Source organism: Streptomyces sp. NPDC002773, from assembly GCF_040295605.1.
In the GTDB taxonomy this organism is placed as follows: domain Bacteria; phylum Actinomycetota; class Actinomycetes; order Streptomycetales; family Streptomycetaceae; genus Streptomyces.
On sequence record NZ_JBEOVO010000009.1, the window covers coordinates 56,235 to 169,429 of the forward strand.

Here is a 113,195-nt window from a genome sequence, read left to right on the forward strand (position 1 = left end):
TCCAGCCCGAACGGCCCAGTGCGACGGCCCCCGGACACCCTTCGAACAGGTGTTGAACGGGTGTTGACGAGGTGTGGACCGGAGTAGCATCCGCGCATCGGTCGACGACGACCCACCCGCCTTCCCAGCCGGAGGAACGATGCAGTCGAGTGCCACGGTCCTGGTCTACAGCGACGACGCGAACACCCGCGAGCAGGTACGGCTGGCGGCCGGGCGCAGGCCCGCGTCCGACGTCCCCCCGGTCGAGTTCGTGGAGTGCGCGACGCTGCCGGCGGTGCTGAAGCGCCTGGACGAGGGCGGCATCGACGTGTGCGTGCTGGACGGCGAGGCGGTGCCCGCGGGCGGCATGGGCGTCTGCCGGCAGCTCAAGGACGAGGTCTTCCACTGCCCTCCGGTCCTGCTCCTGATCGGGCGCCCGCAGGACGCCTGGCTGGCCACCTGGAGCCGCGCGGACGCCGCGGTCACCCTCCCGGTGGAACCGGTCGACTTCGCGGCGTCCCTGGCGGCCCTGCTGCGCTCGCGCCTCTCGATCGCCTCGTAGGCCGGTCAGATCGACGGCCTCAGGCGGGCCTTCTCGGTGGGGGCCACGGGGTTTCCTGTGGCCTCCACCAGGGCGCTGCCCTGGCGCCACTTGTCCCAGGACAGGTTCCAGTCGCCGAAGCCGTTGCCGAAGGTGTCCATCGTGTCGCCGTAGCTGTTGATCGTCCTGACGATGTCGCCGGGGCGGACGGTCTCGTAGAACCAGGCCGCGTTCCCCGTCGACATGCCGACACAGCCGTGGCTGACGTTCGCCACGCCCTGCGAGCCGACGGACCAGGGCGCGGCGTGGACGTACTCGCCGCTCCACGTCACCCGGGTGGCGTAGTAGACGGGCAGGTCGTAGGACTCGGAGCTGCCCTCGGCGATGCCGACGCTGGTGCCCCGCATCCGGACGTAGTACTCCTTGCCGAGCACCACCTTGATGCCGTTGCGGGTGGAGAAGCCGGGTTTGCCGGTGGTCACCGGAATGGTGTTGATCACTTCTCCGTTGCGCTTGACGGTCATGTAGTGCGACCCGGCGTCCGCGATCGCCTCGATCCGGTCGCCGATGGTGAGCTTCAGCGGCTTGGACGCGCCGCCGTAGAGCTTGTCGCCGACCTTGAGGCCGTCCAGGTTGCCGGTGACCGTGACGCGCGTGCCCGAGGGCCAGTACTCCTTCGGGCGGAAGTGCAGCTTCTTGTCGTCCACCCAGTACCAGGCGCCCTCGACGGAGGGGGTGGAGCGGACCTTGAGGGCCCGTTCGACGATGCCGCGCGCCTTGCGGTCCTTGACGGGGAGGCTGAGGTCGGCCGTGACGGGCTGTCCGACGCCGTACGTGCCCGCCTCCGGCCCGAAGGTCACGGTGAGGGCCCGTTTGGCCGGGGCCGTCTCGAAAGTGAACGTACGGGCGCCTGGAGCGCCGTCCCCGTCCTCGGTGGAGACGCGGACGGTGTAGCGGGCGCCGGCCGCCAGGGCGGCCGTGGAGCGCCAGCGCTGCCCGTCGGCGGTGAGTTCGCCGGCCAGGTGGTGTCCTGAGGCATCGGTGGCGGATACGTCGGTGATCCGGCCGCCCTCGCCCTTGGCGGTGATCTCCAGGGGCTTCTCGGGGTCCGCCTTGGCGCCGTCGGCGGGGGCGCTGACCGCGAGCTGGCCCGCCGCGTCGTAGGCCCTCGCGGACAGCGGATGGCCGTCGGCGCCAGTGCAGGCGGTGGCGCCCGCGGTGACGGTGACAGCCAGAAAGGTGCAGCTCAGAACAGTCCGAATGCGCGGCGTGTCGTTCATGGACTCACCGTAAGAACAATCCTTCGCGGCAGCGCGCCGAGTGCTGCAAAAGAGGGGCCCGGACGCTTCGGTGACGAAGTGTCCGGGCCCCTCGGTGTGCTCCGGTGCGGAGCGGGGTACCGCTACTGGTTCTGGTTCTCGCCGCGGTAGAACTCGAAGACCCAGCCGAAGAGGCCGACCAGGATCAGCGGGAACGAGAAGTACAGCAGCCACCAGCCCATGGCGATGGCGAGGAAGGCGATCGCGCCGCCGATGGCGAGCGAGAGCGGCTGCCAGCTGTGCGGGGCGAAGAAGCCGACCTCACCGGCCTCGTCCGCGACGTCGGCCTCCTTGTCGTCCTGCGCCATCGCGTCGACACGCTTGGCCGTGAAGGCCAGGTAGTAGCCGATCATGATGGACAGGCCGAACGCGAGGAACAGCGCCGTGGTGCCGACCGGCTCCTTCGACCAGACGCCGTACAGGACGGCCATGGCAAGGATGAAGACGCTCAGCCAGATGAACATCTTGCCCTGGATCTTCACTTGCCGGCCTCCTTGCTGCCCACGAGGGCCTCGGCGGCGTGCCCCTTGTTCTCGAGCTGGTCGAGAGCGGCGATCTCGGGGTGGTGCAGGTCGAACGCCGGGGATTCGGAACGGATCCGCGGCAGGGTGAGGAAGTTGTGCCGCGGCGGCGGGCAGGACGTCGCCCACTCGAGCGAGCGGCCGTAGCCCCACGGGTCGTCGACCTCGATCTTCTTGCCGTACTTGGCGGTCTTCCAGACGTTGTAGAGGAACGGCAGGATCGACAGACCGAGCAGGAAGGAGGAGATCGTCGAGATCGTGTTCAGCGCGGTGAAGCCGTCGGCGTCGAGGTAGTCCGCGTAACGACGCGGCATGCCCTCGGCACCGAGCCAGTGCTGCACCAGGAACGTGCCGTGGAAGCCGATGAACAGCGTCCAGAACGTCATCTTGCCCAGGCGCTCGTCCAGCATCTTGCCCGTGAACTTCGGCCACCAGAAGTGGAAGCCGGCGAACATCGCGAAGACCACGGTGCCGAAGACGACGTAGTGGAAGTGCGCGACGACGAAGTACGAGTCGGAGACGTGGAAGTCCATCGGCGGCGAGGCCAGGATGACACCGGTCAGACCACCGAAGGTGAAGGTGACCAGGAAGCCGATCGTCCAGAGCATCGGTGTCTCGAAGGACAGCGAGCCCTTCCACATCGTTCCGATCCAGTTGAAGAACTTCACGCCTGTCGGTACGGCGATGAGGAACGTCATGAAGGAGAAGAACGGTAGGAGGACGCCACCGGTGACGTACATGTGGTGGGCCCACACGGTCACGGAGAGACCGGCGATCGCGATGGTCGCGGCCACCAGACCGATGTAGCCGAACATCGGCTTGCGGCTGAAGACCGGGATGACCTCGGAGACGATGCCGAAGAACGGCAGCGCGATGATGTACACCTCCGGATGGCCGAAGAACCAGAAGAGGTGCTGCCAGAGCAGCGCTCCACCGTTGGCCGCGTCGAAGATGTGCGCACCGAACTTGCGGTCCGCCTCGAGGGCGAACAGCGCGGCCGCCAGGACCGGGAAGGCGAGCAGGACCAGGACACCGGTCAGCAGCACGTTCCAGGTGAAGATCGGCATCCGGAACATCGTCATGCCGGGGGCGCGCATGCAGATGATCGTGGTGATGAAGTTGACCGAACCGAGGATCGTGCCGAAGCCGGAGAAGGCCAGACCCATGATCCACATGTCGGCGCCGACACCCGGCGAGCGGACGGCGTCCGACAGCGGGGAGTAGGCGAACCAGCCGAAGTCGGCCGCACCCTGCGGGGTGAGGAAGCCGGCCACCGCGATGATCGAGCCGAAGAGGTACAGCCAGTACGCGAACATGTTCAGCCGCGGGAACGCCACGTCGGGCGCGCCGATCTGCAGCGGCATGATCCAGTTCGCGAATCCGGCGAACAGCGGCGTCGCGAACATCAGCAGCATGATCGTGCCGTGCATCGTGAACGCCTGGTTGAACTGCTCGTTCGACATGATCTGCGTACCCGGACGGGCCAGCTCGGCGCGCATGAAGAGCGCCATGAGTCCGCCGATGCAGAAGAAGACGAACGACGTGACCAGGTAGAGCGTGCCGATCGTCTTGTGGTCGGTGGTGGTCAGCCACTTGATCACGACGTTGCCGGGCTGCTTGCGCCGTACGGGCAGCTCGTTCTCGTACGAGTCCTCAGCTGCGGCGGCACCCTGGGTTTCGTTGTGGATGCTCACAGTTGGTTCTTCTCCGCATTCCTGGCCGGGTCCGTCTGCTCGATGCCAGACGGGATGTAGCCGGTCTGCCCCTTCTCGGCCAGCTCCTTCAGGTGCTGCTGGTAGCGCTCCGGGGAGACCACCTTGACGTTGAAGAGCATCCGGGAGTGGTCGACACCGCACAGCTCGGCGCACTTGCCCATGAAGGTGCCCTCACGGGTGGGAGTCACCTCGAAGGAGTTGGTGTGTCCCGGGATGACGTCCTGCTTCATCAGGAAGGGGACCACCCAGAAGGAGTGGATGACGTCACGGGAGGTCAGGACGAACCGGACCTTCTCGCCCTTCGGCAGCCACAGGGTCGGGCCCGGGTTGCCGTTCTGCGGGTTCCGGTCGCCGGGGATACCGGCGTCGTAGACTCCGCCGGCGTTCTCCGGGAAGTCCGCGAGGAACTTGTCCGGGATCGAGGCGAGGTTCTTGTCCGTCTTGGCGTCACCCGTCACACCGGGCACGTTCTCGACGTAGTTGAAGCCCCAGCTCCACTGGTAGCCGACCACGTTGACCGTGTGGGTCGGCTTCGGGGTGAGCTCGAGGAGCTTCGACTCGTCGCGTGCGGTGAAGTAGAAGAGCACCGAGACGATGATGAGGGGGGTGACCGTGTACAGCGCCTCGATGGGCATGTTGTAACGGGTCTGCGGAGGTACCTCGACCTTGGTCCTGCTCCGCCGGTGGAAGATGACGGACCAGATGATCAGGCCCCACACCAGGATTCCGGTAATGAGCGCGGCCGCCCACGATCCCTGCCAGAGGGAGAGGATCCGAGGCGCCTCTTCCGTGACGGGGGTGGGCATGCCAAGGCGGGGGAAGTCTTCCCAGTTGTACGAGCAGCCCGTGGCTGTCGCCAGGATCAGGCCCGCAGTCAGCACCTGCGGCAGCTTCCGCCGCATCGGGCGCCGCGACGAGCGGTCGGAGCCGTTGGGACTCACGTAGCGCCTTCCCGAGAGTCTCGGCCCGCGTTGGTCGGCCACGGCCGTCCGTCTCGCTGGTCGGTCGCCGCCCCGTGCCGCGGGCAGGGGTTTGGATGTTTATGCGGACCAAACCCTACTGGACGCTATTTGGGGTCGCGCGGGGAGGGTGCCCAACGCGCCGTCCGAGTCCCCGAAGGGGTGGACTCCGGGGTTCCGGAGGGGGGTCGGACGCGTCCGTTCGGGCGTCCGCCGGTGCGGCGGGTGCCGTTCTGACGGGGGCTCACGGGGGTCGGCGCGGGGACGCGCCACGGATGGACGAGGAGCACCGGCTCGCCCTCGGCCACGGGTGGACGAGGAGCACCGGCCGCCAGCCTCTACCGTGGGCGGATGCCGTACTTCGACGCCGCGTCCGCCGCCCCGCTGCACCCCGTCGCCCGTCAGGCGCTGCTCGCCTCCCTGGACGAGGGCTGGGCCGACCCGGCCCGGCTGTACCGGGAGGGCAGGCGGGCCCGGCTGCTCCTCGACACGGCGCGGGAGGCGACGGCGGAGGCCGTGGGCTGCCGTCCGGACGAGCTGGTGTTCACCCCTTCGGGGACGCGCGCGGTTCACGCGGGAATCTCCGGATCCCTCGCGGGGCGTCGGCGTGTCGGGAACCGGCTCGTGGTCTCCGCGGTCGAGCACTCCTCCGTCCTGCACGCGGCCGAGACGCACACGGCGGCCGGCGGCGTCGTGGCCGAGGTGCCGGTGGACCGGTCCGGGGCGGTCGACGCGGACGTCTTCGCGGCGGCCCTCGACTCCGGGACGGCCCTGGCGTGTCTCCAGTCGGCCAACCACGAGGTGGGGACCGCGCAGCCGGTGGCCGAGGTGGCCGAGGCCTGCCGGGCGGCGGGCGTGCCGCTGCTCGTGGACGCGGCCCAGTCGCTGGGCTGGGGGCCGGTGGAGGGTGCCTGGTCGCTCCTCGCCGCGAGCGCGCACAAGTGGGGCGGGCCGGCGGGGGTGGGGCTGCTCGCCGTACGGAAGGGGGTCCGGTTCGCGCCGCAAGGCCCCTCGGACGAGCGGGAGTCGGGCCGGGCGCCCGGCTTCGAGAACCTGCCGGCGATCGTGGCGGCGGCGGCCTCGCTGCGGGCGGTCCGGGCGGAGGCGGAGGCCGAGGGGGCGCGGCTGCGGGGGCTCGTGGACCGGATCAGGGCGCGGGTGCCGGAGCTGGTGCCGGATGTGGAGGTGGTGGGTGATCCGGTGCGGCGGCTCCCCCATCTGGTCACCTTCTCCTGCCTGTACGTCGACGGGGAGACGCTTCTGCACGAGCTGGACCGGGAGGGTTTCTCCGTTTCGTCCGGTTCGTCGTGTACGAGTTCGACGCTGACGCCCAGCCATGTGCTGCGCGCGATGGGGGTACTGAGCGAGGGGAACGTCCGGGTGTCCCTGCCGGGCGGCGCCGCGGAGGACGACGTGGACCGCTTCCTCGACGTGCTGCCGGGTCTGGTCGCGGGGGTACGGGAACGGCTCGGCGCCCCGGCGGCGTCCCCGGCCCCCGCGTCGGCCGCGGGCCCGCTCGTCGTGGACGCCCTGGGCAAGCGGTGCCCGATCCCGGTGATCGAACTGGCGAAGGTGTTCGGGGAGGTACCGGTGGGGGGGACGGTGACGGTGCTGTCGGACGACGAGGCGGCGCGGTTGGACATTCCGGCGTGGTGCGAGATGCGGGGCCAGGAGTACGTGGGCGAGGAGGCTTCGCCTGGGGGGGGCCGGGCGTATGTGGTGCGGCGGGTGACGTGACGTTCGGGGCCGTTGCGGGCTGATCCCGCGACGCGCGTGTCGAGCCCCGCGCCGTTCGGCCGAGCCTTTGCCTCGTGCGGGCCGTGCCGCCCACTCCCGTGCGGGCAGTCGCCCACGCCGTTCGCCCACCCGGCGCGGGCCGACGCCCGCCCCCGCGCGGGCCGACGCCGCAACCCCGCCGCGTGTGGGCCGGCGCCGCAACCCCGCCGCGTGCGGGCCAGCGCCGCAACCCCACCGCGTGCGGGCCAGCGCCGCAACCCCACCGCGTGCGGGCCAGCGCCGCAACCCCGCCGCGTGTGGGCCGACGCCGCAACCCCGCCCACCCGCCCACCGCCGTGTGGGCAATCGTCCCGCAGGGCGGGACGGGTGGGCACACGGGACGGCGCCCTCGGCGGCGCCTCCGCCCCTTGTGCCCGGACCCGCACGCCCAGCGCGGCGCACACCGGGTGCGGGTACAGGCGCGGAAGCCTAGGCCCGGCAAGGGGCGCCGTTCCGTTGTGCCCACCCGTTCCGCCCCAGCGGAACAGTTGCCCACAACGAGGGACGGATGCCCGCAACGCGGGTGGCGGGGGCACCGCCCCAGCGGGACGGATGCCCGCCACGGGGGCCGGGGTGCTGGCGCGGTGAGGTGGGCGCGGCGCCAGCCGGGGGTCAGTGGATTTTTCGGTGGACGTTCTGTTGGGTCGAGGGGCCCGGGGTTGCGTCGGCGATCCAGGGGCCCTCGCCGCTCGGGTCGACGATCCCCGCCTCCAGCCACGTGTAGCGCCCGGCCAGGACCCCGTCGACCACCCGCCGGTCGAGGTCGTCCGTGTTGGACCAGAGCCGCCCGAACAGCTCCTCGACCCGCAGCCTCGCCTGGTGGCAGAACGCGTCCGCGAGCTGGTACGCCTCGCGCCCGTGGTCGCCGGTGGTGCGGAGCAACTCGGCCCGTACACACGCCGCGCTCATCGCGAAGAGCTCCGCGCCGATGTCGACGATCCGACCGAGGAAGGCCTGCTTGAGCTCCATCCGGCCCTGCCAGCGGGACATCGCGTAGAACGTGGAGCGCGCGAGCTTGCGGGAGGTCCGCTCCACGTACCGGAGGTGGACCGCGAGCTCGCCGAACTCCCCGTACGCCCCCGGCCGCTGTCCCGGTCCTGTGACGAGACCGGGCAGCCAGCGGGCGTAGAAGCCGCCTGCCTTGGCCCCGGCCTTCGCCTTGTCGGCGAGCGACTTCCCCGGGTCGATGAGGTCCCCGGCGACGGAGAGATGCGCGTCGACGGCCTCGCGCGCGATCAGCAGGTGCATGATCTCGGTCGAGCCCTCGAAGATCCGGTTGATCCGCAGGTCGCGCAGGAGCTGCTCGGCGGGGACCGCGCGTTCACCCCGGGCGGCGAGCGAGTCGGCGGTCTCGTAGCCGCGGCCGCCGCGGATCTGGACGAGTTCGTCGGCGATGAGCCAGGCCATCTCGGAGCCGTACAGCTTGGCGAGGGCGGCCTCGATGCGGATGTCGTTGCGGTCCTCGTCGGCCATCTGCGAGGCGAGGTCGACGACGGCCTCCAGGGCGAAGGTGGTGGCCGCGATGAAGGAGATCTTGGTGCCGACGGCCTCGTGCCGGGCGACGGGACCGCCCCACTGCTCGCGGACGCCCGCCCATTCACGGGCGATCTTCAGGCACCACTTCCCGGCGCCCGCGCAGGCCGCGGGCAGCGAGAGGCGGCCGGTGTTGAGGGTGGTGAGGGCGATCTTGAGGCCGGCGCCCTCGGGCCCGATGCGGTTCTCGGCGGGCACGCGCACGCGATGGAAGCGGGTGACGCCGTTCTCCAGGCCGCGCAGGCCCATGAAGGCGTTGCGGTGCTCGACGGAGATGCCGGGTGAGTCGGCCTCGACGACGAACGCGGTGATGCCGCCGGACCGGCCCTCGGACGCCGGCACACGGGCCATCACGACGAGCAGGTCGGCGACGACCCCGTTGGTGGTCCACAGCTTCACGCCGTCGAGCACGTAGTCGTCGCCGTCCCGTACGGCGGTGGTGGCGAGCCGCGCCGGGTCGGAGCCGACGTCGGGCTCGGTGAGCAGGAAGGCGGAGAGGTCGGTACGGGCAAGACGGGGCAGGAAGGCGTCCTTCTGCTCCTGGGTCCCGAAAAGCTTCAGCGGCTGCGGTACGCCGATCGACTGATGCGCGGAGAGCAGCGCGCCGACGGCGGGGCTTGCGGAGCCGACGAGGGCGAGGGCGCGGTTGTAGTACAGCTGGGTGAGGCCGAGACCGCCGTACTTCCGGTCGATCTTCATCCCAAGCGCCCCGAGCTCCTTGAGCCCGGTGATCGTCTCGTCGGGGATGCGGGCCTCGCGTTCGATGCGGGCGCCGTCGATCCGGGTCTCGCAGAACGTGCGGAGGTTGGCGAGGAAGGCCTCGCCGCGCCGGGCGTCCTCCTCGGCGGGGAGCGGATGCGGATGGACGAGGTCCAGGCGGAACCTGCCGAGGAAGAGCTCCTTGGCGAAGCTCGGCTTGTGCCAGTCCCGCTCACGTGCGGCCTCGGCGGTCTGCCGGGCTTCGTGTGCGGTGACCTTGGGCCGCTGGGTGGGCGCGGACATGGACACCTCCTGGGGTCTTTGTCCGTCGTACCCGATTTTCGGCGGTCCGGAAAGACGAGAAGACGGCCTGAGCCCCCGCACAGTGGGCTCAGGCCGCCTGGTCTCGTGGACCCGTGGGCGTACGGGGTGCGAGTGCACCCGGCAGGCGTACGGGTTACAGGGCGAGGCCCGTCAGGACGAGGACGCGCTCGTAGGTGTAGTCGTCCATCGCGAACTTGACGCCCTCGCGGCCGACGCCGGAGCGCTTGGCGCCGCCGTACGGCATCTGGTCGGCGCGGTACGAGGGGACGTCGCCGACGATCACGCCGCCGACCTCCAGGGCGCGGTGGGCGCGGAAGGCGGTCTGCAGGTCGTGCGTGAAGACGCCCGCCTGGAGGCCGAAGTCGGAGTCGTTGACCGCGGCGAAGGCCTCGGCCTCTCCGTCGACCTTGGTGATCGTCAGGACCGGGCCGAAGACCTCGGCGCGGGCCAGGGTGACGTCGGCCGGGAGGTCGGTGAGGACGGTCGGGGCGTAGGTGGCGCCCTCGCGCTTGCCGCCGGCGAGGAGCTTGGCGCCGGCCGCGACGGCCTCGTCGACCCAGGCCTCGACGCGCTGGGCGGCGGCCTCGTCGACGAGCGGGCCGACGTCGGTGGCGGCGTCGGACGGGTCACCGGTGACCTGGGCCTCGACGGCGGCGACGATCTTCGGCACCAGGCGGTCGTAGACCGAGGCGTCGGCGATCACGCGCTGCACGGAGATGCAGGACTGGCCGCCCTGGTAGTTGGAGAAGGTGGCGATACGGGTCGCCGCCCAGTCCAGGTCGGCCTCGGAGGACCAGTCGGGCAGGACGACGGCCGCGGCGTTGCCGCCGAGCTCCAGGGTGCAGTGCTTGTGCGGCACCGACTCCTGGATGGCGTAACCGACCTTGTCCGAGCCGGTGAAGGAGATGACCGGGAGGCGCTCGTCCTTGACCAGGGCGGGCATGCGGTCGTTCGGCACGGTGAGGATCGACCAGGAGCCGGCCGGCAGGTCGGTCTCGGCCAGGATCTCGCCCAGGATGAGGGAGGAGATCGGGGTCGACGGGGCCGGCTTGAGGATGATCGGGGCGCCGACGGCGATGGCCGGGGCGACCTTGTGGGCGCTGAGGTTCAGCGGGAAGTTGAACGGCGCGATGCCGAGGACGACGCCCGTGGGGATACGGCGGGTCAGGGCGAGGCGGCCCGCACCGCCGGCCTCGGTGTCCAGGCGCTGGGCCTCGCCGGCGTTCCAGCGGCGGGCCTCTTCGGCGGCGAAACGGAAGACGGAGACGGCACGGCCGACCTCGCCGCGGGCCCACTTGATGGGCTTGCCGTTCTCGGCGGAGATCAGGAGGGCGATCTCCTCGGTGCGCTCGGCGAGCCGCTTCGACACGTGGTCGAGCGCGGCGGCGCGGACGTGCGCCGGGGTCGCGGCGAACTCGTCGACGACGGCGTGCGCGGCGGCGACGGCCTCCTCGACCTGGGCCTCGGTGGGCACGCTGACCTTGCCGACCAGACGTCCGTCGTACGAGTTCGTGACGTCGAAGGTGGCGTCGCCGGTGGCCTCGCGGCCGGCGAGCCAGAAGGCGTGGGTGGTCGTCATTGCGTACCGGCCCTTTCCGTTTCGGGGGTGGTGCGAGGGGGTGTGCTCGCGCTCTCGTGCCACGTTAGGGCGAAGCGGGCGGACGGGCGCTTATCCGGTGTGGAGTGGTGGGCGGGGGCTCCTGTCCGCTTTGGCCGAAGCGGACACACAGGCCTGCGCGCGGCCGGGCGGGGGCACGCGTGCGCGTGCCGGCCGGGCGGGGGCACGCGTGCGCGTGCTCAGCCGCGCCGCTCGGTCGACACGATCAGCCAGACACCCCCGACGACGATCGCGCCGCCGAGGAGAATGGGCCACGACAGGGCCTCGTTCAGGATCAGGGCGCCGAGGGCGACGGCGACGACGGGGTTGACGTACGCGTAGGTGGCGACGAGCGAGAGCGGCGCCGCCTGGAGGAGCCACGCGTACGCGGTGAAGGCGATCAGGGAGCCGAAGACGATCAGGTACGCGAGGGCGACCCAGGAGCGGGTGGAGATGTCCCCGAGGTCGAGGCCGTGCTGCTCGCCCCGGGCCATGCCGACGGCGAGGCCGCCGAGACCGCCCGCGATCATCTCGTACGCGCTGGCCGTGAAGGGATTGGCGGGCAGCGGGAGGCGGGCGGAGGAGAACGAGCCGAGGGACCAGAGGAAGGTGGCCACGACGACGAGGAACACTCCGCCGACCTTCACGTCACCGCTGAGGCCCGGCAGGGTGAGCACCGCGAGCCCCGCGAGCCCCAGGAGCACCCCGGCGAGCCCGCCCGCGCTCGGCCGTTGACCCGCGGTCGCCTTGAGGATCACGACCCAGGCCGGGACGACGGAGATGAGCAGCGCGGCCAGACCGGACGGGATGGAGGTCTCGGCGAGGACGACGAGGCCGTTGCCGCCGAGGATCAGGAGCAGGCCGACGAGCACCGCGGAGCCGAGCTGCCGGCGGGTGACCTTGAGGGCGGCGGGGCCCTGTCGCCAGGCGATGATCCCGGCGAGGAGCAGGCCGGCGGTGACGAAGCGGGTGCCGGCGGAGAGGAAGGGCGGCATCGTCTCGACGGCGATCCGGATGCCGAGGTAGGTGGAGCCCCACACGACGTACACGATGCCGAGCGCGGCCCATACGGCGCCGGTGATCCGGCGGGCGGGAGCAGCGGGGGCGGCGGCGGTACGGGACGCGGACGCGGCCTGTCGCGCTTCGGGGGCCGGATCGGCGGCGGGGCTTGTCATGAGCAGGAGCGTAAGGAGTGTCGGCCTCGATGACCAAGAGAATTGCCCGTATTCGGGCAGACGGAGGCGGGTACGCGGGGGCGAGGAGGCCGCTCCCGGGGAATGACACGATGGGCCGAGCACCCGTACAAGAAGACCTCAGGTCTGCACCACTAGGGGGAAACACATGGTCCTGCTCGCCTTGATCGGCGTCCTGGTACTCGTCGCCGGGGGGTGTGTCTGCGTGGTGTGGGCCGCGCGGGGCGGCCCCCGTTGGGTCCGTGGCGTGGCAGCCGTGACCCTGGCGGCCGGCCAGGTCGTCCGGAGCAGCCGACGGCGGGGCGTGGGGTCCGGGAACGGGAACGGGAACGACGGGGCGATGGACGGCTGACGTCGGGCGCCCCCCAGCGCCGCACTCCGGCCCCTTACGTCACACCCTGCCCCACCCTTCTTACTCCACGCCCTCCCCCGTCGCCTTCAGGGCCAGCCACAGCTCCATCCGTACGTCCGGGTCGTCCAGGGAGCGGCCGAGGATCTCCTCCACGCGCCGCATCCGGTAGCGCAGGGTGTGGCGGTGGACGCCCAGGTCCGCCGCCGCCGCGTCCCACTGGCCGTGGCGGGAGAGCCAGGCCCGCAGGGAGGCGACCAGGTCGCCGCGGCCCTTCGCGTCGTGGTCCCGGAGCGCCCGGAGCATCCCGTCGGCGAAGGCGCGGACGGCGTCGTCGGCGAGGAGCGGCAGGACCGAGCCGGCCGCGAGGTCCTCGTGCTCGACGAGCGCCTTCCCCCGGCGTCGGGCCACCGAGAGCGCCTGCTCCGCCTGCTTGTACGCGGCCGCGGCCACGATCGGGCCCGCGGGGGCCGAGAGCCCGATGGCCACACCGGCCTCGTCGGCGTCCCGCTCCGCGTACGTCTCGCAGGCGGCGACGACCGCGCCCCCGTCCGCGGCGAGGACGACGAGCCGCTGTTCGCTCTCGGGGACGGCGAGCACGGCCTCACCGGCGCGGGCCGCGGCGGCCTCCAGGGACTCGGCGAGTACCGGCAGCGGCGGTTCGCCGGCCGCGTCGCCGCCGGCGGGTTCGGCGACGACGATCCGGAAGGGGGCGTCGAGCAGTCCGCCGTAGACGTCGCCGGCCACCGCGCGCGCGTGGTCCGGCTGGCCGGCGAGCATCATGCGCAGGACCGCGGCGCCGAGCCGCTGTTCGGCGGCCTGGAGCGAGCGGGAACGTTCCGTCGTGAGGGTGAGCAGGGCGATCGCGGAGTGCACCGCGTACCGCTCGGCCGTCCCGAGGGGCGCGCCCGTGCCGACCGCGAGGGCGCCCCGCACCCGGCGCCCGGTGCCGAGGGACTGGAGCTCGACGCGGTCGTCCGTACCGCCGACGACGGCGCTGGCGGGGGCCGGGCGGTCGCGCAGCCGTTCCACGTCGGAGGTGAGCCGGGCGGCCCGGCGGGCGGCCCAGTCGGGCGAGACGGCGACGACCGTGCCGGAGGTGTCGTAGAGCGCGGCCCAGCCGTCGACGTGTGCGGCGAGCCGGGCGACGACGGCCTCGGGGCCCTCGGCGAGCGCGGCCCTGGTCAGCTCGCGCTGGGCCTCGAAACCGGCCGTGACGGCCCGGTACTGATCGGCGGAGATGGCCGCCGACACCGCCTTGCTGATGGCGAGGAAGGGTGTGCGGCGCGGCACTTCCAGGAGCGGCAGGTGTTCCTCGCGGGCCGCGTCGAGCAGGGCCGACGGGATCGCCTCGTAGTTGACGCCGATGGCGAAGCCGAGCCCGACGACCCCCGCGCCGAGCAGCCGCCGGACGTAGCGGCGCATGGCCTCCAGGTCCTCCGCGTCGAGCGTGAGCGCGGTGGTGAGGAGGAGCTCGCCGCCCTCCATGTACGGCACGGGGTCGGCGAGCTCGCTGACGTGCGCCCAGCGGACGGGGGTGTCGAGGCGGTCCTCACCCGCGCGCACGACGAGCTTCAGGGAGGAGTGCTGGACGAGCGAGGCGAGGGTGGGCGGCATTGGGGACCGTCGGACCTTTGAGCGAGGGGGCGCCGCTCAGCCGAGCGGCGCCCCCGATTGTGCCAGGGCCCGGAGGCGACCGCTCCGCGGCGCGGGAGCGGTGCCGGGGGGTACCGCTCCGCAGCAGGGGCCGGAGACCCTGGGGGTGCCGCTCAGTCCCGTAGGTCGACGAGCAGCGGCGGCATGTGCTCGCCCCGTACGTGCGTGAGGGAGAGGACGGCATGCCCCGGTGGCACGGCGTGCGCGAGGTCGGATGCCGACCAGCGCTGCCGCTCCACCTCTCGTACGGTGACGGCCTCGGTGGTCACGGCCTTGCCCGTCACCAGTTTGCGCAGGGCGTGGAACGCCCGGGTCATCGGCTGATCGGCGAACACGGTGTGATGGGCGACCTCCGTTGTCTCCACCCGTTCGGTGCCCCACGCCTCGGCGAAGGCCTTGCCGTCCCAGGTGGAAAGGCCGGCGAAGGCCGACCGGCAGCCGACCGACGCGAGCAGCGGCCCGTGCAGGGCCTCGGACACCTCCGCGAGGGTGCGGAGGGCGAGCACGACGGCCGCGTTCTGCGGGCGCAGCCGTTGGAGGGCCCGTACGGTCCCGGGAGTGAGCGCGCTCGCCGCGTCGTCGAGCACCAGGAAGGCGAGGTGTCCGCGCCCGGCACGGTTCCGGGTGACGGACTGGAACTGTGCGAGGAGCAGGCGGTTCAGGAGCCGCGCGGCCTCTTCGTGGCCGCTCTCGGGCAGGCTGATCCGCACGCGCATCGGATGCTGGGCGACGGCCGCGAGGGAGAAGGGCCGCACCTCGCGGCCGCCGCCGAAGAACTCGGCGAAGAGGGGCCGGTCGAGGGCGGCGAGCCGGTCGGCGAGCACGGGGCCCACGTCGCTCGCGGTGCCGACCTGGCGGATCCGGGATTGCAGTTCGCGGCGCATGGCCTGCGCGCTGTCGGCCGGCAGCAGGTCGAGCAGGGCCCGGAGGTTCTCGGCGCGGGCTTCGAGCAGTTCGCGCAGGACCGGGACGGTCGGGAAGCGTCCGTACGCGGTCCGGTACGGGCCGATGAGCTGTGCGAGGGCGGTCGCGGCCCGCCGGGTCTCCACGCCCTCCAGGTCGCCGACGAGCCCCTCGGCGAGGAAGGCGGCGGCCTCGTCCGCGTCGGTGGCCCCGGCGTACAGGTCCAGGTCGTAGCGGGAGGCGGGGTCGCCGAGCCTGACGACGACGTCGTACGCCTCGTCGGCACCGAGCGGGGCCGATGCCGCGCCGACGGCAACGACGGCGCAGGCTCCGGTGAGCGCCTGGAGGGTGAGCGCCTCGACGACGGGCGCGACCAGGGTGCGGGTCTTGCCCGCGCCGGAGGGGCCGACCGCGAGGAGGGAGGTGCCGAGGAGATCGGGGTCGAGCGCGAGACCGGCACCGTGGTAGGCCTGCGGGGTGCGCTCCGCGGGCACGCAGCGGCCGATCCGGACCTGGCCCAGGAGCAGGTCGTGAGTGGCCGATCGGCGGGGCAGGTCCCGGGCGCCGGACGGGTGGGCGCCGGTCGCGGCGCCCTGCTCGGTCAGCGCCTCGGCGAGGGCGGCGCGGCGCACGGTGTCGCGTTCGGTGTCCTGCCAGGCGCGGCGGACGCGGGCGCAGTCGACGTCGTTCATCCGCCCGGCGGCCAGCTCGCCGACCAGCCGCTCGGCGGCGCGGTGCCCGCCCGCCTCCCGCAGCTCCGGCCACTGGGAGCGCGGCACGCCCGGGGCGGCGGCCGGGGCCGGGGTGGCGGCGGAGCGGTCGCGCCACGCCCGGAAGAGGCTCGCCCACGCGCCGACGCGGGCGAAGGGCCACACCACGGCCGCGGTGATGGCCGCGTACAGCGGATAGACGAGCAGGGGGGCTTCGAGGACGTCGTATCCCCCGCCGAGGAGGGACACGAGGGAGAACACGGGCAGGGCGACGGGCAGCGGGTCCCAGCCGACACCGAAGGCTTCCGGCCACACGAACGCCAGGGCGATCAGGGCTCCGGCACCGGCGAGCGCGGCCCGGACGGCCGGGCGGAACCGGTCGAGGTAGTGGCGGACGATCTTGCCCCAGGAGCCGAGGGCGGCGACCGCGCAGACGAGCCCGACGAAGACGACGCCGCCGAAGACTTCACGCGCCGCTTCCCCGTGCCAGTCCCGTGCCGAGGTGGTGCCGTGGTACCACCAGTCGCCGGGGGTGAGGGTCTGGAGCACCACGTACATGTACGGGAGGGTCCCGCGCCGGTAGGCCGACCAGATGAGCAGGCCGATGGCCACCGGGATCAGCATCCCGGCGATGGTGGCGGGCGCCAGGCGGGCGGGCGCACCGGGCGGCGGCGGGGTGTGCCGGAACCGCCAGATCCCGAGACCGGCGTCGGGACGTGGGGCGTCCAGCCATTCGGCGACGGGGTGGCGTCCCGCGGGTGCGTCGCCCGGCCGTGGCGGGGCGGCCTGGGCCGGGGTGTGCCCCGGGAGTGGCGGTACGGGCGGGAGACCGATCGGAGGGGAACCCTCGGGCGGGAGACCGATCGGAGGGGAACCCTCTGGCGGGAGACCGGCCGGAGAGCCCTCGGGCGGGAGACCGCCCCGGAGGTGGCCCCCTAGCGGCGGAGTGGCCGAAGAGCGACCCTCGGACGGCGGACCGGCCGTCGGCGGGCTCGCGGGCGGTGGGACCACCGGCCGTGGCGCAGGCGGGCGCGGCGGGAACCCCGCCGCGGGAGGTGGTGCCGCACCGCCGAACGGGTCGCGTGACTCGTACGTGCCGTCGGTCTCCATGAACCCCTGCCCCCTGACCAGCCGGGTCGCCGTCTCTGTGCCACCGTCAATCTAGTGGCCCGCGGACGCCCCGGAGGGGTTTCGACCACCCGTGTGGCCGGGCAACCCCGGGAAGCGGAAGCGGCGCCGCCCTGTCCATCACGGACAACGACACGCCCTCATCACTCCCGATCGGCGCATGCCTCCGCCACTCCCTCGCGCCTAGCCTGCGGAGGAAACCCGCAAGTGCGTCCAGAACACCCCCAGGAGCCCCGCATGAACGCTGTCCCGCAGGAGCGGCGCGTCGTCACCGCCATCCCCGGTCCGAAGTCGCAGGAGCTTCAGGCCCGTCGGCTCGACACGGTCGCCGGTGGCGTCGGTTCCACGCTGCCCGTCTTCACCAAGCGGGCCGGTGGCGGCATCATCGAGGACGTCGACGGCAACCGTCTGATCGACTTCGGCTCCGGCATCGCCGTGACCTCGGTCGGCGCCTCCGCCGAGGCCGTCGTGCGCCGCGCCTCCGCGCAGCTCCAGGACTTCACCCACACCTGTTTCATGGTGACGCCGTACGAGGGGTACGTGGAGGTCTGCGAGGCGCTCGCCGAGCTGACGCCGGGCGACCACGCCAAGAAGTCCGCGCTGTTCAACTCGGGCGCCGAGGCCGTCGAGAACGCGGTCAAGATCGCCCGTTCGTACACCAAGCGCCAGGCCGTCGTCGTCTTCGACCACGGCTACCACGGCCGTACGAACCTCACGATGGCGCTGACCTCGAAGAACATGCCGTACAAGCAGGGCTTCGGGCCGTTCGCGCCCGAGGTCTACCGCGTGCCGGTCGCCTACGGTTACCGCTGGCCCACCGGTCCGGAGAACTGCGGCCCCGAGGCCGCCGCCCAGGCGATCGACAACATCACGAAGCAGATCGGCGCCGAGAACGTCGCCGCGATCATCATCGAGCCGGTCCTCGGCGAGGGCGGCTTCATCGAGCCGGCCAAGGGCTTCCTGCCGGCGATCGTGAAGTTCGCCAACGACAACGGCATCGTCTTCGTCGCCGACGAGATCCAGTCCGGCTTCTGCCGTACCGGCCAGTGGTTCGCGTGCGAGGACGAGGGCATCGTCCCGGACCTCATCACCACCGCCAAGGGCATCGCGGGCGGCCTGCCGCTCGCCGCCGTCACCGGCCGCGCCGAGATCATGGACTCCGTCCACGGCGGCGGCCTCGGCGGCACCTACGGCGGCAACCCGGTGGCCTGCGCCGGTGCGCTCGGCTCCATCGAGACGATGAAGGAGCTCGACCTCAACGGCAAGGCGCGCCGCATCGAGGAGCTCATGAAGGCCCGCCTTTCGGCGATGGCCGAGAAGTTCGACGCCATCGGCGACATCCGCGGCCGCGGCGCCATGATCGCCATCGAGCTCGTCAAGGACCGCGCGACCAAGGAGCCGAACCCGGAGGCCGCGGGCGCGCTCGCGAAGGCCTGCCACGCCGAGGGCGTGCTGGTCCTGACCTGTGGCACCTACGGCAACGTGCTGCGTTTCCTGCCGCCGCTGGTCATCGGCGAGGACCTGCTGAACGAGGGCCTCGACGTCATCGAGAGCGCGTTCGCGCAGATCTGACGCCCCGTGAGGGTCGCGGTGTGAAGACTCTGTGGGGGGCCGATGGCGGGATGCGTTTCCCGCTGTCGGTCCCCCCTTCTCTGACGTACGGTTTCTGCAGATGAGAGAAACACCCCGGGCGGAGCATCCCCAGCCCCGCCCACACCGTGCCGTCGCGCACACCCCTGGAGCCTCGCGCTCCGGAACTCCTCACCGATCGGATGGCCGCCCGCCCCACACCCCCCGGGGCGTGCGGCAGCCCGATCCACTCGGCCGCCCTGGAACCACCCCCCCTGTTCCAGGGCGGCCGGCTCTCTTCTCGGCGCTCGTCGCCCTCGCCGTCGTGACCTGGCAGGTGCTCGTCCACGGCCCCTTGGCCAGGCTCGACGAGCGGGTGTCCCGGGCCCTGGTGGACACGGTCCCCCGGCCCCTCTCCGAACTCGGCGCCGACCTCGGCAACCTGACGGTGGCTCTTCCCGTCCTCGCCTGCGCGATGGCGTACGCCCTGTGGCGCGGCCGCCGCGCCGCCGCCCTGTACGCGGGCCTCGCGATGGCCGCCGTACCCCTGCTCGTGATTCCCCTCAAGGAGTGGACGGCCCGCCCCGGCCCGCTGGAGCCCTGGGCCCACGGGTACTACCCCTCGGGGCACACGGCCACGGCGATGGTCGCCTACTTCGGCGCGGCCTTCCTCGTCTCGAACCGCCTGATCCCCGTCGCCGCCGTACTGACGGCGGTGACGGGGACCGGCCTCGTCCTGCGGGGCTACCACTGGCCGTTGGACGTGCTGGCCTCGCTCGCCCTGTGCCTTCCGCTGCTGCGCTGGCCCGTCCTCGCGACGCGGTACGGTCGTCGGGACCGCGCGGGGGGCGCGCGGGGGTGAGACTCCCAGGGGGACACGGATGGCGGACCACGGCACACGTTTCTCGGTCACGTTCGACGGGCGTGCGCACGAGCTGAACCCCTCGGGCGGGCAGATCGTCCTCCCGACCCACGGTGCCAAGATCCACCACGATCCCGGCTGCGGCCATCTCACCGACGCGCACCAGCTCGAACGGCATCCCGACAAGGACGGCCTGACCTGGCGCCGGCTGCTCGACGCCGAGGACCCGGCCTCCTGGTCGGCGTCCGCCGGCCTGCTGAACGGCCGCGGCAAGCCCCTGACGGGCGTCTGTTCCTGCGCTCTGCGGCCCGTCACGGCGGACCACGCCGACGGTCTGCCGTACTGGCCCCTCGACGAGGCCCTCGACGCGTTCGACGTCGAACGGCACCGGGCGGCCCTCGAAGCGGCGGACCGCCGGGCCGAGGAGATCCGCCGGGACTTCCCCCTGGAGGCGTGGCCGGAACTCCCGCTGGAGCGCTACGCCCTCGGCGTCCACAAGAACCGCCCGGACCTCCCCCCGCCGTACTGCCACGCACTCGAGTACGGCAGCGGCGAGCTGGGCAGCATCACCGGCGGCTCGGCCAAGAAGCACCTCATCTACTGCCGGGACGGCGGCCGCTGGTGGCACGACTCGGGCTATCCCGACGCCGCCACGGCCTGGAGCGCGGTGCGCCGGGGCATCGTCGAGGCGGTGACGGCGGCCCGCGAGGGCAGGGTCGGGGACATCGACGACATCGCCGCCGTCCGGGCGGCGAACACACTGATCGCCAAGACCCTGCGGATCTACGCCCCGGACTCGATCGTCCCGGTGTACGCGGACAGCTACACCCGGCACTACACGGCCCTGCTCTCGAACGACGTGCCGGCGCGGATGCGCCCCTTCGCCCGGAAGGAGTACCTGCGCCGGCTGGTCGGGCAGCACCCCCGGCTCAAGGACTGGCCGCCCCACCTCGTCTACCGCTTCCTGGCCTGGTGGGCTCCGCCACGGGTGGCGCCGCGGGTGTTCGCCGTGGGCATCCACCCCGGTGGCGAGCTGGACCTGGATTGCCTCATGGAGGGCTACGCGGCCGTCGGCTTCGACGAACTCGGCGATCTGCACGACTTCGCCGACAAGGAGGAGTTCAGCAGGGCCGTACAAGGCCGGTTCCCGGTGCGGGACGCGCGGAACGCGGCCGACGTCTGGCGGCTCCTGGAGATGCGGCCGGGCGACCGGGTCGTGGCGCACGAGGCCGCCGACCGCATCTTCGCGGTCGGCCGCGTCACCGGGGACGGCTACTCCTGGCGTCCCTCCCGGCCGGACCGTCGGCACACCGTCGCGGTGGAGTGGGATTCCTCCTTCCACCTGGATCTCGACCGTCCGGTCCCGGGGTGGGGGCCGGACCGGATCGCCGAGGTCAAGCCCGCGTTCTGGACGAAGCTCAAGCAGCTGCGCGCCGACCGGCTGAAGACGCGGGCATCGGAGGAACCGGACGCCGAAGTCGCCGAGGACGCCGCGGACGTCGAGGACGTCCCCGTCCTCCACCCGCTCGACCCCGAACTCCAGCGCCTCGACGACGCGCTGACCCGCCGCGGCCAGGCGATCCTCTACGGCCCGCCGGGCACCGGGAAGACGTACCAGGCCCTGCGTTACGCCGTGCAGCGGCTCGGCGCCCTCTCCGACGACCTCCCGGGCGTCGCCCCGTGGGCCGAGCCGGAGAGCGCCGAGTACCGCGCGACCCTGAAGGCGCTCCAGGACGCCGGCCGGCTCACCCTCGTCACCTTCCACCCGAGTTACGGGTACGAGGACTTCGTCGAGGGACTGCGGCCGGTGAAGGGGCAGGCGGGGCTGGCCCTGGAGCCTCGCCCTGGTGTCTTCAAACGGGTCTGCGAGCAGGCGGCGGAGGACCCCGACCACACCTACCTCGTGGTCGTCGACGAGTTCAACCGCGGCAACGTGCCGAAGGTCCTCGGTGAACTGATCACCGTCCTGGAGAAGGACAAGCGCGGGCTGTCCGTCACGCTCCCGCTGAGCGAGCGGCCGTTCGCCGTGCCGCGGAACGTGCTGCTGCTCGGCACCATGAACACCGCCGACCGGTCCATCCGGATGCTCGACTCCGCGATACGCCGCCGCTTCGCCTTCGTGGAGCTGCTTCCGGACCCGAAGCCGCTGCGCGGGTTCAACGTCGACCTGCTCGACCTCGGTGTGTTCCTGGAGGCGCTCAACGCCCGTGTCCGGCGGCTGCTCGACCGGGAGAAGCAGATCGGCCACGCCTTCCTGATGCCCGGCGGCGAACCGGTGGCGACGGCGGCGGAGCTGGCCGCGATCGTCCGGGACGAGATCATGCCGCTGCTGCAGGAGTACGCGTACGACGACTACGGGCTGCTGGCCTCGTTCCTCGGCGAGGCGGTCGTCGACCCGGTCGACCACTGCCTGCGCGATCTCGACGACGAGTCGCTCGTGTACGCGCTGCACTCCGAGCTCAGGGCCGGCGCCGATGCCGAACCCGCCTGAGCACGCGCCGTACGTCCTGAGCGAGTACGGGCAGCTGGTCGTCCCCGGTGTCCGCCTGACGGACGCCGACCGGCGGCTCGTCGAGGGCGGGGCGCTCGACGGGCGGCTGCGGGTACGGGAGCTGCGGGGCGACCGGCTTGAGGTGACCGCGGGGTCGTACGTCGGAGTCGTCCGGCTCGACGCCTGCGAGCTGCGCGTCCTGCCGAAGTACCTGGGCGGGGACCTCGACGTGCTGCGGATGCTCGACTACGCCTGGGGCGGGCCCGGCGCCGCCCTTCCCCTCGGGCAGGACTTCAGCGGCGGCCCGCCCCATCTGCGGGACCTGGTCGCCCTCATGGTGACCGAGCACGCCGAGCGTCTGCTGCGCCACGGGGTCCGGAGCGACTACCTCACGCGGGAGGACGACCTGCCCGTCGTACGCGGCCGTCTGCTGCCGGACCGTCAGCTCGTCCGCCACCACGGCCGACTGGACCGGCTGGCCTGCCGGTTCGACGAACACGACGCCGACATCCTCGACAACCGGATCTGCGCCCACGCCGTGGAGCGGGCGGCCCGCACGGCGCGCTCCTCCGAGGTACGGAGCCGGGCCAGGCGCGCGGCGGCGCGCTTCGCGGCCTACGCCCCGGGTCCGCTGGGGGATCTCCGCACCGCGGTGTCGCAGCCGGCCTACCACCGGCACAACGAGCACTACCGGCCCGCTCACCTCTGGTCGCGGCTGCTGCTCTCGGGCGGCGGGATCGAGGACCTGTTCACCGCCGGTCCGCTGACCTCCCGGGCCTTCCTCCTCGACATGAACCAGCTGTTCGAAGCGTTCGTGACGCGTCTGCTGCGGGAGGGTTCCGCTGCCGCCGGGATGCTCGCCGAGGCGCAGTCGCGGCAGCGGCGGGTGCTGTTCGACGAGGCCACGGGTGCGCCGTACTCCGAGGTGCGACCGGACCTGCTGGTCTCCGGCGCCCGGGACGGTGTGCCCTTCCGGCTGCCCGTGGACGTGAAGTACAAGCTCTACGACCAGCGGAAGCTGTCCACGCAGGATCTGTACCAGGCGTTCCTGTACGCCCACGCGCTGTCCGGCGGCGGTCCCGGGCGCTGTTCCCTGGTCCACCCGGGGGGTGCCGGTTCCGCCGGGGCGACGGTGTCCGTCCGGGGTGCGGACGGGGCGGTGTCCGCGGTCGTCCGGGCCGTGCCGTTGGATCTGCGGGCGGTCCTCGACGGGCTGGCCGGGCCGGAGCCCGCGACGGCTCCGGCCCGGGTGTTCCGTGAGGTGGTGGCGGGCTGACCGGGCCGCGGTCAGCTCCAGTTGTAGGCGTCGAAGTTCCGCGAGAACTCCCACTGGTTGTACCGGTCCCAGTTGATCGACCAGGTCATCAGGCCGCGCAGGGCGGGCCAGGTGCCGTGGGTCTGGTAGGTGCCACAGGACGAGCCCGCCTTCTTCGTCAGGCAGTCCAGGGCCTTGTTGACCTCGGTCGGGGTCGTGTGGCCGTTGCCCGCCTGGGTGGAGGCGGGGAGGCCGATGGCGACCTGGTCGGCGCGGAGGGCCGGGAAGAAGCGGTCCGTGTTGCCGGCGACGGGGAAGCCGGTGAGGAGCATGTCGGTCATGGCGATGTGGAAGTCGGCGCCGCCCATCGAGTGGTACTGGTTGTCCAGGCCCATGATGGAGCCCGAGTTGTAGTCCTGGACGTGGAGCAGGGTCAGGTCGTCGCGCAGGGCGTGGATGACCGGCAGGTAGGCGCCGGCGCGGGGGTCCTGGCCGCCCCAGGGGCCGGAGCCGTAGTACTGGTAGCCGAGCTGGACGAAGAAGGTCTCCGGGGCCATGGTCAGGACGAAGTTCTGCCCGTACTTGGCCTTGAGGGTCTTGAGGGCCTGGATCAGGTGGACGATGACGGGGCTCGTCGGGTTCCGGAAGTCGGTGTCGCCGGTCTGGAGCGACAGGGAGTGGCCCTCGAAGTCGATGTCGAGGCCGTCGAGTCCGTACTCGTCGATGATCTTCGAGACGGAGGAGACGAAGGTGTCGCGGGCGGCGGTGGTGGAGAGCTGGACCTGGCCGTTCTGGCCGCCGATGGAGATGAGGACCTTCTTGCCCGCCGCCTGCTTGGCCTTGATCGCGGCCTTGAAGTCGGCCGCGGACTCGACGTTCGGGCATTCCGTGGCCGGGCAGAGGCTGAAGCGGATGTCGCCTGAGGTCACCGAGGTCGGTTCGCCGAAGGCGAGGTTGATGACGTCCCAGGAGGCGGGGACGTCGGCCATCCGGGTGTAGCCGGAGCCGTTGGCGAAGCTGGAGTGGAGGTAGCCGACGAGGGCGTGGGCGGGGAGGCCGGGGTTGCCGCCCCCGCCGCCGCTGGTCGTCGTCGCGGTCACCGGGGCCGACTCCGGGGACTCGCCGGCGCTGTTCACGGCGCTGACCTGGAAGGTGTACGCGGTCGAGGCCGTGAGGCCGGTCGCGGTGGCCGAGGTGCCGCTGACCGTCTGTACGCGCGTGGTACCGCGGTAGACGTGGTACGAGGCGGCGCCCGGGACCGGGCTCCACGTCAGCGGCACGGTGCTGGACGTCGGGGAGCCCGCCGCGAGGCCGGTGGGTGCGGCCGGGAGCTGCACGGGGGCGCCGCCGGGGCCGTACAGGGAGAGGTCGTCGGCCTGGTAGGCGGGGGTGCCGTACCAGCCGTGGGTGTAGATCGTGACCGAGGTGGTCGAGGCGCCCGTGGTGAAGGTGGTCGCGAGCCGCTGCCAGTCGGGGGCGGAGCCCGTCCAGGTGGAGACGTCGGTGGTGCCGGTGCCGGAGGCGCCGAGGTAGACGTAGCTGCCGCGCACCCAGCCGCTGAGCGTGTAGGTGGAGCCGGGTTTCACGGTGACGGTCTGGGAGCACTTGGCGTTGTCGCTGCCGGCCGGGGTGGCCTGGAGCGCCTTCGTACCGCTGCGGACGGGCGAGGAGACGGCGGCGCCGCTGCCCGCCGTGCAGGTCCAGCCGTCGAGGCCGGCCTCGAAGCCGCCGTTGCGGGCGAGTTCGGCGTCGGCGGCCTGGGCCGCGGGGGTGAGCGCGGCGAGTCCGCTGGCGGCGAGGACCCCCGCGAGCAGCAGGGTGAGAGGTCTGGCGCGGTCCACAACTGCCTCCGGGAATGGGGGAATCGAGGTGCGAGCGCGCCACAGCATGGTCCAGACCAATCGAGTGGTCAAGACCTCTGTACGGACGTCACCTCTCCTCACCCCCCGTCGGGACCCCTTTCACCCCTGGCCAGTTGCCCCGCCGCCTCGTGCATCGCCAGTTCGAGGAGGGCGGCGTCGGTGAGGGTGCCCGCGCCGTCCGGCGTCACCAGCCAGCGGACCGCACCCGTCGCCCGCCCCGGGTAGGGGACCACGATCCAGGTCCCGGCACCCGCGCCGCGCACGCCCGTACCGAGCCAGCGGGCGGCGGTGCCCGGCGGGACGAAGAAGCCCATCCGGGCGTCGCCGAAGTCGGCGAGGACCGGGCCCGGCCGGTCCACCAGGCGGGTCAGCACGTCGAGCGTGGGGTAGCCGAGCTCCGCCGGCAGGATCAGGACGTCCCAACGCCTGCCGGCGGGCAGCAGCGCGACCCCGTGCGGGTTGCGCTCCCACTCCCACCGGCAGGCGTCGGGATCAGGTGCGACCGAGACCAGCCACTCCACCGCGCTCTTGGCGCCCGAGGCCCCCGTACCAGTCATCGCGACGATCTCCTTCCGTCCGGACACGGTGTCCGTGAGGAGAGAGCTCTTCGGAGGGTTTCTCTTACGCGGTTTCAGCTACTCATCGTTTGTGACGTGCATCACAGAGAATGGGTCAGCTGTCGAAGCCGAGGCCCATCCGGTCCAAGGCCTTCAGCCACAGGTTGCGCCGCCCGCCGCGCTCGTCGGCCCGCGCCATCGACCACTTGGTGATGCCGATGCCGGCCCAGGCGATCGGCTCCGGCGGGAACGGCAGCGGCTTGGAGCGGACCATCTCCAGGTCCGTGCGCTCGGTGCGCTCCCCCGCGAGCAGGTCGAGCATCACGTCCCCGCCGAAGCGGGTGGCGCCGACGCCAAGGCCGGTGAACCCGGCCGCGTACGCCACCTTGCCCTGGTACGCCGTACCGAAGAAGGCCGAGAAGCGGGAGCAGGTGTCGATCGCGCCGCCCCAGGCGTGGCTGAAGCGGAGCCCCTCCAGCTGCGGGAAGCAGCGGAAGAAGTGCTCGGCCAGCTTGAGGTACGTCTCCGGGCGGTGGTCCATCTCGGCGCTGATCTTCCCGCCGAAGGGGTAGATCGCGTCGTAGCCGCCCCAGAGGATGCGGTTGTCGGCGGTGATCCGGAAGTAGTGGAACTGGTTCGCCGAGTCGCCCAGTCCCTGCCGGTTCTTCCAGCCGACGGAGGCGAGCTGCTCGGGGCTGAGCGGCTCGGTCATCAAGGCGTAGTCGTAGACCGGGACGGTGTACGGGCGGACGCGCTTGACCAGCGAAGGGAAGACGTTGGTGCCGAGCGCGACCCGGCGGGCGACGACCCGGCCGTACGGGGTGCGCACGCCCATGCCGGCGCCGACGGAGACCAGCTCCAGGCCGGGGGTGTTCTCGAAGATCCGTACGCCCAGGTCGAGACAGGCGCGCTTGAGGCCCCAGGCCAGCTTGGCCGGGTTCAGCATGGCGACACCGCGGCGGTCCCAGAGGCCGCCGAGGAAGGTCGGCGAGTCGACCTCGGCGCGGACGGCGTCCCGGTCGAGGAGTTCGAGGCCGTCCGCGAGACCGAGCCGGTCGATCTCCGCGTACACCTCGGCCAGTTCCTCGACCTGGTGCGGCTCGGTGGCGACGTCCAGCTCGCCGGTGCGCTCGAAGTCGCAGTCCAGGGAGTAGCGGGCGACCGCCTCCTCGATGCCGTCGAGGTTGCGCTCGCCGAGCTCCTCCAGCTTCGGCAGCTCGCCCGGCCAGCGGGCGAGCCCGTTGCCGAAGCCGTGGGTGAGGGAGGCGGCGCAGAAGCCTCCGTTGCGGCCCGAGGCGGCCCAGCCCACCTCGCGGCCTTCGATCAGTACGACATCCCGGCCGGGGTCGCGCTCCTTGGCGAGGAGCGCGGTCCACAGTCCGCTGTAGCCGCCGCCGACGACGAGGAGATCGCACTTCTCGGTGCCGGTGAGGGCGGGCAGGGCGCCGGGCTTGCCGGGGTCTTCCAGCCAGAAGGGGACGGGCTGGGCGTCGGAGAGAGATTGTGCAGCGAGACGCATGGCGACTGGGGCCATGGTTTCCAACTCCTTCGGTGCCTGAGCTGCCTATTGCTCAGGCTGTTGCTGTTTTCTTGCGCCGGTTCGTAATGATCTGCCCGGCCATGACCACCAGTACCGCGAGGACGAACATCGCGGTGCCGATGACGTTGATCTGCACGGGGGTGCCACGCTGCGCCGAGCCCCAGACGAACATGGGGAAGGTGACGGTGGAGCCCGCGTTGAAGTTGGTGATGATGAAGTCGTCGAACGAGAGCGCGAAGGCCAGCAGGGCGCCGGCGGCGATGCCCGGCGCGGCGATCGGCAGGGTGACGCGCAGGAAGGTCTGCACGGGTCCCGCGTAGAGGTCGCGCGCGGCTTCCTCAAGGCGCGGGTCCATGGACATGACCCGGGCCTTGACCGCCGTCACGACGAACGACAGGCAGAACATGATGTGGGCGATGAGGACCGTCCAGAAGCCCAGCTCGATCCCCATGTTGAGGAAGAGCGTGAGCAGCGAAGCGGCCATGACGACCTCGGGCATCGCCATCGGCAGGAAGATCAGCGAGTTGATCGCGCCGCGCGCCCGGAAGCGGTAGCGGACCAGCGCGAAGGCGATCATCGCGCCGAGGACGACGGCGCCGACGGTGGCCCAGGCGGCCAGCTGGAGCGAGAGCGAGAGCGACTCGCACAGGTCGGCGACGCCGCAGGGGTCCTTCCAGGCGTCGAGGGAGAACTCCTGCCAGGAGTAGTTGAAGCGCCCCTTCGGCCTGTTGAAGGAGAACGCCATCACGACGAGGTTCGGCAGGATCATGTACGCGAGCGTCAGCAGGCCCGCGATGACGACGAGGTTGCGTCGTATCCAGCGCATCAGACCAGATCCTCCGTTCCGGCTCGGCGGATGTAGACGGTGACCATGACAAGCACGATCGCCATGAGGATGAAGGAGAGCGCCGCCGCCGTCGGGTAGTCGAGGACGCGGAGGAACTGCGACTGGATGACGTTGCCGACCATCTTGGTGTCGGTGGAGCCGAGCAGTTCGGCGTTGACGTAGTCGCCGCTCGCCGGGATGAAGGTGAGCAGGGTGCCGGAGACGACGCCGGGCATCGACAGCGGGAGGGTCACCTTGCGGAAGGTGGTCGCCGGGGAGGCGTACAGGTCCTGCGCGGCCTCGTGCAGCCGGCCGTCGATCCGCTCCAGGGAGGTGTAGAGGGGCAGGATCATGAAGGGCAGGAAGTTGTACGTGAGACCGCAGACGACCGCCATCGGGGTGGCGAGCACGCGGTCGCCCTCGGTCCAGCCGATCCAGCTGGTCACGTCCAGGACGTGCAGGGTGTTCAGCACGTCCACGACGACGCTGTCGTCCGCGAGGATCGTCTTCCAGGCCAGCGTGCGGATCAGGAAGCTGGTGAAGAAGGGCGCGATGACGAGGACGAGCAGCAGGTTGCGCCAGCGGCCGGCCTTGAAGGCGATCAGATACGCCAGCGGGTAGCCGAGCAGCAGGCAGAGCAGGGTCGCGGTCCCGGCGTACAGCAGGGAGCGGACGAACTGCGGCCAGTACTCCTTGAAGGCGTCCCAGTAGGTCTGGAAGTGCCAGGTGACCTCGAAGCCCTTCTCCAGGGAGCCGGTCTGCACCGAGGTGGAGGCCTGGTAGATCATCGGCAGCGCGAAGAAGACGAGCAGCCAGATGATGCCGGGGAGCAGCAGCCAGTAGGGGACGAGCCGCTTGCGGGTGGGAGGCTTGCGCAGAACCGGTTCTTCGACCGGCTGCGGCGCCTCCTTCGTCAGGGTGGAGGTACTCATCCGGCGTCCTCCACCGTCTCCACGCCCGCGTCGATGTCTTGCGCCGCATCGAGCCCGAACGTGTGCGCCGGGTTCCAGTGCAGGACGACCTGGGCGCCGGGGACGAGACGCGCGTCCCGCTCGATGTTCTGCTCGTACACCTGGAGCTCCGCGCCCGCCGGGCTGTTCACCACGTACTGGGTGGAGACGCCGATGAAGGAGGAGTCGACGATCCGGCCGGTGACCCGGTTGCGGCCGTCGGCTATCGAGCCCGCGTCGTCGGCGTGCGCGAGCGAGATCTTCTCCGGGCGGACGCCCACGAGCACCTTGCCGCCCTGGCGGACGGCGGAGGTACAGCGGTCGCCGGGCACGCGGAGCTTGCCGCCGCCCGCCGTGACCACCACGTCGGCGCCGGTCTCCACGACCTCGGCCTCGATGAGGTTGGAGGTGCCGAGGAAGTTGGCGACGAAGGTGGTCTTCGGGTTCTCGTAGAGGTCGGCGGGGTGGCCGAGCTGTTCGACCCGGCCGCCGTTCATCACCGCGACCTGGTCGGCCATCGTCATGGCCTCTTCCTGGTCGTGGGTGACGTGCACGAAGGTGATGCCGACCTCGGTCTGGATCCGCTTGAGCTCCAGCTGCATCTGGCGGCGCAGCTTGAGGTCGAGGGCGCCGAGCGGCTCGTCGAGGAGCAGCACCTGCGGGTGGTTGATGAGCGCGCGGGCCACGGCGACGCGCTGCTGCTGGCCGCCGGAGAGCTGGTGCGGCTTGTGGCGGGCCTTGTCGCCGAGCTGGACGAGTTCCAGCATGTCGTCGACCTGCTTCTTCACCGACTTGATGCCGCGGCGACGGAGACCGAAGGCGATGTTCTCGGTGATGTCCATGTGCGGGAAGAGCGCGTAGGACTGGAAGACGGTGTTGACCGGCCGCTTGTACGGCGGGAGGTCGGTGACGTCCTTGTCGCCGAGGAAGACGGTGCCGGTGCTGGGGTCCTCCAGGCCGGCGATCATGCGGAGCGTGGTGGTCTTGCCGCAGCCGGAGGCGCCGAGGAGGGCGAAGAAGGAGCCCTGCGGGACGGTCAGGTCGAGCGGCTGGACGGCGGTGAAGGAGCCGTACGTCTTGCTGATCCCGGTGAGACGGACGTCGCCGCCGCCCGTGTTCTTTCCAGTGTGAGCAGTGTTGTCAGTCATGGGTTGTGGTCCCAGGGGAGTGAGAGAGGTGGACGACGTGGGCCTCAGGCGCCGATCAGCTTGGCGAACTTCTCCTCGTACGCCGTCTCCTCCGCGCTGGTGAGCGAGCGGAAGGCGCGCGACTTCTTGGCCATGGCCTTGTCCGGGAGGATCAGCGTGTTGTTCGCGAGCTCGGGGTCGATCTTGGCGAGCTCGTCCTTCACCCCGTCGACGGGGCAGACGTAGTTGATGTACGCGGCGAGCTGGGCGGCGACGGGAAGCTCGTAGTAGTAGTCGATGAGCTTCTCGGCGTTCGTCTTGTGCCGGGCCTGCGTGGGGACGAGCAGGTTGTCGCTGGACGTGATGTAGCCGGCGGACGGGATGGCGAACTTGATGTCCGGGTTGTCCGCCTGGAGCTGGATGACGTCACCGGCCCAGGCGAGGCAGGCCGCCAGGTCGCCCTTGTCGAGGTCCGACGTGTAGTCGTTGCCGGTGAAGCGGCGGATCTGCTTCTTGTCGACGCCCTTCTGGAGCCGCCCGATCGCCGCGTCGTAGTCGGCGTCGGTGAAGTTCCCCGGGTCCTTGCCCATGTCGAGCAGGGTCATGCCGACCGAGTCGCGCATCTCGGTGAGGAAGCCGACCCGGCCCTTCAGGGAGGGGTCGTCCAGGAGCTGGGTGACCGAGTCGACCTTCTTGCCGCCGGTCGCCTTCGCGTTGTACGCGATGACCGTGGAGATACCGGTCCACGGGTACGAGTAGGACCGGCCCGGGTCCCAGTCGGGGCTGCGGAACTGGGCGGAGAGGTTCGCGTACGCGTGGGGCAGGTTCGACGGGTCGAGCTTCTGCGCCCAGCCGAGCCGGATCATCCGGGCGGCGAGCCAGTCGGTGACGCAGATCAGGTCGCGGCCGGTGTCCTGGCCGGCCGCGAGCTGCGGCTTGATCTTGCCGAAGAACTCGACGTTGTCGTTGATGTCCTCGGTGTACTTGACCTTGATCCCGGTGCGTTTCGTGAACGCCTCCAGGGTGGGGCGGCCCTTCTCGTCCTCACTGACGTCCATGTACTCGGTCCAGTTGGAGAAGGCGAGGCTCTTCTCCTTGGCCGAGACGTCGATGGACTCGGGGCCCTGGCCCTCCCGCTTGGCCGGCGGGATGCCACAGGCGCTCAGGGACGCGAGGCCGCCGATCGTGAGGGCGCCGACACCGCCCGCGCGCAGCATCGAACGGCGGCTGAGTGCTCCCCGGCCACTGGTCAGGCTGCGTCGTATCGCCGCCGTCTGCGCGGCGGACAGGCTGTCGGGCTCGTACTGCTCCATGCGCTGTGCCCTTTCGGGATGGTGTGAGCCGCTGGTCCGGCGGCGAGGTGCTATCGGTCCCCGAAGATCGTGCGGTGCCAGTCCTTCGCGGCGACCGCGGTGTTGTCGAACATCACGTGCTTGACCTGCGTGTACTCCTCGAAGGAGTACGCCGACATGTCCTTTCCGTAGCCCGAGGCCTTGGTGCCGCCGTGGGGCATCTCGCTGATGATGGGGATGTGGTCGTTGACCCAGACGCAGCCCGCCTTGATCTCGCGGGTGGCGCGGCCCGCCCGGTAGACGTCCCGGCTCCAGGCGGAGGCGGCCAGCCCGTACGGGGTGTCGTTGGCGAGCCGGATGCCCTCGTCGTCGCTGTCGAAGGGCAGTGCCACCAGGACCGGGCCGAAGATCTCCGACTGCACGACCTCGCTGTCCTGCGCGGCGCCGGTGATCAGGGTCGGACGATAGTACGCACCGTCCTTGAGGTCGCCCCCCGGGGCTTCGCCGCCGGTGACGACGGTGGCGTAGCCGCGGGCGCGCTCGACGAAGCCGGCGACGCTGTCGCGCTGGGCGTGGCTGATCAGCGGGCCGAGGTCGGTGGTCGGCGCGAAGGGGTCGCCGAGGCGCACGCTCTCCATCAGCTCGGCCACGCGCGCGACGAAGGCGTCGAAGAGCGGGCGCTGGACGTACGCGCGCGTGGCGGCGGTGCAGTCCTGGCCGCTGTTGATGAGGGAGGCGGCGACGGCGCCGTGGGCGGCGGCCTCCAGGTCGGCGTCGTCGAAGACGACGAACGGGGCCTTGCCGCCGAGTTCGAGGTGGAGGCGCTTCACGGTGGCGGTGGCGATCTCCGCGACCCGCTTGCCGACGGGGGTGGAGCCGGTGAAGGAGGTCATGACGACGTCGGGGTGGCCGACGAGGTGCTCGCCGACGGTCCGGCCCGCGCCGTTGACGATGTTGATGACGCCGTCGGGGATCCCGGCCTCCGTCGCGGCCTGCGCGAACATGAGCGAGGTCAGCGGGGTGAGCTCGGCGGGCTTCAGGACGATCGTGTTGCCGGCGGCGATCGCCGGGAGGATCTTCCAGGCGGCCATCTGGAGCGGGTAGTTCCAGGGGGCGATGGAGCCGACGACGCCGATCGGTTCGCGCCGGATGTACGAGGTGTGGTCGCCGCTGTACTCGCCGGCCGACTGGCCCTGGAGGTGGCGTGCGGCCCCCGCGAAGAAGGCGGTGTTGTCGATGGTGCCGGGGACGTCGAACTCGGTGGTGAGCTTGAGGGGCTTGCCGCACTGGAGGGACTCCACGCGGGCGATGTCCTCGGCCCACTCGGCGAGGACGCCGGCGAAGCGGTGCAGCGCGTCGGAGCGCTCGCCGGGGGTGGCGCCGGCCCAGCCGGGGAACGCGGCCTTGGCGGCGGCGACGGCCTCGTCGACGTCGGCGGTGGAGGCGAGCGTGTACGTGTAGACGCTCTCCCCGGTCGCGGGGTCGATGACGTGGTGTTCCTGATCTGACGTTCCGGCGCGGAGCCGACCGCCGATGTACTGTGCGCCGTCCGCGAAGCGGTCCGTCACCTGGAAGCGGTTGCCCATGACGCTCTCCGTTGTCCCAGCCTGAATTGAGTGCCGATCCTGACAGAGGGACGGCACACCAACAAGTGATTCCGTTGTTGCCTTTTGGTTACGCGACGGAATCGGTCGACCATGTGTCGAGGCGCCCCGAAAATCTCCGTACGGAGTGTCCGTGGCGGCTGTCAGACTCGCATGCATGAGCAAGATCGAGGAGCTGACACAGCAGGTCAACAGGGGTGAGAAGGTGAAGTGGCTGCACTTCTGGGGCCACCGCCCGCACCCCGACGGGCGCCTCTCGGCGAGCTGTCTGAGCCAGTGGTGGCCCGCACGCTTCGTGGTCGGCGGCGTCCCCTACGCGACGGCCGAGCACTGGATGATGGCGGCCAAGGCCCGCCTCTTCGAGGACGCGGACGCCGAACGGGCCGCGCTGACCGCCCGTACCCCCGCCGAGGCGAAGAAGGCGGGGCGCCTCGTGCGGGGCTTCGACGAGGCGGTGTGGGAGCGGGAGCGCTTCGGGATCGTGGTGGAGGGCAGTGTCCACAAGTTCTCCTCGGACGAGGCCCTGCGCGCGTACCTCCTGGGCACGGGCACCCGTGTCCTGGTGGAGGCCAGCCCCGTGGACCGGGTCTGGGGCATCGGTCTCGCGGCCGACGACCCGGGCGCCCACGATCCCGCCCGGTGGCGCGGCCCGAATCTCCTGGGCTTCGCCCTGATGGAGGCGCGGGAGCGATTGCGGAGCGGGGGAGACGCGTCGGGCCCCGCACCTCGGTGAGGTGCGGGGCCCGGTGCGGCATCGGAAGACTCAGCGCGGGGCGCTGAGGGAGGTCCCGGTCGACGACCAGGGATCCTCACTGGTGTTGTCCCACTCGTCCGCCTTCGTGGCGAGGAAGATGATGAGACCGATGCCCGCGAGTCCGAGGGCGATGCCGATGGAGCCGAGCACGATGCCGGCGACGGCCTGCCCCTTGTTGTTCGCCTCGCCCCGCAGGTGCCGCTTGCGGCCCACGATCCCGAGGGGCAGCGCGATCCCGCCCAGGACCAGGCCGAGGATGCCGTAGGAGCAGAAGGACAGCACGACGGCGCAGATGCCCAGCACCATCGAGGCGATGCCCAACCCGTTGGTCGGCTGCTGCCAGCCGGTTTGGGCGTATCCCGGGTAGCCGTACCCGGAGGCCGCCGGCGGGGTCGGGGCGGCCGGATAGCCGTACGCGCCGGGGGCGCCGGCCGCCGGGTAGCCGTACCCGCCGGAGGTGTTCGCCGCCGGGTAGCCGTACGCACCGGGCGCGGCCGACGGGCCGCCCGGGGCCACCGGCGGCGGTGGCACGTCGCCGCCGGGGCCGCTGGCGGCCGGCATCGACGTGACGGTCATCTGGTCGTGCACGGGTGGCGGCGTCGGCGTCGCCGGCTTGCTCAGCTCCACCCCGTCCCGGTTCGGCGGAGCCCACGGGTCCGCCGGGTCGTACCCGTCCCGCGACTGGTCTCGGTTTTCAGACATGGGCCTCCCCCATCATGGTCCCGTCATGCTACGACCTCACCCCGTGGAGTGAACCGCCCGGCCTACGATGACCTGATGACCGACCTCCATCCCTTCATCGCGGGCCTGCCCAAGGCCGAGCTGCACGTCCACCACGTGGGCTCCGCCTCGCCCCGCATCGTCGCCGAGCTGGCGGCGCGTCACCCCGACTCCAAGGTGCCCACGGACCCGGAGGCGCTGGCCGACTACTTCACGTTCACCGACTTCGCGCACTTCATCGACGTCTACCTGTCGGTCGTCGACCTGGTCCGCACCCCGGAGGACGTCCGGCTGCTCACCTTCGAGATCGCCCGTGACATGGCCCGGCAGAACATCCGGTACGCCGAGCTGACCATCACCCCCTACTCCTCCACCCGCCGGGGCATCGACGAGCGGGCCTTCATGGCGGCGATCGAGGACGCCCGCAAGTCCGCGGAGGCCGAGTTCGGCACCGTCCTGCGCTGGTGCTTCGACATCCCGGGCGAGGCCGGCCTGGTCTCCGCCGAGGAGACCACCCGCCTCGCCACGACCGACGGTCTCCGCCCCGAGGGCCTGGTCTCCTTCGGTCTCGGCGGCCCGGAGATCGGGGTGCCGCGCCCGCAGTTCAAGCCGTACTTCGACCAGGCGCGGGCGGCCGGTCTGCACTCCGTCCCGCACGCGGGCGAGACGACGGGTCCGCAGACGGTCTGGGACGCGATCCACGACCTGGGCGCCGAGCGCATCGGCCACGGCACCAGCTCGGTCCAGGACCCGGCGCTCCTGGCGTACCTGGCGGAGCACCGCATCGCCCTGGAGGTCTGCCCGACCTCGAACATCGCCACGCGGGCCGTCGCCACCCTGGACGAGCACCCGATCCGGCAGATGGTGGACGCCGGGGTGCTCGTCACGGTCAACAGCGACGACCCGCCGATGTTCGGCACCGACCTCAACAGCGAGTACGTGGTCGCCGCCCGTCTCCTCGGTCTCGACGAGCGCGGTGTCGCCGCCCTCGCGAAGAACGCGGTGGAGGCCTCGTTCCTCGACGCGGCCGGCAAGGCCCGGATCGCCGCCGAGATCGACACGTACACGGAGGGCTGGCTCGCGCGCTGAGGCGCAGGTGGCGGGCTCGGGCCGCGGCGACCGGCGTCGGCTGCCGGCTCGCGCGCTGACGGCGGTGAGAATGGGCCCATGGACTCCGACACCGCCAGGGACCAGGACCCGAACGCCTTCCGGGAAGCCGCCGGGAGGCCCGTCACCGTCGTGGGTCATCGCGGCGACCCGTACCGCGTCCGCGAGAACACGCTCCGCTCGATCGGTTCGGCGATCGAGCGGGGCGCGGGCGCGGTCGAGGTCGACGTCCGGCTGACGAAGGACGGGGTGCCCGTCCTCCTCCACGACGACACGCTGAAGCGCCTGTGGCGCCACGACCGGCCCCTCGCCTCGCTCTCGTACGAGCAGGTCCGCGAGCTGACCTACGGCGGGGTGCCGACCCTGCGCGAAGCGCTGCTCACCGCCGGGGACCGCCGGCTGATGCTGGACCTGCCGGGCGGCGACGAGGACTCGGTCCGCACCATCGTGGGGACGGTCCGCGAGTGCGGCGCAGCGGAGCGGGTGTACTACTGCGCCGGGGCCGTCGCCATGCTCCAGGTGCGCGCCGCCGACCCGGCCGCCGAGATCGCGCTCACCTGGACCTCGCTCGCCCCGCCCCGCCCGATCCTGCTCGAAGCGGTACGGCCGCGGTGGCTCAACTACCGCTTCGGGCTCGTCAGTCGGGGGCTGACCGAACGGGTGCACCGGGACGGGATGCTGGTCTCGGCCTGGACGGCGGACACCACCCGCACCATGCGTAAGCTGATCTTGAACGGGGTCGACTCGGTCACCACGAACCGGGTCGGCACACTCACCGACGTCCTGCGAAAGGCCCGCGCGTGAACGACCGGATCCGGACCGACATCGCCCACAACGCCCGCGTGTGGAACTACTGGCTGGGCGGCAAGGACAACTACCCGGTGGACCGCGCGGTCGGCGACCAGGTCACCGGCTTCTACCCGAGCATCGGCGAAGTGGCGCGCGCGGACCGCGCGTTCCTCGGGCGGGCGGTGACCCACCTGGCCGCCGAGGCGGGCGTACGCCAGTTCCTGGACATCGGTACGGGCCTGCCGACCGCCGACAACACCCACGAGGTGGCCCAGCGGGTCGCGCCCGACGCCCGGATCGTCTACGTCGACAACGACCCGATCGTCCTCACCCACGCCCGCGCGCTCCTGACGAGCGCGCCGGAGGGGGTCACCGAGTACGTGGACGCCGACGCGCACGACCCGGAGAAGATCCTGGCGGCGGCCGGGGAGACGCTCGACCTGTCCCGTCCGGTCGCGGTGATGATGCTCGGCATCCTCAACTTCGTCCTGGACACCGACGAGGCCCGGTCGATCGCGCGGACCCTGATGGACGCCGTCCCCTCCGGCAGCTACCTGGTCCTGACGCATCCCACCCTGGAGCCGGAGCTCGGCGGCGAGGGCAACAAGGCCGCGATGGCCTTCTGGAACGAGAACGCGACCCCGCCGATCACCGCCCGCAGCCGCGCCGAGTTCACGTCCTTCCTGGACGGTCTCGACGTCCTGGAGCCCGGCATCGTCTCCTGCGCCCGCTGGCGCCCCGCCGCCGCGGAGGCGGCCCAGGCGGCCACGGTCGCGCAGTTCGGCGCGGTGGGCCGCAAGCCGTAATGGGCATACGGGCGGGCGGACTTGCGGGCATACGGGCGGACGCGCGCGGCCGGTGGGAGCGGACCCGGACCTGGGGCGCCGCGAACCCGTGGGCGGTGGACCTCGGGATCGCGCTGCTCGTCCAGGCGGCGATGACGATGCCGTTCGTGGTGCCGCGCCCGCCCGACCTCGAACCGGCGACCTGGGCCGCGTACGGGCTCACGTCCCTCACCGTGCTGCCCCTGGTCTGGCGGCGGCGCGCGCCCCTCGCCGTACTGCTCGCGATCGTGGTGGCGAGTGCGCTGTACAAGGTGGCCGTGGACGGGCCGGGGCAGCCGCTGCCGTACACCGGACTCGTCATCGTCTACACGATCGCGCTCCTCTCGCCGCCCTGGAAGCGGCTCGTGACGGCGGGGCTCCTGGTGGTCGCGGTGCCGGTCTCGGTGTGGCTCAACACCCGGTCGGTGCGCGAACTGACCTTCTCGCTGTTCGTCTTCGGCGCCGCCTATGTCTTCGGGCGGCTCCAGGACGCCCGGCAGCGCGCCCACCGGATCGAGGCCGAGCGGGCCGCCGCCCGCGAACGGGCCAGGATCGCGCGGGAGATGCACGACATCCTGTCGCACGCGGTGAGCCTGATGATCGTGCAGGCGGAGGCCGGCCCGGTGGCGGTACGGGTGGCACCGGAGCGTGCGGAGGCCGCGTTCGAGGCGATCTCGGAGACCGGCCGTGAGGCGATGAACCAGCTGCGGCAGATGCTGGGGCTGCTGCGCGAGAGCCCCGAGAACTCCGAGAGCGCCGCGCCCCTGGAGCCGCAGCCGGACCTCGCCGCGCTTCCCGGACTGGTGGAGCGGGTCAGGGGCAGCGGCCTTGCCGTCACGTACACGACGGAGGGCGGAGTGCGGGCCGCGCTGCCCGCGGCGACCGGCGCGAGCGTCTACCGGATCGTGCAGGAGGCGCTGACGAACGTCGTCAAGCACGCGGACGCCCGTACGGCCGAGGTCCGGCTCTCCCGGGCGGACGGCGTCCTGCGCGTCACGGTGACCGACGACGGGCGCGGCCCGCGGGGCGGCTCCGGCGGCCACGGCCTCCTCGGCATCCGGGAGCGGGCCGCCGCGCACGGCGGGACGGCGACCACCGGCCCGGGACCCGGCGGCCGCGGATTCGAGGTGCGGGTCCTGCTCCCCGTACCCTCCACGGCGGAGGTGGGGGCATGACGATCCGGGTGGTGGTCGCGGACGACCAGGAACTGGTCCGCAGCGGCTTCGCGATGATCCTGGGCGCGCAGCCGGACATCGAGGTGGTGGCGGAGGCCGGGGACGGGGCGGAGGCGGTCGAGGCGGTGCGCCGGCTCACGCCGGACGTGGCGCTGCTCGACATCCGGATGCCGGGGACCGACGGCATCGAGGCCTGCCGGGCGATCAGCGCGGAGTCCGGCTGCCGGACGGTGATGCTGACGACCTTCGACACCGACGCGTACGTGTACGAGGCGCTGCACGCGGGCGCGAGCGGCTTCCTCCTCAAGGACGTGCGGCGCGACGATCTGGTGCACGCGGTACGGGTGGTGGCGGCGGGCGACTCGCTGCTCGCGCCGTCCGTGGCGCGGCGGCTCGTGGAGCAGTACACGGCGGGCGGCCCGCGCCGGACGGCCGCGGGCCCCGACCCCCGGCTCGACGTGCTGACGGGCCGGGAGCGGGAGACGCTGCTGCTGCTCGCGCGCGGTCTGTCCAACGCGGAGATCGCGGCGGAGCTGGTGGTCAGCGACCACACGGTGAAGACGCACGTGGGGAACGTGCTCGCCAAGCTGGGCCTGCGCGACCGGATCCAGGCGGTGATCTGCGCGTACGAGACGGGCCTGGTGGCCGTGGGGTCTCCCCCGCCCGGGGGAGGCGGGTCCCCCGCGCCGGGGAGGAACTGACCGGCGGAAGACCGCCGGTGCGGGCGATCCGCCAATCATCTCTGGTCAGCAGGATGGAGCCATCGAGAACGACGGCTCACACCACCGGAGTTGACCATGAGGAAGTCCACCCGCACGCTGCTCGCCGCCGCCCTGGTCCTGGGAGTGGCGGCAGGCCCCGCCCTGACCCCGGCCTTCGCGACACCCCCGGCGGCCGTGTCGGCCACGCGGCCGGTCAGCCCGGACCTGAGCGCGGTGATCGCGGGTCTCCCCCGCGCCGACGCCACCGCCGCGCTCGTCCGGATCGGCGGCACCGAGGGCTCCTGGCAGGGCAGTTCGGGCGTCCACGACCTGGAGACGAACGCCCCGGCGGACCCGGCCGCCCGCTTCCGAGCCGGTTCGGTGACGAAGGTCTTCACGGCGGCGACCGTCCTTCAGCTGGCGTCCGAGGGCCGGATCGACCTGGACCGCACGGCCCGCTCGTACCTGCCGGAGCTGATCCCCGGCCGGTACGCGACGGTGACCGTACGCCAGCTCCTGAACCACACCCACGGCATCCCGGCCCCCGACCTGGCCGTGGGAGACACGGTGGAGGAGTGGTACGCGCACCGCTTCGACATCCACAGCCCGGAGGCGATGGTCCGCTCGGCGACGGCGAAGCCGCGCGAGTTCCGGCCGGGCACCCGGCAGCACTACCTGAACATCGGGTACACGGTGGCCGGCCTGATCGTCGAACGCGTGACGGGCGACTCGTACGAGCGCCAGGTGGAGCGCCGCATCCTGCGCCCGCTCGGCCTGCGGGACACCTACCTGCCGGGGACGGCCGCCGAGATCACCGGCCCGTACAACCACGGCTACCAGACGATGCGGCTCGACGACGGGACGACCGGGCTGCGCGATGTCTCGGTGTGGCGGACGACGGACGGCTGGGCGGCCGGCGACCTGGTGTCGACCACCGCCGACCTGGAGCGGTTCACCCGGGAGCTGTTCGCGGGCCGGGTGGTGCGCGGACCGCTCCTGGAGGAGATGTTCACGCTGCCCCAGGTCCCGGACGCGAAGACCGGCGCCCCGGCCGCGTACTCCGCCGGCCTGTCGATGAAGAAGCTCGGCGGACGCGAGGTATGGGGCAAGACGGGCGGCCGCTGGGGCTACAACGCGGCCATCGCGTCGACCCGCGACGGCGCACGCACCCTCGTCTACAGCGTCAACTCCACCGACGCGAAGGGCCAGGACATGAACCCGACCGCCCTGAACGTCATGGTGGCGGCGTACGGCCTGCCGGGCTAGGCGGTCGGCACGGGCACCGACGCGACCGCCCCGGTCCCGGCCGCCTCAAGCCGCTTGATCAGCCGGCGCACGTGGAGCAGCGGCAGGATGCCGATGACGCCGAAGGCCATGTCGATGACCGACCACCAGAAGGGGATGCCCCGGATGGGTCCGCAGATCAGGGCGAGCGGGACGATGCCGACGCAGGCGATCATGCCGAACTCGACGACCCAGATGTTGCGGACGGGGTCGCGGTAGGCGCCGTAGAAGGCGACGGCGATGACGAGGTGGGCGAAGGCCAGCCAGTCGGTGCCGTAGAGCAGGTACGGGGCCTGCTCGTCGGCGGCCTCGAGACCACCGCGGACGCGGTCGATCCACTCGGCGAGCCCCGGGAGGAGTTCGGCGACGGGCGCCGCCCAGCCGTCGAGCGAGGCGTCGAGGTAACGGAGTTCGGTGACGAGCGGGAAGGCGGTGACCCCGCTCAGAACCAGACAGACAACGAAGACGATCAGCCAGACGCGGATGCGCTTGAGAAGGGCTCTCGGCCCGTTCGTGTCGCTCATGACCACAGCGTACGCCCATTCTGAACACGTTCAAAAGCCGGGGCCCGCCGCAGGTCGCGGGCGCTGGCCTCGATCGCGCCGACTTCGCTGCGGACCTGGAGATTGATCATGCGTCGACCCTGAGGCCCACGTCCCGCCGGACAGAACCCGGGCGCCTGACGCGGTCAGGTCCCCCGAACCTCACAGCCCGACGATCGCGTTCCACCTCTTCGCGAACGCCTGCCGCTCCTCCGAGGTGATGTCCCGGGCGATCGCGAGTCTGGACCGCATGGTCGCGTCCGGGAAGATCAGCGGGTCCTCGGCGAGGGCCACCAGCTCCTCGTCGCCGGAGTCCGCGAGGACGTTCTGCGCGGCCGGGACCGGGCAGACGTAGTTGACCCAGGCGGCGAGTTCGGCGGCGACCTCGGGCTCGTAGTAGTAGTCGACGAGCTTCTCGGCGTTGGTCTTGTGCTGGGCGAGGTTGGGGATCATCAGGGACTCGGCCCACAGCTCGGCGCCCTCCTCGGGGACGACGAACTCGATGTCCGGGTTGTCGGCCTGGAGTTGGATGACGTCGCCGGAGTACGCCTGGCAGGCCAGCACGTCGCCGGTGGACAGGTCCTTGATGTAGTCGTTGCCGGTGAAACGGCGGATGTGCTTCGCGCGGACGAGGCCCTCGATCTGCTCGCACAGGGCGTGGAAGTCGTCGCCGGTCCACCGGGTGACGTCGACGCCGTTGCCCAGCATGAGCAGCGCGAAGGACTCGTCGAGGCCGGACAGCAGCGTCACCTTGCCGCGCAGGTCGTCGGCCCACAGGTCCTTGGTCGAGCGGAGTTCCCTGCCGAGCTTCCTGCGGTTGTACGCGATGCCGGTGATCCCGGACTGCCAGGGGACGCTGTGCAGCCGCCCCTGGTCGAAGGCGGGGAGGCGCAGTTGCGGGTTGAGGTGTGCGGCGACGTTCGGCTGCGCGGCGCGGTCCATCTCCTGGACCCAGCCGAGACGAACGAAGCGGGCCGCCATCCAGTCGCTGACGACGATCAGGTCCCGCCCGGTCTCCTGGTGGTTCATCAGGGCCGGGCCGATCTTCCCGAAGAACTCGTCGTTGTCGTTGATCTCCTCCGTGTAGCGGACGGAGATCCCGGTGCGCGAGCGGAAGGCGTCGAGGGTGGGGCGCTTCCCGGGGCTCTCGTCGTCGGTGTCGATGTAGAGCGGCCAGTTGGCGAAGTCGAGCGTACGGTCGCGGGCGGACAGGTCGCGGCCGGCCCGGTCCCTCTCGTCGACGTACGCGGCGGGGACCCCGCATCCGGCGAGCAGGCCCACGGCCCCGGCACCGCCGATGGCGCCGACACCGCGCAGCAGGGACCGGCGGGACATGTTCTTCCTGGCTGTCGCTCTCACCCGAGCAGCATCCCGGCCCCCCACCACCTGCGGCAATGGACGGTCCGTCGAGCGAAGGACCGCGGCCCCGACACCCTGTCGATCAAGGTGTCGGGGCCGCGGTCGGCGGGGCCGGGAGGGTCAGCCCAGGGAGGTCATGACGTGCTTGATGCGCGTGTAGTCCTCGAAGCCGTACGCGGAGAGGTCCTTGCCGTAGCCGGACTTCTTGTAGCCGCCGTGGGGCATCTCGGCGACCAGCGGGATGTGGGTGTTGATCCACACACAGCCGAAGTCGAGCGCCTTGGACATGCGCATCGCGCGCGCGTGGTCCTTGGTCCAGACGGAGGACGCGAGGGCGTACTCGATGTCGTTGGCGTACGAGAGGGCCTGGGCCTCGTCCGTGAAGGACTGGACGGTGATGACCGGGCCGAAGACCTCGTTCTGCACGATCTCGTCGTCCTGCTTGAGGCCGGAGACGACGGTCGGGGCGTAGAAGTAGCCCTTGTCGCCGACGCGGTGACCGCCGGCCTCGACCTTGGCGTGGGCCGGGAGGCGGTCGATGAAGCCGGTGACCTGCTTCAGCTGGTTGGCGTTGTTGAGCGGGCCGTACAGCACGTCCTCGTCGTCCGGCTGACCGGTCTTCGTCTCGGCGGCGGCCTTGGCGAGGGCGGCGACGAACTCGTCGTGGATGGACTCGTGCACGAGGACGCGGGTGGCGGCGGTGCAGTCCTGGCCGGCGTTGAAGAAGCCGGCGACGGAGATGTCCTCGACGGCCTTGTCGATGTCGGTGTCCTCGAAGACCACGACGGGGGCCTTGCCGCCCAGCTCCAGGTGGACGCGCTTGACGTCCTTGGCCGCCGACTCGGCGACCTGCATGCCGGCGCGGACGGAGCCGGTGATGGAGGCCATCGCCGGGGTCGGGTGCTCGACCATGGTCTTGCCGGTCTCGCGGTCGCCGCAGATGACGTTGAAGACGCCCTTGGGGACGATCTGCCCGATGATCTCGGCCATCAGGACGGTCGACGCGGGGGTCGTGTCCGAGGGCTTGAGGACGACGGTGTTGCCCGCGGCGAGGGCCGGGGCGAACTTCCACACGGCCATCATCATCGGGTAGTTCCACGGCGCGACCTGGGCGCAGACACCCACCGGCTCGCGGCGGATCATGGAGGTCATGCCCTCCATGTACTCGCCGGCCGAGCGGCCCTCGAGCATCCGGGCGGCACCGGCGAAGAAGCGGATCTGGTCCAGCATCGGCGGCACCTCCTCGCTCGCGACGAGGGCGGTCGGCTTGCCGGTGTTCAGCACCTCGGCGGCGATGAGGTCCTCGGCACGCTCCTCGAACGCGTCCGCGATCTTGAGGAGCACCTTCTGGCGCTCGGCCGGGGTGCTGTCACGCCAGGCGGGGAAGGCGGCCGCGGCGGCCTCCATGGCGGCGTCGACGTCGGCCTGCCCGGAAAGCGGGGAGGTGGCGTACACCTCACCGTCGACCGGGTTGACCACGTCGATGGTGCGGCCGTCGGCCGCGTCGCGGAACTCCCCGTTGATGTAGTTACGCAGCCGGCGCAGCTCGGTGGTCACTTGGCCACCCCTCCTGTCACGTTCTGTCGTCGCACGTCCTTGTGCGCGTCCCGATGGGCGAGACACCCCAGGGTAGTCGCTCGACGGACGCTTTCAACAGCCCCGACCCCCCGCAACTTCGGATTCAGTGAGATTCGGGGCCGCTCACAACGAATTACATCGCTCTGGGGTTGCACGACGGCCAATCTCGGTGCACAGTGAAGACGTGGCCAGTCGAAGCACAGACTCCAGAACCGGAACCGGTTCGTCCCCGACGATCGACGCCGTCTCCCTGGCGATCATCGAACAGCTCCAGGAGGACGGCCGCCGTCCTTACGCGGCGATAGGCAAGGCCGTCGGCCTCTCCGAAGCCGCCGTGAGGCAGCGCGTCCAGAAGCTGCTCGACCAGGGCGTCATGCAGATCGTCGCCGTCACCGACCCCCTCACCGTGGGTTTCCGACGGCAGGCGATGGTCGGCATCAACGTCGAGGGTGACCTGGATCCGGTTGCGGAAGCCCTGACGGCCATGGCCGAATGCGAGTACGTGGTGATGACCGCGGGCTCCTTCGACCTCATGGTGGAGGTCGTCTGTGAGGACGACGACCACCTGCTGGATGTGATCAACAAGCGCATCCGCACCCTCCCCGGCGTGCGCTCCACCGAGAGCTTCGTCTACCTCAAGCTCAAGAAGCAGACCTATATGTGGGGAACTCGATAACCGTGACCCAGTCCCGAAGCGACCTCTCAAAGTCCGCCTACGACCACCTGTGGATGCACTTCACCCGCATGTCGTCGTACGAGAACTCGCCCGTCCCCACCATCGTGCGTGGTGAGGGCACCTACATCTTCGACGACAAGGGCAAGCGCTACCTCGACGGTCTCGCGGGTCTCTTCGTCGTCAACGCCGGACACGGCCGCGAGGAGCTGGCCGAGGTCGCGTACAAGCAGGCCAAGGAGCTCGCGTTCTTCCCCGTGTGGTCGTACGCGCACCCCAAGGCCGTCGAGCTGGCCGAGCGCCTGGCCGACTACGCCCCGGGCGACCTGAACAAGGTGTTCTTCACCACCGGTGGCGGCGAGGCCGTCGAGACCGCGTGGAAGCTCGCCAAGCAGTACTTCAAGCTGCAGGGCAAGCCCACCAAGTACAAGGTCATCTCGCGCGCGGTCGCCTACCACGGCACCCCGCAGGGCGCCCTGTCCATCACGGGTCTGCCGGCCCTGAAGGCCCCCTTCGAGCCGCTGGTCCCCGGCGCGCACAAGGTGCCGAACACCAACATCTACCGCGCCCCGATCCACGGCGACGACCCGGAGGCCTTCGGCCGCTGGGCCGCCGACCAGATCGAGCAGGAGATCCTCTTCGAGGGCGCCGACACCGTCGCGGCCGTCTTCCTGGAGCCGGTGCAGAACGCCGGTGGCTGCTTCCCGCCGCCGCCCGGGTACTTCCAGCGGGTCCGCGAGATCTGCGACCAGTACGACGTGCTGCTCGTCTCCGACGAGACGATCTGCGCCTTCGGCCGCCTCGGCACGATGTTCGCCTGTGACAAGTTCGGCTACGTGCCCGACATGATCACCTGCGCCAAGGGCATGACCTCGGGCTACTCCCCGATCGGTGCCTGCATCGTCTCGGACCGCATCGCGGAGCCGTTCTACAAGGGCGACAACACCTTCCTCCACGGCTACACCTTCGGTGGCCACCCGGTGTCGTCGGCGGTCGCGATCGCCAACCTCGACATCTTCGACAAGGAAGGCCTGAACCAGCACGTCCTCGACCAGGAGGGCAACTTCTTCAACACCCTGAAGAAGCTGCACGACCTCCCGATCGTCGGCGACGTCCGCGGCAACGGCTTCTTCTACGGCATCGAGCTCGTCAAGGACAAGGCCACCAAGGAGTCCTTCACGGACGAGGAGACCGAGCGCGTCCTGTACGGCTTCCTCTCCAAGGCGCTGTTCGAGAACGGCCTGTACTGCCGTGCCGACGACCGTGGCGACCCGGTCATCCAGCTGGCCCCGCCGCTGATCGCCGACCAGGGCACCTTCGACGAGATCGAAGGCATCCTGCGCTCGGTGCTCACCGAGGCGTGGACCAAGCTGTAAGGACCGCCGGCTAGTCAGCGGTCCCCCCAGCATCACGCCGCCCTCACGGCGTGACCCCGGCCCGGGCATGCGGCCATCCGAGTGGATGGCGGCGGCCCGGGCCGTGTGCTGTCCGTACAAGCGGATCTGAATCCTTACGGTGCATCCCTGGCCGTGCCCTGGAACCCCACGGAGCCAGTGACCGACAGGCCCGTCTCTTCGTTCCCCCGGACGGGGGAACTCAGATCGGATCCGACATCGAGGTGTACGCGATGGCCCCACCGGACAACGACGTGCTCTGGGCGCGTTCCCTGCACTGCGCCCTGGGCGGAACCGACGCGCTCAGCGGCGTCTCCCTCGGCGTCCGCGAAGGCGAGATCCTCGCCCTCGTCGGCCCGCGCGGCAGCGGCAAGACCACCCTCATGCGCTGCCTGTCCGGCCAGCTCCTCGCCCAGCAGGGCGAGGTCTGGTTCAACAGCAGCCCCGTGCACACCCTGGCCCCCGCCGCCCGCGAACGGCTCCGGCGCGACCGCTTCGGCTGGATCGACCCCGAACCCGGCCTCGTCCCCGAACTCACCGGCTGGGAGAACACCGCCCTGCCGCTGCTGCTCCGCGGGGTCTCCCACCGGGCCGCGAAGACCGCCGCCATGGAGTGGCTCGAGCGACTCGACATCGGCGCCTGCGCCCGGAAACGCCCGCACGCCCTCACCCGGCCCCAACGCCAGCGGATCGCCACCGCCCGCGCCCTGGTCACCACCCCGTCGGTGCTGTTCGCGGACGAACCCACCGCCACCCTGCACCGGGCCGAGGGCGCGCAGCTCCTGCGCACCCTGACGGCCGCCGCCCGCTCGCACGACATCACCGTGCTCCTCGCCACCCACGACGGCGAGGTCGCCGCCCTCGCCGACCGCACGGTCGCGCTCCTCGACGGACGCAGGGTCGGCGCCGTACCCCCGGTGTCAGGGGCGGAGGGCGTCGCCGCGTGCTCGCTCTCCGCCTAGCCCGAGGGGCCCACCCCCTCGTCCTGACCCGCCGACTCGCCGTCGCGGCCGCGGCCGCGGGGGTGGGCTTCCTGCTGCTGTGCACCCTCGGGTACGCCGTCGGGCACCCGGAACGCTCCTCGGCGTCCGCCCTGCGGCTGCTCTGGTGCGCCCTGCCGCTGGCCGCCACCGTCCAGTTCGCCGTCGCCGTGGCCCGTACCGACCCCAGCACCCGCCCCCGGCCCGGGCTCTCGGCGGTCGGCCTCGGCCCCGCCCGGCTCACGGCGATCGCCGCCGCGTCGACGGCCGTCGCCTGCACGCTCGGCTCCATGGTCGCACTGCTGTTCTATCTGCACCTGCGCGGCGACATCACGGGCCTGCCCTTCGACGGGGCCGCCGCGGAACTCCTCGCCGCCGACCAGCCGATCCCGCTCGCCGCGGCCCTCACCCTGCTCGCCGTGCTGCCCGTCGTCGCGGCCACGGCCGCGGGCGTGGCGCTGCGCCCGCGGCCGGCGCCCGCCGAACCGGAGGGCGCGGAGAAGGCGGTGCCGTCGGGGCTGCCGTGGGGCGTCGCCCTGATCGCGGTCGGCCTGGCGATCGAGACGTACGCGGGCCGGGGCGGCTCCGGGGGCGGCCTCCCGCTGCCGGGCCGCTTCGACGGCAACCCGGCGGGCGTCCTGGCCGGCTGGGTCCTCACCGCCTGCGGTCTCGCGATGGCCGGCCCCGGCATCACCCACGGCTGCGGCCGGCTCCTCCAGGCGGTGCGGCCCGGCGCCACCCGGCTGCTCGCGGGCCGTGTCCTGATGGACGAGTCCCGCCGCATCGGCCGGCCCCTCGGCGTGGTGAGCGCGGTGATCTCCGGAACCCTCGCGGCGGCGGCGCTGTACGACTCGAAGGCGGGCTCCGACGCGTTCGGCCCGCTCACCAGCCTGGGCGCGACCCTGATCCTGGCCTGCACGACGGCCACCCTCCTGACCGCCGCGCTGGAGTCCAAGCAGGGCCGGGCCCACACCACCGAGGCCCTCCTCCGCATCGGCGCCCCACCGACGGTCCTGCGCACGGCGGCCCTGATGCGCGCGGGCGTCCTGCTCGCGGTGTTCCTGCCGCTGACGTGGATCGTGGCGGAACTGGCGGCGCTGCCGCTCACCGGCTGAGACCCGCGCAGGGGCGCGCCGCTCACCGGCTGAGACCCGCGCAGGGGGCCGCCCACGCGGGCGGCCCCTATCGTGAAACCCATGGCGACGCTTCCCCCGGCCCATCTGCCGCCCGGACCGCGCGGCCACGGGCGCGAGATCCACACCCTCGACGCGTTCGACACGGCGCTCGCCGGGCCGGGCTCGCTCGCCGGGTGCCGGGTGCAGTCGGTCGACCTCGTCGACCGGACCTTCGCCCTGCTCACCGCGGTCACCACCGGCGCCGTCTTCCTCGGCTGCCCGATGGAACCGGAGGCCGCCGCCAAGGTCCGCGCCGACGGGGCCCTCGTCTTCCCGCCCGTACCCGACCTGCCCTTCGACCCGTACCGGGCGTCGCTGTACTCCCCCGAGGAGCTGTACGACGGGATCACGTTTTTTAGACGGGTTACGAGGGGACGCCCGACGCGCGCGCGTACGCGTGGTTCGGCTGGACCCGGGCCGACGGCGACATCTTCGCCTCGATGCTCCGCTCGATCCACGACGACGCCGTGTCCGACGCGCTCGACGAGCTCGTCGACGGCACCCCGGTCGTCGGTGTCATGGGCGGCCACGCGATGGGCCGGGGCACGGAGGCGTACGCGGGCGCCGCCCGGCTCGGCAGGTCGCTGGCGCGCGCCGGACTCACCGTGGCGACCGGCGGCGGCCCCGGCGCGATGGAGGCGGCGAACCTCGGGGCGTATGCGGCGCCACTGCCCGACGAAGCCCTGGGCGAGGCCCTCGACCTGCTCGCCGAGGTCCCGTCGTTCACGCCCTCGGTGACGGACTGGGCCCGCGCGGCCTTCCGGGTCCGGGCCCTCCTGCCGCACGGCGGCGACTCGGTCGGCCTCCCCACCTGGTTCTACGGCCACGAGCCGCCGAACGCCTTCGCGGGCCACATCGCCAAGTACTTCGCCAACGCCACCAGGGAGGACGGCCTCCTCGCCCGCTCCACGGCGGGCGTCGTCTTCCTGCCGGGCGCGGCCGGCACGGTCCAGGAGATCTTCGGCAACGCGACCCCGAACTACTACGCGCTCCCCGGCGCCCCGACCCCGATGGTCCTGGTCGACCGCGCCCACTGGACCGAGCGCCTCCCGGCCTGGCCGCTGCTCGAAGCCCTGGCCGCGGGCCGCCCGATGGCCGCCCGGATCGCCCTGGTGGACTCGGTCGAGGAGGCACCGGCGGCGCTGGAACGGCTCGCGAAGGCCTAGCCCGCGGCAGGGCCCCCGGTCACTTCCGCCAGTACAGGTGGTGCGTCACGTCGCCGCTGGGGCTCGGCACGACATCGCGGTGGTACCGGTCGAGCAGCTCGTCGGGCGACTCCCAGAGCCGTACCCCCGCCCCCAGCTTCACCGGTGCCACGGCGACGTGCAGGGTGTCGACGAGATCGGCGTCGAGGAACTCCCGGATCGTGGTGGCACCGCCGCCGAGGCGCACGTCCTTGCCCCTCGCCGCCTCCCGCGCCGTCGCGAGGACCGTCGCCGGGTCGCCGTCGACGAAGTGGAACGTCGTGTCCGAGAGCGTGAACGACGGGCGCGGGTGGTGCGTCAGGACGAACACCGGCGTGTGGAACGGCGGCTCGTCACCCCACCAGCCCTGCCACTCCTCGTCCGCCCACGGCCCTCGCTGCGGCCCGAACTTGTTGCGCCCCATGATCTCGGCGCCGATGTTCCGGGCGAAGTCCCGCGTGAAGTAGTCGTCGAGACCGCGGCTGCCCCCGGCGTCGGTGCGCCTGGGCCAGCTCGCCGTGGCTCCCGCCCACGCGAACAGCTCCCCCGGATCCGCGTGCCCGAACGGCCGCTCCAGGCTCTGGCCCTCACCGGCACCGAACCCGTCGGACGAGACCATGAAGTTCTGCACTCTGAGCAGCTGGGCCACGACTGTCACTCCTGTGTGGTCGACGAAGACGAATTACGTACGACAAGGAGACTCCCCCGGCGGGGAGAACTCATCGCACCCGCTACGGGGTGTCGTCGCCGAGCACCACCACGTCCTCCGCCCGGAAGACCACCCCCACCTCGGCGCCCTCCTCCGGCACCTCCCGCAGCGGAAGCTCGGCGTCCAGCGGCGGTCCGTCCGCCGGACGGAGCCGTACCTCCACATGGCTGCCCCGGAACGTCCGGGACTCGACCCGGCAGCTCAGGCCACCGGCCGCGAGCCGGACCCCGCCCGGCCTGACCAGGAGCCGCCGCTCGCCCTGCGGCGCGCCCTCCGGCACCGGGATCCGCCCCCACACCGTGTCCGCGACCGCCCCGCTCACCCGCGCGGCCACCACGTTGTCGAAGCCCAGGAAGCGGGCCACGAACTCCGAGGCCGGCCGCGACCAGACCTCGACGGGTGCACCCGACTGGGCGATGTGCCCGTCCCGCATGACCACCACCCGGTCCGCGAGCGCGAACGCCTCGCCCTGGTCGTGGGTGACCGCGAGGACCGTCGTCCCGAGCCGCCCGAACAGCTGCCGCAGCTCCACGACGAGCCGCTCCCGCAGCCCCCGGTCGAGCTGGCCGAGGGGCTCGTCGAGCATGAGCAGCCGGGGCCGGGGCGCCAGGGCGCGGGCCAGCGCCACCCGCTGCTGCTCGCCGCCGGAGAGCGCGGCGACGGACCGCCGCTCGGCGCCCGGCAGGCCGACGAGGTCGAGCAGCTCCGCGACCCGTTCGGCCTGCTCGGCGCGGCCCGCCCCCCGCATCTTCAGCCCGAAGGCGACGTTGCCGCCGACGTCCCGCTGCGGGAACAGCTGATGGTCCTGGAACATCAGGCCGACCCCGCGCCGGTGCACCGGCACCCCGTTCTGGTCGGCGCCGCCGAGCAGCACCCGGCCACCGTCGAGCGCCTGGAGTCCCGCGACGGCCCGCAGCAGCGTGGACTTGCCGCTGCCGCTGGGGCCGAGCACGCACACGATCTCGTGGTCGGCGACCTCCAGGTCCACGGCGTCGAGCGCGGCCCGTGCCCCGAACCGTACGGTCGCCCCGTCGAGTCTCAGCATCAGAACTCCCCGGTCGTCCGGTCGGTCCGGAGCCGTTCGAGCAGCAGCAGGGACACCGCGCACACCACCATGAGGATCGTCGAGAGGGCCATCGCCTGGCCGTAGTTGAGTTCGCCGGGCCGACCGAGGAGCCGCGCCACCGCCACCGGAAGCGTCGGGCTCTCGGGCCGGGCGATGAAGACCGTCGCGCCGAACTCGCCGAGCGAGACCGCGAAGGCGAACCCGGCGGCGATGAGCAGCGCCCGCCGCACCAGCGGCAGGTCCACCTCCCGCCAGGCCCGCCACGGCGAGGCGCCGAGCACGGCCGCCGCTTCCCGCAGCCGTTCGTCGACCGCCCGCAGGACCGGCAGCATCGTCCGTACGACGAAGGGGACGCCGACCAGGGCCTGGGCGAGGGGGACGAGGATCCAGCTGGCCCTCAGGTCGAACGGCGGCTCGTCGAGGGTGATGAGGAACCCGAAGCCGACGGTGACGGCGGACACCCCGAGCGGCAGCATGAGGAGCGCGTCGAAGCCCCGTACGAGCCGCCCGGCCCGCCGGGTGAGCGCCGCCGCGGCGAGCCCCCCGATGAGCACCGCGATGCCGGTGGCGGCGACCGCGTACCGCAGCGAGTTCCCGATCGCCTCCAGGGGCGGTACAAGGAAGGTGCCGGCCTCGTCGAGCGAGCCGAGCGCCCGGTAGTAGCCGAGCCCGTACCCGTCAGGCCCGGCGAAGGAACGTTCCACGAGCACGCCGAGCGGCAGCAGGATGAGCAGCGCCACCGAGAGGAGGACTCCCCCGAGCAGCGCCCACTGCCCCGCGCCGCGCGGCCGGTGCGCGGTCCGCTCCGGCGGTACGAGCCTGAGCGCGGTCTCCCGTCTCCGTACCGTCCACGCGTGCACGGCCAGGATCGCGCCGACCGCGAGGAACTGGACGAGGGTCAGGACGGCGGCCGTCGGCAGGTCGAGCAGCCGCGCGGTCTGCCGGTAGATCTCCGCCTCCAGGGTGGAGTACGCGTTCCCGCCGAGGATCTGCACGACGCCGAAGGAGGTGAAGGTGAAGAGGAAGACCATCAGGGCGGCGGCCGACACCGCAGGGACGAGGGCGGGCAGTGTCACCGTCCGCCAGGCCGTCCAGCGCGAGGCGCCGAGGACCCGGGCGGCCTCCTCCTGGCGCGGGTCGAGCTGGGACCAGAGCCCGCCGACGGTCCGTACGACGACCGCGTAGTTGAAGAAGACATGGGCGAGGAGGATCGCCCAGACGCTGGTGTCGAGCCGCAGCCCCCACACCTCGTCCGTGAGCCCGCCCCGGCCGACGAGCGCGAGGAACGCCGTGCCGACGAGGACCGTCGGCAGCACGAACGGCACCGTGACCACGGCCCGCAGGACGCCCTTGCCGGGGAAGTCGAACCGCGCGAAGACATACGCCCCCGGCAGCGCGACGAGCAGGGTGAGTCCCGTGGACGCGAGCGCCTGCCACGCCGTGAACCCGAGCACGTCGAGGATGTCCGGGCGGCTCAGCGTCTCGCCGATCCGCCCGAACCGCCAGGCCCCGTCGGGTCGCAGCCCGCGCTCGACGATCGACGCCACGGGCCAGGCGAAGAAGACCCCGAAGAACGCGACGGGCAGGGCCATGAGCCCCAGCCGCGCCGCGCTCCCCCGCAGGTCGCGTGTCCCTCGTGTCACTTCGGACGGGTCACTTCAGGACGAGCGACGACCACTGCTGGATCCACGGGTCGCGCTTCTCGGCGATCTTCTCCGGCGCCATGGTCTCCGGCTTGTCGACGACCACACCGTGCTTCGTGAAGAGCTCCGGCAGGGCGGCGTCCTTCGCCACCGGGTTGACGAACATCTGGAGCGGCATGTCCTCCTGGAACTTCTTCGAGATCAGGAAGTCGATCAGCGCCTTGCCGCCCTCGGGGTTCTTCGCCCCGTTCAGGAGGCCGGCGAACTCGGTCTGCCGGAAGCAGGTGCCTGTGGAGACGCCGGTGGGCGCCACCTTCGGCTGCGGCTCGCCGTAGAGCACCTCGACCGGCGGGCTGGAGGCGTACGAGACGACGAGCGGCCGGTCGCCCTTGGCCTGCTTGCCGCCGGCCGAGCCGGAAAACTCCTGGTTGTAGGCGAGCTCCCAGCTGTCGACGGTCTTCACACCGTTGGCCTTGAGCTTCGTCCAGTAGTCCTGCCAGCCGTCGTCGCCGTACTTCGCGGCCGTACCGAGGAGGAAGCCGAGGCCCGGGGAGGACCGCTCGGGGTTCTCGACGACGAGGAGGTTCTTGTACGCGGGCTCCGCCAGGTCGTCGAAGGTCTGCGGCGGCGCCAGCTTCTTGTCGGCGAAGTACTTCTTGTCGTAGTTGACGCAGATGTCGCCGGAGTCGATCGGCGTGACCCGGTGCTCCTTGTCGAGCCGGTACTCCGCCGGGACGCGGTCCAGGCCCTTGGCCTCGTACGGGACGAAGATGCCGTTGTCGAGGGCGCGGGAGAGCAGGGTGTTGTCGACGCCGAAGAAGACGTCACCCTGCGGGGAGCCCTTGGTCAGGATCTCCTTGTTGACGGCCTCGCCGGCGTCGCCGCTCTTGAGGACCTTGACGGTGAAGCCGGTCTGCTTCGTGAACTCCGCGAGGACTTCCTTGGAGGCGTTGAAGGAGTCGTGGCTGACGAGGGTCACGGTCTTCGGGGCGGGCGTGCCGGACTTGCCCGCGGCGTCGCGGACGTCCTCGGTGCCGCAGGCGGCGAGGCTGGTGACGCCCAGCGCGGCGACGAGCGCGGCGGCGGCCATCTTCTTGGTGCTCACTGAGATTCCTCCTGGGTGTGACCAGGAAGAGACGCGGCCCTGCCCACGGCCGGCGGACCGGACGCGGGCAGGGCGCAACAGCTTGAGTTAACGACCGAACTTCCTACCCAGAATGACCTGGGCAAGGTTCAGAGGGTCTGCGGTCCTACGGTGACCGCACTCTCAGCGCTGTGGCGCTCCCCTGTCGGAATATGGAGATGTGTTCGACCTCAGAGTACAAGGTCAGCGTTCGGCGGCGGCCAGCTGTCCACAGGCACCGTCGATCTCCTGGCCCCGGGTGTCCCGCACGGTCACCGGGACGCCGTGGCGCGCGATGGCCTCGACGAAGGCCTTCTCGTCCTCGGGACGGGACGCGGTCCACTTCGAACCCGGCGTCGGGTTCAGCGGGATCAGGTTGACGTGCACCCGACGCCCCTTGAGCAGCCGGCCCAGGAGGTCACCGCGCCAGGCCTGGTCGTTGATGTCCCGGATGAGCGCGTACTCGATGGAGATCCGGCGGCCGGACTTCTCCGCGTACTCCCAAGCCGCGTCGAGGACCTCACGCACCTTCCAGCGCGTGTTGACCGGCACCAGGGTGTCACGCAGCTCGTCGTCCGGGGCGTGGAGCGAGACCGCGAGCCGACACTTGAAGCCCTCGTCGGCGAAGCGCAGCATGGCCGGCACGAGCCCGACCGTGGAGACGGTGATCCCGCGCTGGGAGAGACCAAGGCCGTCCGGCTCGGGGTCGGTGAGCCGCCGGATGGCGCCGACGACCCGCTTGTAGTTCGCGAGCGGCTCGCCCATGCCCATGAACACGATGTTGGAGAGCCGCGCCGGTCCCCCGGGCACCTCCCCGTCGCGCAGGGACCGCATGCCGTCCACGATCTGGTGCACGATCTCGGCGGTCGACAGGTTCCGGTCGAGGCCCGCCTGTCCGGTCGCGCAGAACGGGCAGTTCATCCCGCAGCCGGCCTGCGAGGAGATGCACATGGTCACCCGGTCCGGGTAGCGCATGAGCACCGACTCGACGAGCGTGCCGTCGTGCAGCCGCCACAGGGTCTTACGGGTGGTGTCGTCGTCGCACGAGATGTGCCGCACCACGGACATCAGATCGGGCAGCAGCTCCCCGGCCAGCTTCTCCCGCGAGCCGGCCGGAATGTCCGTCCACTCGGCGGGATCGTGCGCGTACCGCGCGAAGTAGTGGGTGGACAGCTGCTTGGCGCGGAACGGCTTCTCGCCGATCGCGGCGACGGCCTCCTTCCGCTCGGCGGGCGTGAGGTCGGCGAGGTGCCGCGGCGGCTTCTTGGCTCCGCGGGGGGCGACGAAAGTGAGTTCTCCGGGCTTGGGCATGGTGATACCAGTGTCGCAGAGATACGAAGAAGGGCCCGCCGCCCTGTGGACGACGAGCCCTTCATCGGACGAACCGCAGGTCAGGCGGTTCCCACGAACAGCGCGAGCAGCAGCCACACCACCGGTGCCGTCGGCAGTAGCGAGTCCAGGCGGTCCATGATGCCTCCGTGGCCCGGGAGCAGGGTGCCCATGTCCTTGATGCCCAGGTCTCGCTTGATCATCGACTCGCCGAGGTCGCCGAGCGTCGCGCTCGCCGCCACCGCGAAGCCGATGATCAGGCCCTGCCACCAGGCACCGCCATCGATCAGGAACTCCATGCACAGCGCGCCCGCCGCCATCGCGAACGTCACCGCGCCGAGCAGGCCCTCGCGGGTCTTGCCGGGGCTGATCCGCGGGGCCAGCTTGTGCTTGCCGAAGCGCCAGCCGACCGCGTACGCCCCGGTGTCGCTGACCACGGTGAGGAGCAGGAAGGTCAGCACCCGCTGCGGGCCGTCGTCGGCGGTCAGGAGCAGTGCCACGAAAGTCGCGAGGAACGGCACGTAGAACGCGGCGAACACGCCCGCCGTGACGTCCTTCAGATAGCCCTCGGGCGGCTCCGTCATCCGCCATACGAGCACCGCGAGCGCCGTCAGCGCCATCGCCACCCAGGCGCCCTCGGCACCCCGGACGTAACCGGCGACGACCATCGCCGCGCCGCCGACCGCGAGCGGGACCAGCGGAGCCTTGATCGCCTTGCGCTCCTGGAGGCGGGAGGTGAGCTCCCAGAGCCCGACCACCACGGCGACCGCTATCACCCCGACGAACGCCGCTTTCCAGATGAACAGCGAGGCGATGATGACCGCGCCGAGACCGACCCCGACTCCTATGGCAGCGCCCAGGTCCCGCCCCGCGGTCTTCTTCTGCCGTGGTCCCGGCGACGCGGGCGGCGGAGGCGGGGTGGGGCTGTGCATGGGCTCCTGCGGGTGCTCGTGCGGCGTCTCGTCACGGAACAGGGGACCGCTCGTGTGAGCGGCCCCCCGGCCGTGACCGTCCTGGAATCCGCCGGCGGGAACGTCGGGCACGATGGGCATGGGCCGAGTCTGCGCCGCCTGCTGCCGATCGTATGCGGGACCCGCCGGGACGGGCCCCTGGTCGGGTCCCCTACGGCCGGAACCGGCCGGGGCCCCCCAGGAAGAGTCGTTCATCAGACCTCGAGCAGCTCGGCTTCCTTGTGCTTGAGCAGCTCGTCCACCTGCGAGACGTACTTCGCGGTGGTGTCGTCGAGCTCCTTCTCGGCACGGCGGCCCTCGTCCTCGCCGACCTCGCCGTCCTTGACGAACTTGTCGATGGTCTCCTTGGCCTTGCGGCGCACCGAGCGGATCGAGATCTTCGAGTCCTCGGCCTTGGTCTTGGCGACCTTGATGTAGTCCCGGCGGCGCTCCTCGGTCAGCTCGGGGAACACCACCCGGATGATGTTGCCGTCGTTGCTCGGGTTGACGCCGAGGTCCGAGTCCCGGATCGCCTGCTCGATGTTGCGCAGCGCGGTCTTGTCGAACGGGGTCACCACGGCCATCCGCGGCTCCGGGACGGAGAAGGACGCCAGCTGGTTGATGGGGGTGACGGCACCGTAGTACTCCGCCACGATCTTGTTGAACATCGCCGGGTGCGCACGGCCGGTGCGAATCGCGGCGAAGTCCTCCTTGGCGACCACGACGGCCTTCTCCATCTTCTCCTCGGCCTCGAGGAGAGTCTCTTCGATCACCACATGCTCCTGCGTGTCGTCGCGTTGTGTCCTGCACGGTGTACGACCGGCAGGGCTCTGTCCATCCCCTTGCGGGGCGGTTCCCCGGTTCGGGTCAGGCCCGGGTGCCCTGGTCGCTCACGAGCGTGCCGATCTTCTCACCCTTCACCGCGCGAGCGATATTGCCCTCGGTGAGCAGTTCGAAGACGAGGATCGGGAGGTTGTTGTCCCGGCACAGGGTGATGGCGGTGGCGTCGGCGACCTTGAGGTCGCGGGAGAGCACCTCGCCGTACTCCAGTGCGTCGAACTTGACCGCGTCGGGGTTGGCCTTCGGGTCGGAGTCGTAGACGCCGTCCACGCCGTTCTTGCCCATGAGCAGGGCCTCGGCGTCGATCTCCAGGGCACGCTGGGCGGCGGTGGTGTCCGTGGAGAAGTACGGCATGCCCATGCCCGCACCGAAGATGACCACGCGGCCCTTCTCCAGGTGGCGCACGGCCCGCAGCGGGATGTACGGCTCGGCGACCTGGCCCATGGTGATGGCGGTCTGGACGCGTGAGTCGATGCCCTCCTTCTCCAGGAAGTCCTGGAGGGCGAGGCAGTTCATCACGGTGCCGAGCATGCCCATGTAGTCGGAGCGGGCCCGGTCCATGCCGCGCTGCTGGAGTTCGGCGCCGCGGAAGAAGTTGCCGCCGCCGATCACCACCGCGATCTCCGCGCCGTCGCGTACGACCGCCGCGATCTCACGCGCGATGGCGTGTACGACATTGGGGTCGACACCCAGGCCGGTACCGCCGGAGAACGCCTCTCCGGACAGCTTCAGCATGTAGCGCCCGGCCGTCCTGCCGTTGTTGTCGTCGCCCTGTACGGCGCCCTGGTTCATGGAGATCTCCTCGTGCACATACGAAGGAGGCCATTGCCTTGGGTCCTCGCGGGTTTCCCGTACGGCAATGGCCTCCTGTCAGATCTGCGGTCGTCCTGCGCGTACGCGGACGACTGCTTCAGACCCTACCGGGGGGTCCGGCGTCCGTCGCGTTCGCGTACGGACTCAGATGCCGACCTTGATGCGGGTGAAGCGCTTCAGGGTGACACCGGCCTCGTCCAGGATCTGCTGGACGGACTTCTTGTTGTCAAGGGCGTACGGCTGACCGAGCAGCGTCGCGTCCTTGAAGAAGCCGTTCACGCGACCCTCGACGATCTTCGGGAGCGCGGCCTCGGGCTTGCCCTCGGCGCGGGTGGTCTCCTCGGCGACGCGACGCTCGGTCTCGACGACCTCGGCCGGGACGTCCTCACGGGTGAGGTACTTCGGCGCGAAGGCGGCGATGTGCTGGGCGACACCCTTGGCGACGGCGGCGTCGGCCTTGTCGAACTCGACGAGGACACCGATCTGCGGCGGGAGGTCCGGCATCGTGCGGTGCATGTACGCGAAGACGAAGCCGTCGGCGTACTGCGCGAAGCGGTCCAGGACGATCTTCTCGCCGAGGTTGGCGTTGGCCTCGTCGACGAACGCCTGCACGGTCTTGCCGGCCTCGATCTCGGAGGCGAGCAGCGCCTCCAGGTCGGCCGGGGCGGTGGCGGCGACGTGGGCGGCGAGCTGGTTGGCGACGGCCTGGAACTTGTCACCCTTGGCGACGAAGTCCGTCTCGCACTTCAGCTCGACGAGGGTGCCGGAGGTGTTGTCGTCGGCGATGAGGGAGACCACGGCGCCGTTCTCGGCGGAGCGGCCCTCACGCTTGGCGACACCCTTCTGGCCCTTGATGCGCAGGGCTTCGACGGCCTTGTCGACGTTGCCGTCGGCCTCGTCGAGGGCCTTCTTGCAGTCCATCATGCCGGCGCCGGTGAGCTCGCGGAGCTTCTTGACGTCAGCGGCGGTGTAGTTCGCCATGAGTCTGTTTCTCTCTCGAAGTCTGAAAGATCGGGCGGTCTACGGGTGGACGGCGGGGGCTTTGTGGGCCCCCGCCGTCGTCACCCGAAGGTCCTGGAGGGTCAGGCCTGCTCGGCGTCCGCGGCCGGAGCCTCGGCGACAGCCTCGTCAGCGGCCGGGGCCTCGGTCTCGACGGCCTCGGCGGCCGGGGCCTCGACGGCCTCGGCGGCGGGGGCCTCGGCGACGGCCTCGTCGGAGTCGGCCTTCTTCTCACCCTCGAGCAGGTCGCGCTCCCACTCGGCGAGCGGCTCGCCCTGGGCCTTCTCGCCCGGCTTCGAGTCGCCGGTCGCGGCGCCGGAGCGGGCGATGAGGCCCTCGGCGACGGCGTCGGCGATCACGCGGGTGAGCAGGGTGACGGAGCGGATCGCGTCGTCGTTGCCCGGGATCTTGTAGTCGACCTCGTCGGGGTCGCAGTTGGTGTCGAGGATCGCGACGACCGGGATCTTCAGCTTGCGCGCCTCGCCGACGGCGATGTGCTCCTTCTTGGTGTCCACGATCCAGACGGCACTGGGCACCTTGGACATCTCGCGGATACCGCCGAGGGTCTTCTCCAGCTTGGCCTTCTCGCGGGAGAGGACCAGGAGCTCCTTCTTGGTGAGGCCGGACGCGGCCACATCCTCGAAGTCGATCTGCTCGAGCTCCTTGAGGCGCTGCAGACGCTTGTAGACGGTGGAGAAGTTGGTGAGCATGCCACCGAGCCAACGCTGGTTGACGTACGGCATGCCGACACGCGTCGCCTGCTCGGCGATGGCCTCCTGGGCCTGCTTCTTCGTACCGACGAACATGATGGAGCCGCCGTGCGCGACGGTCTCCTTGACGAACTCGTAGGCGCGGTCGATGTACGACAGCGACTGGAGCAGGTCGATGATGTAGATGCCGTTGCGCTCGGTGAAGATGAAGCGCTTCATCTTCGGGTTCCAGCGACGGGTCTGGTGACCGAAGTGGACGCCGCTTTCCAGCAGCTCCCGCATCGTGACGACGGCCATGGCCGTATCTCCTTGGGTTTCTCGGTTATGTCCTGACGCCCCGACGCGCCGTGCCACTAGGGACCGAAAGGCGCTGCCACCGGCCGGTGAGGGCTGGTTGGCGGGGCGTGCGAAGTCGACCCGGTGACCCGGGTCGCCATAGGAAGTGTACGGGAACCCGGGGGCGCCGGGTGACGGCCCTGTCCACAACCTGCGAGTAGTCCACAGAAGGGGTCCGCGGCCCGGCGGAACCGGTCGTGCCGGGGAGCCTCTCCCCATGTACCCCATGCACCTCGCGCACCTGACGGCACTGATCCTCACGCTCGGCCTGTTGTGGCCGGTGGGCCCGCCGCCGCCGGAGATCCTCCGCGGCTGGCAGCCCCCGGCCGGCCCGTACGCGCCCGGGCACCGCGGCGTGGACCTGGCCGCTCCACCGGGCACCGAGGTCCTGGCTCCGGTGGAGGGGACGGTCAGCTTCGCGGGCCCGGTCGGCGGCCGCGGGGTCCTCACCCTCACCCTTCCGGGTACGGGCTCTCCGCCGCTGCGCACGACCTTCTCCCCGGTGACCCCGCTGGTGCCGAAGGGCGACCGGGTCCCGGCGGGCACACCGGTCGCGCGGGTCGCCCCCGGCCCCCACTGCGCGGAGTCCTGCCTCCACTGGGGCCTGCTCCGCGGCGACACCTATCTGAACCCGCTGCTGCTCACCAGGAGAGCCCCTTCGCGGCTGCTGCCGCTGGGCTGACCCGGGGGTTCAGGCCGGGGAGCCGTTGACGCCGTGGAGGGCCATCGTGACCGCCGCCTCCGCGATCTCCGCCGGGTTCTCGGCGGCGCCGAGTTCGATGCGGCGGACCGCCGCGTCGACGACACCTTGGAGGAGCATGGCGCCCAGTCGGGGCTGGGGCTGGCCCAGGGCGGCGAGGGCGTCGACGATCATGGCGACGAGGCCGCCGTGGGCCGCGCGGATCTTCTCGCGGGCGCCGTCGTCGAGCTCGCTCGCCGAGATGGCGACGACCGCGCGGTGGCGCCGGTCCCCGACCAGTTCCAGCTGGGTGCGGACGTACGCCTCGACCTTGCCCTGAGGGGTCTCCGCGCCGTCCATCGCGGCCTCGACCTCGGCGGCCCAGAGGGGGAAGTCGACGGCGCACAGCTCTTCGACGACGGCCGCGCGCGATCGGAAGTACTCGTACACCGAGGAGCGGGCGAGGCCCGTGCGCTCGGCGAGTGCGGGGAAGGTCAGCGCCTCCGTACCGCCCTCGGACAGCAGGGAACGCGCGGCGTCCAGGAGGGCGCCGCGCTGCATCGTCCGGTGCTCGGCCACCGAGGCCGCTCGAATCCTGGGCACGGCTCCACTGTACGACCGGCTCGCGCCGGGTCAGCGTCCGACGTCGGCCAGCTTGGCGCGGAGCTGCAGGACGGACTTGGTGTGGATCTGGCTGACGCGGCTCTCGGTGACACCGAGGACGTGGCCGATCTCGGCGAGGGTCAGGCCCTCGTAGTAGTAGAGCGTGACGACGGTCTTCTCCCGCTCGGGGAGCGTGTTGATGGCGCGGGCGAGCAGGCGGCGCAGCTCGCGGTCCTCGGCGACCTCGACGGGGTTGTCGGCGGCCGTGTCCTCCAGGGTGTCCATCAGGGAGAGCCGGTCGCCGCCCTCGCCGCCGACGTGCAGCAGCTCCTCCAGGGCGACCACGTTCGCCAGCGACAACTGGCTGAAAACAGCGTGCAGTTCCTCAAGCGTGACGTCCATCTCCGCGGCGACCTCGCTCTCGGAGGGGGTGCGTCGGAGCTGGGCTTCGAGGGTGGCGTAGGCACGCTCGACGTTGCGGGCCTTCTGGCGGACGGAGCGGGGGATCCAGTCGAGGGCGCGGAGTTCGTCGATCATGGCGCCGCGGATGCGGGTGATCGCGTACGTCTCGAACTTGATGGCCCGCTCGACGTCGAACTTCTCGATGGCGTCGATGAGGCCGAAGACGCCGGAGGAGACGAAGTCGGCCTGTTCGACATTGGACGGAAGGCCGACGCTGACCCGGCCCGCGACGTACTTGACGAGCGGCGAGTAGTGCAGGATCAGCTGCTCCCGCAGCCGCTCGTCGCCGGTGTCCTTGTACGACCGCCAGAGCTCGTCGAGGGAGGTCGGCGCGGGTGGTCGCACGGTGCCCCGGGCTGCGGGGGGCACCGCAGCGCGGTCAGACCCGGAGGTGTGCTGGGGCATGCGTTGCCTTGAGCCGTTCTGCTGTCGTGTACGTCGGTGGAAGCGTCCTGGACGGAATCCTGGTGAGCGTAGCGTGAGTGCGCGGTCGCGGTGCGCGAACATCGGCGGATCGCGCCGCTCCGGGTGGACGCCGTCGGCCACATCTTCGAACCCGGGCGGTGGCGCGCGTCGACCCCTGGGGCGCGGCCGAGAGAGCTCGGTTGTTCACCCTCGTCACCCTTTCACCCGAATGCTCCAGGTCAAGTACCGCCTCGCCGCGCGTTCGTCGCCGAGGTGGCCGACCGCGCCAACTCCCAGCCCTCCCCGTGCCGTTGGACGAAGCCGAGCGAATGGAGTTCGTACAGCTTGGCGAGGGTGTCGTCGGGGGTGGTCCCGGCGCGGCGGGCGATGGCGGTCGTGGGGGTGGGGCCGCGGGCGGGGACCGCCTCCAGGACGTGGGCCGTCGCGGGCGCGAGGAGGTCGCGGGGAAGGACGGGTCCCCGGCGCGTCGGGGCGAGCTGGCCCATGTCCCCGATGAGTTCGACGATCTCGTCGGCGTCGGTGACGAGGGTGGCGTCGCCCCGCAGCAGTTCGTGGACGCCCGCGGAGAGCGCGCTGGTGACGGGTCCGGGGACGCCCATGGTGTGGCGGCCGAGCCGGGCGGCGGCGCGGGCGGTGACCAGGGATCCGCTGCGGTGCTGGGCCTCGACGACGACGGTGCCCCGGGTGAGTGCGGCGATGACGCGGTTGCGGAGGATGAAGCGGCTGGGGGTGGGGTGGGTGTCGGGCGGCAACTCCCCCACCACCAGGCCTTGTTCGGAGATGCGTCGGATGAGTTGGTCGTGGCCGCGGGGATAGGGGGAGTCGACGCCGCAGGCGAGGACCGCGACGGTGGCGCCGCCGGCGGCGAGTGCGCCGCGGTGGGCGGCGCCGTCGATGCCGTAGGCGGCTCCGGAGACGACGACCCAGCCCTGGCGTGCCAGGCCGGTGGCGAGGTCGGCGGCGGTGTGAGCGCCGTACGGGGTGCAGGCGCGGGCGCCGACGAGGGCGACGGAGCGCAGGGCCCAGGTCCGCAGGTCGGCGGGGCCCCTGACCCAGAGGCCGACGGGGCGGGCGTCTCCGAGGTCGCCGAGTTGACGCGGCCATTCGGTGTCGCCGGGGATGAGGAAGCGGCCGCCGAGGTCCTCGATGGTGGCGAGGTCGCGGTCCGGGTCGGCGGCGGCGGCGCGGAGCCGCCAGGAGGCGACGCGCTTCTGTCCGGTGCCGGGGAAGGGGTCGTCGTCGGCGGAGCCACCGGGTCCGGGTGGGGAGGCGTCGGCGGTGCGGAGGAGCCGGTCGAGGAAGCCGGTGGCTCCGTAGCGGTGGAGCCAGCGGCCGGCGTGCTCGTCGCCGGGTTCGACGGTTCGGCTGAGGGTGGCGCGGGCGCGTCGTTCGTCCGGGGGAGCGTGGAGGTTCATGCGCGCTCCCCCGCTCCGACGGGCACGCCGCGGGTGACGCCGGTGCGCAGTTCGAGGGCGAGCGCGATGTCCTGGCTGTCGGGTCGGTCGTGTCCCGCGAGGTCGGCGACGGTCCAGGCGACGCGGAGGACGCGGTCGAGGCCGCGGGCGGTGAGGAATCCGCGTTCGATGTCGCGTTCGGCGGCGGCGAGGGCTCCGGGCGCGGCGAGGTAGCGGGTACGGAGTTCGTGGCCGGGGATCTCGCTGTTGACGCTCCAGGGGGTGTCGGCGAGGCGTGCGGCGGTACGGGCGCGGGCTTCGCGGACACGGGCCGCGACGGCGGCGGTGGTCTCGCCCCGGTCGCCCTGGCCGAGGAGGTCGGCGCGGGTGACGGGTTCGACTTCGACGCGCAGGTCGACGCGGTCGAGGAGGGGCCCGGAGAGACGCGCCTGGTAGCGGCGGACGAGCGCGGCCGGGCATTCGCAGCCGGTGCCTTGCAGGGTGTGCCGTCCGCAGGGGCAGGGGTTGGCGGCGAGGGCGAGGAGGAAGCGGGCCGGGAGGCGTACGACTCCGGCGGCGCGGGCGATGACGACGTGCCCGGATTCGAGGGGCTGCCGGAGGGCGTCGAGGGCCTTCCCGGAGAACTCGGGCGCTTCGTCGAGGAAGAGGATGCCCCGGTGTGCGAGGGAGACGGCGCCGGGCCTGGGGAGTCCGTTTCCGCCGCCGACGAGGGACTGCATGGTGGCGGAGTGATGGGGCGCGCAGTAGGGGGCGCGGCGGACGAGGGGTTCTCCGGGCGGGAGGATGCCGGCGACGGAGTGGACGGCGGTGACTTCCAGGGATTCCTGTCGGGTGAGGGGCGGGAGGATGCCGGGGAGACGCTCGGCCAGCATGGTCTTTCCGGCGCCGGGCGGGCCGGAGAGCAGCAGGTGGTGGCTGCCGGCGGCGGCGACTTCCAGGGCGCGGCGGGCGCGGTGCTGCCCCGCGACGTCGGCGAGGTCGGGCCCCCCGGCGGGGTCCGTGGGGTCGGGGGCGAGGCCGGTGCCGATGCCGGCGCCGGGGACGAGGAGTCCCGCGAGCATGGCGTCGGGTCGGCCCGCTTCGGTGGGTTCCTCCTCGGGGACGGGCTCGTCGGTGAGGACGGCGATGAGTTGGCGCAGGCTGCGGACGCCGAGGACGGACACCCCGGGGACGAGCGCGGCCTCGCCCGCGGTCTGTTCGGGGACGACGACCTGGCTGTATCCGGCGTCGGCGGCGGCGAGGACGGCGGGCAGGATCCCGCGGACGGGGCGGACGCGTCCGTCGAGGCCGAGTTCGCCGATGAGGACGAGGTCGGCGATGGCGCGGGGGTCGATCCGTTCGGCGGCGCCGAGCACCGCCGCGGCTACGGCCAAGTCGAATCCGGAGCCGCCCTTGGGTACGGACGCCGGGCTGAGTCCGACGGTGAGTTTCTTCTGGGGCCATTCGGCGCCGGAGTTGACGACGGCGGCGCGGACCCGGTCGCGGCTCTCGCTGAGGCTCTTGTCGGGGAGGCCGACGAGGGTGAAGGCGGCGACGCCGGGTTCGAGGTCGGCCTGGACCTCGACGACGACGCCTTCGACGCCGACGAGGGCGACGGAGCAGGTGCGGGCGAATCCCATCTCAGGCCACCCCCTGGGCGTGGGTGAGGACGGGGGCGCCACGGCGGGGCAGGACGATGCCGACGAGGTCGATGCGGACTCCCCCGAGGGGAGCCGGGGTGCCGTTGCGGTCGAGCCAGCAGGCGGCGAGGCGGCGGAGCCGGTCGGCCTTCCGGGGCGTGACGGCGGCCATCGGGTGCTCGTAGGAACCCAGGCGCCGGGTCTTGACCTCGCAGATGACGAGGGTGTCGCCGTCGCGGGCGACGATGTCGATCTCGCCGGTCCGGCCGCAGCGCCAGTTGCGGGCGAGGATGTGCAGGCCGGCCGCCGTGAGCCGACGGGTGGCGAGCTCTTCGCCGTACCGTCCGAGTGCTTGCGTCTTGTTCATGCGGTACCACCTCCGTCACCGACTGTGACGGAAGGCGGCGGACCGCGTGCGGCGCTGTGGACGGCCGGGGGGCCTGTGGAAAACGGCCTCACCCCTGAGGGTGAGGCCGTTCGACGTGCGGGCGCCCGCGTTCAGCTTCCGGGAAGTTCGAGGTCGCTCTTGTTGAGCTCCTCGATGTTCACGTCCTTGAAGGTGAGGACCCGGACCTGCTTGACGAACCTGGCCGGCCTGTACATGTCCCAGACCCAGGCGTCGGCCATGCTGACTTCGAAGAAGACCTCGCCCTGCACCGAGTGCACCTGCATCTCGTAGTCGTTGGTGAGGTAGAAGCGCCGCTCGGTCTCGATGACGTATTTGAACAGCCCGACGACATCGCGGTACTCCCGGTAGAGCTTCAGCTCCATCTCGGTCTCGTACTTCTCGAGGTCCTCGGCGCTCATGGCATGTTCCCCTTCAGCCGTGCGTCCCCCTATTGTGCGCCAGTCGAACGCGCCCCTAAACGATTTCCGGGGCGAGAACCACCGGTGCACTCGGAGGTCCCTCGTCGAGCAGCTTGCGCAGTAGCTCGGCGAGTCTGGTCGGGTACACCGTCTCACGGGCCGCCGACAGTTCGGCGGAGGTCCACCATCTGAGGCCCGCGAGGCTGCGGTTCTCCAGCTCGGTGAGGGCCCGCGGCCCGGGCGCGGCCTCCGTTCCGCGCGTACGGGCGAGGTAGTACCACTCGTCCTGGTCCCACCGGCGCCCGGCGAACGGGAAGGAGCAGTGCCGCTTCCACAGCACCGGTCCGAGGTCGACGTCGGTGATGCCGGTCTCCTCGGCGAGCTCGCGCAGCGCCGCCTCCTCGCGGGTCTCGGCGCCCTCCAGGCCGCCGCCGGGGGTGAACCACCATGTGTCGGCCGGGTCGTCCGGCTCGTACCCGTGCAGGAGCAGGACCCGGTCGTCGGGATCGAGCAACACGACCCGCGCGACCCGTCGCCGGACGGTCGCCGGAGCCGTGCCGCGGTCCTCCGGCGCCGGAGCCGGAGCCGGGGCCGGGTCCGGCCCCCCGTCCCCCGCCGGCCTCCCGAGAGGCGTCTGCGCATCCGTCATGTGCCCACCTTCTCCCGTTCCCCGGCCCGCGGCCCCGCCGGCCGCCGCTTCGCGAGGAAGCGGGCCACCGGGCCGTACGCGCCTCCGGCCAGGACCAGGAGGGCGCCGACCGCGATCGCGGCGAGGAGGGGGCGTACGGGCCCGGGTTCGGAAACGCCTCCCGGGAGGCCCGCGAAGCCCGTCGGGCGGGCCAGGAGGCCCTGGGCGGGCCAGACGACGGCGTCGACCCTGGCGACGACGGTGGAGCGGGGCACCGAGCCCTGGCCGGCCTCCTCGATGTGCGTACGGGAGTCGAGCGAGGTGTGCCGGTCGTCGCCGAGGAGGAAGAGGTTGCCCGCGGGGACGGTGACGGAGAACTCCTGGCCGGAGGCGACGGTCCGGCCGCCCGGTCCCGGCCTCAGATAGGGCTCGTGGACGGGCGTGCCGCCGACGGTGAGCCGACCGTCCCGGTCGCAGCAGGCGACGGTGTCGCCGCCGACCGCGGCGACCCGCTTGACCATGGGCGAGTTGCCCCAGAGCGGGTCGGTGAAGACGACGACGTCCCCGCGCCGCACTTCGCCGCCGTCGATGCGCTGGGCGAGGATCTTGGACCCGGCGTCGATGGTGGGCGTCATGGAGTCGGTGGGGACGGAGTAGGGCTGGTAGAGCAGGGCTCCCCAGACGAAGCCGCCGAGGAAGAGCACACAGCCGACGGCCACGGCCAGCCCCGACAGCACGCTGCCGAGGCGGCCGTGGCCGTCCTGGGTCCGTATCTTTCCGCTCATGCGCGCACCCCGTAGGTCTGTCGACGGACCGTGGGTCTGTCGACGGTCCGGGACGGCACCCTACCCGCGGGTCACTCCGCGGCGGTACGGCGCGCGGCGAGCTTCTTCCGGCGCCACAGCACCAGCGGCAGCGCTCCGGCGAGACCGGCCACGCCGGCGGGGGCCGCGGTCGCGGCCTGGGAGAGGCCGGCCTGGTCGAAGACGCCGGGCACGGGGAGGGTGGCCCAGCGCGTGACGGGCCAGGCGATCACGACGGCGCGGCCCACGACCTCGTCGTTGGAGACGGTGCCGCCGCCCGGGAGCTGCTGGTGGAAGCGGGAGTCCAGCGAGTTCTGGCGGTTGTCGCCCATGACCCAGATCCGGTTCTCCGGGACCTTGATCGGGCCGAAGGAGTCCTGGCAGGGGACGGAGCCGGGGTAGAGGTATCCGGTCTCGTCGAGCGTCTTGCCGTTGAGGACGACCTTGCCGCCCTCCTTGCAGGACACGGTGTCCCCGCCGACGGCGATGACCCGCTTGATGAGGTCCTTCTCCTCGGCGGACGGCATGAGGCCGATGAAGCTGAGGAACTTCTGGACGACGTTGGGCGTGGGCGTCTCCTGGCCTTCGAGCCAGCCGCCCGGGTCGTGGAAGACGACGACTTCGCCGCGCTCGGGTTCGGAGCCGAACCAGGGGGTCAGTTTGTCGACGAGGACCCGGTCCCCCTTCTGGAGGGCGTTCATCATCGATTCCGAGGGGATCGAGAACGCCTGCACCAGGAAGGTCTTGATCAGCAGGGCGAGGACCAGTGCGATGCCGACGAGGAGGGGCAGCTCCTTCCAGAAGGAACGCTGCCTCCTGGGACCGCTGCCGGAGCCGTCCGCCGGGTCGTCGTCGCCCCCGCCCGGTCCGCCTCCGCCCGGCGTCCGCGCCTGCTCGTCGTCCGTCACGTCGTCACCCGTCGTGTCATCGCCGAAGGCCCCGCCGGCCCTCTCGTCGGGCTCATCGTGTCCGGATCGTGCGCCGACGGCCAAATCCCCCACATCCACTCCTCAGTCCGTGCGTCGCCCGCCCCGGGTCAGGGACAGGCCCACCACTCCCATAACGAGCAGAAGTTCCGCAGGGGTCGGGAGCCCGGGGAATCCGTTGAGATTCCGCTGGGACACACTATGCGACAGATCGGGCGCGGGCTCGGAACCCGTACTGGCGTCCGGTACGGCGGCGAAGGTCTCCCGCTCCTCCAGGGTCCGCCAGTGCCCGACGGGCCAGGCGATCACCACGGCGCGCCCCACGACCTGCTCCTCGGCGACGGTGCCGTGGTCCTTCTCGTCGAGGTGGAAGCGGGAGTCGCCCGAGTGGGAACGGTGGTCGCCGAGGACGAAGATCCGGCCCTGCGGGACCTTCACCTCGAAGGGGATCGTGGACGGCTGGTTCCCGGGGTGCAGGTACGGCTCGTCGAGCGGTACGCCGTTGACGGTGATCCGCCCGTCCGCGCCGCAGCAGCGGACGGTGTCGCCCCCGACGGCGACGACCCGCTTGATGAGGTCCCGGTCGTCGGCGGACGGCAGCAGCCCGATGAAGGTGAGGGCCTGCTTGGCCTGCTTGACGCCGGCGGGGTCGTCGGCGGGCGGCGCGGCCTCCTGCTGGAGCCAGTTGCCGGGGTCCTTGAAGACGACGACGTCACCGCGCTGCGGGCGGGAGCCGAACCAGGGGGTGAGCTTGTCGACGAGGACCCGGTCGGAGATCTGGATCGTCTGTTCCATGGAGCCGGAGGGGATGACGAACGCCTGGACCAGGAAGGTCTTCAGGACGAGCGCGATGAGGACGGCCACCGTGATCAGGATGGGGATCTCGCGGACCGCGGAGCGCTGCCGGCGCCGCTTGACCTTGCGGGCGAGCCTGCGCCGCTCGGCCCGTCCCGGCCGGGCGGGGCCCTGGCCGGCGCCCTGCTCGGCCGCGTGGCCGGGTCCGCGCGGCGGGCGGCCCCGGCTACCCATGGGCCCCCGCCCCGTGTCCGCCGGCCGGTGCGGCCGGTACGGCGCCGAAGGCGTCCGTCGCGGGAACGGTCGACCAGCGGCCGAAGGGCCAGGCGATCCAGTCGGCCCGCCCGACGACCCTGTCGACGGGGACCATGCCGCCGCCCGGGCTGCCCAGATGGTCCCGGGAGTCGCTGGACTGACTGCGGTGGTCGCCCATCACCCAGAGCCCGTCCTGCGGGACGACGATGTCGAAGGGCACGCTGGACGGCTGGTCGCCGGGCATCAGGTACCGCTCCGCGACGGGTACGCCGTTGACGGTGAGCCGGCCGTCCTTGCCGCAGCAGATCACCCGGTCGCCGCCGATGCCGACGACCCGCTTCACGAAGTCGGTCTCGTCGGGTTCCGCGAGTCCGAGGGCGGCCGCGCCGTCGTGCAGGAGCCCGGTCACCGGATTGCCCTCCGGCTGCTCCCGTACGAAGGATCCCGTGCCGTCGAAGACGACGACGTCGCCGCGGGCCGGCTCACTGCCGAAACGGTACGCCAGCTTGTTGACGAGGATCCGGTCGCCGACCTGGAGTGTCGGCTCCATGGAGCCGCTCGGGATCAGGAAGGGCTGCACCACGAAATGGCTCAGGAGCATCAGGAAGACCACGCACGCGCCGCCGACGAGGGCCGTGCGCCGCCAGGAGGGCGAGGCCCCGTCCGGTGCGGTCCCGTCCTCCTCGGAAACGCGCGCGGAGCGCGACCCTTCCTCCGGATCGGAAGAGGGGTCGCGCTCCGTGTGCTGTGCTTCGGTGTCCATCGGGGGCAGAGCCTATCCGGCCTGCCTGAGGGAGGACTCGGAAGCGTCGAGCGTGCCGGGAGCCGAAGCTCAGCGGTCGCGCTTCTCCTTGATCTTGGCAGCCTTGCCGCGCAGCTCACGCAGGTAGTAGAGCTTGGCGCGACGGACGTCACCGCGGGTCACGAGCTCGATCTTCTCGAAGATCGGGCTGTTCACCGGGAAGGTGCGCTCGACGCCGACGGAGAACGAGACCTTGCGGACCGTGAAGGTCTCGCTGACGCCCGAACCCTGGCGGCGGATGACGACACCCTTGAACTGCTGGATACGCGAGCGGCTGCCCTCGATGACGCGCACGTGGACGTTCACGGTGTCGCCGGGACGGAAGGCGGGGAGGTCCGAGCGGATCGCAGCCGCGTTGACCTGGTCGAGCAGGGAGGCCATGGAGGTCTCTTTCCTCGCTGATGCCACAGGTCATCAGCGGTGCGTTCGTAGATGATTCGGAGCGTCGTACGTCTCTGGCGGCGTCGTTCCCCCTGTGGCAGGGGCGCGCGCCGGACGGACGACAGCGGCCTATTGTTCCACGTCGGGGAGCTTGCGCCAAAATCGGCCGCCGGGCTCGGGCGCCCACCCCATCATGGAGAGGATCTCGCGGTCCTTCTTGTCGAAGGCGGCCGGGTCGCAGCGCTCGATGAGATCGGGCCGGTGGGCGGCGGTGCGCCGGAAGGCCTCGTCACGCCGCCAGCGGGCGATCTTGCCGTGGTGCCCGCTGAGCAGGACGTCGGGGATGCCCCGGCCGCGCCACTCGGGGGGCTTGGTGTAGACGGGGCCCTCCAGGAGGTTGGCCATGGCCCCGGGGGCGAAGGAGTCGTCCCGGTGGGACTCGGCGTTGCCGAGGACGCCGGGCAGGAGGCGGGCGACGGCCTCGGTGACGACGAGGACGGCGGCCTCTCCGCCGGCCAGGACGTAGTCGCCGATGGAGACCTCGTAGACCGGCATCCGGGTCGCGTACTCGTCCATGACCCGGCGGTCGATGCCCTCGTAACGGGCGGGCGTGAAGATCAGCCACGGCCGCTCGGAGAGCTCGACGGCCAGCTCCTGGGTGAAGGGGCGGCCGCTGGGGGTGGGGACGACGAGGACCGGGCCGTGGGCGCCGCCCTCGTAGCCGTCGGCGAGCGTCTGGTCGAGCGCGTCGCCCCAGGGGTCGGTCTTCATGACCATGCCGGGGCCGCCGCCGTACGGGGTGTCGTCGACGGTGTTGTGCCGGTCGTAGGTCCACTCGCGCAGGTCGTGGACGTGGACGTCCAGCTGCCCGCGCGCGCGTGCCTTGCCGACCAGGGACACGTTCAGCGGTTCGAGGTACTCGGGGAAGATCGTGACGACGTCGAGCCTCATGCGTCGTCGTCCTGTTCGGCGTCGCGGGAGGAGACGATCTCGGCGCGGTCGTCGATGAGGCCGGGCGGCGGGTCGATGACGGCCCGCTGCTCGTCCAGGTCGATCTCGGTGACGATCTCGGAGACGAACGGGATCATCAGCTCGGTGCCGTCGGGGCACTCGACGATGAAGAGGTCCTGGGACGGCAGGTGCGAGATCTCGGTGATCCGCCCGATCTCGGTGCCGTCGGCGAGGACCACGTCGAGGTCCATCAGCTGATGGTCGTAGTACTCGTCCTCCTCCTCGGGCACCTCCGCGGGGTCGACCTCGGCGATGAGGAGGGTGTTGCGCAGGGCCTCGGCGCCGGTGCGGTCACGGACGCCCTCGAAGCGCAGCAACAGCCGGCCGCTGTGGACCCGGCCGGTCTCGATGGTCAGCGGCCCGGTCGAGGCCGGGTCGGTGAGCAGTACGGCACCGGGGCCGAGCCTGAGCTCGGGCTCGTCCGTCCGCACCTCGACGGTGACCTCGCCCTTGATGCCGTGGGCGCGGCCGATCCGCGCGACTACCAACTGCACTGCTCCACACTCTCCTGTCACACAGCTCGTACGACGACACAAACGACAACGGGCCGGGGCGGGCTCGTAAGCCCTCCCCGGCCCGTGCCGGCACATCATTCAACCGATGTGGCCGACTTGCTCAGCGGACCTGGTCCACGTCGACGAGGTCGACTCGGATCCCACGGCCGCCGATGGCGCCCACGACGGTACGCAGCGCACGCGCGGTGCGGCCGTTGCGGCCGATCACCTTGCCGAGGTCTTCGGGGTGAACCCGGACCTCGAGCACGCGGCCACGGCGCAGGTTGCGCGAGGCGACCTGCACATCGTCGGGGTTGTCGACGATGCCCTTCACGAGGTGCTCGAGAGCCTCCTCGAGCATGCTCAGGCCTCGGTCGACTCGGTCGACGCGGCCTCGGCCTCGTCAGCCTTCTTGTCGGCCTTCTTGGCCTTCTGGGTGATGGCCTCACCCTTGTCGTCGCCGGACTCGAGGGTCTTCGCGAACTCGTCGAACGAGGCGCGCTTCGCCTCCTTCGTCGCCGGGACGAGCAGGGCCTTCTCGGGGGCCGGGAGGCCCTTGGCCTTCTGCCAGTCACCGGTGAGCTTCAGGATGGCGAGAACCGGCTCGGTCGGCTGCGCGCCGACGGACAGCCAGTACTGCGCACGCTCGGAGTCGACCTCGATACGCGACGGGTTGTACGTCGGGTGGTAGAGGCCGATCTCCTCGATCGCGCGACCGTCCCGACGGGTGCGGGAGTCGGCGACGACGATGCGGTAGTGCGGCTGGCGAATCTTGCCGAGGCGCTTGAGCTTGATCTTGACTGCCACTGGAGTGGTGTCTCCTGGTCTTGACGTGGTTGGGCACTTTGAGATGCCACGTGGGGTTGCGGTACTCGGATGCCCGATGGACGCGTCAGCCGGAGGAGAGAGGGGTCCTGTGCGACTGTCGAGTACAGCTAGCCATTGTGCCACACGCCGCCGGCTCAGCTGGCGGCGCCCACCGTCTCCGGAATGCGGAAGGGCTTGCCGCAGCCGCCGCAGACGATCGGGGCCTGGGCGAGCACCGAGGGCACCACGCGCACGTTCCGCCCGCAGTCGCAGACGGCCTTGACGCGCACGCCGCCGCCGGAGGATCCGTGCCGGGCGGCCGGTCCGCGGAAGGAACGCTTGGTGTCGGCCGCCGTGGCGACCGTGTGGGCCTTGAGGGCGCGCTGGAGCCGCTCGATGGTGGGCCGGTAGCGGCGCCTCGCCTCGGGGTTGAGCGTGACCAGGGAGAAGCCGCTGCTCGCGTGCGGCTCCTCGGAGTGGTCGAGGCCCATCTCCTCGGCGATCGCGAGGAATCTGCGGTTGTGGTAGCGGCCGGCCCGGGAGGTGTCGCGGACACCTCGGGCGGCGGCGATGCCGTGGACTGCCTCGTGGAGCAGCCGTTCGAAGGAGAGTTCGGCGCCGCAGGCGGACGAGGACTCTCCGATCAGGGACTCGGGCGCGGCAAGATCGGGCAGCTCGGGGTGGTGCCGCTGAATGTCGGCCCACGCCTGTGCCAGCTCTGCGGCGAGAACAGGTGGTGTCGTGCTCACGTCGGGTACAACGAGCCGGATCCCGTCCGGGTTCCATTCCGGGGCATCCCAAATATTTTGCACGTACCCGTCAGTTGCCGTTGATGCGTCCTGACGCGGGCCAGTGCGCCGATCTGCGGAGAAGCCGCGCAGGGGGCGTCAAGCTGGTGCGTAGTAGCGCATACGCCCCGGCGTGTGGCGGCGGTGCGCGCGCCCCCTCGGGGGCCGGGACGGGCCGGGGAGGATCGCGAGGACACTACCGGGTTGCCGCGCAAGTCGGCGCACCGCCCCTCCCCCGGGTGAATCGGTGCGGTGCGAGCACTGGACGCGGCCCGGGATGCGCAGTTCCCTGGCTACGGGGGGCTGTCGTCCGAGCACGGATTGGGGCACTTTTCCATGACACCTACGCTCGTCCCGCACCACCCCGCGCGTGACTGGGCCGAGATCCAGGAACGGATGCTCGTCCCGCTCTACGAGGCGGTGTACGAGCGCCTCGACGTGGGCGCCGGTTCCCGGGTGCTCGGCCTCGGCTGCGGCTCCGGCCTGGCACTCCTCATGGCGGCCGCGCGGGGCGCCCGGGTGGCCGGCGCGGACCGGGACCACGCGCGCGTGGAGCTGGCGAGGGAGCGGCTGCCGGAGGACGTCACGGTCACGGAGGAGCCCGAGGGTGGCCCGTACGACGTCATCACGGCCTTCCACGCCGCCGACGGGCTCCTTCCCGAACTGAGGGCGCTCACCCGTTCGGCGCAACCGGGCGCGGCCGTCGTGCTCGCCGGGTGGGGGCCGCCGGAGCGGTGCGCCACGGAACCGGTGCTGCGGGTCGCGGCCCGGCTCGCGGACCGCAGCTCGGCTGTCCGGGCGGACCTGGACGGCCTCGTGGCGGCGGCGGGGCTGCGGCCGGCCGGCTCGGGGCGGGTGGCCTGCCCCTTCGGGTACGCGAGCGAGGGCAGCGCGGTACGCGGCCTGCTGTCGACGGGCGTGTTCGACCAGGCGGTCCGGGCGACGGATCCCTCGCAGGTGGCGAAGGAGATCGAGGAGGCCCTCGCCCCGCACGTGCGGGCGGACGGGACGGTCTGGATGCCGAACGTCTTCCGGTACGTGATCGCCCGGGTGCCGTAGGAGCCGACGCGCGGGGGCCGGGGGCGTGGCCCGGCCCCCGCGGCGGGTGCCCCCGCCACCGGACCGTGGCGCGCGAACTCGGCGGGGGCCTGGGGCGTACCCCCGGGTCAGTCCCTGGGGGCGTACCCCCGGATCAGTCCTCCCGCCCCGCGCGCGCGATGCCCGCCGCGCGGTAGGCCTCGGCCTCCTCCAGGGTCTCGTTCTCCAGGAGGGCGGCGGCCAGCGCGTCCAGCTGGTCGCGGTGGGCGCGGAGTTGGCGTACGGCGCTCTCGTAGCACTCCTCGACGATGCGGCGCATCTCCGCGTCGACGGTGTCGAGGGTCGCGGGGGCCGCCGCGAGGCCGTACGCCTGCTGGGCGTCGCCCGGGATGGCGGTGAGGCGGCCGACGAGCTCGCTCATGCCCCAGCGTCCCGCCATGCCGCGGGCGATGTTGGTGACCTGCTCCAGGTCGCTCTCGGCCCCGGTGGTGACGACGCCGAACACCACCTGTTCCGCGGCCATCCCGCCGAGCGCGCCGATGATCCGGCCGCGGAGGTAGTCCTCGGTGTAGGCGTACTTGTCGGAGTCGGGGGTGGAGAGGGTGACGCCGAGGGCCCGGCCGCGCGGCACGATGGTGATCTTGCGGACCGGGTCGGCGCCGGGCTGGAGCATGCCGAGGAGGGCGTGTCCGCTCTCGTGGTACGCGGTCCTGCGCCGCTCCTCCGCGGGCATCACGAGCGGCCGTTCCGCGCCGAGCTGCACCTTCTCCAGGGCGTCGGACAGGTCGGACCGGGTGACGGCCTTCTGCTCGCGCTTCACCGCGAGGAGGGCGGCCTCGTTGGCGAGGTTGGCGAGTTCGGCTCCGGTCATGCCGGGGGTCGTGCGGGCGACGTGCTCCAGGTCGACGTCCTTGGCGAGCGGGATCTCCCGGGTGTGGATCCGGAGGATGGCCTCGCGGCCGCCCCGGTCGGGCGGGTTGACGTGCACGATCCGGTCGAAGCGGCCGGGCCGGGTGAGGGCGGGGTCGAGGACGTCGGGGCGGTTGGTCGCGGCGAGGACGATGACCCCCTCGGAGCCGGTGAAGCCGTCCATCTCGGTGAGGATCTGGTTGAGGGTCTGTTCGCGTTCGTCGTGCCCGCCCATGCCGGCGCCGCCGCCCCGGGCCCGGCCGATGGTGTCGATCTCGTCGATGAAGACGATCGCCGGGGCGACCTTGCGGGCCTCTGCGAACAGTTCCCGTACCCGGGAGGCGCCGACGCCCACGATCATCTCGATGAACCCGGACGCCGACGCCGAGAAGAACGGCACCCCGGCCTCCCCCGCGACGGCGCGGGCGAGCAGCGTCTTCCCGGTGCCGGGCGGCCCCGCGAGGAGTACACCGCGGGGCATCTTGGCGCCCATCGCGCGGTAGGCGTCGGGGTTCTTGAGGAAGTCGACGACGTCGTTGAGTTCGCCCTCGACCTCGTCGATGCCGGCGACGTCGTCGAAGGTGGTGCGCTTGGCCCCGGCCTCCAGCTCGACGGGTTTGGGCGGGGCCTTGCGGCCCAGCATGCCGCCGGCGCCGCCCATCCCGGAGCTCATCCGGCGGGCGATGAAGATCCACAGCACGACGAGCAGCAGCATCGGCGCGAGCGAGATGAGGAGGTTGGCGAGGAAGCTGCGTTCCTGGACGACCGGCTCGGCCGTGACGGTGACGTTCTGCTTGGTCAGCTGCGCCCACAGGTCGTCGTCGGCGAAGGCGGGCCGCTGGGTGACGAACTTGCTGTAGTCGCCCTTGTCACCGTTGGGCAGAGGCTGCTTGTTCTTCAGCTCGCCCTGGATGGCGTCGCCCTTGGAGTAGATCTTGGTGACGTTGCCGGCGGTCACCTGCCTGCTGAACTCGGTGTACGAGATCGTCGGCTCGTCGCCCCGGTTGAAGAACGACAGCACGAGGTTGGCGATCAGGTAGACGATCAGGGCGGCGAGGATGAGCCCTCCCCAGCCGCCCGGCATCTTCCGCTTCGGCGGCGGGGGCGGCGGAGCCCCTTCCGAGCGCCAGGGCTGATCGGTCCGGTCGCGCGGGGGATCGGGGTTGGCCACGTGGCTCTCCTCGGGGCGGCAGTGGCCCCAGTATCGAAGAGCGGGAGGAACCCGGCATCGCGGGCGGCGCGGAGGAGTGAAAAGGGGCCCGAAGCGGTTTCGTACCGCTCCGGGCCCCTGCTCACGCCGTGACCGGTGTCAGCCCATGAACTTCTTGAACTCGTCCGGGAGCTCGAAGTCCTTCGGCGTCTGTCCCGCCGCCGGGAGGCCGAACGCGCCGCCGGCCTGCGCCTGCTCGCGGCGCTCCGCCGCGGCCTGCTCCTCGGCCTTCCGCTTCATCGGGTTGCCGCTCTTGCGCTTGCCCTTGGCCTGCTTGATCTGCTTCTTCTGCCGGCCGGGGCCGCCGCCCATGCCCGGCATCCCCGGCATGCCGGGGAGACCGCCGCCCTGGGCCATCCGGGACATCATCTTGCGGGCCTCGAAGAACCGCTCGACCAGGCCCTTGACGGCGCTGACCTCGACGCCGGAGCCCTTGGCGATACGGGCGCGGCGGGAGCCGTTGATGATGGTCGGGTCGTGCCGCTCACCCGGGGTCATCGACTTGATGATGGCCGCCGTACGGTCGACGTCCTTCTCGTCGATGTTGGCGATCTGCTCCTTCATCTGGCCCATGCCGGGGAGCATCCCGAGCAGCTTCGAGATGGAGCCCATCTTGCGGACCTGCTCCATCTGCGCCAGGAAGTCGTCGAGCGTGAACTCCTGGCCCTTCTTCGAGGCGAGCTTCGAGGCCATCTTGGCGGCCTCTTCCTCGTCGAAGGTCTGCTGGGCCTTCTCGATGAGGGAGAGCATGTCGCCCATGCCGAGGATGCGGGACGCCATGCGGTCCGGGTGGAACGCGTCGAACTCGTCCAGCTTCTCGCCGTTGGAGGCGAACATGATCTGCTTGCCGGTGACGTGCGCGATGGAGAGCGCGGCACCACCGCGGGCGTCGCCGTCGAGCTTGGAGAGCACGACGCCGTCGAAGCCGACGCCGTCGCGGAAGGCCTCGGCGGTGTTGACCGCGTCCTGACCGATCATGGCGTCGACGACGAAGAGGACCTCGTCGGGGCTGACGGCGTCGCGGATGTCCGCGGCCTGCTGCATCAGCTCCTGGTCGATGCCGAGGCGGCCGGCGGTGTCGACGATGACGACGTCGTACATCTTGGTCCGCGCGTGCTCGATCGAGTCCTTCGCGACCTGGACCGGGTCACCGACGCCGTTGCCCGGCTGCGGGCCGTAGAAGGCGACGCCCGCGCGGTCGGCGACGACGCCGAGCTGGGTGACGGCGTTGGGGCGCTGGAGGTCGCAGGCGACGAGCAGCGGGGAGTGGCCCTGGCCCTTGAGCCAGAGGCCGAGCTTTCCGGCGAGGGTGGTCTTACCGGCGCCCTGGAGACCGGCGAGCATGATCACGGTCGGCGCGGTCTTGGCGAACCGCAGGCGCCGGGTCTCGCCACCGAGGATGGAGACGAGCTCCTCGTTGACGATCTTGATGACCTGCTGGGCCGGGTTCAGGGCCTGGGAGACCTCGACGCCGGTGGCGCGCTCCTTGACCTGCTTGATGAAGGACCGGACGACCGGCAGGGCGACATCCGCTTCGAGCAGCGCGATACGGATCTCGCGGGCGGTGGCGTCGATGTCCGCCTCGGACAGACGGCCCTTGCCGCGGAGGTTCTTGAAGGTCGCTGCAAGGCGGTCGGAGAGGGTATCGAACACGGCGGTCGCGGATCCTCAGGTGTCGGGGGCGGTCGGATTGCCCTCCAGGGTATCGGGCCGCTCGAAGTGTGTGCCCCCGCCTGCCGGATCCGGCGCGCGGGGGCGGGTCGGGGCGGGGGGTCAGCGGAGCGCCGACTCCAGGGTCCGGGCCAGGTCGATCGCCTCTTCGTCGGGGAGGAGGGTGCCGTCGGGCCGGGTCACGTACAGGGTGTCGACCGCGTTCGCGCCCAGGGTGGACACGTGCGCGCTGCGGACGCGGACCGCCGCTCCCTCCAGGGCGCGGCCGATGCGGTGGAGCAGGCCGGGGGCGTCCTGGGCGCGGACCTCGATGACGGTGGCGAGGCGGGAGTCGGCCGCGGCGACGGTGACGCGGGGCGGCGGGGCGGTGAGGCCGCGGCGGCGCGGGTAGGCGGCCTCGCGTTCGGCGAGGCGGGCGGGGATGTCGAGGGAGCCGTCGAGGGCGCGGACGAGGTCGGCGCGGAGCCGGTGGGCCTGGGGCAGCGAGCCGTACTCGGCGGCGACGCGCCAGTCGAGGACGAGGACGGAGCCGGCGCCGAGTCCGGTGGGAAGTTCGATGGCCCGCAGGTCGGCGGCGCGGACGGTCAGCCGGTGGAGGGCGAGGACGCCGGCGACGGCGGGCAGGACGCCGGGCTGGTCGGGCAGGGCGATGACGAGTTCGACGCCGATGGGCTCGGGCTCCTCGGGGTCGAGGGGTTCCTCGGCGGTCTCTTCGGCGGTCACTTCGGCGGTCCGGCTGGTGTGGAGCGCGAGGACGGGTTCGCCGGTGCGCAGCGCCTCGATGGCGAGCCGTTCCTGTTCGGCGCTGGGGGCGGCGGCCTCGGGGTCGGGCGGGGTCTCGCCCGCGAGGACGCCCGCGACCCGTTTGACCAGGTCGGCGACGAGGGAGGCGCGCCAGGACGACCAGGCAGCGGGCCCGGTGGCGAGCGCGTCGGCCTCGGTGAGGGCGTGCAGCAGCTCCAGGGTGCCGAGGGTGCCGACGGCGGTGGCGACGGAGCGGACGGTGGCGGGGTCGTCGAGGTCGCGCCGGGTGGCGGTCTCGACGAGGAGCAGGTGGTGGCGGACGGCGGTGGCGATGATGCCGGTGTCGGCGCGGTCGAAGCCGATGCGGGTGGCGAGGTCGCGGGCGATGGTCTCGCCGGCGACGGAGTGGTCGCCGGGCCAGCCCTTGCCGATGTCGTGGAGGAGGGCGGCCACGAGGAGGAGGTCGGGGCGGCGGACGCGGCGGGTGAGCGAGGAGGCCCGTACGGCGGTCTCGACGAGGTGGCGGTCGACGGTCCAGGTGTGGACGGGGTTGCGCTGGGGCCGGCAGCGGACGCGTTCCCAGTCGGGGAGCAGCTGGGTGATGAGCCCTTCGGCCTCCAGGGCCTCCCAGACGGGCACGGTGGCCTCGCCGGCGCCGAGCAGCGTGACGAGTTCCTCGCGGGCCTCGGCGGGCCAGGGCACGGGCAGGGGCTTGGCGGTGGCCGCGAGGCGGCGTACGGCGTGCAGGGAGATCGGCAGGGCGGACTGGGCGGCCGCGGCGGCGGCCCGCAGGGGCAGCACGGGGTCGCGCTCGGGCCGGGCGGTGCGGGCGAGGACGACCTCGCCGTCCATCTCGACGACGCCTTCGGCGAGCGGGGTGCGTTCGACGGGCGGTTTCGCGACGCCGGTACGGCCGGTCAGGAGGGCCCGGAGCCGGGGCCGGGCGGAGCGGGCCTTGAGGACGCGGTTGACCTCGCGCCAGGTGACGTCGGTGGCGTACGAGATGGTCCGAGCGGCCTCGTACACCTCGCGGAGCAGGGTGTCGGCGTCGAGGAGGCCGAGTTCGGCGGCGACGGCGTCCTGCTCCTGGAGGGCGAGCCGGTCGGTGGCGCGGCCGGTGGTGAGGTGGAGGGCGTCGCGGGCGTCGAGGAGGCGGCGGCGGGCGGCGTCGAGGCCTTCGCGGGGGGCGTCGGCGAGCCAGGAGGCGGCGACGGCGCGGAGGACCTGGGCGTCGCGGAGCCCGCCCCTGGCCTCCTTGAGGTCGGGTTCGAGGAGGAACTGGAGCTCGCCCATGCGTTCGGCGCGTTCCCGGCAGAGCGCGTCGAGTTCGGGGAGGCGCTTGGGGGCCTGGTTGCGCCAGTCCGCGAGGATCGTGGTGCGCAGGGCGGCGACGAGCCCGTGGTCTCCGGCGAGGGGCCGGGCGTCGAGGAGTCCGAGGTGGACCTTGAGGTCCTCGCTCGCGGTGGCGCGGGCTTCGGCGGGGGTGCGGACGGAGTGGTCGAGGGCGAGCCCGAGGTCCCAGACGGGGTACCAGATCCGGTCGGCGAGGGCGGCGACCGCGGCCTTGTCGGCGCTGCCGTCGTGGAGCAGGAGGAGGTCGAGGTCGCTGCGCGGGGAGAGCTCGGCGCGGCCGTAGCCGCCGACGGCGACGAGGGCGACGCCCCGGGGCGGGGCGGCGGCGGAGAAGAGTCCGGCCAGCCAGTCGTCGGTGAGCCGGGCGAGGGCGGTACGGCGCGGCGGCCCGGACCGCTCCTTCTCGTGGAGGAGGAGCAGCCGGGCCGCCGCGTAACCGCCGGGTCCCGCGTCTTCGGTCTCTTCGCTGACTTCGAGGCTCGTCACCCGGCGGCTCCTTCGTGTGCTTACAGTGCGTCCGGACCGCGCTCGCCGGTGCGGACCCGTACGGCGGTCTCGACCGGCACGCTCCACACCTTGCCGTCACCGATCTTGCCGGTTCGGGCGGCCTTGACGACGACGTCGATGAGCTGTTCGGCGTCCTCGTCCTCGACGAGGACCTCGATGCGGATCTTGGGGACCAGGTCGACGGTGTACTCGGCGCCCCGGTAGACCTCGGTGTGGCCGCGCTGGCGGCCGTAGCCGCTGGCCTCGGTGACCGTGAGGCCGTGGACGCCGAACGCCTGGAGGGCCTCCTTGATCTCGTCGAGCCGGTGCGGCTTCACGACCGCGGTGATGAGCTTCATGCGTCCACCTTCTTGTTCTCCGTGACAACCGGGGCGGGGGCGGCGGTGGAGCGCGAGGACGCGCCGCCGCCGGCTCCGCTGAAGTCGTACGCGGTCTCGGCGTGCTCGACCTGGTCGATGCCGGAGACCTCGTCGTCCTCGCTGACCCGCATCCCCATCGTCTTGTCGATGATCAGGGCGAGGACCGCGGAGGCGATCAGAGAGTAGGCGAGGACCGCGAAGACACCGATCGCCTGCTTGCCGAGCTGGTCGAGGCCGCCGCCGTAGAAGAGGCCCTTGGCGTCGGACTGGACGCCGCCGGTGGCGAAGAAGCCGACGAGGAGGGAGCCGATGACACCGCCGACGAGGTGGACGCCGATGACGTCGAGGGAGTCGTCGTAGCCGAACTTGTACTTGAGGCCGACGGCCATGGCGCAGACGACGCCGGCGATGGCGCCGACGGCGATCGCGCCGAGCGGGCTGACGGAGCCGCCGGCCGGGGTGATGGCGACGAGGCCGGCGACCGCGCCGGAGGCGGCGCCGAGGGTGGTGAAGGAGCCGTGGCGGACCTTCTCGTACGCGAGCCAGGCGAGCATGGCGGCGGCGGTGGCGACCTGGGTGTTGACGAACATCACGGCGCCGACGCCGTCGTCGTTGCCGAGCCAGGAGCCGGCGTTGAAGCCGAACCAGCCGAACCAGAGGAGTCCGGCGCCCAGCATCACCAGCGGGAGGCTGTGCGGGCGCATCGGGTCCTTCTTGAAGCCGACGCGCTTGCCGATGACGAGGATCACGCCGAGGGCGGCGGCGCCGGCGTTGATGTGGACCGCCGTACCGCCGGCGAAGTCGATGACACCCATCTCGAAGAGCCAGCCGCCCGCGCCCCAGACCCAGTGGGCGACGGGGAAGTAGACGACGGTGACCCAGAGGGTGATGAAGAGGGCCCAGGCGGTGAACTTGACGCGGTCGGCGAGGGCGCCGCTGATCAGGGCCGGGGTGAGGATGGCGAACATCAGCTGGAAGACGGCGAAGACGTACACCGGGATGGTGTAGCCGTCCCACAGTTCGGTGACGCCGATGCCGCTGAGGCCGACGTACTCGGAGGACCAGCCGACGATCGAGCCGATGTCGGTGCCGAAGGCCATGCTGAAGCCGAAGAGCACCCACAGGATCGTGACGATCCCCAGGCTGATGAAGCTCATCATCAGCATGTTGAGGGTGGATTTGACGCGGACCATGCCTCCGTAGAAGAAGGCGAGTGCCGGGGTCATCAGCATGACCAGGGCGGAGCAGATGAGCATGAACCCGGTGTTGGCGGCGGACAGCTCGGGGGCGTCTGCTGCCAGGGTCGTGATGGCTGGTGCCATCGGCGTCTCCTCGTCGTCGGTACGGCCGTGCGGGGCGGGGCCGGAGAGAGCGGCCGGCCGTGAGGGTGGCCGGTTATGGGCCAGAGATTCGCGCAGCGCGGTTTCCGCCGATGCCGCTCGATGTTTCGGAGCGGTGACGAAGGGGTGGGGCGTGTTACGTGACCGTGAACGGCCGGATCACGGCGAGGTGACGCCCGTACGCTCCGGGCGACAGGCAGAACCGGCCGCGTCGGCGTCCGTGTGACCTGGCGGCGGGGGAGCCGAGTCGGGCAGTACGGGACGTCCGGCGCGGCCGGGGTCTCTGCGGGCCCGGGCAGCCGGGCCGGGGGGTCAGACCGCTTCGGCGGCCTCGGGCAGCAGCTGGGTGAGCCGGTCGGTGAGCTGGACGACCTCGGCGACGTCGCTGTAGTTGCGGGCGGCGTGGTCGACGGTCTTGCGGAGCCGGGTGTTGACCCGCTCGGAGCGGATGCTGCGGGCGACCCCGAGGGCCTTCTCCGCCAGGACGACGGACTGCTCGGGCTCCCGCTTGAGGAGGTGCACGGTGGCCATGCCGATGAGGTTGAGCGCGTACGACCGCTGGTGGTCGGGGTCCTTCTCGAAGAGCTCGACGGCCCGCTCCATGACGGGCTCGGCGAGCGAGGCGTACGTCGGGGAGCGCCCGGCGACGTAGGCGAGGTCGCGGTAGGAGTGGGAGTTCTCGCCGTTGAGCTCGGCCTCGGAGAAGAAGCCGATCCAGTCGGGCTCGGGCTCGCCGTCGAGGCCGACGTCCGCGAAGGTGTCCTCGGCCATCCGGACGGCCCGCTTGCACTTGGAGGGCTGGCCCATGTTGGCGTAGGCGCGGGCCTCCATCGCATACAGCATGGCCTGGGTGCGCGCGGTGGCGCAGTCTCGACTGCCGTACTGGGCGAGGTGGATGAGTTCGAGGGCGTCGTCGGGCCGGCCGAGGTGGATCATCTGGCGGCTCATCGAGGACAGGATGTACGAGCCGAGGGGCTTGTCGCCGGCTTCCTTGGCGGCGTGCAGGGCGAGCACGAAGTACTTCTGCGCGGTGGGCTGGAGGCCCACGTCGTAGCTCATCCAGCCGGCGAGTTCGGCGAGTTCGGCGGCGCAGGTGAAGAGGCGCTTGGCGGTGGCGGCCGGCTGGTGCTCCTGGAGGAGGTCGGTGACCTCGTGGAGTTGGCCGACGACGGCCTTGCGGCGCAGTCCGCCGCCGCACTGGGCGTCCCACTTGCGGAACATGGCGGTGGTGGACTCCAGGAGGTCGAGTTCGATCTCGGAGAGCCGGTTGGGGCGGCGGGCGTCGGCGGCGGTGTCGGGCCGCTGGTTGTCGCCGACGGGGGTGGGGACGAGCCAGCGCTGCATCGGTTCGATGAGGGCGGGGCCCGCGGCGAGCGACAGGGAGGAGCCGAGGAAGCCCCGGCGGGCGAGCATGAGGTCGCTGCGGGAGAACTCGCTGAGCAGGGCGACGGTCTGCGGCCCGGCCCAGGGCAGGTCGACGCCCGACACGGAGGGCGACTGGTGCGCGGCGCGCAGGCCGAGGTCCTCGACGGCGACGACGGAGCCGAAGCGCTCGGAGAACAGCTCGGAGAGGATGCGCGGGATGGGCTCGCGCGGCTGCTCGCCGTCGAGCCAGCGGCGCACCCGCGAGGTGTCGGTGGAGATGTGGTGCGCGCCCATCTGGCGCGCCCTGCGGTTCACCTGCCGCGCCAGTTCGCCCTTCGACCAGCCGCTGCGCACGAACCACGAGCCCAGCTGCTCGTTCGGGCGCTTGCCGGCAGTCGTACCGTCTGCGCCGTTGCCGCCCACTGGAACGCCCCCATCCACCTGATTGTCTGTCCTGCGAACCCCTATCAGAATGCCGCCTCTTGCGGCACCCGTCCGGCGTTCGCACTCCTTCGAACTGGAAACCTGGTTGCCTCCGGCATACCCGCGTGCGCATGCGGTCCCAGGTTTCGAGTACCGAAAGTAATCCTACGATCACCGCTCCACGAGGGCGTTTCAAGAAACGCCACCATTCGCCACCCCTTCGAATGAACTCGCCGCCCGTGGAACGCGATTCACTTGACATGCGACGAACCGGAGTCGGCGCACGGATGCGCGGAGAGGCGCGCGCACCGGCCCGCACCACCCCACGAGCGACCGCGCGCCAATCGGTGGCGACGGACCGTGACGAGAGGTGACGACGGCGCTCCGGGTCGTAACCACCGGCGCGCTCGACCCGTTGGAGGGGACATGGGTTTCACGATCGGCGGCATTCGTGAGATGCGGTCCGGCGCACGCCGCCGCGTACGCACCACGGAGTGCACAGCGGTGGCCGAGTACACGGGACTGTGGGGCTGGGACGTGGTCCCCGGCGCGCGGGCCGCCTCCGGCCAGTGCTCCTGCGGGGATCCGGCGTGCACGGCCCCGGGCGCTCACCCCCTCTCCTTCGCGGAGCCGGTCCCCGCGGGAGCCGGTCTCGACGACGCGGCCAAGGCATGGTCGGAGTACCCGGGCGCGGCCCTGATGCTGCCGGTGGGCAAGGCCTTCGACGTGATCGAGGTCGCGGAGGCGGCGGGTCGGCGGGCGCTCGTACGGCTCGAGCGCATGGGGCTGCCGCTGGGCCCGGTGTGCGCGACGCCGACCGGGCGGGCGCGGTTCTTCGTGGCGCCGGGCGCCGCGGCGGAGCTGCCGCAGCTGCTGTACCGGATGGGCTGGGACGACGCCGATCTTGACCTGCACTGCCTGGGGCCCGGGAGCCACATCACCGCTCCCCCGTCGGACCTGGGCGGGCTCGGTCCGGTGCGCTGGCTGCGGCCCCCGACGCTCGACACGGCGGGCGCGCCCCCGCAGGCCCGGCTGCTGCTGGGCACTCTGGCGTACATCTGCCACCGCACCCATTTCTGAGGCACACCGCACGCACTTCTGAGGCATACGCCGAGGGCCCCCGCCGGTATACGGCGGGGGCCCTCACGCGTGCGCGTGGACCGGGGTTCAGTCGCCGATCAGTGCGTCGACGAAGGCGCCCGGCTCGAAGGGGGCCAGGTCGTCCGGGCCCTCGCCCAGGCCGATCAGCTTGACCGGGACGCCCAGCTCGCGCTGGACCGCGATGACGATGCCGCCCTTGGCGGTGCCGTCGAGCTTGGTGAGCACGATGCCGGTGATGTCGACGACCTCGGCGAAGACACGGGCCTGGATCAGACCGTTCTGGCCGGTGGTGGCGTCGAGGACGAGGAGGATCTCGTCGAGCGGGCCGTGCTTCTCGACGACCCGCTTGACCTTGCCGAGCTCGTCCATGAGACCGGTCTTGGTGTGGAGGCGGCCCGCGGTGTCGATGAGGACGACGTCGGCGCCCTCCGCGATGCCCTCCTTGACGGCGTCGAAGGCGATCGACGCCGGGTCGCCGCCCTCCGGGCCGCGGATGGTCCGGGCGCCGACGCGCTCGCCCCAGGTCTGGAGCTGGTCGGCGGCGGCGGCGCGGAAGGTGTCGGCGGCGCCGAGGACGACGGACTTGCCGTCGGCGACGAGGACGCGGGCCAGCTTGCCGGTGGTGGTGGTCTTGCCAGTGCCGTTGACGCCGACGACCATGACCACGCCCGGGACGTCGGAGGGGCTCTCGGTGTGCACCTGGCGGTCGAGGTCGGGGCCGAGGAGGGTGACGAGCTCCTCGCGGAGCAGCCCGCGCAGCTCCTCCGGGGTGCGGGTGCCGAGCACCCTGACCCGCTCGCGCAGCCGCTCGACGAGCTCCTGGGTGGGGGCGACGCCGACGTCGGCGGTGAGGAGGGTGTCCTCGATCTCCTCCCAGGTGTCCTCGTCGAGGTGCTCGCGGGACAGGAGCGTGAGCAGCCCCTTGCCGAGCGAGTTCTGGGAGCGGGCGAGCCGGGCCCGGAGCCGGACGAGACGGCCGGCGGTGGGCTCCGGGACCTCGATCTCGTGGGCCGGGGGCTCGGCGACGACGGGGTCCTCGACGGCGGCCGGCGTCTCGACGGCCTCCTCGGCGGGGAGCGGGACCTCCTCGACCGTGCGGCGTGGTTCCTCCCGGGGGGTCTCCGCCTCGTCGCCGACGTGAGGTTCGGCGGGCGGAGCGGTGATGGTCGGCGCGGTGGACGGCGGCTCGGCCGGCGGCAGCTGCTTCTTCTTGCGGCCGCTGATCACGAGCCCGCTGGTCACACCGAGCGCGACGACGGCGATGACGACGGCAAGGATGAGGATTTCGATTCCCATAACCCCACCAGTATCGGCCACGAAGCGCCCGGGAGCGGAGCACGTACGCTGGGTGGGTCCCCCCACTTGTGTACGGAGTACCCCATGCCCCACGACGCCTCCGAAGCCGCAGGCGCGACGCACGACGGCGCCATGGAGACCCGCGGTCTCGAACCCGTCCCCGACGCCGAGCGGACCGGCCGGGTCCGCGAGCTCTTCCCGACCTGGGTCGCCGCCAACATCAGTGTGCTGTTGCTCACGATGGGCGCCGGCCTGATCGTCTTCAACGGCCTGAACTTCTGGCAGGTCCTGGCCGTCGCGGTGGCCGCGCCGGTCCTCTCGTACGGGATCGTCGGCCTGATCTCGATCGCGGGGAAGCGGGGCGGGGCGCCGGGCATGGCGCTGTCGCGGGCCGTGTTCGGCCAGCGCGGAAACCTCTTCCCGGGGGCGCTGATCTGGGTGGCCCGCTGGGGCTGGGAGACCATCAACGCGGTGACGGGCGCCTACGCGGTGCTCACCGTGCTCGACCTGCTCTTCGGCGTGAAGTCGAACACGCTTCTCATCGTGGTGACGCTGCTGCTCTTCGTCACCTGCACCTTCCTGGTCTCGGGGCTCGGCATCAACGCGCTGCGGGTGTGCAGCAAGTGGTCCACGTACCTCTTCGGCGCCTTCTCGGTGCTCGTCCTGGTCTATCTGGTGGCGAACACGGACTGGTCGGCGGTCTTCGACAAGCCGGCCGGTTCGACGGCGATGATGATCGCGGGCATCGGCACGATCGCGGCCGGCGGCATCAGCTGGGTCCCGTCGGGCCCCGACTTCACCCGCTATCTGCCGCGTACGGCCTCCTCGAAGGCGATGGTCGGTTCGACGGTCGGCGGCGCCGGGATCGTCGTCCTTCCGATGGTGCTGATGGGCGCGGTGATGGCGGTGTCGACGCCGGATCTGGCCTCGGCGCAGGACCCGGTCTCCTTCATCGGTGAGCTGCTCCCGATGTGGATCTCCGTGCCGTACCTGGTGATCGCCCTCCTTGGGATGCTGCTGATCAACTCGATGTCGATGTACTCGGCCGGGTTCACCGCGCAGACGCTCGGCATCAAGGTGTCGCGGGCGGCGGCGGTCAGTGTGAACGCGGTGATCAGCCTCGTCTTCGGTTTCCTGCTGATGGTGGTGGCGACCAGCTTCATCGGCTCGTTCATCTCGTTCCTGACGCTGCTCGCGGTGGCGTTCTCGGCGTGGATCGGCGTCTTCGGCGTGGACATGCTGCGGCGCCGCTCGTACGACGCGGTGGCGCTCATGGACACCACGCGGACCAGCGCCTACTGGTACCGGGGCGGTTTCGCCTGGCAGGCGATGACGGCGTGGGCCGTTGCCCTGCTGGTGGGCCTGCTGTTCACGAAGGTCGACTGGTTCGCCGGTCCGCTCGCCTCCTCCTGGATCGGCGGGAACGGTCTGGGCTGGGCGGTGACGATCGTGGTGGCCGGCGCGCTGTACGCCGTACTGCCGCGGACGCCCGAGAAGGCTCCGGCCGAGGACGCCGGGGTGCGCGAGACCGTTTCCATCTGACGCTGCGTCAGATACCGTCCCCCTTCGCCGGCATCCCACCCGCGGAGGGGGACTTTCCATGCCCTTCACAGTCGTACGGTTCAACCTCGTCGATCCCCGCGCCACCCCGGAGTCCCTCTCGGAGCGCTACCGGGCCGCCCTCGCCATGGCCGCGTACGCCGACACCCACGGGGTCGACACGGTCCAGACCGAGGAGCACCACGGGGTCGAGAACAACTGGCTGCCCTCCCCCTTCGCCTTCGCGGGCGCGGTCTTCGGCGCCACGGAGAGGATCGCGGTCACCGTCTCGGCGATCATCGGGCCGCTGCACGACCCGCTGCGGCTCGCCGAGGACATCGCGGTCCTGGACCTGCTGAGCCGGGGCCGTCTGGTGACGGTCGCCGGCATCGGCTACCGGCCGGAGGAGTACGAGGAGCGCGGGGTCGACTGGGGCCGGCGCGGCAAGCTCCAGGACCTGCTCCTGGAGACCCTGCTCACGGCGTGGACCGGGGAGCCGTTCACGTATCAGGGGCGTACGGTACGGGTCACCCCGCGGCCCTGCACCCAGCCGCATCCGCTGCTCCTGGTCGGCGGTTCGTCGCGGGCGGCGGCGCGGCGGGCGGCCCGGCTGGGGCTGCCGTTCTTCCCGAGCGCGCACCTGCCGGAGCTCGAGGCGTACTACCGGGAGCGGTGCGCCGAGTACGGCACGGAGGGGTGGACGATGATGCCGGCCGAGGAGACCCCGCTGCTGCATCTGTCGGAGGACCCGGACCGGACCTGGGCCGCGTACGGGGAGCACTTCCTGCACGAGGCCAGGACGTACGCCTCCTGGCAGTCGAAGGACATCCGCTCGGCGGTGCGGTCGGCCGCGACGACGGTGGCGGAGCTGCGGGCGGAGGGGGTGTACCGGGTCGTCACGCCCGAGGAGTGCCTGACGCTCGGTCTGGAGAGCCTGGTGCTGCATCCGCTGTGCGGCGGAATGCCGGTCGAGGAGGGCTGGCGGAGCCTGCGGCTCTTCTGCGACGGCGTACTGCCCCGGCTGACGGCGTGAGGATCTGGGCCGACGGCGTACTGCCCCGGCTCAAGGCGTGAGCCTCGGGCCGGGGCAGTTTCCGTGCAAGAGGAGCGGGGCAGCGGGGTTCAGCCCATCTCCTCCAACGCCTTGCCCTTGGTCTCCTTGACGTACTTGAGCACGAAGGGAATCGAGAGCACGGCGAAGACCGTGTAGATGACGTACGTGCCGGAGAGGTTCCAGTCCGCGAGGGACGGGAAGCTGGCGGTGATGGCCCAGTTGGCGATCCACTGGGCGGAGGCGGCGACGCCGAGGGCGGCGGCGCGGATCCGGTTGGGGAACATCTCGCCGAGGAAGACCCAGACCACCACGCCCCACGAGAGGGCGAAGAAGAGCACGAAGACATGGGCGGCGACGAGCGCCACGACGCCCTGGGTCTCGGGGAGCTTGCCGTCGACGAGGTCGGCGGAGAAGGCCCAGGCCTCGAAGGCGAGGGCGACCGCCATGCCGATGGAGCCGACGAGGGCGAGCGGCTTGCGGCCGACCCGGTCGACCAGGACCATCGCGATGACGGTGCCGATGATGTTGATGATCGACGTGGTGAACGAGTAGAAGAACGAGCTCGACGGGTCGATGCCGACGGACTGCCAGAGCGTCGCGGAGTAGTAGAAGGCGACGTTGATGCCGACGAGCTGCTGGAAGACGGAGAGTCCGATGCCGACCCAGACGATGGGCAGCAGCTTGAAGCGGCCGCCGGCGGCGAGCAGGTCCTTGAACGTCGACTTGTGCTCGCTGCGCATGGCCCGGTCGATCTCGGCGACGCGGCGGTCGAGGTCGACGCCGTGGCCCTCGACCTCGGCGAGCACCTCCTTGGCCCGGTCGGTCTTGCCGACGGAGATGAGGAAGCGCGGGGACTCGGGGATGGCGAAGGAGAGCATGCCGTACAGGACGGCGGGCACGACCATCACGCCGAGCATCCACTGCCAGGCTTCCAGGCCGCCGATCTCACCGCGCTGGTCGCCGTCGGCGAGCTGGAGGATGCCGTAGTTCACCAGCTGGGAGATGGCGATGCCGATGACGATCGCGGCCTGCTGGAAGGAGCCGAGGCGGCCGCGGTACGCGGCGGGGGCGACCTCGGCGATGTAGGCGGGGCCGATCACGGAGGCCATGCCGATGGCGAAGCCGCCGACGATCCGCCAGAGGGCCAGGTCCCAGAGCGCGAAGGGGAGGGCGGAGCCCACGGCGCTGACGGCGAAGAGCACGGCGGAGATCTGCATGCAGCGGATGCGGCCGATGCGGTCGGCGATCCGGCCGGCGGTCGCGGCGCCGATGGCGCAGCCGATCAGGGCGACGGCGATGACCTGGGCGAGGGTGCCCGAGCCGATGTCGTAGCGGTGCCGGATCGCCTCGACGGCGCCGTTGATGACGGAGCTGTCGTAGCCGAAGAGGAAGCCGCCCATCGCGGCCGAGGCCGTGATGAAGATGACGTGGCCGAGGTGGTCCGGGTGGGCGGCTCGGCCTTCTGAAGGCGGCGGCGTGGGCGCCTGCGCGGTGTTGGTCACATGGACTCCTCGGTGGGGGGAAAGCCCTTCCAGTGGCGCACAACTTCACGCCGCCCACCACGTGAAGGTAAAAGCAACGTTGCAGAGACTATGCCTTCAAGTTTCGAAGTCAATAGGCGATGTCGTGTGACTTTAAGAGCACGACACACCCTCATGACTTCAACACTTGAACGAACCGCTAGCGCAGCCGCTGACTGATGACCTTGGATACCCCGTCGCCCTGCATGGAAACGCCGTAGAGCGCGTCCGCGACCTCCATCGTCCGCTTCTGGTGCGTGATCACGATCAGCTGCGAGGACTCCTGGAGCTCCCGCATGATCCGGATCAGCCGCTGGAGGTTGGTGTCGTCGAGCGCCGCCTCGACCTCGTCCATCACGTAGAACGGGCTCGGCCGCGCCTTGAAGATCGACACGAGCAGCGCCACCGCGGTGAGTGAACGCTCACCGCCCGAGAGCAGCGACAGCCGCTTGACCTTCTTGCCCGGCGGGCGGGCCTCCACCTCGACACCCGTGGTGAGCATGTTCTCGGGGTCGGTGAGGATCAGCCGGCCCTCGCCGCCCGGGAAGAGCCGCGAGAAGACTCCCTCGAACTCACGGGCCGTGTCCCGGTACGCCTCGGTGAAGACCTGCTCGACCCGCAGGTCCACCTCCTTCACGACCTGAAGCAGGTCGGTCCGGGTCTTCTTCAGGTCCTCCAGCTGCTCGGAGAGGAAGCGGTGCCGTTCCTCCAGGGCCGCGAACTCCTCCAGGGCCAGCGGGTTGACCTTGCCGAGCTGGTGGTACGCCCTCTCGGCGGCCCTGAGCCGCTTCTCCTGCTCCGAACGGATGAAGGGGCGCGGCCCGGCAGCCGCGCCGTCACCCTCCTCCGGCCCCTCGCCGGCCCCCTCGACGGTCGGCGACGGCGGCACGGGCTGGTCAGGGCCGTACTCGGCGACCAGGGCGACCGTCTCCACCCCGAACTCGTCCAGGGCCTTCGCCTCCAGCTGCTCGATCCGCAGCCGCTTCTCGGCGCCGAGGACCTCGCCCCGGTGGACGGAGTCGGTCAGCTTGTCGAGTTCGGCCTTGAGGTCCCGGCCCCGGGCCCGGGCGGCCGTCAGACCCTCCTCGCGGTCGGCGCGGGCCGCCTGGGCCGCCACCCGCTCCCGCTCGGCGCGGACCAGTGACACCTCGGCGTGGGCCAGGAGGCTCCGGGCGCCGGCGGCGACCGCGCCCGCGACCCGTTCCTCGTGGCGCAGCCGGGCCCGCCGCTGCTCGGCACGCGCGCGTGCCTCCCGTTCGGCGCGGGCCGCCCGGTCGAGCGAGTCGGCCCGTCCTGCGAGCGCCTTGACCCGCTCCTCGTGGGTACGGACCTGGAGCCGTGCCTCCATCTCGGTCTGGCGCGCGTGGGAGCCGTCGAGCGCGAGCCGGTCGCGGGCCGCGGTGTCGGGCTCCTCGTCCCCGCCGTCCCCGGAAGCGGAGGCCTCCTCGGCCACGAGGAGCCGTTCGGCCAGCTCCTCCGCCTCGGCGGTCGCCTTCTCCAGGGCCTCCTGGGCGCGTGCGGCCGCCGCGGCGGTCCGCTCGGCCTCCCCCGCCGCCGCCCTGGCCTGCCCTGCGAGCCGCCCGAGTTCGTTGGCCACGGCCGACTTCTCGCGCTCGGCGGTACGGCGAAGGGTGTCGAGTTCCTCGACGAGTGCGGCGGCGGTACGGCGGCGCTCGTCGGCCTCGCGCTGGGCCGTCGCCGACTCCTGGCACCGTACGGCCAGTTCGTCGAGCTCGGCGGCGGCCTCGGCCACCGAGGCCTGGACTTCGAGGAGGCTCGGGGCCCCCGCGGAGCCGCCGCGCGCGAAGTGGGCCCCGAGCAGGTCGCCCTCCGCGGTGACGGCGGTCAGCGCGGGCCGGGCCCTGACCAGCTCGGCGGCCTCGTCCAGGTCTCCGACGACCACGACTCCGGCGAGCAACCGGCTGACGGCGCCCATGAGTTCGGCGGGGCCTCGCACGAGGTCGGCGGCGTACGGGTGTCCTTCGGCCGCCGGGCGGGGTTCCGGTTCCGGGGCTCCGGTCAGGAGCAGAGAGGCACGGCCCGCGTCCTGCTTGCGCAGCAGCCTGAGGGCTTCGACGGCGGCGGAGGGCCCGGTGGCCGCGACCGCGTCGGCGGCGGCTCCGAGGGCGGCGGCGACGGGGATCTCGTACCCCGGGGTGACGGTGAGGAGTTCCGCCGCCGGGCCGAGGATTCCGCTGAGCCCGGCGCTGAGCAGGGCGCCCGTGCCGTCCTTGCGGCGCAGCCCGAGGGCGAGGGTGTCGTGTCGTGCGCGGGTCGCGGCGCGGCTGCGTTCGGCGGCGCCGGCGGCCTCGCGGGCGGCGCTCAGCGCGGCCTCGGCGTCGGCCAGTTCGCGACGGGCGGCCTCGTGGCGCTCCGCCTGTGCGGTGTCCGCCGCGTCGAGTCCTTCGACCTCCGCCCGGAGCTGTTCGTACTCCTCCTGGGCGGTGACCGCCCGCTCCCCCGCCTCGTCACGGGCGGTGGCGAGCCGTTCGATCTCGGCCTGGGCGGAGGCGGCGCGCGAGCGGGCCGCGTTGACCTGGCCGTGGAGGCGGGCGAGACCTTCGCGCCGGTCGGCGAGGGCGCGAGCGAGGTCCTTGAGGCGGCGTTCCTCGGCGGCGAGCGCCTGTTCAAGCTCGGCGCGGCGGGCGACGGTGTCGTCGAGGGCCCGCTCGGCCGCTTCCAGAGCGGCTTCGAGCTCCGCCTCCTGCTCGCGGACCCGGGCCGCCTCCCGCTCCAGGTCCTCCGGGTCGCGGCCGCGGCGCTCCTCGGTGGGCGCGGCGGTGGCGCTCTTCACGCGCGCGTCGGCGAGGGAGACGGTGCCGCGGACGCGTTCGGCGAGCTGGGAGAGGCCGTACCAGTTCTCCTGGGCGCGCTCCAGGCGGGGCACGAGGGCGCGGGCCTCCGCCTCAAGCTCCGCCTCGCGGGCAAGGGCGGCACGCAGCTCGGTCTCGGTGGCCTCCTTGCGGGCGAGGAGGGCCGCTTCGTCGGCGACCTCGGCGTTGAGGGCCTGCTGGAGGTGGACGAGGTCGTCGGCGAGGAGGCGGAGCCGTGCGTCGCGCAGGTCGGACTGGATGACGACGGCGCGGCGGGCGACGGCGGCCTGCCGGCCGAGGGGCTTGAGCTGGCGGCGGAGTTCGTCGGTGAGGTCCTGCACGCGCGCGAGGTTGGCCTGCATCGCGTCGAGCTTCCGCAGCGCCTTCTCCTTGCGCTTGCGGTGCTTGAGGACGCCGGCGGCCTCCTCGATGAAGGCGCGGCGGCCCATCGGGTCGGCGTGCAGCACGGAGTCGAGCTGTCCCTGTCCGACGATGACGTGCATCTCGCGTCCGATGCCGGAGTCGGAGAGCAGGTCCTGGAAGTCGAGCAGCCGGCAGGTGTCGCCGTTGATCTGGTACTCGCTGCTGCCGCCGCGGAACATGATCCGGGTGAGGGTGACCTCGGCGTAGTCGATGGGCAGCGCGCCGTCTGAGTTGTCGATCGTGAGGGAGACCTCGGCGCGGCCGAGCGGCGGGCGCCCGGTGGTGCCGGCGAAGATGACGTCCTCCATCTTGCCGCCGCGCAGCGACTTGGCACCCTGCTCGCCCATGACCCAGGAGAGGGCGTCCACGACGTTGGACTTGCCCGATCCGTTGGGGCCCACGACACAGGTGATTCCTGGCTCGAACCGCAGGGTGGTGGCCGAGGCGAACGACTTGAATCCGCGGAGGGTCAGGGCCTTGAGGTGCACCCCGGGGACTCTACCGGGGCCCGTGCGTTTCACCTGCGAAGGCGCAGGGCAGATCCTCGGTGGAGAGGGGTGGGACGTGGGGGTAACGACGGGTAAAACAAAGAAGGGACGCCGAAGCGTCCCTTGCATGCCCGGCTTGGCCGTCCTGATCTACCGGTCGGCTCTGCCGGTCTGATGGTGCGGTCGGCTCCGCCGACGTGGATGTACCAGTCGGCTGTACCGGACCGGATGTACCGGTCGGCTGTGCCGGCGTGAGTGTTTCCCACCTGGCCCCGCGGGGCTGGGTTGTCAGGTGAGCGCAGGCTCCGCCTGGGGTACGTCGAGGTCGATGCTGTTCAGCAGCGACTCTCCCTGGTGATGAGCGGCGGCCGCGGCAAGCGAGTCGTTCTCGGACTGGATCCGTACCAGCTCGGATTCGAGGTCCTGGACGCGCTGCTGAAGCCGTCGCATCTCGGCGAGGAGTCGCGGGTCGGAGCCGCCGACGTAACCGAGAAGCGCCTTTGCCATGATGGATGGTCCTCCACAATGAGTGACCGACCGAAGCGGTTGGGTCGTGAGGGATTCGCACCCGCGGTGCTCGGCAGTACTGCTCTGTGGTGCCGGTTTCCACTGCCAAACAGCTAAGGTGCGCGGGGCTTCCAGAGTCTCACCAAAAAGTTTGACGGTCAACACGATCACGCCCCGTTCGAAGGGGCGACCGAGGAGTCCCGGGCCGCCCGGGGGGCGGCGGGGGCTCGCAGACTCGGTGCCTCAGGGCGTCGCGATCATCCTTACCGGGCAGCCTTCCACGGCGGACGCTTCTTGGCAACCACCAGGGGCTTTGCTCGTCATACGCCTGTTACCGCCTGTCCGCCCCGCGCCCCTCTGGGTCACCGAACGGGGTCACCGCCCGGAGACCCTCAGCGGATGGCGAAGCCGTCGTAGCCGCCGCGCGGGGTGGCCCAGATCTCAGTGACGCCGTCCACACGCCCGGGTGTGTCGGCGGAGTGGAGCCAGGCGAGGAGGCGGTGGCAATTCTCACGCGCCCCTTCGGCCACGACCTGCACACGGCCGTCGTCGAGGTTCAGGGCGAAGCCCACCAGGCCGCCGATCTCCAAGGCGTTTGCCCTGGTGAACCAGCGGAAGCCCACTCCCTGTACCCGGCCGCGCACCCAGGCGGTCATCCGTACGTCGTCGTTCATGACTGCACGCTAACGGGCGGATTGCCCGATGAGCACTTCACCCCCGGCGCGCATGGGCTACAGTCCCGACCGAACACGCCTCACCCGTTCGGGCGCGCACTGTTCGACTGACGGTCCGGAACGGAACCGACAGCAAAGATCAGCAAAGATCCAGCAAAGCCCGGTCGAACCAGCACACCCAGCAGCATCAGCAGAGGAAGGCAGAGCAGATGGGACGCCACCGTCGCGCCGGAGCCGCACCCGCCGCAGAAGAGTACGCGGCCGGTACGGACCGCGGACACCGGGGTGCCCGCCGCAGGCGTCGCGGCGCGCCCGTGCGCACCGGCCTGCTCGGCGCCTCCGCCGCGGTCGCGATGGGCGCCGTCGCCGTCGCCACCGGCCTGCTACCGGGCGGGGACACGTTCACGGTCGGCAGCGCCGGCACGACCGAGCGGCCGAGCCAGTCCAGGCAGGCCCCCGAGCTGACGACGCAGGGCGGGGCCACCCAGACCCCGACGGGCGAGTCCGCCCCCACCGGCGACGGCACGGGCGCGCGTACGGGATCGAGCACGGGTACGGACCGCGGCAAGGCGTCGGCCAAGCCGTCGGCCACCCCGTCCACGAAGCCGACCCCGAAGGCGACGCCCACGCCGACGCCGACCAAGCCGGCCGCCCCCAAGGCCCCCAGGGCCACCAAGCCCGCCCCGACCGTGCCCGCGACGCCGAGGATCACGGTCGCACCCTCCACGAAGGCCCCCGCGCCGAAGCCGGACCCGACGACCGAGGCCCCGGTCGAGAAGACCCCGGCCCCCTCCACCGCCGACCGGGCCGAGGCCGCCGAGGCCGAGGTCGTCCGCCTGGTCAACGCCGAGCGCGCCAAGGTGGGCTGCTCCGCCGTCAGCGCGAGCGCGCAGCTGGCCGCGCTGGCGGGGGCGTACAGCTCGGACATGGCGGCCCGCGGCTTCTTCGACCACACGGACCCGGACGGGAACACCCCGTGGGAGCGCGCCGAGAAGGCGGGCGTCTCGGGTCTGGGCGGCGAGAACATAGCGCGCGGCCAGGCGGACGCGGCGGCCGTGATGGAGTCCTGGATGAACAGCGACGGCCACCGCGCCAACATCCTGAACTGCGACTTCACCACGCTGGGCGTCGGCGTCCACTTCGGCGACGGCGGCCCCTGGTGGACGCAGAACTTCGGCTACTGAGCTGGTACCGCCGCAGCCAGGGCAGGGCAGCGGACACTAACTCACCGACAGCGCATCCCTGGAAGTAAGCGCTGCGCGGGAGTACGGTGGATGGTATGGACGGTATGACTGACGACCTCGCCTACGACGTGTTCGCGCGCGCCTGCCCCTCGCGCGGGACGCTCGAACACGTGACGGGCCGCTGGGGCGGCCTGGCGCTGGGCGCGCTGCACGACGGGACGTTCCGCTTCAACGAGCTGCGACGACGGATCGACGGCGTCAGCGAGAAGATGCTGTCGCAGACCCTGCAGGCCCTGGAGCGCGACGGCCTCGTCCATCGCGAGGCGCAGCCCACCAACCCGCCGCGGGTCGACTACCGGCTCACCCCGCTCGGCCGCGAGGTCGCGGAGCGGCTGATCGGCCTGATCGAGCTGGTGGAGGGGCGGATGCCCCAGATCGAGGCGGCGCGGCAGAGTTACGACGCGCAGCGCGCGGCTCCGGTCACCGCTTGAGCCTCGCGGCCATCATTACAGCGCCACACGCGGCGGGCGCTGGCAGCGCGGGCAGAAGTAGCTGGAGCGGTTCATCCACGGCCGCCGCCGCATCGGCGTACCGCAGCGGCGGCAGGGCTCGTCCTCCCGCCCGTAGGCGTCGAGGGAGCGGTCGAAGTAGCCGGACTCGCCGTTGACGTTCACGTACAGGCTGTCGAAGCTGGTGCCGCCGACGGCGAGCGCCTCGTTCATCACGTCCCTGACGTGCCCGAGGAGCTCGGCCGCGCGCGGTCGCGTCAGCGTCCCGGCCGGCCGGTCGTAGTGAAGCCGGGACCGCCAGAGCGCCTCGTCGGCGTAGATGTTGCCGACGCCGCTGATCAGCGACTGGTCGAGCAGTGCCCGCTTGACGGTCGTACGGCGCAGGCGCAGCGCGCTCAGGAAGACGGCGTCGTCGAACTCGGGGTCCAGCGGGTCGCGGGCGATGTGCCCGATGACGTCCGGCAGCCCGTCGGGGGTCTGGTCGTGGAGCGAGAGCCCGCCGAAGGTGCGCTGGTCGACGAAGCGGAGCTCGGTGCCGGCGGCGTCGTCGAAGCGGATCCGGATCCGCAGGTGCTTCTCGTCGAGGGCCTTCTCCGGCTGGACGAGTAGCTGCCCGCTCATACCGAGGTGGCCGAGGACGGAGGTCCCCGTGTCGGCCAGCGGCAGCCACAGGTACTTGCCGCGCCGCCGCGCCACCTCGAACCGCTGCCCCTTCAGCCGGGCCGCGAAGTCTGCGCCGCCCGCCAGGTGGCGCCGCACGGCCCTCGGGTGGAGCACCTCCACCTCGGTCACGGTCCGCCCGGCGATCCAGCGCTCCAGACCTCGCCGTACGACCTCGACCTCGGGCAGCTCGGGCACGGGACTCCTCAGGACGTCGTCGACAGGCGCTTCAACCCTACCGGGGGCCGGTACCCGGACATGCGGGAACCCCGCCCTGGGGCGGGGTTCCCGGGAAGCGACGGGTGCGGGCCGTCAGGCCGACGCCCGGTGGACGGTCGGAGAGGGGTCGGCGACCTCTCCCGTTCCCGCCTCGGCCGCGGCCTTCGCCGCCGCCGCGCGTTCGTCCGCGGCCGCGCGAATCGCGCGCCACGCGGACTCCGCCGCCTGCTGTTCCGCTTCCTTCTTGCTGCGGCCGGTGCCGGTGCCGTACGAGACACCACCGACGCGGGCGGCAGCAGTGAAGATCTTCTCGTGGTCGGGGCCCTCTTCTGAGACGAGGTACTCCGGCACGCCCAGGCCCTCGGCCGCGGTGAGCTCCTGGAGACTGGTCTTCCAGTCCAGGCCTGCACCGAGGTTCGAGGACTTCTCGATCAGCGGGTCGAAGAGCCGGTGCACCAGCTCGGACGCCGCGTCGAGGCCCTGGTCGAGATAGACCGCGCCGATCACCGCTTCAAGGGTGTCGGCGAGGATGGACGCCTTGTCCCGGCCACCCGTGCCCTCTTCGCCCCGGCCGAGCCGGATGAAGGAGCCGAGTTCGAGTTCGCGCCCCACGGCCGCCAGCGCACGCGAGTTGACCACCGCGGCCCGCAGTTTGGCCAGCTGGCCTTCCGGCAGGTCGGGGTGGGTGCGGTACAGCGTGTCCGTGACCACCAGGCCGAGCACGGAGTCCCCGAGGAACTCCAGCCGCTCGTTGGTGGGCAGACCGCCGTTCTCGTACGCGAACGAACGGTGGGTCAGCGCACGCACCAGAAGGGCGGACTCGAGCTTGTAGCCGAGCCGCCCTTCCAGAAGCGTGTGGGACGAGGCATGGTCCGTCTTGTCGTCCGTCTTGCGGGACTCAGACATTGCGCCTCTCACCAGCCCAATCAGACCGAGAGGACCTGGCGCTTGTTGTAGGTGCCGCAGCTCGGGCACGCGATGTGCTGCAGCTTCGGCTCCTGGCAACGCTCACACGAAACCAGGGTGGGGACCGCAGCCTTCCACTGCGACCGGCGGTGGCGCGTGTTGCTGCGCGACATCTTCCGCTTCGGAACAGCCACGGCTACTTCTCCTGCTTCTCGGCGGCGCTTCGGACGTCCCCGTCAGAGGCTTTGCCGCTCATGTTGTCCTTCTCATCGGTTCCCAGCGAACCGGCGAGTCCCTGCAGCGCCGCCCAACGAATGTCGGCGACGTCATGGTGGTGGTCCGGGTTCTCGTTCAGGTTGGTTCCACACTGGGAACACAGGCCTGCACAGTCATCCCGGCACACCGGCTGCATCGGCAGTGCGAGTACCACCGCATCACGCAGCACGGGTTCGAGGTCGAACATGCCGTCCTCGAGGGGGATCATGTCCTCGCTTTCCTCGGCCTCGTCGTCCGCGGCCGCCCTGGAGCGGCCCCGGTCGTCGGAGTCGGGGTACGAGAACATCTCCTGGAAGTCCACGTCGAGCTCGAGCTCGACGGGCTCCAGACACCTTACGCACTCCCCCTCGGCCGATGCACGGGCGGTGCCTGTGACAAGCACCCCTTCCATGACCGACTCAAGACGGAGATCGATGTCCACCGGAGCGCCCTCGGGCACTCCGATCACTCCTTCGACGCCCAGGTCCCTGGGGGCCTCGATCGAACGCGAGATCCGCTGGAGGGCACCAGGACGCCGCCCCAGCTCGTGTGTGTCGAACACGAGGGGGTTGCGGTGGTCGAGGCGCGTGCTCAGGGCTCTTCCTGCTTTCGGATCGTTTCACATCGTGAGGAGGCTGCCGGAACGTGGGCAGCAAGGATCGCGGAATACGCGCGACCGAAGGGCCAGGATACTGGACGCTTCGCCCAGGGCCCAATCCGGGCCTAGGGGACCTTAGTGCCCCTGCTCGTACCGGCGCAGCTGCTCCAGATCGATCATGCTCGTGTCGAAGAAGCTGGTCTCGTCGAGCGCGGCGGTCTGCTGCTGCGGCTGGCCGGGCTGCTGGACGGGCTGCTGGTACGCGTACGGGTCCTGCTGCTGGTAGCCGTAGGAGTCGGCCTGCTGCGGCTGCTGGTAGGCGGCGTAGGGGTCGGGCTGCTGCTGGACCTGCTGCTGGTAGGCGGCGTACGGGTCGGGCTGCTGCTGGACCTGCTGGTAGGCCGCGTACGGCTCGGGGTGGGGCTGCTGCTGGGGCTGCTGCTGCGCCGGGATCTGGACCGGCTCCGGGTCGGACAGCTCCGCGAGTCCGGCCAGGTAGTCGGCGTCGCTGGTGTGCCCACCGCCGCCGCCGAGGCCGTCCTGCGCGGCCATGTGCTCGCCCAGGGCGTCGGAGGCGATCCGGCCGTGCAGCTTCTGCCGGCCCCGCCCCACGGCCTCCAGGGTCTTGCTGAGCACGGCCTCGAAGGCGCCGAGCTTGGCGTCGACGTACTCGTCGGCCCGGTGGATCAGGGTCCCCGGGTCGGAGCTGTACTCCGGGGCGTCCGGGTCGGCGTACCCGTCCTGGTCGAGGCCCGGGCCGCGGCCGAGGAGCTTCTCTCGACCCCGGTCGACGGAACCGATCGTCTTGTTGAGGACGACCTCGAAGTTGGCGAGCTTGGAGTCGACGTAGTCGTCGGCCTCCGCCCGGACCTCCTCGGCCTCCCTGCGGGCCTCGGAGAGGATCCGGTCGGCCTCCTCCTGGGACTGCCGGGCGACCTGGGTGTCGGAGACGATCGAGCCGCGCTCGGCGTGGGCGGCCTCGATGATCCGGTCGGCCTCCTGGCGGGCCTGCTCGACCAGCTGCTCGCGGCCGCCGATCAGCTCCTGGGCCTGGGCGAGGGAGCCGGGCAGGGCCTCCCGTACCTCTTCGAGCAGGGCGAGCAGCTCGGCCCGGTTGACCACGCAGGATGCCGACATGGGCATGGAGCGGGCGCCCTGCACGGTCGCGACGATGTCGTCGAGCTTCTTCTGTACGTCCACCGGGTGCTCGCCACTCTCTACAGCTGGATGGAGACGGACGGGACGACTGTAAGGGCAGTCGGCGTCCGACCGACACCAGGTGACGGAGCGTCAGCGGAGGTGGCCGCGCGTCACTTCTGCGCCAGGCGCTCGGTCAGCCGGGTGAGCACCGCGGGGGGCACCAGGTGGGAGACGTCGCCGCCCCAGGCCGCGACCTCCTTGACCAGCGAGGAGGAGAGGAAGCTGTAGGTCGGGTTGGTGGGGACGAACAGGGTCTCCACTCCCGTGAGGCCGTTGTTCATCTGCGCCATCTGCAGCTCGTAGTCGAAGTCGCTGACCGCGCGGAGCCCCTTGACGATGGCGGGGATGTCGCGCTGCTTGCAGAAGTCGACGAGCAGCCCGTGGAAGGACTCCACCTCGACGTTGCCGAGGTCGGCGGTCACCTCGCGGATCAGCTCGATCCGCTCGTCGACCGTGAACAGGCCCTTCTTCGACTGGTTGATCATCACCGCGACGTGTACGACGTCGTACAGCTTGGAGGCACGGGCGATGATGTCGAGGTGTCCGTTGGTGATGGGGTCGAATGACCCCGGACAGACGGCGCGGCGCAACGTGGGTCCCTCGCTCTCCGGTCCGGTCATCGTGCGTCTTCGCACGTAGAGGCGGCGCGACCGTACCAAAACGTTCCCTCGCCGTAACGACGGGCCCGCAGTGGTTCGAAACCGGTCGGCCAGCCGAATTCCCCGCCTCTGGTGCTGCGCTCCACGGTGACGAGGGCGTCGTCCGTGAGCCAGCCCCCGGAGCGGAGTGTGAGGAGTATCTCGCGAAGATCGTCGTCTGCGACGGCGTACGGCGGATCGAGGAAGACCAGGTCGTACGGCTCGGCCGGGGCCGGGCCCGTCGCGATCTGCTCCGCTTTGCCGGTGCGGAGTTCGGCGCCGGGCAGGCCGATCGACCGGATGTTGTCCCGGATCGTCTTCGCGGCGCGTGGGTCCGCCTCGACGAGCAGGGCGTGGGCGGCGCCGCGGGAGAGCGCTTCGAGGCCGACGGCGCCGGAGCCCGCGTACAGGTCGGCGACGCGCGAGCCGGCCAGGCCGTGGAAGGCCTCCCAGGTGGAGAAGAGGCCCTCGCGCGCCCGGTCGGAGGTGGGGCGGGTGCCGTTGCCGGGCGGCACGGCCAGGCGGCGCCCGCCGGCGGTGCCGGCGATCACGCGGGTCATCGGTGTCCTCGTTCTCCATGGGCCATTGCGGTAAGCAACAGCTTAGGGCGGCGGCCGCCGCCCCGCGTCAGCCCTTCTCCAGGTACTCCTCCCGGTCCTTGTCGAGGAGGGCGTCGAGCGCGGTGCGCAGCCCCGGGTGGGCGGTGAGGTCGGGGTCGGCGAGGACGAGGGCGGTGGCCTCCTCGCGGGCGGCGGTGATGACCTCCTCGTCGTCGATGACGGTGAGGACCCGCAGGGAGGAGCGGACGCCGGACTGGGCCTGGCCGAGGACGTCGCCCTCGCGTCGCTGTTCGAGGTCGATACGGGAGAGCTCGAAGCCGTCGAGGGTGGCGGCGACGGCGGCGAGGCGCTGGCGGGCGGGGGTCGCCTCGGGCATCTCGCTGACGAGGAGGCAGAGGCCGGGGGCGGAGCCGCGGCCGACGCGGCCGCGGAGCTGGTGGAGCTGGGAGACGCCGAAGCGGTCCGCGTCCATGATCACCATGGCGGTGGCGTTGGGGACGTTGACGCCGACCTCGATGACGGTGGTGGCGACGAGGACGTCGAGCTCGCCCGCGGCGAAGCGGCGCATCACGTCGTCCTTGTCGTCGGGGTGCATGCGGCCGTGCAGGACGGCGATCCGGAGCCCGGCGAGGGGGCCGGTGCGGAGCTTCTCGGCGACGTCGAGGACGGCGAGCGGCGGGCGCTTCTCGGCCTCGTCCTCGGTGGACGCCTTGGACTTCTTCTTCTTGTCCTCCTCGTCGCCGATGCGCGGGCAGACCACGTACGCCTGGTGTCCCTTCTCGACCTCCTCGCGCACCCGCTCCCACGCGCGCGCGAGAAAGTGCGGTTTGTCGGCGGCGGGGACGACGTGGCTGGCGATCGGGGAGCGTCCGGCGGGCAACTGGTCGAGGACAGAGGTCTCCAGGTCTCCGAAGACCGTCATGGCGACCGTGCGCGGGATGGGCGTGGCGGTCATGACGAGGAGGTGCGGCGGCTGCTTTCCCTTGCCCCTGAGGGCGTCGCGCTGTTCGACGCCGAAGCGGTGCTGCTCGTCGACGACGACCAGGCCCAGGTCGTGGAACTGGACCTTGTCCTCGATCAGGGCGTGGGTGCCGATGACGAGGCCCGCCTCCCCCGTGACCAGGTCGAGGAGGGCCTGCCGGCGTGCGGCGACGCCCATGGAGCCGGTGAGCAGGACGACCTTGGTGGCCCGCTCGGCGCCGCCGAGCATCCCTCCCAGGGCGAGTTCGCCCATCATCTCGGTGACCGAGCGGTGGTGCTGCTGGGCGAGGACCTCGGTGGGGGCGAGCATGGCGGCCTGCCCCCCGGAGTCGACGACGGCGAGCATGGCGCGCAGGGCCACCATCGTCTTGCCGCTGCCGACCTCGCCCTGGAGGAGGCGGTGCATGGGGTGGTCGGTGGCGAGGTCGTCGAAGATCTCTTTGGAGACCTTCTTCTGGCCGTCGGTGAGGGTGAAGGGGAGCTTGGCGTCGAAGGCGTCGAGGACGCCGTCGGGGGCGGGGCGCCGGGCGACGGCGGGGAGTTGGGTGTCGGCGTGGCGTCGGCGGGCCAGGGCGACCTGGAGGACGAAGGCCTCGTCCCACTTGAGGCGCTCGCGGGCGGTGGCGATGTCGGCCTTGGTACGGGGCCGGTGGATCAGGCGCAGGGCTTCGGGGAGCTCGGCGAGGCCCCGGCCCTCGCGGAGGGCGTCGGGGAGCGGGTCGACGGCGTCGACGGCGCTGGGCAGGACGGCGTCGACGGCCTTGGCGATCTTCCAGGACTCCAGCTTGGTGGTGGCCGGGTAGATCGGGATGAGGGCGCCGGCCCAGACGTCCACGGCCTCCTCGCTGTCGCCGCGGAGGAGTTCGTACGACGGGTGGGCGAGCTGGAGGCGCCGGTTGAAGAGCGAGACCTTGCCGGCGAACATCGCCCGGGTGCCCGGCAGCAGGTCCTTGTGCGGCTTGTGGACGCCCTTGCCGAAGAACACCAGTTGGAGGCGGCCGCTGCCGTCGGTGATGGTCACTTCGAGGCGCTGGCCGCGCCCCTTGGAGCCGTTGAAGGTGAGCACACGGGCGTCGGCGACCTGGGCGACCACGGTGACGTGTTCGTCGAGCGGCAGGTCGGAGAGGGTGGTCAGCTCCCCGCGCTCGGCGTACCGGCGGGGGTAGTGGTGGAGCAGGTCACCGACCGTGTGCAGGTCGAGTGCCTCGGCCATGACCTTGGCGGTGGCGGGGCCGAGGGACTTCTTGAGTGGTTCGTCGAGCGCGGGCACGCGTTCCATTGCACACCACGGCACCGACAGTCGTGGTCATTCCACCCCGATGAGCAGCGGTGGGGCCCCCGCGCCCGCGTGGTACGTGGTGGTGTCGACGGCCAGGTAGCCGCGCCGGACGTGCCGTTCCAGGTCGGGGGCGAGGCCCGGCGGGGCGTCGTCGGCGACGACGAGGGTGACGAGTTCGCCGCCGGCGGACAGCATCCGGTCGAGGACCGTGCGGGCCGTCTCGGTGAGGTCCTGGCCGATGACGGCGACGTCGCCCTCGATGAGGCCGAGGACGTCGCCGGCCTGGCAGACGCCGGCGGAGGTGAAGGACTGGCGTTCGGCGACGGCGAGTTCGGCGTAGCGGGTGGCGCCGGCGGCGGCCGTCATGGCGACGACGTCCTCGTCGAAGCGCCGGTCGGGTTCGTGGACGGCGAGGGCGGCGATGCCCTGGACGGCGGCCCGGGTCGGGATGAGGGCGACGCGGATGCCCTCGGCCCTGGCGCGTTCGGCGGCGGCGGCGGCCGACTGCCGGAGGTCGCTGTCGTTGGGCAGGAGGACGACCTCGCGCGCGTGGGCCCGGCGGATGGCGTCGAGGAGTTCGTCGCCGGCGGGCGGTTCGCCCGGCCGGGTCCGTACGGTGGTCGCGCCCGCCTCGGCGCACAGCCCGGCGAGGCCCTCGCCGGGGACGACGGCGACGACGGCGCGCTGGGCGCGCTCGCCCGGGCCGGGGGTCGCGGACGCGTCGGCGGCGAAGTGGGTGATCCGGATGCGGTGCGGTCGGCCGGCCTCGACGCCGGCCTCGACGGCGGCGCCCGCGTCGTCGACGTGCACATGGACGTTCCACAGGCCGTCGCCGCCGACGACGACGAGGGACTCCCCCAGGGCGTCGAGCCGGGACCGCAGCAGCTCCACGGCGGCTTCCCCGGCCTCCAGGAGGTAGATCACCTCGTAGGCGGGCCCGCCCTCGGTGGGGCACTCCTCGCGGGGGGCGTACGGGACGGCGGCCGTGTCGGCGGGCGGCGGGGCCTGTCCGGTGACGGTCTCCAGGAGGGCGCCGAGGACCGTCACCAGGCCCCTGCCGCCGGCGTCGACGACCCCGGCACGTGCGAGGACGTCCAGTTGCCCCGAGGTGGCGGCGAGGGCGGTCCTGGCCCCTTCGTGGGCGTTCCTCGCCACCTCCACGAGTCCGCCGCCGGCCGCGCAGGCCTCGGCGGCGGCCCCCGCCACGGTGAGGATGGTGCCCTCCACGGGGTGGGCGACGGCCCGTCGCGCCGCGCTCGCGGCCTCGGCGAGGGCGCGGGCGAGGTGAGCGCCGTCACCGCCCTCGGCGAGCACCCCGGCCATGCCGCGCAGGAGCTGGGAGAGGATGGTTCCGGAGTTGCCGCGGGCGCCGAGCAGGGCGCCGTGCGCCATGGCCCGTACGGTCTCGGTGATGTCGGGCGCGGAGGCGGCGAAGACGGCCTCGACGGCCTGGTGGGCGGCTTCCGCCGTCAGGTAGAGGTTGGTGCCGGTGTCCCCGTCGGCCACGGGGTAGACGTTGATCGCGTCGATCTCCTCGCGCTCCCGGCCGAGCGCGTCGAGCGTCCGCGCGCACCAGGACCTGACCGCTTCCGCGTCGAGCTCGTCGAGCTCCTCGAAGGGCTGAAGGGCTCGCGACAACGGGGGTCCTCCTTCGGCGGTGAGCTCACCGCAGGGTAGAGCCCGGGGCGTCCCTCCCCCAAGCTCTCGGCTTCGCTCGACCAGGGGGGGACCCCCTGTGACCAGGGCCCGGGACAGGGTCCGAGCGGATCGTGGTAGTTTCGTTCCACCGAGGCAGGCGTTGTATGCTGCTTCGGTTGCCCGGTTCACACCGGGCCGTCCCCCGGCAAGCCACTTCAGACTCCTGATTCCGGTGCGCCGGAATTCACTGTAAATCCTGAAGCTTTTGGAGTGACCCGTGGCTGCCAACTGCGACGTCTGCGGCAAGGGGCCGGGCTTCGGCAACAACATTTCGCACTCGCACCGCCGTACGTCCCGTCGCTGGAACCCGAACATCCAGCGCGTGCGTGCCGTTGTGGGTCGGACGCCGAAGCGGCTCAACGTCTGCACCTCGTGCATCAAGGCCGGCAAGGTCTCGCGCTAATTGCGACGTTTCTGTCGTAGCGCAGCCCCTGCGGTTGCCTTGAAAGGCCGGTTCACCTAGGTGAACCGGCCTTTTGCCATGCCCGGACGCGGACGGGTCCCCGCCGGCCCGGGGGCCCGGCGAGGTCCTCAGGTCCTGAACCGCCAGCCGTGGTCGACCGGGCCGATGCCCGAGCCCAGGGCGAAGCCGGCGCCTATGGCCCCGGTCACGTACTCCTTGGCCCGCCGCACCGCCTCCGGCACCCCGAGCCCCTCGGCGAGCCCGGCGGCCGTCGCCGAGGCGAGCGTGCAGCCGGTCCCGTGGGTGTGCCGGTTGTCGTGGCGGGGGGCGCGCAGCCAGTGTTCCTCGGAGCCGTCCGTGAGCAGGTCCACGGCCTCCTGACCGGTGGGCAGGTGCCCGCCCTTGATCAGGACCCAGCGCGGCCCGTACGACAGGACCGCCTCCGCCGCGGTCCGCATGTCGCTCTCGTGGACGACGTGCACGCCCGTGAGCTGCGCCACCTCGTCCAGGTTGGGCGTGGCGACGGTCGCCCGGGGCAGCAGCCTCTTCCGTACGGAGTCGAGCGCGCTCTCGGCGAGCAGCGGGTCCCCGTGCTTGGAGACGCCGACCGGGTCCACGACGACCGGGGCGGCGGTGTCCGCGAGCAGTTCGGCGACGGTCTCCACGAGCGCGGCCGTGGCCAGCATGCCGGTCTTGACCGCCTGGACGCCGATGTCGTCGACGACGGCCCGGTACTGGGCGCGGACGGCCTCCACCGGCAGCTCCCAGACGCCCTGGACGCCCCGCGAGTTCTGCGCGGTGACGGCGGTGAGCACGCTCATGCCGTGGACGCCGAGCGCGAGCATCGTCTTCAGGTCGGCCTGGATGCCGGCGCCGCCGCCGGAGTCGGAGCCGGCGACGGTCAGCACCAGCGGGGGCCGGGACGTCATTCCGTCTCCCCGAAGTGGTCCCAGCCGCCCACGCTGTGCCAGGGGGCGCCGTCCACGGTGACCTGCGGCAGCGCGGAGGGGTGGAGGACCTCTCCGATGACCTTCCAGCGGGCGGGGAGCTTCACGTCCGGCGGGAAGGTGGCCACGATGGCGTGGTCCTCTCCCCCGGTCAGGACCCACTGCATGGGGTCGACGCCGACGGCCTGGCCGATGTCGTTCATCTGGGTGGGGATGTCGATGAGCCCCGAGCGCAGGTCGATGCGGACCTTGCTGGCCTCGGCGATGTGGCCGAGGTCGGCGATGAGGCCGTCGCTGACGTCGCACATGGCGGTGGCGCCGAGACCGGCGGCCGCGGGACCCGCGTGGTACGGCGGTTCGGGCCTGCGGTGGGCCTCGACGAAGGCGCGCGGAGAACGGAACCCCCGTGAGAGGACCGCGTACCCGGCGGCGGACCAGCCGAGCCAGCCGGTGTAGGCGACGACGTCGCCGGGCTGAGCGCCGCCCCGGGTGACCGGATCGTGGTTGCGGAGGTCGCCGAGGGCGGTGATGGAGACCATGATCGTGTCGCCGCGGACGACGTCTCCGCCGACCACCGCCGCGCCCGCGACCTGACATTCGTCGCGCAGGCCGTCCATGAGTTCGGTGGGCCAGGTGACGGGGAGTTCGGCGGGGACGACGAGGCCGAGGAGGAGCGCGGTGGGGACCGCGCCCATGGCGGCGATGTCGGCGAGGTTCTGCGCCGCGGCCTTGCGGCCGACGTCGTACGCCGTCGACCAGTCGCGGCGGAAGTGACGCCCTTCGAGGAGGATGTCCGTGCTGGCCACCACGCGCCGGTCGGGTGCGGAGACGACCGCGGCGTCGTCGCCCGGCCCGATCCGTACCGCCGGGGTGGAGGTGAGCCGGGACGTGAGCTCTCTGATGAGCCCGAACTCGCCCAGCTCTCCGACTGTGCCCTTCACCGCGCCTCACCTCGTGTCTTCGTGCCGGCCGGCGGGCGGGGGCGCGTCGTCGCGCGCCGCGGGTCGCGGGCCGTCACCGTGCTGGGTACCGTCAAGTAGACCGTCAACTTCTGTCCTGCGTACGCCACCCCGGCGGTGCCCCGGGACGCGCGGGTCTCCCCGCGGCCCGTGGCGACGCGGTACCGTGGCGTCCCTTTCTCCCACAAGATCCTCGTGGTCGCCCTGGAGGTTCCGTGGTTCAGGCGTACATCCTCATCCAGACCGAGGTGGGCAAGGCGTCGATCGTCGCCGACGCCATCTCCAAGATCCCGGGGGTGCTCCAGGCCGAGGACGTGACCGGTCCGTACGACGTCATCGTGCGCGCGCAGGCGGACACGGTCGACGAGCTCGGCCGCATGGTGGTCGCCAAGGTCCAGCAAGTGGACGGCATCACGCGCACCCTCACCTGCCCGGTCGTTCATCTGTAGCCCCCGTCTACGCTTGGCCGGTGATGTCTTCGCACCGGCCCTTCGGCCTGCCCGCCGCCGTGGCGGCCGCCGTATCGCTGCTGGCCGCCGCCGGCTGCTCCTCGTCGGACGCCGAGGCGTCCGTCGTGGTTCCCCGTCCCCCCGCGGCGGAGGCCGCCTTCTGCCAGGCCTTGGCGAAGGAGCTTCCCGACACCGTGGCGGGTCTTGAGCGGAGTGACCCGGAGCCCGGCTCCGAGTTGACCGCCGGCTGGGGTGACGGTGCGATCGTACTGCGCTGCGGGGTGCCCCGGCCCGAAAAGATGAGCGACCCCAAGGCGCAGGGCATCGAGGCGAACGGCGTGAACTGGATGCTGGAGCGCCCGGAGGGCAGCGGGCCCCGTCTCACCACGACGTACCGCAAGGCGTACGTCGAGGTGGTGCTCGACGAGCGGTACGCGCACGATGTGACGCCGCTCGCCGATCTCGCCGCTCCCGTGCGGAAGACCGTGCCGCCGAGCCTCTGAGAGGCCGGGGCACGGTCTTCCCGGGTGCTGTCCCGTGCGGCCGGCTCCGGTCAGCGCAGGCCCGTGGAGCGGTTCAGCGCGGCCTGGATGAGCCGGTCGACCAGCTCCGAGTAGCCGACGCCGCTCTCCTGCCACATGCGCGGGTACATGGAGATGGGCGTGAAGCCCGGCATGGTGTTGATCTCGTTGATGACGAAGTCGCCGTCCTCGGTGAGGAAGAAGTCGGCGCGGACCAGGCCCTCGCAGGAAACGGCTTCGTAGGCGGCGACGGCCAGACGCTGGACCTCGGCGGTGGCCTCGTCCCCGATCGGGGCGGGCACGATGCCGGAGGCCGAGTCGATGTACTTGGCCTCGAAGTCGTAGAAGTCGTGGTCGGTGACCGGCGGGATCTCGGCCGGCACGCTGGCGCGGGGGCCGTCCTCGAACTCCAGGACGCCGCACTCGATCTCGCGGCCGCGCAGCAGCGACTCGACGAGGATCTTGGGGTCGTGGCGGCGGGCCTCCTCGATGGCCTCGTCGAGGCCGGAGAGGTCGTCGACCTTGGTGATGCCCATGGACGAACCGCCGCGGGCCGGCTTCACGAACAGCGGCCAGCCGTGGTCGGCGGCGAACTCGACGATCTTCTTGCGGGCGGCGGCCGGGTTCTGCTCCCACTCGCGGGGCCGGATGACCTCGTACGGGCCGACGGGGAGACCGAAGGAGACGAAGACCCGCTTCATGTACTCCTTGTCCTGGCCGACGGCGGAGGCGAGGACGCCCGCGCCGACGTAGGGGACGCCGGAGAGCTCCAGGAGGCCCTGGAGGGTGCCGTCCTCGCCGTACGGACCGTGGAGCATCGGGAAGACCACGTCGACCTCGCCCAGCGCCCTGGGGACGGAGCCCGGCTCGCTGAGGACGACCTCGCGGTTGGCCGGATCGACGGAGAGGACGACGCCGCCCTCCGCCGACTCGGCCAGGTCGGCGACGTTCGGCAGGGCGCGGTCGGCGATGGCCATGCGCTCGGGGGCGTCGGCGGTGAGCGCCCAGCGCCCGTCCGTCGTGATGCCGATGGGCAGCACGTCGTACTTGTCCCGGTCGATGGCGCTCAGGACGGCGCCCGCCGTGACGACGGAGATGGCGTGCTCGGAGCTGCGTCCGCCGAAGACGACGGCCACGCGCGGCTTGCGGGGGCTCTGGGTGTTCTCGCTCATATCGCGACGAGCGTACCTTGCGACTCCCGAACGGCCGTGCGCCCCGCTGCCCGCCGGGCCCGTACGGCCCAGTACCGGGGCCCGCTCAGTGGCGTTCGGGCTTCGCGCTGCGCGACATCAGCTCCTTGAGGGCGACGATCGGCGGCTTGCCCTCGTGGACGATCGAGACGACGGTCTCGGTGATGGGCATGTCGACGCCGTGGCGGCGGCCCAGATCCAGCACCGACTCGCAGGACTTGACGCCTTCGGCGGTCTGCTTGGTGGCCGCGATGGTCTCCTGGAGGGTCATCCCGCGGCCGAGGTTGGTGCCGAAGGTGTTGTTCCGGGAGAGCGGCGACGAGCAGGTGGCGACGAGGTCGCCGAGGCCCGCGAGGCCGGAGAAGGTGAGCGGGTCGGCTCCCATGGCGAGGCCGAGCCGGGTGGTCTCGGCGAGGCCTCGGGTGATGAGCGTGGCCTTCGAGTTGTCGCCGAGTCCCATGCCGTTCGCGATGCCGACGGCGAGCCCGATGACGTTCTTGACCGCGCCGCCGAGTTCGCAGCCCACCACGTCGGTGTTGGTGTACGGGCGGAAGTACGGGGTCAGGCAGGCGGTCTGGAGCCGCTGGGCGACCGTCTCGTCGACGCAGGCGACGACGGCGGCGGCGGGCTGCCTGGCGGCGATCTCCTTGGCGAGGTTGGGGCCGGTGAGGACGGCCACGCGCTCGGCGGGCACGTCGGCGACCTCGGTGATGACCTCGCTCATCCGCTTGGCGGTGCCGAGTTCGACGCCCTTCATGAGGGAGACGAGCACGGTGTCGGGCGCGAGCATCGGAGCCCAGGCGCCGAGGTTGCCGCGGAGGGTCTGCGAGGGCACGACGAGGACGGTGAAGTCGGCGCCGTGGGCAGCCTCCGCGGGGTCGGCGGTGGCCGTGACCGTCGCGGGGAGTTCGACGCCGGGCAGGTAGTCGGGGTTGGTCCGGGAGGCGTTGATCTCCTTGGCGAGTTCGGCGCGGCGGCCCCACAGGCTCACCTCGCACCCCGCGTCGGCGAGCACCATGGCGAAGGCCGTGCCCCAGGATCCGTTGCCGAAGACAGCTGCCTTGGTCACTTGGTGCCCCCCTCTGTCGCCTTGCGCCGCTGCTGGAGGCGGGCCTTGCGGTGGTCGTACGGTTCGGCGGGCGCCTGCTCGCCGCGGATCTGCTCCAGGACGGCGGTGATGGCGGCCATGATGGCCTCGGTCGCCTCGCGGAGCACCTCGGGCGTCGGCTCGAGTCCGTGGAAGCGGGAGAGGTCGACGGGCGGACCGGCCTGCACGATCAGCGTCTTGCGGGGGAACAGGCTGAGCTTGTTCTCCTTGGCGTACGGCGGCATCGCCAGGTTGGCGCCCCACTGGGCCACCGGGATGACGGGGGCCTTGGTGAGCAGCGCGACCCGCGCGGCACCGGTCTTGCCCGCCATGGGCCACATGTCGGGGTCCCGGGTCAGGGTGCCCTCGGGGTAGAAGGCGACGCACTCGCCGCGCTCGATGGCGTCGACGGCGGCGCGGAACGCGTCGAGCGCGTTCGTCGTCTCGCGGTAGACGGGGATCTGGCCGGTGCCGCGCAGCATCATGCCCACGAAGGGGGCCTTGAAGAGGGCCGCCTTGGCGAGGAGGCGCGGGACACGGCCGGTGTTGTACTGGTAGTGCGCGTACGACAGCGGGTCCAGGTAGGAGTTGTGGTTGACCGCGGTGATGAAGCCGCCGTCGGCCGGAATGTGCTCCATACCGCGCCAGTCCCGGTTGAACAGAACCACCAGGGGGGGTTTGGCGATGACCGCCGCGAGGCGGTACCAGAAGCCGATTCTGCGGCGGGGCACTCGGACACCTTTCTCCGGGACAGGCTGGCAGGGGGTCAAGTGTCGCCCCGTGCTCCTGGTCTGTCGAGTGACACCGTACGCCCCGGGCCCTCCGGGAGAACGCGTGGGCGGGACAGAATGACCCCCGATGAACTCGACGCACCCGAGGCACGCGAGGCACCCGATGCACCCCCTGCACACGGACGCGGAGGACGGCTGGTCCCTGGTCGTCCCCCTGAAGCCCCTTGCCCTGGCGAAGAGCAGGCTGGCCGCCGCGGCCGGGGCCCGGCTGCGCCCCCGGCTCGCGCTGGCGTTCGCGGAGGACACCGTGGGGGCGGTGCTGAACTGCGCGCGCGTACGGGATGTGGTGGTCGTCACGGACGATCCCACGGCCTCCTCGGTCCTCGCCGCCCTGGGTGCGCGGGTCGTGCCGGACTCCCCGGCGGCGGGGCTCAACGCGGCGCTCGCGCACGGGGTCCGTGCCGTGCGGTCCGGGCGGCCGTACGCGCGCGTGGCGGCGCTCAACGCGGATCTGCCGGCGCTGCGGCCGGAGGAACTGGCCCGGGTGCTCGACGTGGCCCGGAAATTTCCGAGGGCATTTCTCGCGGATGCC

At 71.7% G+C, this 113,195-nt stretch carries 100 protein-coding genes and 2 pseudogenes (1 of these 102 only partly in view); 29 read left to right on the forward strand and 73 right to left on the reverse strand.

From position 1 onward, the window contains the following. Window positions 1-139: 139 nt before the first annotated feature. Window positions 140-541, forward strand: coding sequence for a DNA-binding transcriptional response regulator (locus ABT034_RS14150; protein ID WP_351214772.1), 402 nt, complete (start codon window positions 140-142; stop codon window positions 539-541). 5 nt (window positions 542-546) lie between these two features. Here the strand turns inward: ABT034_RS14150 and ABT034_RS14155 are convergent, their stop codons facing one another. From ABT034_RS14155 to ctaC, 4 genes are all read right to left on the reverse strand, one after another. Further along, complete coding sequence (locus ABT034_RS14155) at window positions 547-1,800, reverse strand: L,D-transpeptidase (RefSeq protein WP_351214774.1); 1,254 nt, start codon at window positions 1,798-1,800, stop codon at window positions 547-549. A gap of 122 nt (window positions 1,801-1,922) precedes the next feature. After that, window positions 1,923-2,321, reverse strand: coding sequence for a cytochrome c oxidase subunit 4 (locus ABT034_RS14160; protein WP_351214776.1), 399 nt, complete (start codon window positions 2,319-2,321; stop codon window positions 1,923-1,925). Beyond that, window positions 2,318-4,054, reverse strand: a complete 1,737-nt coding sequence (gene ctaD / locus ABT034_RS14165) for an aa3-type cytochrome oxidase subunit I (RefSeq protein ID WP_351214778.1) — start codon at window positions 4,052-4,054, stop codon at window positions 2,318-2,320. Before ctaD ends, ABT034_RS14160 begins: the two co-directional genes overlap by 4 nt. Then, window positions 4,051-5,016 (reverse strand): aa3-type cytochrome oxidase subunit II, encoded by a 966-nt coding sequence (gene ctaC / locus ABT034_RS14170; protein WP_351214780.1) that lies wholly within the window; start codon window positions 5,014-5,016, stop codon window positions 4,051-4,053. The genes ctaD and ctaC overlap by 4 nt, the downstream gene beginning before the upstream one ends. Before the next feature lie 369 nt (window positions 5,017-5,385). Here ctaC and ABT034_RS14175 point away from each other — a divergent pair, with 369 nt between their 5' ends. Next, window positions 5,386-6,771 carry a cysteine desulfurase/sulfurtransferase TusA family protein gene (locus ABT034_RS14175; protein ID WP_351214782.1) on the forward strand — a complete coding sequence of 462 codons (1,386 nt, stop codon included), beginning with the start codon at window positions 5,386-5,388 and terminating at the stop codon, window positions 6,769-6,771. 651 nt (window positions 6,772-7,422) lie between these two features. Here the strand turns inward: ABT034_RS14175 and ABT034_RS14180 are convergent. The 5 genes from ABT034_RS14180 to ABT034_RS14200 all read right to left on the reverse strand — a co-directional run bounded on the left by ABT034_RS14180 (window position 7,423) and on the right by ABT034_RS14200 (window position 16,398). After that, window positions 7,423-9,345, reverse strand: a complete 1,923-nt coding sequence (locus ABT034_RS14180; RefSeq protein WP_351214784.1) for an acyl-CoA dehydrogenase family protein — start codon at window positions 9,343-9,345, stop codon at window positions 7,423-7,425. 154 nt (window positions 9,346-9,499) lie between these two features. Next, window positions 9,500-10,945, reverse strand: a complete 1,446-nt coding sequence (locus ABT034_RS14185; protein WP_351214786.1) for an aldehyde dehydrogenase family protein — start codon at window positions 10,943-10,945, stop codon at window positions 9,500-9,502. A 218-nt stretch (window positions 10,946-11,163) separates the two neighbouring features. Continuing rightward, on the reverse strand, window positions 11,164-12,138 hold the full coding sequence (locus tag ABT034_RS14190; RefSeq protein ID WP_351214788.1) for an EamA family transporter: 975 nt from the start codon (window positions 12,136-12,138) through the stop codon (window positions 11,164-11,166). A gap of 430 nt (window positions 12,139-12,568) precedes the next feature. Beyond that, a complete protein-coding gene (locus tag ABT034_RS14195) occupies window positions 12,569-14,122 on the reverse strand; it encodes a PucR family transcriptional regulator (protein WP_351214790.1) in 1,554 nt (517 codons plus the stop codon). 152 nt (window positions 14,123-14,274) lie between these two features. After that, window positions 14,275-16,398, reverse strand: a complete 2,124-nt coding sequence (locus ABT034_RS14200) for a type IV secretory system conjugative DNA transfer family protein (RefSeq protein ID WP_351214792.1) — start codon at window positions 16,396-16,398, stop codon at window positions 14,275-14,277. Window positions 16,399-17,139: 741 nt separating this feature from the next. On the opposite strand from ABT034_RS14200, the gene gabT reads away from it, so the two are divergent. From gabT to ABT034_RS14220, 4 genes are all read left to right on the forward strand, one after another. Continuing rightward, window positions 17,140-18,474: a 4-aminobutyrate--2-oxoglutarate transaminase gene (gabT, locus tag ABT034_RS14205; protein WP_351214794.1), complete on the forward strand. Its 1,335-nt coding sequence runs from the start codon at window positions 17,140-17,142 to the stop codon at window positions 18,472-18,474. 100 nt (window positions 18,475-18,574) lie between these two features. Beyond that, window positions 18,575-19,333 carry a phosphatase PAP2 family protein gene (locus tag ABT034_RS14210; RefSeq protein WP_351214796.1) on the forward strand — a complete coding sequence of 253 codons (759 nt, stop codon included), beginning with the start codon at window positions 18,575-18,577 and terminating at the stop codon, window positions 19,331-19,333. A 19-nt stretch (window positions 19,334-19,352) separates the two neighbouring features. Next, a complete protein-coding gene (locus tag ABT034_RS14215; protein ID WP_351214798.1) occupies window positions 19,353-21,824 on the forward strand; it encodes an McrB family protein in 2,472 nt (823 codons plus the stop codon). Further along, on the forward strand, window positions 21,808-23,100 hold the full coding sequence (locus ABT034_RS14220; RefSeq protein ID WP_351214800.1) for an McrC family protein: 1,293 nt from the start codon (window positions 21,808-21,810) through the stop codon (window positions 23,098-23,100). The genes ABT034_RS14215 and ABT034_RS14220 overlap by 17 nt, the downstream gene beginning before the upstream one ends. An 11-nt stretch (window positions 23,101-23,111) precedes the next feature. On the opposite strand, the gene ABT034_RS14225 is transcribed toward ABT034_RS14220, so the two are convergent. From ABT034_RS14225 to ABT034_RS14260, 8 genes are all read right to left on the reverse strand, one after another. Continuing rightward, the gene (locus ABT034_RS14225) at window positions 23,112-24,920 is read right to left on the reverse strand and encodes a chitinase (RefSeq protein ID WP_351214802.1); all 1,809 of its coding nucleotides are present in this window, start codon (window positions 24,918-24,920) and stop codon (window positions 23,112-23,114) included. A 98-nt stretch (window positions 24,921-25,018) separates the two neighbouring features. After that, the gene (locus ABT034_RS14230) at window positions 25,019-25,498 is read right to left on the reverse strand and encodes a hypothetical protein (RefSeq protein WP_351214804.1); all 480 of its coding nucleotides are present in this window, start codon (window positions 25,496-25,498) and stop codon (window positions 25,019-25,021) included. A 115-nt stretch (window positions 25,499-25,613) separates the two neighbouring features. After that, window positions 25,614-27,032, reverse strand: a complete 1,419-nt coding sequence (locus ABT034_RS14235; RefSeq protein WP_351214806.1) for an NAD(P)/FAD-dependent oxidoreductase — start codon at window positions 27,030-27,032, stop codon at window positions 25,614-25,616. Between the two features lie 37 nt (window positions 27,033-27,069). Further along, on the reverse strand, window positions 27,070-27,864 hold the full coding sequence (locus ABT034_RS14240) for an ABC transporter permease (RefSeq protein ID WP_351214808.1): 795 nt from the start codon (window positions 27,862-27,864) through the stop codon (window positions 27,070-27,072). After that, window positions 27,864-28,796, reverse strand: coding sequence for an ABC transporter permease (locus ABT034_RS14245; protein ID WP_351214810.1), 933 nt, complete (start codon window positions 28,794-28,796; stop codon window positions 27,864-27,866). The genes ABT034_RS14240 and ABT034_RS14245 overlap by 1 nt, the downstream gene beginning before the upstream one ends. Next, a complete protein-coding gene (locus ABT034_RS14250) occupies window positions 28,793-29,962 on the reverse strand; it encodes an ABC transporter ATP-binding protein (protein ID WP_351214812.1) in 1,170 nt (389 codons plus the stop codon). The genes ABT034_RS14245 and ABT034_RS14250 overlap by 4 nt, the downstream gene beginning before the upstream one ends. Window positions 29,963-30,006: 44 nt before the next feature. Beyond that, the gene (locus tag ABT034_RS14255; RefSeq protein ID WP_351214814.1) at window positions 30,007-31,254 is read right to left on the reverse strand and encodes an ABC transporter substrate-binding protein; all 1,248 of its coding nucleotides are present in this window, start codon (window positions 31,252-31,254) and stop codon (window positions 30,007-30,009) included. Between the two features lie 50 nt (window positions 31,255-31,304). Then, window positions 31,305-32,819 carry a gamma-aminobutyraldehyde dehydrogenase gene (locus ABT034_RS14260; protein ID WP_351214816.1) on the reverse strand — a complete coding sequence of 505 codons (1,515 nt, stop codon included), beginning with the start codon at window positions 32,817-32,819 and terminating at the stop codon, window positions 31,305-31,307. Window positions 32,820-32,994: 175 nt separating this feature from the next. Between ABT034_RS14260 and ybiA the strand changes: the two genes are divergently transcribed. Further along, window positions 32,995-33,570, forward strand: coding sequence for a riboflavin biosynthesis intermediates N-glycosidase (gene ybiA / locus ABT034_RS14265; protein ID WP_351214818.1), 576 nt, complete (start codon window positions 32,995-32,997; stop codon window positions 33,568-33,570). A gap of 30 nt (window positions 33,571-33,600) precedes the next feature. On the opposite strand, the gene ABT034_RS14270 is transcribed toward ybiA, so the two are convergent. Continuing rightward, window positions 33,601-34,293, reverse strand: a complete 693-nt coding sequence (locus ABT034_RS14270; protein WP_351214820.1) for a DUF4190 domain-containing protein — start codon at window positions 34,291-34,293, stop codon at window positions 33,601-33,603. 75 nt (window positions 34,294-34,368) lie between these two features. Between ABT034_RS14270 and ABT034_RS14275 the strand changes: the two genes are divergently transcribed. The 6 genes from ABT034_RS14275 (at window position 34,369) to ABT034_RS14300 (ending at window position 40,173) form a co-directional block, all read left to right on the forward strand. After that, window positions 34,369-35,400, forward strand: coding sequence for an adenosine deaminase (locus ABT034_RS14275; protein WP_351214822.1), 1,032 nt, complete (start codon window positions 34,369-34,371; stop codon window positions 35,398-35,400). A gap of 78 nt (window positions 35,401-35,478) precedes the next feature. Next, window positions 35,479-36,222 carry a glycerophosphodiester phosphodiesterase gene (locus ABT034_RS14280; RefSeq protein WP_351214824.1) on the forward strand — a complete coding sequence of 248 codons (744 nt, stop codon included), beginning with the start codon at window positions 35,479-35,481 and terminating at the stop codon, window positions 36,220-36,222. Beyond that, window positions 36,219-37,013 carry an SAM-dependent methyltransferase gene (locus ABT034_RS14285; RefSeq protein ID WP_351214826.1) on the forward strand — a complete coding sequence of 265 codons (795 nt, stop codon included), beginning with the start codon at window positions 36,219-36,221 and terminating at the stop codon, window positions 37,011-37,013. Before ABT034_RS14280 ends, ABT034_RS14285 begins: the two co-directional genes overlap by 4 nt. After that, a complete protein-coding gene (locus tag ABT034_RS14290; RefSeq protein ID WP_351214828.1) occupies window positions 37,013-38,206 on the forward strand; it encodes a sensor histidine kinase in 1,194 nt (397 codons plus the stop codon). Before ABT034_RS14285 ends, ABT034_RS14290 begins: the two co-directional genes overlap by 1 nt. Further along, a complete protein-coding gene (locus ABT034_RS14295) occupies window positions 38,203-38,907 on the forward strand; it encodes a response regulator (RefSeq protein ID WP_351214830.1) in 705 nt (234 codons plus the stop codon). The genes ABT034_RS14290 and ABT034_RS14295 overlap by 4 nt, the downstream gene beginning before the upstream one ends. A gap of 96 nt (window positions 38,908-39,003) precedes the next feature. Further along, window positions 39,004-40,173 carry a serine hydrolase domain-containing protein gene (locus ABT034_RS14300; RefSeq protein WP_351214832.1) on the forward strand — a complete coding sequence of 390 codons (1,170 nt, stop codon included), beginning with the start codon at window positions 39,004-39,006 and terminating at the stop codon, window positions 40,171-40,173. Here ABT034_RS14300 and ABT034_RS14305 read toward each other — a convergent pair. From ABT034_RS14305 to ABT034_RS14315, 3 genes are all read right to left on the reverse strand, one after another. Beyond that, window positions 40,170-40,715, reverse strand: a complete 546-nt coding sequence (locus ABT034_RS14305; protein ID WP_351214834.1) for a hypothetical protein — start codon at window positions 40,713-40,715, stop codon at window positions 40,170-40,172. The two genes, ABT034_RS14300 and ABT034_RS14305, sit on opposite strands and share 4 nt — an antisense overlap. A 180-nt stretch (window positions 40,716-40,895) precedes the next feature. Further along, on the reverse strand, window positions 40,896-42,068 hold the full coding sequence (locus ABT034_RS14310) for an ABC transporter substrate-binding protein (RefSeq protein ID WP_351214836.1): 1,173 nt from the start codon (window positions 42,066-42,068) through the stop codon (window positions 40,896-40,898). 144 nt (window positions 42,069-42,212) lie between these two features. After that, a complete protein-coding gene (locus tag ABT034_RS14315) occupies window positions 42,213-43,649 on the reverse strand; it encodes a gamma-aminobutyraldehyde dehydrogenase (RefSeq protein ID WP_351214838.1) in 1,437 nt (478 codons plus the stop codon). Window positions 43,650-43,839: 190 nt separating this feature from the next. Between ABT034_RS14315 and ABT034_RS14320 the strand changes: the two genes are divergently transcribed. From ABT034_RS14320 to ABT034_RS14340, 5 genes and pseudogenes are all read left to right on the forward strand, one after another. Beyond that, window positions 43,840-44,346: an Lrp/AsnC family transcriptional regulator gene (locus tag ABT034_RS14320; protein ID WP_351214840.1), complete on the forward strand. Its 507-nt coding sequence runs from the start codon at window positions 43,840-43,842 to the stop codon at window positions 44,344-44,346. 2 nt (window positions 44,347-44,348) lie between these two features. After that, entirely contained in the window at window positions 44,349-45,719 is a 1,371-nt protein-coding gene (locus tag ABT034_RS14325) for an aspartate aminotransferase family protein (protein ID WP_502972918.1), read from the forward strand. A 251-nt stretch (window positions 45,720-45,970) separates the two neighbouring features. After that, a complete protein-coding gene (locus ABT034_RS14330) occupies window positions 45,971-46,699 on the forward strand; it encodes an ABC transporter ATP-binding protein (protein WP_351214843.1) in 729 nt (242 codons plus the stop codon). Next, window positions 46,681-47,832 carry a hypothetical protein gene (locus ABT034_RS14335; RefSeq protein ID WP_351214845.1) on the forward strand — a complete coding sequence of 384 codons (1,152 nt, stop codon included), beginning with the start codon at window positions 46,681-46,683 and terminating at the stop codon, window positions 47,830-47,832. Before ABT034_RS14330 ends, ABT034_RS14335 begins: the two co-directional genes overlap by 19 nt. A gap of 81 nt (window positions 47,833-47,913) precedes the next feature. Further along, window positions 47,914-49,058 (forward strand): annotated as a pseudogene (locus tag ABT034_RS14340) (LOG family protein). A gap of 19 nt (window positions 49,059-49,077) precedes the next feature. Here the strand turns inward: ABT034_RS14340 and ABT034_RS14345 are convergent. From ABT034_RS14345 to rpsB, 10 genes are all read right to left on the reverse strand, one after another. After that, complete coding sequence (locus tag ABT034_RS14345) at window positions 49,078-49,725, reverse strand: dihydrofolate reductase family protein (RefSeq protein WP_351214847.1); 648 nt, start codon at window positions 49,723-49,725, stop codon at window positions 49,078-49,080. Between the two features lie 82 nt (window positions 49,726-49,807). Next, on the reverse strand, window positions 49,808-50,830 hold the full coding sequence (locus ABT034_RS14350; RefSeq protein ID WP_351214849.1) for an ABC transporter ATP-binding protein: 1,023 nt from the start codon (window positions 50,828-50,830) through the stop codon (window positions 49,808-49,810). Beyond that, entirely contained in the window at window positions 50,830-52,443 is a 1,614-nt protein-coding gene (locus ABT034_RS14355) for an ABC transporter permease (protein ID WP_351215023.1), read from the reverse strand. Before ABT034_RS14355 ends, ABT034_RS14350 begins: the two co-directional genes overlap by 1 nt. Before the next feature lie 61 nt (window positions 52,444-52,504). Next, window positions 52,505-53,584, reverse strand: coding sequence for a thiamine ABC transporter substrate-binding protein (locus tag ABT034_RS14360; protein ID WP_351215027.1), 1,080 nt, complete (start codon window positions 53,582-53,584; stop codon window positions 52,505-52,507). Window positions 53,585-53,821: 237 nt separating this feature from the next. Continuing rightward, window positions 53,822-54,928 carry a dual-specificity RNA methyltransferase RlmN gene (rlmN, locus tag ABT034_RS14365; protein WP_351214851.1) on the reverse strand — a complete coding sequence of 369 codons (1,107 nt, stop codon included), beginning with the start codon at window positions 54,926-54,928 and terminating at the stop codon, window positions 53,822-53,824. 80 nt (window positions 54,929-55,008) lie between these two features. Then, the gene (locus ABT034_RS14370; RefSeq protein WP_351214853.1) at window positions 55,009-56,112 is read right to left on the reverse strand and encodes a phosphatidate cytidylyltransferase; all 1,104 of its coding nucleotides are present in this window, start codon (window positions 56,110-56,112) and stop codon (window positions 55,009-55,011) included. Further along, complete coding sequence (gene frr, locus ABT034_RS14375) at window positions 56,112-56,669, reverse strand: ribosome recycling factor (RefSeq protein WP_351214855.1); 558 nt, start codon at window positions 56,667-56,669, stop codon at window positions 56,112-56,114. Before frr ends, ABT034_RS14370 begins: the two co-directional genes overlap by 1 nt. A gap of 94 nt (window positions 56,670-56,763) precedes the next feature. After that, a complete protein-coding gene (pyrH, locus tag ABT034_RS14380) occupies window positions 56,764-57,528 on the reverse strand; it encodes a UMP kinase (protein ID WP_351214857.1) in 765 nt (254 codons plus the stop codon). A 165-nt stretch (window positions 57,529-57,693) separates the two neighbouring features. Then, window positions 57,694-58,530: a translation elongation factor Ts gene (tsf, locus tag ABT034_RS14385; protein WP_351214859.1), complete on the reverse strand. Its 837-nt coding sequence runs from the start codon at window positions 58,528-58,530 to the stop codon at window positions 57,694-57,696. Between the two features lie 101 nt (window positions 58,531-58,631). Beyond that, window positions 58,632-59,555 carry a 30S ribosomal protein S2 gene (rpsB, locus tag ABT034_RS14390; protein WP_351214861.1) on the reverse strand — a complete coding sequence of 308 codons (924 nt, stop codon included), beginning with the start codon at window positions 59,553-59,555 and terminating at the stop codon, window positions 58,632-58,634. A gap of 256 nt (window positions 59,556-59,811) precedes the next feature. Here rpsB and ABT034_RS14395 point away from each other — a divergent pair, with 256 nt between their 5' ends. Beyond that, window positions 59,812-60,276 (forward strand): murein hydrolase activator EnvC family protein, encoded by a 465-nt coding sequence (locus tag ABT034_RS14395; RefSeq protein WP_351214863.1) that lies wholly within the window; start codon window positions 59,812-59,814, stop codon window positions 60,274-60,276. A gap of 9 nt (window positions 60,277-60,285) precedes the next feature. On the opposite strand, the gene ABT034_RS14400 is transcribed toward ABT034_RS14395, so the two are convergent. The 17 genes and pseudogenes from ABT034_RS14400 to ABT034_RS14480 form a co-directional block, all read right to left on the reverse strand. After that, the gene (locus ABT034_RS14400) at window positions 60,286-60,834 is read right to left on the reverse strand and encodes a TetR/AcrR family transcriptional regulator (RefSeq protein WP_351215029.1); all 549 of its coding nucleotides are present in this window, start codon (window positions 60,832-60,834) and stop codon (window positions 60,286-60,288) included. A gap of 72 nt (window positions 60,835-60,906) precedes the next feature. Then, entirely contained in the window at window positions 60,907-61,743 is an 837-nt protein-coding gene (gene whiG / locus ABT034_RS14405) for an RNA polymerase sigma factor WhiG (RefSeq protein ID WP_250761418.1), read from the reverse strand. Window positions 61,744-61,982: 239 nt separating this feature from the next. Next, window positions 61,983-63,179 carry a DNA-processing protein DprA gene (dprA, locus tag ABT034_RS14410; RefSeq protein WP_351214865.1) on the reverse strand — a complete coding sequence of 399 codons (1,197 nt, stop codon included), beginning with the start codon at window positions 63,177-63,179 and terminating at the stop codon, window positions 61,983-61,985. Further along, window positions 63,176-64,798 (reverse strand): YifB family Mg chelatase-like AAA ATPase, encoded by a 1,623-nt coding sequence (locus tag ABT034_RS14415; protein ID WP_351214867.1) that lies wholly within the window; start codon window positions 64,796-64,798, stop codon window positions 63,176-63,178. Before ABT034_RS14415 ends, dprA begins: the two co-directional genes overlap by 4 nt. A gap of 1 nt (window position 64,799) precedes the next feature. Next, window positions 64,800-65,165 carry a YraN family protein gene (locus ABT034_RS14420; protein WP_351214869.1) on the reverse strand — a complete coding sequence of 122 codons (366 nt, stop codon included), beginning with the start codon at window positions 65,163-65,165 and terminating at the stop codon, window positions 64,800-64,802. 131 nt (window positions 65,166-65,296) lie between these two features. Continuing rightward, the gene (locus ABT034_RS14425; RefSeq protein WP_005311352.1) at window positions 65,297-65,605 is read right to left on the reverse strand and encodes a DUF2469 domain-containing protein; all 309 of its coding nucleotides are present in this window, start codon (window positions 65,603-65,605) and stop codon (window positions 65,297-65,299) included. Window positions 65,606-65,660: 55 nt separating this feature from the next. Next, window positions 65,661-66,254 carry an NUDIX hydrolase gene (locus ABT034_RS14430; RefSeq protein WP_351214871.1) on the reverse strand — a complete coding sequence of 198 codons (594 nt, stop codon included), beginning with the start codon at window positions 66,252-66,254 and terminating at the stop codon, window positions 65,661-65,663. Next, window positions 66,251-67,018: a signal peptidase I gene (lepB, locus tag ABT034_RS14435; protein ID WP_351214873.1), complete on the reverse strand. Its 768-nt coding sequence runs from the start codon at window positions 67,016-67,018 to the stop codon at window positions 66,251-66,253. Before lepB (ABT034_RS14435) ends, ABT034_RS14430 begins: the two co-directional genes overlap by 4 nt. A 71-nt stretch (window positions 67,019-67,089) precedes the next feature. After that, complete coding sequence (gene lepB / locus ABT034_RS14440; RefSeq protein WP_502972919.1) at window positions 67,090-67,944, reverse strand: signal peptidase I; 855 nt, start codon at window positions 67,942-67,944, stop codon at window positions 67,090-67,092. Beyond that, window positions 67,941-68,991 (reverse strand): annotated as a pseudogene (gene lepB, locus ABT034_RS14445) (signal peptidase I). Before lepB (ABT034_RS14445) ends, lepB (ABT034_RS14440) begins: the two are co-directional and overlap by 4 nt. After that, the gene (gene lepB / locus ABT034_RS14450; protein WP_351214875.1) at window positions 68,984-69,775 is read right to left on the reverse strand and encodes a signal peptidase I; all 792 of its coding nucleotides are present in this window, start codon (window positions 69,773-69,775) and stop codon (window positions 68,984-68,986) included. The pseudogene lepB (ABT034_RS14445) and the gene lepB (ABT034_RS14450) overlap by 8 nt, the downstream one beginning before the upstream one ends. A 69-nt stretch (window positions 69,776-69,844) precedes the next feature. Then, entirely contained in the window at window positions 69,845-70,195 is a 351-nt protein-coding gene (gene rplS, locus ABT034_RS14455) for a 50S ribosomal protein L19 (RefSeq protein WP_351214877.1), read from the reverse strand. Between the two features lie 129 nt (window positions 70,196-70,324). Beyond that, window positions 70,325-71,146 carry a tRNA (guanosine(37)-N1)-methyltransferase TrmD gene (gene trmD / locus ABT034_RS14460; protein WP_351214879.1) on the reverse strand — a complete coding sequence of 274 codons (822 nt, stop codon included), beginning with the start codon at window positions 71,144-71,146 and terminating at the stop codon, window positions 70,325-70,327. Continuing rightward, complete coding sequence (rimM, locus tag ABT034_RS14465) at window positions 71,143-71,700, reverse strand: ribosome maturation factor RimM (protein ID WP_351214881.1); 558 nt, start codon at window positions 71,698-71,700, stop codon at window positions 71,143-71,145. The genes trmD and rimM overlap by 4 nt, the downstream gene beginning before the upstream one ends. Before the next feature lie 121 nt (window positions 71,701-71,821). Continuing rightward, the gene (locus ABT034_RS14470) at window positions 71,822-72,061 is read right to left on the reverse strand and encodes an RNA-binding protein (RefSeq protein WP_030206382.1); all 240 of its coding nucleotides are present in this window, start codon (window positions 72,059-72,061) and stop codon (window positions 71,822-71,824) included. Window positions 72,062-72,063: 2 nt separating this feature from the next. After that, window positions 72,064-72,507, reverse strand: a complete 444-nt coding sequence (gene rpsP / locus ABT034_RS14475) for a 30S ribosomal protein S16 (protein WP_317602091.1) — start codon at window positions 72,505-72,507, stop codon at window positions 72,064-72,066. Between the two features lie 155 nt (window positions 72,508-72,662). Continuing rightward, a complete protein-coding gene (locus ABT034_RS14480) occupies window positions 72,663-73,256 on the reverse strand; it encodes a hypothetical protein (protein ID WP_351214884.1) in 594 nt (197 codons plus the stop codon). A 375-nt stretch (window positions 73,257-73,631) separates the two neighbouring features. On the opposite strand from ABT034_RS14480, the gene ABT034_RS14485 reads away from it, so the two are divergent. Then, window positions 73,632-74,354, forward strand: a complete 723-nt coding sequence (locus tag ABT034_RS14485; RefSeq protein WP_351214885.1) for a class I SAM-dependent methyltransferase — start codon at window positions 73,632-73,634, stop codon at window positions 74,352-74,354. 133 nt (window positions 74,355-74,487) lie between these two features. Here ABT034_RS14485 and ftsH read toward each other — a convergent pair whose 3' ends face one another. The 6 genes from ftsH to nsdA all read right to left on the reverse strand — a co-directional run bounded on the left by ftsH (window position 74,488) and on the right by nsdA (window position 84,214). Continuing rightward, window positions 74,488-76,413, reverse strand: coding sequence for an ATP-dependent zinc metalloprotease FtsH (ftsH, locus tag ABT034_RS14490; RefSeq protein WP_351214886.1), 1,926 nt, complete (start codon window positions 76,411-76,413; stop codon window positions 74,488-74,490). A gap of 138 nt (window positions 76,414-76,551) precedes the next feature. Further along, entirely contained in the window at window positions 76,552-78,105 is a 1,554-nt protein-coding gene (ffh, locus tag ABT034_RS14495; RefSeq protein ID WP_351214888.1) for a signal recognition particle protein, read from the reverse strand. A 120-nt stretch (window positions 78,106-78,225) separates the two neighbouring features. Then, the gene (locus ABT034_RS14500; RefSeq protein WP_351214890.1) at window positions 78,226-80,706 is read right to left on the reverse strand and encodes a [protein-PII] uridylyltransferase; all 2,481 of its coding nucleotides are present in this window, start codon (window positions 80,704-80,706) and stop codon (window positions 78,226-78,228) included. Window positions 80,707-80,726: 20 nt separating this feature from the next. After that, on the reverse strand, window positions 80,727-81,065 hold the full coding sequence (locus ABT034_RS14505) for a P-II family nitrogen regulator (protein WP_015036464.1): 339 nt from the start codon (window positions 81,063-81,065) through the stop codon (window positions 80,727-80,729). Then, entirely contained in the window at window positions 81,062-82,408 is a 1,347-nt protein-coding gene (locus tag ABT034_RS14510) for an ammonium transporter (RefSeq protein WP_351214892.1), read from the reverse strand. Before ABT034_RS14510 ends, ABT034_RS14505 begins: the two co-directional genes overlap by 4 nt. 330 nt (window positions 82,409-82,738) lie before the next feature. Beyond that, window positions 82,739-84,214 carry a transcriptional repressor NsdA gene (nsdA, locus tag ABT034_RS14515; protein ID WP_351214894.1) on the reverse strand — a complete coding sequence of 492 codons (1,476 nt, stop codon included), beginning with the start codon at window positions 84,212-84,214 and terminating at the stop codon, window positions 82,739-82,741. Between the two features lie 426 nt (window positions 84,215-84,640). Between nsdA and ABT034_RS14520 the strand changes: the two genes are divergently transcribed. Continuing rightward, window positions 84,641-85,294 carry a bifunctional DNA primase/polymerase gene (locus ABT034_RS14520; RefSeq protein ID WP_351214896.1) on the forward strand — a complete coding sequence of 218 codons (654 nt, stop codon included), beginning with the start codon at window positions 84,641-84,643 and terminating at the stop codon, window positions 85,292-85,294. Between the two features lie 87 nt (window positions 85,295-85,381). Here ABT034_RS14520 and ftsY read toward each other — a convergent pair whose 3' ends face one another. Then, on the reverse strand, window positions 85,382-86,605 hold the full coding sequence (gene ftsY, locus ABT034_RS14525) for a signal recognition particle-docking protein FtsY (RefSeq protein WP_351215032.1): 1,224 nt from the start codon (window positions 86,603-86,605) through the stop codon (window positions 85,382-85,384). Between the two features lie 90 nt (window positions 86,606-86,695). Between ftsY and ABT034_RS14530 the strand changes: the two genes are divergently transcribed. Continuing rightward, window positions 86,696-88,153, forward strand: a complete 1,458-nt coding sequence (locus tag ABT034_RS14530) for a cytosine permease (protein WP_351214898.1) — start codon at window positions 86,696-86,698, stop codon at window positions 88,151-88,153. A 58-nt stretch (window positions 88,154-88,211) separates the two neighbouring features. Further along, complete coding sequence (locus tag ABT034_RS14535) at window positions 88,212-89,183, forward strand: LLM class flavin-dependent oxidoreductase (RefSeq protein WP_351214900.1); 972 nt, start codon at window positions 88,212-88,214, stop codon at window positions 89,181-89,183. Between the two features lie 89 nt (window positions 89,184-89,272). Here ABT034_RS14535 and ABT034_RS14540 read toward each other — a convergent pair whose 3' ends face one another. The 4 genes from ABT034_RS14540 to ABT034_RS14555 all read right to left on the reverse strand — a co-directional run bounded on the left by ABT034_RS14540 (window position 89,273) and on the right by ABT034_RS14555 (window position 95,629). Next, a complete protein-coding gene (locus ABT034_RS14540) occupies window positions 89,273-90,706 on the reverse strand; it encodes a sugar porter family MFS transporter (protein WP_351214902.1) in 1,434 nt (477 codons plus the stop codon). A 178-nt stretch (window positions 90,707-90,884) separates the two neighbouring features. Beyond that, window positions 90,885-94,448: a chromosome segregation protein SMC gene (gene smc, locus ABT034_RS14545; RefSeq protein WP_351214904.1), complete on the reverse strand. Its 3,564-nt coding sequence runs from the start codon at window positions 94,446-94,448 to the stop codon at window positions 90,885-90,887. A gap of 288 nt (window positions 94,449-94,736) precedes the next feature. Beyond that, entirely contained in the window at window positions 94,737-94,955 is a 219-nt protein-coding gene (locus tag ABT034_RS14550) for a hypothetical protein (protein WP_030206333.1), read from the reverse strand. Window positions 94,956-95,347: 392 nt separating this feature from the next. Next, window positions 95,348-95,629 (reverse strand): acylphosphatase, encoded by a 282-nt coding sequence (locus tag ABT034_RS14555; RefSeq protein WP_030206330.1) that lies wholly within the window; start codon window positions 95,627-95,629, stop codon window positions 95,348-95,350. Between the two features lie 209 nt (window positions 95,630-95,838). Between ABT034_RS14555 and ABT034_RS14560 the strand changes: the two genes are divergently transcribed. Both ABT034_RS14560 and ABT034_RS14565 read left to right on the forward strand, forming a co-directional pair. Then, on the forward strand, window positions 95,839-96,813 hold the full coding sequence (locus ABT034_RS14560) for a CAP domain-containing protein (protein WP_351214907.1): 975 nt from the start codon (window positions 95,839-95,841) through the stop codon (window positions 96,811-96,813). 95 nt (window positions 96,814-96,908) lie between these two features. Then, complete coding sequence (locus ABT034_RS14565; protein WP_351214909.1) at window positions 96,909-97,304, forward strand: winged helix-turn-helix transcriptional regulator; 396 nt, start codon at window positions 96,909-96,911, stop codon at window positions 97,302-97,304. A gap of 15 nt (window positions 97,305-97,319) precedes the next feature. On the opposite strand, the gene mutM is transcribed toward ABT034_RS14565, so the two are convergent. From mutM to ABT034_RS14610, 9 genes are all read right to left on the reverse strand, one after another. Then, window positions 97,320-98,180 carry a bifunctional DNA-formamidopyrimidine glycosylase/DNA-(apurinic or apyrimidinic site) lyase gene (mutM, locus tag ABT034_RS14570; RefSeq protein WP_351214911.1) on the reverse strand — a complete coding sequence of 287 codons (861 nt, stop codon included), beginning with the start codon at window positions 98,178-98,180 and terminating at the stop codon, window positions 97,320-97,322. 114 nt (window positions 98,181-98,294) lie between these two features. Next, a complete protein-coding gene (rnc, locus tag ABT034_RS14575) occupies window positions 98,295-99,107 on the reverse strand; it encodes a ribonuclease III (protein ID WP_351214913.1) in 813 nt (270 codons plus the stop codon). 20 nt (window positions 99,108-99,127) lie between these two features. Then, entirely contained in the window at window positions 99,128-99,301 is a 174-nt protein-coding gene (gene rpmF / locus ABT034_RS14580; protein WP_015036448.1) for a 50S ribosomal protein L32, read from the reverse strand. Between the two features lie 2 nt (window positions 99,302-99,303). Next, on the reverse strand, window positions 99,304-99,957 hold the full coding sequence (locus tag ABT034_RS14585) for a YceD family protein (RefSeq protein ID WP_351215034.1): 654 nt from the start codon (window positions 99,955-99,957) through the stop codon (window positions 99,304-99,306). A gap of 138 nt (window positions 99,958-100,095) precedes the next feature. Then, on the reverse strand, window positions 100,096-101,160 hold the full coding sequence (locus ABT034_RS14590; RefSeq protein WP_351214915.1) for a F0F1 ATP synthase subunit B: 1,065 nt from the start codon (window positions 101,158-101,160) through the stop codon (window positions 100,096-100,098). Between the two features lie 110 nt (window positions 101,161-101,270). Further along, window positions 101,271-101,750 carry a pantetheine-phosphate adenylyltransferase gene (gene coaD / locus ABT034_RS14595; protein WP_351215036.1) on the reverse strand — a complete coding sequence of 160 codons (480 nt, stop codon included), beginning with the start codon at window positions 101,748-101,750 and terminating at the stop codon, window positions 101,271-101,273. Window positions 101,751-101,776: 26 nt separating this feature from the next. Further along, window positions 101,777-102,358: a 16S rRNA (guanine(966)-N(2))-methyltransferase RsmD gene (rsmD, locus tag ABT034_RS14600; RefSeq protein WP_351214917.1), complete on the reverse strand. Its 582-nt coding sequence runs from the start codon at window positions 102,356-102,358 to the stop codon at window positions 101,777-101,779. Between the two features lie 67 nt (window positions 102,359-102,425). Next, the gene (gene recG, locus ABT034_RS14605) at window positions 102,426-104,618 is read right to left on the reverse strand and encodes an ATP-dependent DNA helicase RecG (protein WP_351214919.1); all 2,193 of its coding nucleotides are present in this window, start codon (window positions 104,616-104,618) and stop codon (window positions 102,426-102,428) included. 27 nt (window positions 104,619-104,645) lie between these two features. Then, window positions 104,646-106,256, reverse strand: a complete 1,611-nt coding sequence (locus tag ABT034_RS14610; RefSeq protein ID WP_351214921.1) for a DAK2 domain-containing protein — start codon at window positions 106,254-106,256, stop codon at window positions 104,646-104,648. 277 nt (window positions 106,257-106,533) lie between these two features. On the opposite strand from ABT034_RS14610, the gene rpmB reads away from it, so the two are divergent. Next, a complete protein-coding gene (rpmB, locus tag ABT034_RS14615) occupies window positions 106,534-106,719 on the forward strand; it encodes a 50S ribosomal protein L28 (protein WP_003957616.1) in 186 nt (61 codons plus the stop codon). Between the two features lie 128 nt (window positions 106,720-106,847). On the opposite strand, the gene thiD is transcribed toward rpmB, so the two are convergent. Next, window positions 106,848-107,648: a bifunctional hydroxymethylpyrimidine kinase/phosphomethylpyrimidine kinase gene (gene thiD / locus ABT034_RS14620; RefSeq protein ID WP_351214923.1), complete on the reverse strand. Its 801-nt coding sequence runs from the start codon at window positions 107,646-107,648 to the stop codon at window positions 106,848-106,850. Then, on the reverse strand, window positions 107,645-108,607 hold the full coding sequence (locus tag ABT034_RS14625; protein ID WP_116158650.1) for a thiamine-phosphate kinase: 963 nt from the start codon (window positions 108,605-108,607) through the stop codon (window positions 107,645-107,647). The genes thiD and ABT034_RS14625 overlap by 4 nt, the downstream gene beginning before the upstream one ends. A 233-nt stretch (window positions 108,608-108,840) precedes the next feature. Between ABT034_RS14625 and ABT034_RS14630 the strand changes: the two genes are divergently transcribed. Further along, on the forward strand, window positions 108,841-109,074 hold the full coding sequence (locus ABT034_RS14630) for an Lrp/AsnC family transcriptional regulator (RefSeq protein WP_351214925.1): 234 nt from the start codon (window positions 108,841-108,843) through the stop codon (window positions 109,072-109,074). A gap of 23 nt (window positions 109,075-109,097) precedes the next feature. Next, window positions 109,098-109,577: a DUF3515 domain-containing protein gene (locus ABT034_RS14635; RefSeq protein WP_351215038.1), complete on the forward strand. Its 480-nt coding sequence runs from the start codon at window positions 109,098-109,100 to the stop codon at window positions 109,575-109,577. A gap of 50 nt (window positions 109,578-109,627) precedes the next feature. Here the strand turns inward: ABT034_RS14635 and ABT034_RS14640 are convergent, their stop codons facing one another. From ABT034_RS14640 to ABT034_RS14650, 3 genes are all read right to left on the reverse strand, one after another. Further along, on the reverse strand, window positions 109,628-110,767 hold the full coding sequence (locus tag ABT034_RS14640; RefSeq protein ID WP_351214927.1) for a D-alanine--D-alanine ligase family protein: 1,140 nt from the start codon (window positions 110,765-110,767) through the stop codon (window positions 109,628-109,630). A gap of 85 nt (window positions 110,768-110,852) precedes the next feature. After that, window positions 110,853-111,854, reverse strand: a complete 1,002-nt coding sequence (locus tag ABT034_RS14645) for an NAD(P)H-dependent glycerol-3-phosphate dehydrogenase (protein WP_351214929.1) — start codon at window positions 111,852-111,854, stop codon at window positions 110,853-110,855. Next, the gene (locus ABT034_RS14650) at window positions 111,851-112,603 is read right to left on the reverse strand and encodes a lysophospholipid acyltransferase family protein (protein WP_351214931.1); all 753 of its coding nucleotides are present in this window, start codon (window positions 112,601-112,603) and stop codon (window positions 111,851-111,853) included. Before ABT034_RS14650 ends, ABT034_RS14645 begins: the two co-directional genes overlap by 4 nt. Window positions 112,604-112,766: 163 nt before the next feature. Between ABT034_RS14650 and cofC the strand changes: the two genes are divergently transcribed. Further along, window positions 112,767-113,195: the 5' portion of a 2-phospho-L-lactate guanylyltransferase gene (gene cofC / locus ABT034_RS14655; protein ID WP_351215040.1), read on the forward strand. The gene runs 228 nt beyond the window's last position; the window shows 429 of its 657 coding nt (coding positions 1-429); the start codon lies at window positions 112,767-112,769; the stop codon falls past the right edge of the window.

What these genes read in the sequence shown, in the direction of transcription:
- ABT034_RS14150 (WP_351214772.1), top strand. Translation starts at nt 140, where the DNA reads ATGCAGTCGAGTGCCACGGTCCTGGTCTACAGCGACGACGCGAACACC.
- ABT034_RS14155 (WP_351214774.1), bottom strand. Translation starts at nt 1,800, where the DNA reads ATGAACGACACGCCGCGCATTCGGACTGTTCTGAGCTGCACCTTTCTG.
- ABT034_RS14175 (WP_351214782.1), top strand. Translation starts at nt 5,386, where the DNA reads ATGCCGTACTTCGACGCCGCGTCCGCCGCCCCGCTGCACCCCGTCGCC.
- ABT034_RS14180 (WP_351214784.1), bottom strand. Translation starts at nt 9,345, where the DNA reads ATGTCCGCGCCCACCCAGCGGCCCAAGGTCACCGCACACGAAGCCCGG.
- ABT034_RS14185 (WP_351214786.1), bottom strand. Translation starts at nt 10,945, where the DNA reads ATGACGACCACCCACGCCTTCTGGCTCGCCGGCCGCGAGGCCACCGGC.
- ABT034_RS14190 (WP_351214788.1), bottom strand. Translation starts at nt 12,138, where the DNA reads ATGACAAGCCCCGCCGCCGATCCGGCCCCCGAAGCGCGACAGGCCGCG.
- ABT034_RS14195 (WP_351214790.1), bottom strand. Translation starts at nt 14,122, where the DNA reads ATGCCGCCCACCCTCGCCTCGCTCGTCCAGCACTCCTCCCTGAAGCTC.
- ABT034_RS14200 (WP_351214792.1), bottom strand. Translation starts at nt 16,398, where the DNA reads ATGCTGATCCCGGTGGCCATCGGCCTGCTCATCTGGTCGGCCTACCGG.
- gabT (WP_351214794.1), top strand. Translation starts at nt 17,140, where the DNA reads ATGAACGCTGTCCCGCAGGAGCGGCGCGTCGTCACCGCCATCCCCGGT.
- ABT034_RS14210 (WP_351214796.1), top strand. Translation starts at nt 18,575, where the DNA reads ATGAGAGAAACACCCCGGGCGGAGCATCCCCAGCCCCGCCCACACCGT.
- ABT034_RS14215 (WP_351214798.1), top strand. Translation starts at nt 19,353, where the DNA reads ATGGCGGACCACGGCACACGTTTCTCGGTCACGTTCGACGGGCGTGCG.
- ABT034_RS14220 (WP_351214800.1), top strand. Translation starts at nt 21,808, where the DNA reads ATGCCGAACCCGCCTGAGCACGCGCCGTACGTCCTGAGCGAGTACGGG.
- ABT034_RS14230 (WP_351214804.1), bottom strand. Translation starts at nt 25,498, where the DNA reads ATGACTGGTACGGGGGCCTCGGGCGCCAAGAGCGCGGTGGAGTGGCTG.
- ABT034_RS14235 (WP_351214806.1), bottom strand. Translation starts at nt 27,032, where the DNA reads ATGGCCCCAGTCGCCATGCGTCTCGCTGCACAATCTCTCTCCGACGCC.
- ABT034_RS14240 (WP_351214808.1), bottom strand. Translation starts at nt 27,864, where the DNA reads ATGCGCTGGATACGACGCAACCTCGTCGTCATCGCGGGCCTGCTGACG.
- ABT034_RS14245 (WP_351214810.1), bottom strand. Translation starts at nt 28,796, where the DNA reads ATGAGTACCTCCACCCTGACGAAGGAGGCGCCGCAGCCGGTCGAAGAA.
- ABT034_RS14250 (WP_351214812.1), bottom strand. Translation starts at nt 29,962, where the DNA reads ATGACTGACAACACTGCTCACACTGGAAAGAACACGGGCGGCGGCGAC.
- ABT034_RS14255 (WP_351214814.1), bottom strand. Translation starts at nt 31,254, where the DNA reads ATGGAGCAGTACGAGCCCGACAGCCTGTCCGCCGCGCAGACGGCGGCG.
- ABT034_RS14260 (WP_351214816.1), bottom strand. Translation starts at nt 32,819, where the DNA reads ATGGGCAACCGCTTCCAGGTGACGGACCGCTTCGCGGACGGCGCACAG.
- ybiA (WP_351214818.1), top strand. Translation starts at nt 32,995, where the DNA reads ATGAGCAAGATCGAGGAGCTGACACAGCAGGTCAACAGGGGTGAGAAG.
- ABT034_RS14270 (WP_351214820.1), bottom strand. Translation starts at nt 34,293, where the DNA reads ATGTCTGAAAACCGAGACCAGTCGCGGGACGGGTACGACCCGGCGGAC.
- ABT034_RS14275 (WP_351214822.1), top strand. Translation starts at nt 34,369, where the DNA reads ATGACCGACCTCCATCCCTTCATCGCGGGCCTGCCCAAGGCCGAGCTG.
- ABT034_RS14280 (WP_351214824.1), top strand. Translation starts at nt 35,479, where the DNA reads ATGGACTCCGACACCGCCAGGGACCAGGACCCGAACGCCTTCCGGGAA.
- ABT034_RS14290 (WP_351214828.1), top strand. Translation starts at nt 37,013, where the DNA reads ATGGGCATACGGGCGGGCGGACTTGCGGGCATACGGGCGGACGCGCGC.
- ABT034_RS14295 (WP_351214830.1), top strand. Translation starts at nt 38,203, where the DNA reads ATGACGATCCGGGTGGTGGTCGCGGACGACCAGGAACTGGTCCGCAGC.
- ABT034_RS14300 (WP_351214832.1), top strand. Translation starts at nt 39,004, where the DNA reads ATGAGGAAGTCCACCCGCACGCTGCTCGCCGCCGCCCTGGTCCTGGGA.
- ABT034_RS14305 (WP_351214834.1), bottom strand. Translation starts at nt 40,715, where the DNA reads ATGAGCGACACGAACGGGCCGAGAGCCCTTCTCAAGCGCATCCGCGTC.
- ABT034_RS14310 (WP_351214836.1), bottom strand. Translation starts at nt 42,068, where the DNA reads ATGTCCCGCCGGTCCCTGCTGCGCGGTGTCGGCGCCATCGGCGGTGCC.
- ABT034_RS14330 (WP_351214843.1), top strand. Translation starts at nt 45,971, where the DNA reads ATGGCCCCACCGGACAACGACGTGCTCTGGGCGCGTTCCCTGCACTGC.
- ABT034_RS14350 (WP_351214849.1), bottom strand. Translation starts at nt 50,830, where the DNA reads ATGCTGAGACTCGACGGGGCGACCGTACGGTTCGGGGCACGGGCCGCG.
- ABT034_RS14355 (WP_351215023.1), bottom strand. Translation starts at nt 52,443, where the DNA reads ATGGCCCTGCCCGTCGCGTTCTTCGGGGTCTTCTTCGCCTGGCCCGTG.
- ABT034_RS14360 (WP_351215027.1), bottom strand. Translation starts at nt 53,584, where the DNA reads ATGGCCGCCGCCGCGCTCGTCGCCGCGCTGGGCGTCACCAGCCTCGCC.
- rlmN (WP_351214851.1), bottom strand. Translation starts at nt 54,928, where the DNA reads ATGCCCAAGCCCGGAGAACTCACTTTCGTCGCCCCCCGCGGAGCCAAG.
- ABT034_RS14370 (WP_351214853.1), bottom strand. Translation starts at nt 56,112, where the DNA reads ATGAACGACTCTTCCTGGGGGGCCCCGGCCGGTTCCGGCCGTAGGGGA.
- pyrH (WP_351214857.1), bottom strand. Translation starts at nt 57,528, where the DNA reads ATGAACCAGGGCGCCGTACAGGGCGACGACAACAACGGCAGGACGGCC.
- tsf (WP_351214859.1), bottom strand. Translation starts at nt 58,530, where the DNA reads ATGGCGAACTACACCGCCGCTGACGTCAAGAAGCTCCGCGAGCTCACC.
- rpsB (WP_351214861.1), bottom strand. Translation starts at nt 59,555, where the DNA reads ATGGCCGTCGTCACGATGCGGGAGCTGCTGGAAAGCGGCGTCCACTTC.
- ABT034_RS14395 (WP_351214863.1), top strand. Translation starts at nt 59,812, where the DNA reads ATGTACCCCATGCACCTCGCGCACCTGACGGCACTGATCCTCACGCTC.
- ABT034_RS14400 (WP_351215029.1), bottom strand. Translation starts at nt 60,834, where the DNA reads ATGCAGCGCGGCGCCCTCCTGGACGCCGCGCGTTCCCTGCTGTCCGAG.
- whiG (WP_250761418.1), bottom strand. Translation starts at nt 61,743, where the DNA reads ATGCCCCAGCACACCTCCGGGTCTGACCGCGCTGCGGTGCCCCCCGCA.
- dprA (WP_351214865.1), bottom strand. Translation starts at nt 63,179, where the DNA reads ATGAACCTCCACGCTCCCCCGGACGAACGACGCGCCCGCGCCACCCTC.
- ABT034_RS14415 (WP_351214867.1), bottom strand. Translation starts at nt 64,798, where the DNA reads ATGGGATTCGCCCGCACCTGCTCCGTCGCCCTCGTCGGCGTCGAAGGC.
- ABT034_RS14420 (WP_351214869.1), bottom strand. Translation starts at nt 65,165, where the DNA reads ATGAACAAGACGCAAGCACTCGGACGGTACGGCGAAGAGCTCGCCACC.
- ABT034_RS14425 (WP_005311352.1), bottom strand. Translation starts at nt 65,605, where the DNA reads ATGAGCGCCGAGGACCTCGAGAAGTACGAGACCGAGATGGAGCTGAAG.
- ABT034_RS14430 (WP_351214871.1), bottom strand. Translation starts at nt 66,254, where the DNA reads ATGACGGATGCGCAGACGCCTCTCGGGAGGCCGGCGGGGGACGGGGGG.
- lepB (WP_351214873.1), bottom strand. Translation starts at nt 67,018, where the DNA reads ATGAGCGGAAAGATACGGACCCAGGACGGCCACGGCCGCCTCGGCAGC.
- lepB (WP_351214875.1), bottom strand. Translation starts at nt 69,775, where the DNA reads ATGGACACCGAAGCACAGCACACGGAGCGCGACCCCTCTTCCGATCCG.
- rplS (WP_351214877.1), bottom strand. Translation starts at nt 70,195, where the DNA reads ATGGCCTCCCTGCTCGACCAGGTCAACGCGGCTGCGATCCGCTCGGAC.
- trmD (WP_351214879.1), bottom strand. Translation starts at nt 71,146, where the DNA reads ATGAGGCTCGACGTCGTCACGATCTTCCCCGAGTACCTCGAACCGCTG.
- ABT034_RS14470 (WP_030206382.1), bottom strand. Translation starts at nt 72,061, where the DNA reads ATGCTCGAGGAGGCTCTCGAGCACCTCGTGAAGGGCATCGTCGACAAC.
- ABT034_RS14485 (WP_351214885.1), top strand. Translation starts at nt 73,632, where the DNA reads ATGACACCTACGCTCGTCCCGCACCACCCCGCGCGTGACTGGGCCGAG.
- ABT034_RS14505 (WP_015036464.1), bottom strand. Translation starts at nt 81,065, where the DNA reads ATGAAGCTCATCACCGCGGTCGTGAAGCCGCACCGGCTCGACGAGATC.
- ABT034_RS14510 (WP_351214892.1), bottom strand. Translation starts at nt 82,408, where the DNA reads ATGGCACCAGCCATCACGACCCTGGCAGCAGACGCCCCCGAGCTGTCC.
- ABT034_RS14520 (WP_351214896.1), top strand. Translation starts at nt 84,641, where the DNA reads ATGGGTTTCACGATCGGCGGCATTCGTGAGATGCGGTCCGGCGCACGC.
- ABT034_RS14530 (WP_351214898.1), top strand. Translation starts at nt 86,696, where the DNA reads ATGCCCCACGACGCCTCCGAAGCCGCAGGCGCGACGCACGACGGCGCC.
- ABT034_RS14535 (WP_351214900.1), top strand. Translation starts at nt 88,212, where the DNA reads ATGCCCTTCACAGTCGTACGGTTCAACCTCGTCGATCCCCGCGCCACC.
- ABT034_RS14550 (WP_030206333.1), bottom strand. Translation starts at nt 94,955, where the DNA reads ATGGCAAAGGCGCTTCTCGGTTACGTCGGCGGCTCCGACCCGCGACTC.
- ABT034_RS14555 (WP_030206330.1), bottom strand. Translation starts at nt 95,629, where the DNA reads ATGAACGACGACGTACGGATGACCGCCTGGGTGCGCGGCCGGGTACAG.
- ABT034_RS14560 (WP_351214907.1), top strand. Translation starts at nt 95,839, where the DNA reads ATGGGACGCCACCGTCGCGCCGGAGCCGCACCCGCCGCAGAAGAGTAC.
- ABT034_RS14565 (WP_351214909.1), top strand. Translation starts at nt 96,909, where the DNA reads ATGGACGGTATGACTGACGACCTCGCCTACGACGTGTTCGCGCGCGCC.
- rnc (WP_351214913.1), bottom strand. Translation starts at nt 99,107, where the DNA reads ATGTCTGAGTCCCGCAAGACGGACGACAAGACGGACCATGCCTCGTCC.
- rsmD (WP_351214917.1), bottom strand. Translation starts at nt 102,358, where the DNA reads ATGACCCGCGTGATCGCCGGCACCGCCGGCGGGCGCCGCCTGGCCGTG.
- recG (WP_351214919.1), bottom strand. Translation starts at nt 104,618, where the DNA reads ATGGAACGCGTGCCCGCGCTCGACGAACCACTCAAGAAGTCCCTCGGC.
- thiD (WP_351214923.1), bottom strand. Translation starts at nt 107,648, where the DNA reads ATGACGTCCCGGCCCCCGCTGGTGCTGACCGTCGCCGGCTCCGACTCC.
- ABT034_RS14635 (WP_351215038.1), top strand. Translation starts at nt 109,098, where the DNA reads ATGTCTTCGCACCGGCCCTTCGGCCTGCCCGCCGCCGTGGCGGCCGCC.
- ABT034_RS14640 (WP_351214927.1), bottom strand. Translation starts at nt 110,767, where the DNA reads ATGAGCGAGAACACCCAGAGCCCCCGCAAGCCGCGCGTGGCCGTCGTC.